The sequence below is a fragment of the Cytobacillus sp. MT66 genome (genome assembly GCF_058792595.1).
Genome location: NZ_JBXAFB010000012.1, coordinates 57,672 through 144,143, shown reverse-complemented (window position 1 = coordinate 144,143; position 86,472 = coordinate 57,672). Strand labels below are relative to the sequence as shown.

89 protein-coding genes, 1 pseudogene and 1 riboswitch (1 of these 91 cut by a window edge) are annotated in these 86,472 nt (G+C 39.7%); of the genes and pseudogenes, 52 read left to right on the top strand and 38 right to left on the bottom strand.

What is annotated here, in order from left to right; all coding sequences use genetic code 11:
- The 3 genes and pseudogenes from AC1Q59_RS19460 to AC1Q59_RS19450 all read left to right on the top strand — a co-directional run.
- Positions 1–266: pseudogene (locus AC1Q59_RS19460) on the top strand (hypothetical protein); the annotation flags it as partial.
- 182 nt (positions 267–448) lie between these two features.
- Positions 449–619 carry a hypothetical protein gene (locus tag AC1Q59_RS19455; RefSeq protein WP_492367528.1) on the top strand — a complete coding sequence of 57 codons (171 nt, stop codon included), beginning with the start codon at positions 449–451 and terminating at the stop codon, positions 617–619.
- 99 nt (positions 620–718) lie between these two features.
- Complete coding sequence (locus tag AC1Q59_RS19450; RefSeq protein WP_492367527.1) at positions 719–1,261, top strand: hypothetical protein; 543 nt, start codon at positions 719–721, stop codon at positions 1,259–1,261.
- A gap of 73 nt (positions 1,262–1,334) precedes the next feature.
- Here AC1Q59_RS19450 and AC1Q59_RS19445 read toward each other — a convergent pair whose 3' ends face one another.
- Positions 1,335–2,231 carry a YitT family protein gene (locus AC1Q59_RS19445; RefSeq protein ID WP_492367526.1) on the bottom strand — a complete coding sequence of 299 codons (897 nt, stop codon included), beginning with the start codon at positions 2,229–2,231 and terminating at the stop codon, positions 1,335–1,337.
- A 221-nt stretch (positions 2,232–2,452) separates the two neighbouring features.
- A riboswitch (purine riboswitch) is annotated at positions 2,453–2,554 on the top strand.
- Positions 2,555–2,638: 84 nt separating this feature from the next.
- Between AC1Q59_RS19445 and AC1Q59_RS19440 the strand changes: the two genes are divergently transcribed.
- Complete coding sequence (locus AC1Q59_RS19440) at positions 2,639–3,934, top strand: NCS2 family permease (RefSeq protein WP_492367525.1); 1,296 nt, start codon at positions 2,639–2,641, stop codon at positions 3,932–3,934.
- A 34-nt stretch (positions 3,935–3,968) separates the two neighbouring features.
- On the opposite strand, the gene AC1Q59_RS19435 is transcribed toward AC1Q59_RS19440, so the two are convergent.
- Positions 3,969–4,604, bottom strand: a complete 636-nt coding sequence (locus AC1Q59_RS19435; protein ID WP_492367524.1) for a hypothetical protein — start codon at positions 4,602–4,604, stop codon at positions 3,969–3,971.
- A 158-nt stretch (positions 4,605–4,762) separates the two neighbouring features.
- Here AC1Q59_RS19435 and AC1Q59_RS19430 point away from each other — a divergent pair, with 158 nt between their 5' ends.
- On the top strand, positions 4,763–5,464 hold the full coding sequence (locus AC1Q59_RS19430) for a winged helix-turn-helix domain-containing protein (RefSeq protein ID WP_492367523.1): 702 nt from the start codon (positions 4,763–4,765) through the stop codon (positions 5,462–5,464).
- On the top strand, positions 5,454–6,866 hold the full coding sequence (locus AC1Q59_RS19425; RefSeq protein ID WP_492367522.1) for an ATP-binding protein: 1,413 nt from the start codon (positions 5,454–5,456) through the stop codon (positions 6,864–6,866). The genes AC1Q59_RS19430 and AC1Q59_RS19425 overlap by 11 nt, the downstream gene beginning before the upstream one ends.
- A gap of 51 nt (positions 6,867–6,917) precedes the next feature.
- Here AC1Q59_RS19425 and AC1Q59_RS19420 read toward each other — a convergent pair whose 3' ends face one another.
- The 4 genes from AC1Q59_RS19420 to AC1Q59_RS19405 all read right to left on the bottom strand — a co-directional run bounded on the left by AC1Q59_RS19420 (position 6,918) and on the right by AC1Q59_RS19405 (position 11,750).
- A complete protein-coding gene (locus tag AC1Q59_RS19420) occupies positions 6,918–8,285 on the bottom strand; it encodes a hemolysin family protein (RefSeq protein ID WP_492367521.1) in 1,368 nt (455 codons plus the stop codon).
- 390 nt (positions 8,286–8,675) lie between these two features.
- Positions 8,676–9,998: a hemolysin family protein gene (locus AC1Q59_RS19415; protein WP_492367520.1), complete on the bottom strand. Its 1,323-nt coding sequence runs from the start codon at positions 9,996–9,998 to the stop codon at positions 8,676–8,678.
- Between the two features lie 69 nt (positions 9,999–10,067).
- Complete coding sequence (locus AC1Q59_RS19410) at positions 10,068–10,610, bottom strand: GNAT family N-acetyltransferase (protein ID WP_492367519.1); 543 nt, start codon at positions 10,608–10,610, stop codon at positions 10,068–10,070.
- Positions 10,611–10,625: 15 nt separating this feature from the next.
- Positions 10,626–11,750 carry a histidine kinase N-terminal domain-containing protein gene (locus AC1Q59_RS19405; protein WP_492367518.1) on the bottom strand — a complete coding sequence of 375 codons (1,125 nt, stop codon included), beginning with the start codon at positions 11,748–11,750 and terminating at the stop codon, positions 10,626–10,628.
- A gap of 301 nt (positions 11,751–12,051) precedes the next feature.
- On the opposite strand from AC1Q59_RS19405, the gene AC1Q59_RS19400 reads away from it, so the two are divergent.
- From AC1Q59_RS19400 to fumC, 4 genes are all read left to right on the top strand, one after another.
- Positions 12,052–12,276: a FeoA family protein gene (locus AC1Q59_RS19400; protein WP_492367517.1), complete on the top strand. Its 225-nt coding sequence runs from the start codon at positions 12,052–12,054 to the stop codon at positions 12,274–12,276.
- Positions 12,276–14,279, top strand: a complete 2,004-nt coding sequence (feoB, locus tag AC1Q59_RS19395; protein WP_492367516.1) for a ferrous iron transport protein B — start codon at positions 12,276–12,278, stop codon at positions 14,277–14,279. The genes AC1Q59_RS19400 and feoB overlap by 1 nt, the downstream gene beginning before the upstream one ends.
- Before the next feature lie 15 nt (positions 14,280–14,294).
- Complete coding sequence (locus AC1Q59_RS19390; RefSeq protein ID WP_492367515.1) at positions 14,295–14,468, top strand: FeoB-associated Cys-rich membrane protein; 174 nt, start codon at positions 14,295–14,297, stop codon at positions 14,466–14,468.
- A 337-nt stretch (positions 14,469–14,805) separates the two neighbouring features.
- On the top strand, positions 14,806–16,188 hold the full coding sequence (fumC, locus tag AC1Q59_RS19385; protein ID WP_492367514.1) for a class II fumarate hydratase: 1,383 nt from the start codon (positions 14,806–14,808) through the stop codon (positions 16,186–16,188).
- A gap of 148 nt (positions 16,189–16,336) precedes the next feature.
- On the opposite strand, the gene AC1Q59_RS19380 is transcribed toward fumC, so the two are convergent.
- Entirely contained in the window at positions 16,337–16,564 is a 228-nt protein-coding gene (locus AC1Q59_RS19380) for an alpha/beta-type small acid-soluble spore protein (RefSeq protein ID WP_492367513.1), read from the bottom strand.
- 285 nt (positions 16,565–16,849) lie between these two features.
- Between AC1Q59_RS19380 and AC1Q59_RS19375 the strand changes: the two genes are divergently transcribed.
- Positions 16,850–17,092: a hypothetical protein gene (locus tag AC1Q59_RS19375; protein ID WP_492367512.1), complete on the top strand. Its 243-nt coding sequence runs from the start codon at positions 16,850–16,852 to the stop codon at positions 17,090–17,092.
- 77 nt (positions 17,093–17,169) lie between these two features.
- On the opposite strand, the gene AC1Q59_RS19370 is transcribed toward AC1Q59_RS19375, so the two are convergent.
- The gene (locus AC1Q59_RS19370) at positions 17,170–17,361 is read right to left on the bottom strand and encodes a hypothetical protein (RefSeq protein WP_492367511.1); all 192 of its coding nucleotides are present in this window, start codon (positions 17,359–17,361) and stop codon (positions 17,170–17,172) included.
- Positions 17,362–17,426: 65 nt separating this feature from the next.
- Complete coding sequence (locus AC1Q59_RS19365) at positions 17,427–17,639, bottom strand: YheE family protein (protein ID WP_492367510.1); 213 nt, start codon at positions 17,637–17,639, stop codon at positions 17,427–17,429.
- 137 nt (positions 17,640–17,776) lie between these two features.
- On the opposite strand from AC1Q59_RS19365, the gene AC1Q59_RS19360 reads away from it, so the two are divergent.
- Positions 17,777–17,905 (top strand): hypothetical protein, encoded by a 129-nt coding sequence (locus AC1Q59_RS19360; RefSeq protein ID WP_492367509.1) that lies wholly within the window; start codon positions 17,777–17,779, stop codon positions 17,903–17,905.
- 36 nt (positions 17,906–17,941) lie between these two features.
- Here the strand turns inward: AC1Q59_RS19360 and AC1Q59_RS19355 are convergent, their stop codons facing one another.
- The 4 genes from AC1Q59_RS19355 to AC1Q59_RS19340 are packed head-to-tail and all read right to left on the bottom strand — an operon-like array spanning position 17,942 to position 22,941.
- On the bottom strand, positions 17,942–19,129 hold the full coding sequence (locus tag AC1Q59_RS19355; protein ID WP_492367508.1) for a YheC/YheD family endospore coat-associated protein: 1,188 nt from the start codon (positions 19,127–19,129) through the stop codon (positions 17,942–17,944).
- On the bottom strand, positions 19,126–20,493 hold the full coding sequence (locus AC1Q59_RS19350; RefSeq protein ID WP_492367507.1) for a YheC/YheD family endospore coat-associated protein: 1,368 nt from the start codon (positions 20,491–20,493) through the stop codon (positions 19,126–19,128). Before AC1Q59_RS19350 ends, AC1Q59_RS19355 begins: the two co-directional genes overlap by 4 nt.
- Positions 20,459–21,562 carry a YheC/YheD family endospore coat-associated protein gene (locus AC1Q59_RS19345; RefSeq protein ID WP_492367506.1) on the bottom strand — a complete coding sequence of 368 codons (1,104 nt, stop codon included), beginning with the start codon at positions 21,560–21,562 and terminating at the stop codon, positions 20,459–20,461. Before AC1Q59_RS19345 ends, AC1Q59_RS19350 begins: the two co-directional genes overlap by 35 nt.
- On the bottom strand, positions 21,562–22,941 hold the full coding sequence (locus AC1Q59_RS19340; protein ID WP_492367505.1) for a YheC/YheD family endospore coat-associated protein: 1,380 nt from the start codon (positions 22,939–22,941) through the stop codon (positions 21,562–21,564). Before AC1Q59_RS19340 ends, AC1Q59_RS19345 begins: the two co-directional genes overlap by 1 nt.
- Positions 22,942–23,063: 122 nt before the next feature.
- Between AC1Q59_RS19340 and AC1Q59_RS19335 the strand changes: the two genes are divergently transcribed.
- From AC1Q59_RS19335 to AC1Q59_RS19310, 6 genes are all read left to right on the top strand, one after another.
- On the top strand, positions 23,064–24,215 hold the full coding sequence (locus tag AC1Q59_RS19335) for a DUF445 domain-containing protein (RefSeq protein ID WP_492367504.1): 1,152 nt from the start codon (positions 23,064–23,066) through the stop codon (positions 24,213–24,215).
- A 98-nt stretch (positions 24,216–24,313) separates the two neighbouring features.
- A complete protein-coding gene (locus AC1Q59_RS19330) occupies positions 24,314–24,664 on the top strand; it encodes a YlbF/YmcA family competence regulator (RefSeq protein WP_492367503.1) in 351 nt (116 codons plus the stop codon).
- A gap of 163 nt (positions 24,665–24,827) precedes the next feature.
- Positions 24,828–25,694, top strand: coding sequence for a Cof-type HAD-IIB family hydrolase (locus AC1Q59_RS19325; RefSeq protein WP_492367502.1), 867 nt, complete (start codon positions 24,828–24,830; stop codon positions 25,692–25,694).
- Between the two features lie 209 nt (positions 25,695–25,903).
- Positions 25,904–27,418 (top strand): coproporphyrinogen III oxidase, encoded by a 1,515-nt coding sequence (locus AC1Q59_RS19320; RefSeq protein WP_492367501.1) that lies wholly within the window; start codon positions 25,904–25,906, stop codon positions 27,416–27,418.
- A gap of 325 nt (positions 27,419–27,743) precedes the next feature.
- A complete protein-coding gene (locus AC1Q59_RS19315; protein WP_492367530.1) occupies positions 27,744–29,354 on the top strand; it encodes a long-chain fatty acid--CoA ligase in 1,611 nt (536 codons plus the stop codon).
- A gap of 110 nt (positions 29,355–29,464) precedes the next feature.
- On the top strand, positions 29,465–30,256 hold the full coding sequence (locus AC1Q59_RS19310; protein ID WP_492367500.1) for an enoyl-CoA hydratase: 792 nt from the start codon (positions 29,465–29,467) through the stop codon (positions 30,254–30,256).
- A 34-nt stretch (positions 30,257–30,290) separates the two neighbouring features.
- Here AC1Q59_RS19310 and AC1Q59_RS19305 read toward each other — a convergent pair whose 3' ends face one another.
- Together AC1Q59_RS19305 and AC1Q59_RS19300 are read right to left on the bottom strand one after the other, a co-directional pair.
- On the bottom strand, positions 30,291–30,470 hold the full coding sequence (locus AC1Q59_RS19305; protein WP_492367499.1) for a YhzD family protein: 180 nt from the start codon (positions 30,468–30,470) through the stop codon (positions 30,291–30,293).
- An 89-nt stretch (positions 30,471–30,559) separates the two neighbouring features.
- Positions 30,560–31,933: an arsenic transporter gene (locus AC1Q59_RS19300; protein ID WP_492367498.1), complete on the bottom strand. Its 1,374-nt coding sequence runs from the start codon at positions 31,931–31,933 to the stop codon at positions 30,560–30,562.
- Between the two features lie 241 nt (positions 31,934–32,174).
- On the opposite strand from AC1Q59_RS19300, the gene AC1Q59_RS19295 reads away from it, so the two are divergent.
- The 4 genes from AC1Q59_RS19295 (at position 32,175) to AC1Q59_RS19280 (ending at position 37,700) form a co-directional block, all read left to right on the top strand.
- On the top strand, positions 32,175–33,398 hold the full coding sequence (locus tag AC1Q59_RS19295) for a metallophosphoesterase family protein (RefSeq protein WP_492367497.1): 1,224 nt from the start codon (positions 32,175–32,177) through the stop codon (positions 33,396–33,398).
- A gap of 15 nt (positions 33,399–33,413) precedes the next feature.
- Positions 33,414–36,413: an ATP-binding protein gene (locus AC1Q59_RS19290; RefSeq protein WP_492367496.1), complete on the top strand. Its 3,000-nt coding sequence runs from the start codon at positions 33,414–33,416 to the stop codon at positions 36,411–36,413.
- Between the two features lie 38 nt (positions 36,414–36,451).
- The gene (yhaM, locus tag AC1Q59_RS19285) at positions 36,452–37,396 is read left to right on the top strand and encodes a 3'-5' exoribonuclease YhaM (RefSeq protein WP_492367495.1); all 945 of its coding nucleotides are present in this window, start codon (positions 36,452–36,454) and stop codon (positions 37,394–37,396) included.
- Positions 37,397–37,511: 115 nt separating this feature from the next.
- Complete coding sequence (locus AC1Q59_RS19280; RefSeq protein ID WP_492367494.1) at positions 37,512–37,700, top strand: sporulation YhaL family protein; 189 nt, start codon at positions 37,512–37,514, stop codon at positions 37,698–37,700.
- 44 nt (positions 37,701–37,744) lie between these two features.
- Here AC1Q59_RS19280 and AC1Q59_RS19275 read toward each other — a convergent pair whose 3' ends face one another.
- The gene (locus AC1Q59_RS19275; RefSeq protein ID WP_492367493.1) at positions 37,745–38,650 is read right to left on the bottom strand and encodes a peptidylprolyl isomerase; all 906 of its coding nucleotides are present in this window, start codon (positions 38,648–38,650) and stop codon (positions 37,745–37,747) included.
- Between the two features lie 223 nt (positions 38,651–38,873).
- On the opposite strand from AC1Q59_RS19275, the gene AC1Q59_RS19270 reads away from it, so the two are divergent.
- A complete protein-coding gene (locus AC1Q59_RS19270) occupies positions 38,874–38,957 on the top strand; it encodes a YjcZ family sporulation protein (RefSeq protein WP_435560403.1) in 84 nt (27 codons plus the stop codon).
- 74 nt (positions 38,958–39,031) lie between these two features.
- On the opposite strand, the gene AC1Q59_RS19265 is transcribed toward AC1Q59_RS19270, so the two are convergent.
- Both AC1Q59_RS19265 and AC1Q59_RS19260 read right to left on the bottom strand, forming a co-directional pair.
- Positions 39,032–39,211, bottom strand: a complete 180-nt coding sequence (locus tag AC1Q59_RS19265) for a hypothetical protein (protein ID WP_492367492.1) — start codon at positions 39,209–39,211, stop codon at positions 39,032–39,034.
- Positions 39,212–39,430: 219 nt separating this feature from the next.
- Positions 39,431–39,976 carry a DUF3267 domain-containing protein gene (locus AC1Q59_RS19260; protein ID WP_492367491.1) on the bottom strand — a complete coding sequence of 182 codons (546 nt, stop codon included), beginning with the start codon at positions 39,974–39,976 and terminating at the stop codon, positions 39,431–39,433.
- Between the two features lie 263 nt (positions 39,977–40,239).
- Between AC1Q59_RS19260 and AC1Q59_RS19255 the strand changes: the two genes are divergently transcribed.
- Positions 40,240–40,578: a DUF1878 family protein gene (locus AC1Q59_RS19255; RefSeq protein ID WP_492367490.1), complete on the top strand. Its 339-nt coding sequence runs from the start codon at positions 40,240–40,242 to the stop codon at positions 40,576–40,578.
- Here AC1Q59_RS19255 and AC1Q59_RS19250 read toward each other — a convergent pair.
- Together AC1Q59_RS19250 and AC1Q59_RS19245 are read right to left on the bottom strand one after the other, a co-directional pair.
- A complete protein-coding gene (locus AC1Q59_RS19250; RefSeq protein WP_492367489.1) occupies positions 40,575–41,150 on the bottom strand; it encodes an HTH-type transcriptional regulator Hpr in 576 nt (191 codons plus the stop codon). The genes AC1Q59_RS19255 and AC1Q59_RS19250 overlap by 4 nt on opposite strands.
- Before the next feature lie 317 nt (positions 41,151–41,467).
- Positions 41,468–41,827 (bottom strand): YtxH domain-containing protein, encoded by a 360-nt coding sequence (locus AC1Q59_RS19245; RefSeq protein WP_492367488.1) that lies wholly within the window; start codon positions 41,825–41,827, stop codon positions 41,468–41,470.
- A gap of 181 nt (positions 41,828–42,008) precedes the next feature.
- On the opposite strand from AC1Q59_RS19245, the gene yhzF reads away from it, so the two are divergent.
- The gene (gene yhzF, locus AC1Q59_RS19240) at positions 42,009–42,200 is read left to right on the top strand and encodes a membrane protein YhzF (protein ID WP_492367487.1); all 192 of its coding nucleotides are present in this window, start codon (positions 42,009–42,011) and stop codon (positions 42,198–42,200) included.
- A gap of 234 nt (positions 42,201–42,434) precedes the next feature.
- Here the strand turns inward: yhzF and AC1Q59_RS19235 are convergent, their stop codons facing one another.
- The 3 genes from AC1Q59_RS19235 to AC1Q59_RS19225 all read right to left on the bottom strand — a co-directional run bounded on the left by AC1Q59_RS19235 (position 42,435) and on the right by AC1Q59_RS19225 (position 44,824).
- The gene (locus AC1Q59_RS19235) at positions 42,435–42,971 is read right to left on the bottom strand and encodes a tryptophan transporter (RefSeq protein WP_492367486.1); all 537 of its coding nucleotides are present in this window, start codon (positions 42,969–42,971) and stop codon (positions 42,435–42,437) included.
- A 120-nt stretch (positions 42,972–43,091) separates the two neighbouring features.
- Positions 43,092–44,174, bottom strand: a complete 1,083-nt coding sequence (gene serC, locus AC1Q59_RS19230) for a 3-phosphoserine/phosphohydroxythreonine transaminase (RefSeq protein ID WP_492367485.1) — start codon at positions 44,172–44,174, stop codon at positions 43,092–43,094.
- A gap of 230 nt (positions 44,175–44,404) precedes the next feature.
- Positions 44,405–44,824 (bottom strand): HIT family protein, encoded by a 420-nt coding sequence (locus tag AC1Q59_RS19225; RefSeq protein WP_492367484.1) that lies wholly within the window; start codon positions 44,822–44,824, stop codon positions 44,405–44,407.
- Between the two features lie 612 nt (positions 44,825–45,436).
- On the opposite strand from AC1Q59_RS19225, the gene AC1Q59_RS19220 reads away from it, so the two are divergent.
- Both AC1Q59_RS19220 and AC1Q59_RS19215 read left to right on the top strand, forming a co-directional pair.
- Positions 45,437–46,177, top strand: coding sequence for an ABC transporter ATP-binding protein (locus AC1Q59_RS19220; protein WP_492367483.1), 741 nt, complete (start codon positions 45,437–45,439; stop codon positions 46,175–46,177).
- A complete protein-coding gene (locus tag AC1Q59_RS19215) occupies positions 46,170–47,378 on the top strand; it encodes an ABC transporter permease (RefSeq protein ID WP_492367482.1) in 1,209 nt (402 codons plus the stop codon). The genes AC1Q59_RS19220 and AC1Q59_RS19215 overlap by 8 nt, the downstream gene beginning before the upstream one ends.
- A gap of 48 nt (positions 47,379–47,426) precedes the next feature.
- On the opposite strand, the gene AC1Q59_RS19210 is transcribed toward AC1Q59_RS19215, so the two are convergent.
- Positions 47,427–48,602: a M20 family metallopeptidase gene (locus tag AC1Q59_RS19210; RefSeq protein WP_492367481.1), complete on the bottom strand. Its 1,176-nt coding sequence runs from the start codon at positions 48,600–48,602 to the stop codon at positions 47,427–47,429.
- Between the two features lie 173 nt (positions 48,603–48,775).
- On the opposite strand from AC1Q59_RS19210, the gene AC1Q59_RS19205 reads away from it, so the two are divergent.
- Positions 48,776–49,426 (top strand): phosphatase PAP2 family protein, encoded by a 651-nt coding sequence (locus AC1Q59_RS19205; protein ID WP_492367480.1) that lies wholly within the window; start codon positions 48,776–48,778, stop codon positions 49,424–49,426.
- 5 nt (positions 49,427–49,431) lie between these two features.
- Here the strand turns inward: AC1Q59_RS19205 and AC1Q59_RS19200 are convergent, their stop codons facing one another.
- Positions 49,432–49,941, bottom strand: a complete 510-nt coding sequence (locus AC1Q59_RS19200; protein WP_492367479.1) for an antibiotic biosynthesis monooxygenase family protein — start codon at positions 49,939–49,941, stop codon at positions 49,432–49,434.
- Between the two features lie 196 nt (positions 49,942–50,137).
- On the opposite strand from AC1Q59_RS19200, the gene hemE reads away from it, so the two are divergent.
- The 4 genes from hemE to AC1Q59_RS19180 all read left to right on the top strand — a co-directional run bounded on the left by hemE (position 50,138) and on the right by AC1Q59_RS19180 (position 55,096).
- Positions 50,138–51,184, top strand: a complete 1,047-nt coding sequence (gene hemE / locus AC1Q59_RS19195; protein ID WP_492367478.1) for a uroporphyrinogen decarboxylase — start codon at positions 50,138–50,140, stop codon at positions 51,182–51,184.
- A 35-nt stretch (positions 51,185–51,219) separates the two neighbouring features.
- A complete protein-coding gene (gene hemH, locus AC1Q59_RS19190; RefSeq protein ID WP_492367477.1) occupies positions 51,220–52,155 on the top strand; it encodes a ferrochelatase in 936 nt (311 codons plus the stop codon).
- 122 nt (positions 52,156–52,277) lie between these two features.
- Positions 52,278–52,850: a TetR/AcrR family transcriptional regulator gene (locus tag AC1Q59_RS19185; protein WP_492367476.1), complete on the top strand. Its 573-nt coding sequence runs from the start codon at positions 52,278–52,280 to the stop codon at positions 52,848–52,850.
- A gap of 74 nt (positions 52,851–52,924) precedes the next feature.
- The gene (locus AC1Q59_RS19180) at positions 52,925–55,096 is read left to right on the top strand and encodes a YhgE/Pip family protein (protein WP_492367475.1); all 2,172 of its coding nucleotides are present in this window, start codon (positions 52,925–52,927) and stop codon (positions 55,094–55,096) included.
- A gap of 51 nt (positions 55,097–55,147) precedes the next feature.
- Here the strand turns inward: AC1Q59_RS19180 and yhfH are convergent, their stop codons facing one another.
- Entirely contained in the window at positions 55,148–55,282 is a 135-nt protein-coding gene (gene yhfH / locus AC1Q59_RS19175; RefSeq protein WP_492367474.1) for a protein YhfH, read from the bottom strand.
- Between the two features lie 170 nt (positions 55,283–55,452).
- On the opposite strand from yhfH, the gene AC1Q59_RS19170 reads away from it, so the two are divergent.
- From AC1Q59_RS19170 to AC1Q59_RS19135, 8 genes are all read left to right on the top strand, one after another.
- Positions 55,453–56,187, top strand: coding sequence for an MBL fold metallo-hydrolase (locus AC1Q59_RS19170; protein ID WP_492367473.1), 735 nt, complete (start codon positions 55,453–55,455; stop codon positions 56,185–56,187).
- 14 nt (positions 56,188–56,201) lie between these two features.
- Positions 56,202–57,191 (top strand): lipoate--protein ligase, encoded by a 990-nt coding sequence (lplA, locus tag AC1Q59_RS19165; protein WP_492367472.1) that lies wholly within the window; start codon positions 56,202–56,204, stop codon positions 57,189–57,191.
- Positions 57,192–57,528: 337 nt separating this feature from the next.
- Entirely contained in the window at positions 57,529–59,085 is a 1,557-nt protein-coding gene (locus tag AC1Q59_RS19160) for a fatty acid--CoA ligase family protein (protein WP_492367471.1), read from the top strand.
- A gap of 210 nt (positions 59,086–59,295) precedes the next feature.
- Positions 59,296–60,294 (top strand): ABC transporter permease, encoded by a 999-nt coding sequence (locus AC1Q59_RS19155; RefSeq protein ID WP_492367470.1) that lies wholly within the window; start codon positions 59,296–59,298, stop codon positions 60,292–60,294.
- Positions 60,269–61,063 (top strand): ABC transporter ATP-binding protein, encoded by a 795-nt coding sequence (locus AC1Q59_RS19150; RefSeq protein WP_492367469.1) that lies wholly within the window; start codon positions 60,269–60,271, stop codon positions 61,061–61,063. Before AC1Q59_RS19155 ends, AC1Q59_RS19150 begins: the two co-directional genes overlap by 26 nt.
- Before the next feature lie 338 nt (positions 61,064–61,401).
- A complete protein-coding gene (locus tag AC1Q59_RS19145) occupies positions 61,402–62,133 on the top strand; it encodes an AzlC family ABC transporter permease (RefSeq protein WP_492367468.1) in 732 nt (243 codons plus the stop codon).
- On the top strand, positions 62,123–62,428 hold the full coding sequence (locus AC1Q59_RS19140) for an AzlD domain-containing protein (RefSeq protein WP_492367467.1): 306 nt from the start codon (positions 62,123–62,125) through the stop codon (positions 62,426–62,428). Before AC1Q59_RS19145 ends, AC1Q59_RS19140 begins: the two co-directional genes overlap by 11 nt.
- Positions 62,429–62,578: 150 nt before the next feature.
- On the top strand, positions 62,579–63,847 hold the full coding sequence (locus AC1Q59_RS19135) for a M48 family metallopeptidase (RefSeq protein WP_492367466.1): 1,269 nt from the start codon (positions 62,579–62,581) through the stop codon (positions 63,845–63,847).
- A gap of 48 nt (positions 63,848–63,895) precedes the next feature.
- On the opposite strand, the gene AC1Q59_RS19130 is transcribed toward AC1Q59_RS19135, so the two are convergent.
- Positions 63,896–64,132: an IDEAL domain-containing protein gene (locus AC1Q59_RS19130; RefSeq protein ID WP_492367465.1), complete on the bottom strand. Its 237-nt coding sequence runs from the start codon at positions 64,130–64,132 to the stop codon at positions 63,896–63,898.
- A gap of 196 nt (positions 64,133–64,328) precedes the next feature.
- Between AC1Q59_RS19130 and AC1Q59_RS19125 the strand changes: the two genes are divergently transcribed.
- On the top strand, positions 64,329–64,913 hold the full coding sequence (locus AC1Q59_RS19125) for a competence protein ComK (RefSeq protein WP_492367464.1): 585 nt from the start codon (positions 64,329–64,331) through the stop codon (positions 64,911–64,913).
- Positions 64,914–64,934: 21 nt separating this feature from the next.
- Here AC1Q59_RS19125 and AC1Q59_RS19120 read toward each other — a convergent pair whose 3' ends face one another.
- The gene (locus AC1Q59_RS19120; RefSeq protein WP_492367463.1) at positions 64,935–65,327 is read right to left on the bottom strand and encodes a YhjD family protein; all 393 of its coding nucleotides are present in this window, start codon (positions 65,325–65,327) and stop codon (positions 64,935–64,937) included.
- Positions 65,328–65,620: 293 nt separating this feature from the next.
- Between AC1Q59_RS19120 and AC1Q59_RS19115 the strand changes: the two genes are divergently transcribed.
- From AC1Q59_RS19115 to addA, 4 genes are all read left to right on the top strand, one after another.
- On the top strand, positions 65,621–66,232 hold the full coding sequence (locus AC1Q59_RS19115; protein ID WP_492367462.1) for a TVP38/TMEM64 family protein: 612 nt from the start codon (positions 65,621–65,623) through the stop codon (positions 66,230–66,232).
- Positions 66,233–66,263: 31 nt separating this feature from the next.
- Entirely contained in the window at positions 66,264–66,818 is a 555-nt protein-coding gene (gene lepB / locus AC1Q59_RS19110; protein ID WP_492367461.1) for a signal peptidase I, read from the top strand.
- Positions 66,819–66,951: 133 nt separating this feature from the next.
- Positions 66,952–70,458, top strand: coding sequence for a helicase-exonuclease AddAB subunit AddB (gene addB / locus AC1Q59_RS19105; RefSeq protein ID WP_492367460.1), 3,507 nt, complete (start codon positions 66,952–66,954; stop codon positions 70,456–70,458).
- Positions 70,436–74,194, top strand: a complete 3,759-nt coding sequence (addA, locus tag AC1Q59_RS19100; protein ID WP_492367459.1) for a helicase-exonuclease AddAB subunit AddA — start codon at positions 70,436–70,438, stop codon at positions 74,192–74,194. Before addB ends, addA begins: the two co-directional genes overlap by 23 nt.
- Before the next feature lie 103 nt (positions 74,195–74,297).
- Here the strand turns inward: addA and AC1Q59_RS19095 are convergent, their stop codons facing one another.
- From AC1Q59_RS19095 to AC1Q59_RS19070, 6 genes are read right to left on the bottom strand one after another with little or no spacing between them, the layout of a single operon-like run.
- The gene (locus tag AC1Q59_RS19095; protein ID WP_492367458.1) at positions 74,298–74,516 is read right to left on the bottom strand and encodes a spore germination protein; all 219 of its coding nucleotides are present in this window, start codon (positions 74,514–74,516) and stop codon (positions 74,298–74,300) included.
- 14 nt (positions 74,517–74,530) lie between these two features.
- Positions 74,531–74,938, bottom strand: coding sequence for a spore germination protein GerPE (locus tag AC1Q59_RS19090; RefSeq protein WP_492367457.1), 408 nt, complete (start codon positions 74,936–74,938; stop codon positions 74,531–74,533).
- Between the two features lie 3 nt (positions 74,939–74,941).
- Positions 74,942–75,118 carry a spore gernimation protein GerPD gene (locus AC1Q59_RS19085; RefSeq protein WP_492367456.1) on the bottom strand — a complete coding sequence of 59 codons (177 nt, stop codon included), beginning with the start codon at positions 75,116–75,118 and terminating at the stop codon, positions 74,942–74,944.
- Positions 75,115–75,729 (bottom strand): spore germination protein GerPC, encoded by a 615-nt coding sequence (gene gerPC, locus AC1Q59_RS19080; RefSeq protein ID WP_492367455.1) that lies wholly within the window; start codon positions 75,727–75,729, stop codon positions 75,115–75,117. Before gerPC ends, AC1Q59_RS19085 begins: the two co-directional genes overlap by 4 nt.
- A 31-nt stretch (positions 75,730–75,760) precedes the next feature.
- A complete protein-coding gene (locus AC1Q59_RS19075) occupies positions 75,761–75,979 on the bottom strand; it encodes a spore germination protein GerPB (protein WP_492367454.1) in 219 nt (72 codons plus the stop codon).
- Between the two features lie 15 nt (positions 75,980–75,994).
- On the bottom strand, positions 75,995–76,216 hold the full coding sequence (locus AC1Q59_RS19070; RefSeq protein ID WP_492367453.1) for a spore germination protein: 222 nt from the start codon (positions 76,214–76,216) through the stop codon (positions 75,995–75,997).
- Between the two features lie 183 nt (positions 76,217–76,399).
- Here AC1Q59_RS19070 and AC1Q59_RS19065 point away from each other — a divergent pair, with 183 nt between their 5' ends.
- The 4 genes from AC1Q59_RS19065 (at position 76,400) to AC1Q59_RS19050 (ending at position 80,705) form a co-directional block, all read left to right on the top strand.
- The gene (locus AC1Q59_RS19065; RefSeq protein ID WP_492367452.1) at positions 76,400–77,602 is read left to right on the top strand and encodes a DUF418 domain-containing protein; all 1,203 of its coding nucleotides are present in this window, start codon (positions 76,400–76,402) and stop codon (positions 77,600–77,602) included.
- A 112-nt stretch (positions 77,603–77,714) separates the two neighbouring features.
- Positions 77,715–78,608: a fumarylacetoacetate hydrolase family protein gene (locus tag AC1Q59_RS19060; RefSeq protein ID WP_492367451.1), complete on the top strand. Its 894-nt coding sequence runs from the start codon at positions 77,715–77,717 to the stop codon at positions 78,606–78,608.
- 180 nt (positions 78,609–78,788) lie between these two features.
- Positions 78,789–79,145 (top strand): YisL family protein, encoded by a 357-nt coding sequence (locus tag AC1Q59_RS19055; protein WP_492367450.1) that lies wholly within the window; start codon positions 78,789–78,791, stop codon positions 79,143–79,145.
- A gap of 135 nt (positions 79,146–79,280) precedes the next feature.
- The gene (locus AC1Q59_RS19050) at positions 79,281–80,705 is read left to right on the top strand and encodes a putative bifunctional diguanylate cyclase/phosphodiesterase (RefSeq protein WP_492367449.1); all 1,425 of its coding nucleotides are present in this window, start codon (positions 79,281–79,283) and stop codon (positions 80,703–80,705) included.
- 62 nt (positions 80,706–80,767) lie between these two features.
- Here the strand turns inward: AC1Q59_RS19050 and AC1Q59_RS19045 are convergent, their stop codons facing one another.
- Positions 80,768–81,331 (bottom strand): DUF2777 domain-containing protein, encoded by a 564-nt coding sequence (locus tag AC1Q59_RS19045; protein WP_492367448.1) that lies wholly within the window; start codon positions 81,329–81,331, stop codon positions 80,768–80,770.
- A gap of 270 nt (positions 81,332–81,601) precedes the next feature.
- Between AC1Q59_RS19045 and AC1Q59_RS19040 the strand changes: the two genes are divergently transcribed.
- Positions 81,602–83,140, top strand: a complete 1,539-nt coding sequence (locus AC1Q59_RS19040; protein ID WP_492367447.1) for an alpha-amylase family glycosyl hydrolase — start codon at positions 81,602–81,604, stop codon at positions 83,138–83,140.
- A gap of 55 nt (positions 83,141–83,195) precedes the next feature.
- Here AC1Q59_RS19040 and AC1Q59_RS19035 read toward each other — a convergent pair whose 3' ends face one another.
- Positions 83,196–83,687 carry a YajQ family cyclic di-GMP-binding protein gene (locus tag AC1Q59_RS19035; protein WP_492367446.1) on the bottom strand — a complete coding sequence of 164 codons (492 nt, stop codon included), beginning with the start codon at positions 83,685–83,687 and terminating at the stop codon, positions 83,196–83,198.
- 127 nt (positions 83,688–83,814) lie between these two features.
- On the opposite strand from AC1Q59_RS19035, the gene AC1Q59_RS19030 reads away from it, so the two are divergent.
- A complete protein-coding gene (locus AC1Q59_RS19030) occupies positions 83,815–84,681 on the top strand; it encodes a CvfB family protein (protein WP_492367445.1) in 867 nt (288 codons plus the stop codon).
- Positions 84,682–84,717: 36 nt separating this feature from the next.
- Here the strand turns inward: AC1Q59_RS19030 and AC1Q59_RS19025 are convergent, their stop codons facing one another.
- Together AC1Q59_RS19025 and AC1Q59_RS19020 are read right to left on the bottom strand one after the other, a co-directional pair.
- A complete protein-coding gene (locus AC1Q59_RS19025) occupies positions 84,718–84,849 on the bottom strand; it encodes a DUF3941 domain-containing protein (RefSeq protein WP_492367444.1) in 132 nt (43 codons plus the stop codon).
- Positions 84,850–85,134: 285 nt separating this feature from the next.
- On the bottom strand, positions 85,135–85,989 hold the full coding sequence (locus AC1Q59_RS19020) for a DegV family protein (protein ID WP_492367443.1): 855 nt from the start codon (positions 85,987–85,989) through the stop codon (positions 85,135–85,137).
- A gap of 158 nt (positions 85,990–86,147) precedes the next feature.
- On the opposite strand from AC1Q59_RS19020, the gene AC1Q59_RS19015 reads away from it, so the two are divergent.
- Positions 86,148–86,472: the 5' portion of a Gmad2 immunoglobulin-like domain-containing protein gene (locus AC1Q59_RS19015; RefSeq protein WP_492367442.1), read on the top strand. The gene runs 80 nt beyond the window's last position; 325 of the gene's 405 nt are visible here — the first part of the coding sequence; the start codon lies at positions 86,148–86,150; its stop codon lies beyond the right edge, outside the window.

Below are 86,472 nucleotides of genomic sequence, written 5' to 3'. Positions count from 1 at the left end.
CTGTTTTAAAGCGCAATGTTGATTTTAACCGCTTAGTTGATTGGAGCGGAAGGCGCGTAGACTCCTGGGGGATCAGCATTGAAGTGAGACCCCGCAGGAGCGCAAGCGACGAGGAGGCTCGCAAAATGCCCCCCGGAAAGCGAAGCGCCTGGAGAGGAAATCAACGGCCAAATTTCAAAGAGCCAGAAATAAAAAAAGGGGGATCCAGAAAGTTAATCGAAACTTACTTTCTGGACAGCCCCTTATTGTTTGGCGGGCAGTTATAGTTTACATAAATGATGTAATAATGTTATTTTATTAACAGGATTTTCATACTTATCAAGAGAGAGGAAGGCAATCGATGATTATTACAGACGAAGCCCGTGATCTGTTAAAGCAGATCCTTGTGGATAAGAATTCAAGCGGCATCCGCGTTTATTTCGCCGGCTTTGGCTGAGGAGGGCCACAATTGGGGATGGCTCTGGATGAGCCAAACGAAAATGATAAAGTCCTTACTATTAACGAAATTCAGGTGGCGATTGATCCCCAAATTATCGCTGAAGCTGATGATCTAGTCGTTGAGTACGATGCAGGCAGAAATGCAATTGTACTAAGCGGAAATGAAAGTGAATGTCATTAAAAGGCTTGTTCCCAGCGGGGATTTTTAAACCGCTTGGGACAAGCTTTTTTTCATGAATAAATATCATGGGTTTTGGAAAAATACAGGCGAGGTGATCCAATGAAGAAAATAACACTTTTATTTGCGATATGCTTTTTGCTTGTTCATTCCATTCTGCCAGTGACTGCGTTGGCGGTAAATAATGAGAAAAAACAGGAAGTGGATTGTGCAAAGAAGCAGGATATAAGAAATAAGGAATATAACGAAGCAGTTATGGAAGATATTTTTTCAAGCTTTGGACATAAATATGATGAAATTATTGATCAAAGCATGTACGTGAATTTTATTGACCTTATGAAATATACTGTCCTTTCGGGCGAAAAAACTAACATGCTGGAAAGCTTGAAGGAGCTTATGGAAGGAAAATCTGTTGGTGAAAAAAGAATTTATTTTTTCCATGGCGACCCTAATACTGCTTATATTTTCTATAAGGACCTCGAAAACCAGAATATAGCTGTTCATATCGAGCGCAGCCAGGAGACCTGGGCAGTAAAAGATACACAGATAAAAAAGGGAAAGAAGATTCCGTTCATTCGGGAAAAATGTGAAGATGATTATTTTATGAAACGAATGTTTAATAATCTATATCAAAAACAAGAATAGTTAGTTCAATCACTTTATGCCTATACTAGAATTTTCCAGACCCATACGCCGCTAAACGGGCGCCTTCCGCTTTTTAGTGGATGGCGCTTTTTTTGAAGCGGCCGCCTCTGACCTCTGAAATATTCGCTACGGCTAGAAAAGCATTTGGGTCGAGCTCCTCGACTATAGACTTAAGTTTAGCTTCTTCTAAGCGTGTAATCACGCAGAAAATGACTTTTTTATCGTCCCCTGTAAAAGCACCTTCACCATTTAAATAGGTGACACCTCGTCCAAGTCTTGCCAACAGGGCTTCCCCAATATCTTGGTGACGTTCGCTGATAATCCAGACTGATTTGGATTCATCAAGTCCCTGAATAACGATATCTATCGTTTTATAGGCTATGAAGTATGCTAATACCGAATACATGGCTCTGTTCCATCCGAATACAAAACCAGCTGAGGTGAAAATAAAGACATTGAAGAACATGACGATTTCGCCAACTGAAAAAGGAAGTTTTTTATTTGCAATGATGGCCAGAATTTCTGTTCCATCCAAAGAACCGCCATATCGAATGACAATACCAACACCTGCTCCCAGAATCATCCCGCCGAAAACTGTAGCAAGGAGCGGATCAGATGTAAAGACAGGCACATCATGAAGAAGAGCTGTGGAAACAGAAAGAACAGTAATTCCCAGCAATGTGGAAAGAGCGAATGTTTTACCAATCAGTTTATATCCTATATAAAAAAAGGGGATATTTAATGTGAAGATAAAGGCACCAAGCTTAATTCCAGTCAGGTGCGACAAAATGATGGAAATTCCCGTAATTCCGCCGTCTAAAATTTTGTTTGGAACTAGAAACTCCTCAATTCCTACACCCATTAAGGTTGATCCGAAGGTTATAAAAAAAATAACCTTTATTATTTTTATTTTACTTAAACCCTTATGTACGGTCTGAATAGCTACTTGTTCTGTTGGTGTTTCGATCATATACTTCCCCCTCATAATTTAATTTATTAACTATTCTATTATATCACTTTTTTCTGTATTTTTTACAATACCTTAACAATCATACAAATTTTAGTAACATTGCTCAGTTAAATGCCATTGAATTAGATTTAACACAGCCAATTACATGAAAAATGATCTGAAAGTCTGAATAAATGATTAAATTGACTGCCTTTTTTCCCTTTGTTAGAATTATTAACATTATATAAGAATTATATTTTTCCTGTATATATCCAATAATATGGATTGGATGTCTCTACCAAGCTGCCGGAAATAGCTTGACTACAGGAGTGAGAATTTTGCCATATGGCAAATCCTTCTCCTGTGGAAAATATGGCAGCTTCGCATGATGCGGAGCTTTTTTTATTTTTACAAAAGGGGAAAATTCTATGGATAAATATTTTCAGTTCCAAGAAAGAGGAACGAATTTTAAACAAGAGACGATTGCTGGCTTAACCACTTTTCTGTCAATGGCATATATTTTAGTTGTTAATCCTATTATATTAAGCCAGGCAGGTATGGATAAAGGAGCAGTTTTTACTGCTACAGCATTTTCAGCTATTATAGGTTCATTGCTCATCGGAATCTTAGCCAACTATCCAATCGGGATTGCTCCAAGTATGGGGCTTAATTCATTTTTTACCTTTTCAGTTTGTATTGGAATGGGAATTCCCTGGGAAACGGCCTTAACAGGTGTATTTGTTTCTGGAATACTGTTTGTTATTTTAAGTTTATTAAAAATCCGTGAAAAAATAATCAATGTCATTCCAAAAGATTTAAAGCATGCCATTGGCGCCGGAATTGGCTTTTTCATTGCTTTTGTCGGGCTTAAAAATGCAGGCCTGATTGTTGCTAGTGAAGGGACGTATGTTGCCATCGGAAATCTTAAGTCTGCCGGAACAGGATTAGCTATTTTCGGGTTTATTATTACGATTATCATGCTTGTCAGGGGTGTGAAGGGGGCTATTTTCTACGGTATGGCCATATCCTCTGTAGCTGGGATGATCTTAGGTGTGATAGAACGCCCAGATAAAATTATCGGGGCCATTCCGAGTCTTAAGCCTACATTTGGTGAAGTATTTTTGCATCTTGATACCATTTTTACCCCGGAAATGATTGCTGTAATTTTTACCTTTTTATTCGTTGCCTTCTTTGATACAGCTGGTGCATTAATTGCCATCGCCAGCCAGGCAGGGATTATGAAAAATAATGAAATTCCAAACGCAGGCAGAGCACTTCTTGCTGATTCAGGAACGACCGTCATTGGATCTATTCTTGGAACGTCTACAACGGCATCAATGATTGAATCAACCGCAGGTATTGCAGCAGGGGGAAGAACGGGTTTTACATCCATTATCATTTCGGCCCTGTTTGCGATTGCTTTATTTTTCTCTCCGTTATTAAGTGTGATTACGGCTGAGGTGACCTCTCCCGCTTTGATTATTGTCGGAGCGTTAATGGCAATGGAGGTAAAGAACATTGATTGGGGAAAAATTGAAATTGCCATTCCAGCGTTCATTACGATTCTTATGATGCCGCTGACATACAGCATAGCAACAGGAATTGCTTTAGGGTTTATTTTATATCCGATTACGATGCTTGCTTTAGGCAAGACAAAGGAAATTCATCCAATCATGTACGGATTATGTATTGCATTTATTGCTTATTTTGCTTATCTTTCATAAACACAAAAGGCTGCCAATTGGGCAGCCTTTATCATTAATCTTTAATGTCTTCTTTGATCTTCTTCATTAATGTCTTCATTTCCTGATGCATTTTTTCTTTATTAACTCCAAGACCTTCCATTATTTCTTTAAAGCTTTTCCCATCCTGTTTCATCTGTACAATCTCACTAAGATCTTTACCACTTGCCTTTGCCATCGCAGCACCTGCTACAATAAATCTTAATGGAACCCCATTATTGACCCATCCGTTAATTTCTTCCTCTGTTTTACCAGTATATTCGGCTACTTCATCAATAACATCATCTTTGTGTTCCTGAAGGAATTTTTCCTTTTTCTCATGGCAGTCTTTTTTCATCTTTTCAAGATCAAGACCATAGTGCTGAGCTGTTTCTTCCCAAGAGCCTTTTTCTTTATAGGTTTTAAGAACTTCATCAATGTTTTTATCAGCATATTTGGCAATATGCGCAGCTTTTAGTATATCCTTTTTGGAATGGCCTTCCTTTAAGAGGCGGTCCATTTCATCCTGTTTAATAAAATCATGCTGGTACTCCTGGTCACCTTTTTGCTCTGTTCCTGTCTGATTTTGTGCGGCAGCATTAGGTGTATGAACTAGGGCGGTGCCAAGAAGCAGAAAACCTAATGCAAAAGTAATGAACCATTGCTTTCTCATTTCTTTTTAACTCTCCTTTTTTAGTTTAGAATAGGATTATAGGTTTAGCATGTCCAGAAACGATAAACAAATGTGGAAAAAATAGGTTTCTAATAAATCTTTTTATAAACATAAAAATAATTTGGATATCAGCCGATAAATGGGGAAGGTGTTTTTTTATGAGGATTCTAGTTGTAGAAGATAATGAAAGTGTTTGTTCAATGCTTGAAATGTTTTTTATGAAGGAAGGATATGAAGGAGTCTTTGTCCATAATGGCCAGGATGGCTTTGAACATTTTAATAAAGGGCACTGGGATTTAATTATTCTAGATTGGATGCTTCCGATCATGGATGGTGTGACACTTTGCCGAAAAATCAGGGAGCTTAGCCAAGTTCCGATTATTATGCTGACTGCCAAAGATAGTGACTCTGATCAGGTGCTTGGGCTCGAAATGGGAGCAGATGATTATGTGACAAAGCCTTTTAGCCCACTGGCATTAATGGCGCGGATTAAGGCAGTGACACGGCGTTTCCATTCAGATGCACCTGGAAAAGCAGAGGAAAATGTCATCACCAGCCAATATTTTAAAATTAATAAGGACTCCCGTGAGGTTTTCTTTAACGGAAAGCAGCTGACAAGTCTTACTCCAAAGGAATTTGATTTACTTTATTATTTTATTAAAAATCCAAAGCAGGTATTTACGCGCGAGCAGCTATTGGACAGGGTGTGGGGATACCAGTTTTATGGGGATGAACGGACAGTAGATGTCCATATTAAGCGGCTAAGAAAAAAGATAGGCACAGCTCAGCAGCCGTTCATTCAAACTGTTTGGGGCATTGGCTATAAGTTTGATGAAACGGTGACAGAGGATGAGAATTAAATTCTTTTATCAGCTGCTGATCAGCCAGATCAGCATTCTTATTCTAGCTTTTATGATTTTGAGTTTGTCCTTTAGTCAATTTGTTGAAAACTATATTTTTCAAAATAAGGTGGAGGAGCTTGAGGATTACGGGGAGCAGATACTGACAGATTTAACCGTCCGTTTCGAAGGAACAGAAGAGTTCTTGAGTGAATACAGCCAAATTCTTGATACTAGGCATATTCAGTATCTGCTCTTTAATTACGAGGGGAAGATTGTCTATCCAAAATTAAAAAGTGCGCCGCTGATTCAATTAACAGAAAAAGAATGGACAGCTATTTCCGCTGGGAAAAAAGTTTCTGTTAAGCATGATATTAAACGATTCGGCCAGGAGGTCTCACTTGTAGCGCTTCCGCTGATGCAAGGGGACAAGCTTGCCGGGGGAATCCTGCTTCTTGCTCCTATAACAGGCACCATGCAGATGATTAGCCAATTAAATCGGTTTTTGTTCTATACGATTGCTATCTCATTGACAGCTGCGCTATTTATCAGCTTTATATTTTCTAAAAGCATTGTAAAGCGAATTAAAGATATCCGGAATGCGACTTCGATGATCAGTGCGGGGAATTACGATGTTCATGTTCCAGACATCAATCAGGATGAAATTGGCCAGCTGGCAACAGATTTTAATAATATGGCGGCAAAATTAAAAAGATCCAGCGAAGAAATAGAGAGACTCGAAAATAGACGAAGGAAGTTTATTGCCGATGTTTCCCATGAAATGAGAACGCCATTAACCACCATCAGCGGAATGGCTGAAGGGATTAAGAATCAATTGATTCCAGAAGAAGGCATTGATAAAGCCATGGGCTTAATTGACCGGGAGGCAAAAAGACTGATCAGGCTTGTCAATGAAAATCTTGATTATGAGAAAATAAGATCTAATCAATTGAAGCTTAATAAAGAAGAGGTAAACTTGCATGAAGCGTTTGAGGTTGTAAAAGAGCAATTAATGCTGCAGGCAAAGCAAAAGAATAATGAAATCACCATCAGCTGTGATGAGGGACTGAAGGTTTTTGCTGACTATGACAGGCTGACCCAAATCTTGATTAATATCGTGAAAAACAGTAACCAATTCACAGAAAATGGGCATATTGCCTTAACAGGCCGAAAAGAAGATCATGAAATTGTTATTGATATCGAAGATACAGGGATAGGAATTGACCCTGAGGAAATTGAATCCATTTGGGATCGGTTTTACAAGGCTGATCTTTCAAGAACAGGGACAGCCTTCGGAGAATTCGGCATCGGTCTTTCTATTGTCAAACAGCTTGTTCAGCTGCATAAGGGAAAGATTGAGGTCAGCAGTCAAAAAGGAGAGGGGACGGAGTTTACCATTCGATTCCCGGAAAAGGAAGAATAAAAAAAATCGGCGAGAACTTCATTTCGCCGATTTTTTTTATTTTAGCCCCAATTAAACGACTTGAGTTTCTGTCAAGGGTATTGATTTTGAGGGCGTGTTGTCATTTTCATTCTCGGTTTGATTTTCAGGAACTTTTGTCACTTCCACATACTTGATATGATGTTCCTCCATATCAATAATCTTGAAGGAGTAGGGTCCAAATTGAATGGAATCCCCCTGTTTGGCTTCATAATTTTCTGTTAAGATCCATCCGCCGATCGTATCAACATCTTCATCATTGATATCAGTTCCTAAAAGGTCATTAACCTCACTGACAAGTATCTTTGAATCAAAAATATAATGTTCGTCACCGATTTTCCGTACTTCCGGAATCTCATCCATATCAAATTCATCGCGGATTTCTCCGACAATTTCTTCAATAATATCCTCAACCGTTACAAGACCGGATGTTCCGCCATATTCATCCATTAAGATAGCCATATGAATTCTTTCCTTTTGCATCTTAAGAAGAAGATCATGAATCGGAATCGTATCTATTACCCTAATAATTGGGCGGGTATAGGTTTCCAGCTTATTTGTTGTTAAGTCTCTGTTTTTGATAAGATCTGTCAGGACCTCTTTAATGTTGACTAAGCCAATGATATGATCCTTATCTCCATCAATAATCGGATAACGGGTGAACTTTTCTTCATAAACTGTCTGCAAAAAGCCTTCAACGGTGTCGTCTTTTGAAAATGAAACAATTTCTGTTCTTGGCACCATGATTTCTTTGGCAATTCGGTCATCAAAATCAAAAATTTTATTTACATACTTAAACTCTGATTGGTTGATTTCGCCACTTTCATAGCTTTCAGATAAAATAATTCGAAGTTCTTCTTCAGAATGAGCGAGTTCGTGTTCAGAGACAGGCTTTAGGCCAAAAAGTCTGGAAATTAGTCGAGCAGACCCGTTTAAAGCCCATATAAATGGGTACATTACCTTGTAGAACATAATTAACGGTCGGGCAGTCAACAGGGTTACTTTTTCCGCTTTTTGAATCGCAAGTGTTTTTGGCGCCAATTCTCCTACAACTACGTGCAGGAAGGTTATAAGGGCAAAGGCAATCCCAACAGAAAGTATATGGCCAGCAGACAATGGAATGTTCAATTTGTCAAGGACAGGTTTTAGCATGTGGGCGATAGTCGGTTCCCCGAGCCACCCAATTCCAAGAGCCGTAATTGTAATACCTAACTGACAGGCAGATAAATATTCATCCAGATTACTGATTACTTTCTTTGCTGCAAGTGCACTTTTATTTCCCTCTTCAACCAACTGATCAATTCTTGAACCTCTTATCTTCACAATGGCAAATTCTGAAGTCACAAAAAATGCCGTCAAAGCAATTAAAATGGCTATAATAACCAAGTTAAATATGTCCAAATAAGTTTCCTTAGCCTGCGCTTTGCAGGAAAGGAGTCACCTCCTGATAAAGTGAAAAATTGTACTAAACTATAATTCTAGCGTACTCTTAATCTTTTCTTTTGAATAGCATTCCTATATTTCGAACAGTAATCAATGGTTCGTTTTGATACATATGCAATAGATGCTATCACATTAATTTGACAAACTGCCCCATCTGATCACCCCAATTTTCTTTTGATAAAAATTTGTTTTATTATAATTATATGTTAGATAAAACCGTTCAGTCAAACGTAATACTTTACAATAAATAGGTTACTTTAATTTATTAGGAAAAAAGGGGAAATATGAGTTTGAATTTTCAGATAAAGTAATAAAAGCTGAGCCAATTGGATCAGATGCTTTTGTAAGCTATTGATCCAAATTTGCATCAGCTTCTTTTTTTGTTTTTTTTACCTCGATGTATTGAATATGGTGGCCGTCAATTTCTTTAATAATGAACTGATAGCCATCAAAGGTGACGAAATCGCCCTTTTCCAGATCGAACTTCTGCGTAAGGACCCAGCCTCCGATTGTATCTACTTCATCCTCATCAATTTCGGTTCCAAGTAAATCATTTGTATCTTCAATAAGGAGTTTGGCATCCAAAATATAATGGTCAGGTTCGATTTTTTGTACGAATGGGAGCTCATCGGCATCGAATTCGTCACGAATTTCACCGACGATTTCCTCGAGTATATCTTCAGCAGTTACTAATCCTGCCGTTCCGCCATATTCATCAAACAATATGGCCATATGTGATCGTTCCTTCTGCATTTTTACGAGAAGATCATGAATTGGCACGGTTTCAATCACACGAATAACTGGTTTTATATACTGGGTGACCGGATTTTTCTCTTCACATTGTTTTCGTATGCAATCAGTGAGAATTTCCTTAACATTGATAATTCCAAGGACATTGTCCTTGTCACCATCCATGATAACAGGATATCTCGTGTATCTTTCATTTAAAACGATTTCCAGCACCTCAGAGAGCGTTGCCCCCTCATCAAGGCAGACGATCTCTGTTCGGGGAACCATAATTTCTTTGGCAATTCGGTTATCGAATTCAAAAATATTATTGACGTATTTGTATTCGGATTGATTTATTTCGCCGCTTTTTAAGCTTTCCGAAAGAATGATGCGCAATTCTTCCTCTGAATGGGCTATTTCAAGCTCAGACACTGGTTTTAATCCAAACAGACTCGTAACAAATCTTGCCGAATGATTTAGGATCCAGATAAAAGGAAACATGACCTTGTAAAACCAAGTTAGCGGCTGGGCAAAGGCAAGCGTGATGTCCTCTGCCTTATGAATGGCAAATGTTTTGGGTGAAAGCTCACCAATAACCACATGTAAAAAGGTAATTACGGAAAAGGCTATGATAAAGGAAAGAATACTGGATACAGACGCCTGTAAAGCGAACTTTTCGAATATAGGCTTAAGCAGCCTTTCCACCGTTGGTTCTCCTAGCCAGCCTATACCTAAAGCTGTAATCGTGATGCCCAGCTGGCATGCTGATAAGGACTCATCAAGATTGGAAATTACTTTTTTAGCGGCGATTGCCTTGTTATTGCCTTCAGCTATCAGCTGATCTATGCGAGAAGAACGGACCTTGACAATCGCAAATTCCGATGCAACAAAAAACGCAGTTAAGGCAATTAGAAGGACTAGAAGAAAAATATTAAGAACCATACATATCCTCACAAAAAAATGTAAGGAGTTTCACCTCCTTACATTTTATTGTACCCGCATCAAATATTTTTACGCTTTCCACTCATGCTTTAGCATGCCATACACTGCTAAATCATGATGATGATCGTAAAGAAACTCACCATCGCGGATAATTCCCTCCTGGACAAATCCAAGACGTTCTGGGATATTTCTGCTCTTTTTGTTTCCGACTCCGCAGCGGATTTCAACGCGGTTTAAGCCAAGCTCAAAAAAAGCGTAATTGGTTAAAGCGCGAACGGTTTTGGACATAATCCCTTTTCCTTCAAATCCCTTCGCTAAATAGTAGCCAAGGCTTGTCTTTCCATTTGACCAATCAAACTCGTGAAAACCAACGCAGCCGCAGAGCTCACCTTTATAGCGGATCCCGGCATTAAACCCATTATCTTCAGCAAATTGCTTTAGCCAAATCGAAATAACAGAGTAATATTGCTCATAACTTACCATACTGTCTACCCATGGAAGCCATTCTCTTAGGTGGCTTCGGTTGCTATCCACTAAATAAAAAAGTTCTTTGGCGTGGCGCTTCTGGAATAGCTGCAGTTCGATATCTTGGTCAACTTTTAAAACAAACATAAAAAATACGCCCCTTTATTCTGAAATTGGCAGGGTAATGCTAAATACGGTCAAGTCTGTACGAGATTCACAGGATAGACTTCCTTTATGCTTTTCAATAATTTCTTTACAAACAAATAATCCAAGACCTGTCCCGAGTGATTTTGTTGTCACAAAAGGCTCAAAAATTGATTTAACTAGATGCTCTGGTATCTTTGGACCGTTATTGGAAATTTCCAGCGTAACGTGTGATTGGTTATGATGGTGACTGGTTATTTTGATTTGTGGCTCTTTAGAGGTGCGGGCCTGTAAAACATCTATCGCATTAAAGATGATATTGATAAGAACTTGCCTTATTTCATCAGCATAGCCATATAGCTGAACTTCTTCCTTTAGTGATTTAATAATTTTTACGTTGCTGTCTAATATACTCGGATAGAGGAAAGCCAGCACTTCATCAAGTATATCATTTAGTGAAAAATGAATTTTTTCTTTACCGATTAGCTCCTTTTTGGATAGTAAAAGGAACTGCGAAATACGAAAATTCAGCTGTTCAAGCTCAATAGAAATGATATCCAGATATTTCATTGCGGGATGTTCAGATTTTAGTAATTGGATAAAACCCTGTATAGATGTCAGCGGATTTCGAAACTCATGGATAAAACTTGAGGTCATTTGCCCAAGCAGTGTTAGACGATCCTTATGGCTTGTGTCGATGAACTTTGTTTTTTCTTCGATAATTTGGTTTTTAGCATCACTGTAGTAGGAAACTGAGTAATAAAGAAATTGGTCAAAGCAATGCTGAATTTGATCATTATATTTATATCGTTCGGCTTCATCCAAGTCCATTTGCATCAGGCATTTTTGAAAAAGCGAGCGTATGAGATTGACGTTATAGACAAATTGGCCAATGTTAATTCCTGCCTTAACCCTTTGATCGGCGATTGAGATAGAGAAATTGCGGATAATGCCTTCCAATTCTTCGCGGCTTTTTTGCAGGCTTTGAATAAGCAGGAAAAACATGACCTCTCCATTTTCTTTCATTCTATCTTTGTATGGATCATCTAAAGAGACTACAATATGCTTTTGCCACTCATTCAATATATGGTCCTTTTCATCCTGAAAAAAATCAACAACACCCTTAAAAGTCTTTGTTACCATTTTTCTCTCCAATCCTTAATAACTAATATTAGTTAGCAAATTCTTTTCACAGTTATATAAAGTTCTACTTCTTTTGCAAATTTCCTTTGTCGAAAAAAGCGAATTTTGTAACAAGAGGATAGTTTTTTGTAATATTAGGTTTTGCAGTGATAAAAGAACTATAAATTTGATGCTCCACCAAAATCCCAGCCAAAGAAAATCTTGGATGTGATAAATTTCACTGTTAATTAAAAAATAACGGGTTTATAATAAAGATAATCATTCTCAATTATAAACAAAAAGAGGAATTTGGTGATAAACCATGCTTGGCAATCTAAAAAAAGGTGAAAAAGGTAAGATCCTTAATATTTCTGGGATCGATCAATTGGTCCGCAGAAGGCTGCTTGATATGGGAATAACTGAAGGTACAGAGGTTTGTATGAAATGCCTTATGCCCTTTGGCGGTCCTGTAATGATCGAAACTTGCGGCCAATGTGTGGCAATACGAAGAAAAGAAGCAGTCCAAATAGAAGTGGAGAGATTGTAATGGATATTGCTCTTATTGGAAACCCCAATACAGGGAAAACTTCACTTTTTAATAATTTAACAGGTTCATATGAATATGTTGGCAACTGGAGCGGGGTAACCGTTGAAAAGAAAATAGGCAAGTTCAAGAATAATCGGGCCATTTTAATTGACTTGCCTGGAATATACTCATTAAACCCCTTATCAAAAGATGAAGGGGTAGTTACGCAATTTTTGCTGACTGAACCAGTAGATAAGATGTTAAATATTTTAGATGCATCTCAATTAGAGAGAAATCTTCATCTAACTATCCAGCTTCTAGAATATGGAAAACCAGCTATTATCGGTTTGAATATGATGGATGTTGCTTTAAAAAGAGGGATTAAAGTAGATCCCGAAAAACTTGCCAAGATACTAGGTATACCAGTAGCACCGGTAGTTGCACGGACAGGCAAGGGCTGTAAAAATTTAGAGGAAGTTGTCACAAATGGAGCGGCCCCTTTGCCAAATGATAAGCTTGTGGATTATGGACAGGAAATTAATGAGGCTGTTAAAGAGCTTTCTGACCTTCTTGGGGAAAAAGCAAAACATTCTGTTCGCTGGCTTGCTTTGCAGTTGTTTGAAGGGAACCAGTACGTCAAAAGGTATCTTGCGGGTTTACTAGGGGCGGATGCGCTGGATTCTTTTATCCACTCCGTTAAAAGTATCATTTTAAACAAATACAATCTGCCGCTGGATCAATATATTTTTCGACAGCGGAAAGAAATGATTGAAAAAATTGTTTTAGATGCAGCGCAAAGAAGTGGCCAGGCGAAAGTTCCATTAACTGAAAAAGTTGATGCTATAGTAACAAACAAATTTTTAGGTCTTCCTATTTTCTTTTTACTTATGTATCTGATGTTTATGCTCACATTTGACTGGCTCGGTTTTCCATTATCAGATTTGCTTGATGGGTTCATCACCGGGACATTGGCCAATGGTGTTGACAGCTTATTGACGGCTGCTGGGGCTTCAGCGTTTATCCATTCCCTTATTCTTGACGGAATTATTGGAGGCGTCGGGGGAGTTCTTGTTTTTGTACCGCAAATATTTATTCTGTTCTTTTTCATTTCTCTTTTAGAGGACTCTGGTTATATGGCACGTGTAGCCCTTGTAATGGATCGATTAATGGAATCCGTTGGACTGAACGGTAAGGCATTTATCCCAATGATTATCGGGTTTGGATGCAATGTTCCCGGGATTATGGCTGCCAGAACAATAGAAACACCGAAAGAGAGATTGTTAACAATATTGCTGACACCATTAATGTCATGTTCTGCACGTTTGCCTGTATACGCCTTATTTGTCGGGGCTTTTTTTGCAGGTTCTAAGGCATTTGTTGTTCTTTCTATCTATATATTAGGCATTGCAGTTGCCCTTATTTTGGCGAAGGTATTTTCTTCTACGGTTTTAAAAGGAGAAACATCGTTATTTGTCATTGAACTGCCTCCATACCGCTTGCCGCAATTTCGCGCATTATCAAGAAGTACATGGGATAAAGGCAAGGGCTTTATTAAAAAGGCAGGCACATTTATTTTTGCAGGTTCAGTCTTTATTTGGCTGCTGTCCTATACAGGACCTGATGGAGTAAATGTCAATATGGATAATAGCTTTTTGGCTTACATCGGCGGGTTTCTAGCTCCGCTATTTAAACCGCTTGGTTTTGATACGTGGCAGGCAGGGGCTTCATTAATTACCGGATTTTTAGCAAAAGAGGCTATTATTTCAACCATGAACATCATTTATTTTGTACCGGATGAAGCGAACCTTCAGGGGCTTTTGGCAAATTACTATACACCTTTATCCGCCTATAGCTTTATGGTTTTTATTCTTTTGTATATACCTTGTCTGGCCACAACAGCAACGATTTATAAAGAAACACGTTCAAAAAAATGGACAGTTTTTTCTATTGGTTATGCATTAGCGATTGCATATGTGCTGGCGTTGGTTATTTATCAAGGGGGAAGGCTCATTGGATTCCATTAAAGGAAGTGAATGAACATGGCAGTCAATATAATAGTTGGTGTTCTTATTTTCGGCTATGCCAGCTGGGCATTGTTCAAGTTTATTAATAAGTCAAAACAAGGGAAATGTGCAAGCTGTGCAATTAAGGATTCATGTACGACTTCTTGCAGTCCGCTTGCAGCTAAACATCCTGATACAAAAGAACGATAATGTTCACGAAAATTTCATTTTCTTGTCACGAAATATTGACGGATATCACATCAAACATATAGGGTCCCATGATATTTTAGAAATGTCTTAAATAAAAATGGGGAGGGGCCCAGATGGAGCAATTTTCAATCACATTAACAATTGCAAGTATTATGGTACTTGGGTATTTTATAAGCTATCCAATCATTAAACGTTAAGCTGTCTTCTTTAGAAGGCAGTTTTTTTTGTTTCAGTTAAGTGTAAGGGATTAATTGAACTTACAATTTTATACAAATAAAAAAGAAAAATTAGGGAATAGAATATTAATGTAGTACTGCATACTAGGAGGGTATAAAAAATGACTGAATATCGGACAGAAAGAGATACGCTTGGAGAGGTTCAGGTTCCTGTGGATAAATATTGGGGGGCCCAGACACAGCGGAGCAAAAATAATTTTAAAATCGGATCGGAAAAAATACCGATGGAGTTAATTTATGCTTTTGCCAAATTGAAGCGCGCTGCGGCGATCGCTAATCAAAAGCTTGGAAAGTTACCTGAAATGAAAATGGCTGCGATCGTTCAGGCCAGTTCTGAGATTCTCGAAGGCAAGTTTGACGAGCATTTTCCATTGGTGGTCTGGCAGACAGGAAGCGGTACGCAGACCAATATGAATCTTAATGAAGTAATCTCGCGCAGGGCAAATGAAATCCTGCAGGGCAATGGGGATTCGGCATTAAAGGTTCATCCGAATGATGATGTGAACATGTCGCAGAGTTCCAACGATACTTTTCCTACAGCTATGCATGTTGCCGCTTTCAATGGGGTAACTGAAAAACTTCTTCCCTCACTTAGAAAGTTAAAAGAAGTAATTAAGGAAAAAGAAGAGAAGTTCAAGCATATTGTGAAAATTGGCAGAACCCATTTACAGGATGCAACACCATTAACGCTTGGACAGGAAATTAGCGGCTGGCGGGCTATGCTCGATAAGGATGAGCGCATGATTACTGAGGCCTCTAGCTATCTGCTTGATCTTGCCATTGGGGGAACAGCGGTTGGAACAGGGATTAATGCACATCCATCATTTGGAAGCGAAGTGGCTAAGGAGATTTCAAATCATACTGGACACTCCTTCCGCTCATCCGAAAATAAGTTTCAGGGGCTTACAAGCCATGATGAAATCGTCCATGCTCACGGAGCGATGAAAGCATTGGCCGCAGATTTAATGAAAATAGCCAATGATGTTAGATGGCTGGCAAGCGGGCCTAGAAGCGGAATCGGCGAGCTTTCAATTCCGGCAAATGAACCGGGAAGCTCCATAATGCCAGGGAAAGTGAACCCAACGCAAAGCGAAGCCCTTACAATGATTGCGTGTCAGGTATTCGGAAATGACGCTGCCATTGGATTTGCCGCAAGTCAGGGAAACTTCGAATTAAATGTGTTTAAGCCAGTCATCATCTATAACTTTATTCAAAGTGTTAACCTGCTAGCCGATGGGATGAACTCCTTTAATGAGAAATGTATGGCTGGTTTGGAGGCAAATGAAGAAGTGATTAACGAACACGTTAACAGGTCATTAATGCTTGTAACAGCGTTAAACCCGCATATAGGCTATGAAAAAGCAGCAGAAATTGCCAAGCTGGCGTTTAAAGAAGGTAGTACATTAAAAGAAGCAGCCCTCAAAACCGGCTACATCACCAGCGACCAATACGACCAATGGGTAGATCCAAACAAAATGATTTAGCACGTTAAAGTACTGGGGGCCTGACCCCCGCTGCGTTAACGCTTTAAACTGTTGGGGGTCAGGCCCCCGTTGCGTTAATGAATGAAAGGGGGACCCCCGTGCAGGGGCCCCCGAGCCATTTAGTATTTAATTGTTTTTAAAGTAAATCTTATTGGTTTTGGAATCCGCCAGCAAGCTGTTGTTGTGCTGTGCGTACTAAACGCTTTGTGATTTCTCCGCCAACAGATCCGTTAGCACGAGAGGTAGTGTCTGCACCTAGGTTTACACCGAATTCACCGGCAATTTCCATTTTCATTGCATCAATTGCTTGCTGTGCTCCACCTACTAATAACTGGTTTGAGGAATTGCTTCTGTTTGAACTGTTCTGGTTGTTCATAAATTTTCATCTCCTCATAAATTTTTTTTTGGTTGGGTTAGCCGGAATTGCACCGGTACAAGAGTTATCTTGTTACCACTAATGGTATAACCCATCGGTTGTTTGAAGTGGAATGTTTGTTGTTGCTGTATTTAAATTCTATTATGTTGATTTTTTGATAAAGTATTCAAGTGTAGTGGCTGGGAATTGTTTCCTTATTATCGAACTTACATAACAAAAGATAGTTAACCAAACGATATAACTAGATAAAGGGAATATCATTTTCGTCTGAATGGAGATGTAACGATGAATATTTGTCCAGTTTGCAATGGGTTTAGCGACATACAGTCTGATTGTTCTAAATGCGGACAGCCCTTGCACGATGAAGGCCGGGTGATGGACTTTTACGATGACTATAGTGCATATATGCCGATTGATATGATGAAAATGGAGGATGGCTTTCCTTCAGACTTCAAAAACAAGGAATGCCCCCATCTCCTTAAGTGCTCCATTTGCGGCCATGATGAAATCATCTTTATCAAAGAATGAAAAAAAGACACTTATCCTGTGCAAGCAGGCTTAAGTGTCTTTTTTTATGGTGACAGCTATTCATAGTGATCTATTGATTATTCCATTCCTTTTGGGGGACTTTCTTCAACAAGATCTCTAGCTTCTTCAATATTGGTTGTATCCTCGCGCATATGAACGGAACCGCCGGACATTCCCTCATTAATCATTCGGTCAACGTCTAAATATACCTGATCTTTTCCCTCATACAGCAGATCTTCCTTAAAATTAGCCTTTTTGTTTTCAGACATGCATACCCCTCCTTTTTCTCTTATGTTTCCAAAGAGAGGGATAAATCATTCCCATGCAAATGGGATTAGTGGTCATAGACATGGAAGAGCATCAATTCATGAATTTGCTCAATCAGCTTAATCTCATCATCCCCATTTGGCACAGCAGACAGCCACTCAATATTACCGTTTGAATGATAAATTCCTTTATATTGCTGATTTTTAAAATAAAATGAAAACTTCCAGCCTGGCAATTGTTTGTTTTCATACAATGGTTTGTATTGGAAATGTGTTAGCATATCTATGCCTCCTTTTTTCTATTCTACCTTGTCATGTGCTGAAATTCGATGATATTTTTATCAAATTTTAACTCGTGTATGAAAACGTGTTCCAGGGAAAAAGAAGAAGGTACCACGTTAAAGGAGGAAGGATAAACATGAGAAGAGGTTTGGCATTAACAACCTTGGCATTAGGTGCTGCCTATATGCTTAGAAATGACAAGTCACGTCAAAAGCTGAAAGATCAGTTTCTTGCCTTAGGAGAGTCGTCAAGGAGGCGCCGCTAATCGCCCGCGACAATAAAAGGCGTCAATAAAAGGCTGTCATTGGGACAGCCTTTTAAATCCTGTCATATCGAAAAAGAGTGAGGTTAAATTTTGGAGGCGCTTCTTTTCAATCTCTTCTTCATCAAAGCGCATGGGCTTCGAATTAATTTCATAAATAACATACTCACCAGACGAGGAAAGACCTGCATCAATGGAGAATTCTCCAAAGAAACCTTTTTCCTTTAATAAGATTTGGCCGATGCGCTCGGCAATCATCTTGAAAAATTGATCATGTGCATCTGTTTGCAGAAGTTCATAGGGCAGAAGTGTTCCGCCATTGGGGAGATGCGTGGTAATTTCCTGTTTTTTCGCTTGTCTAATACCTGCACCCGTTACCAGGTATCCGTTCTTTGAATAGTGGACAAGTATGCGGAAATCAAAGCGGTTTCCTTTATAAAGAGCGGGGGCAATGGATTTTTGTACAATATATTCTTTTTCCGTGAAAATATTTTCCCATTCCTGCCAAAAAGAGTGGAAACCTGTGAAGGTAAAATTCTCATCGATTCCATCTAGCCTGATCGTTCCCGGTTCTTCAAGGATCAGCTTATAAATTCCTTTTCCTTTTGCCCCGTGAACGGGTTTTAAATAAGTTTGGCTATGTTTTTGAAGAAACTCATACAGTATATTCTGCTCCACAACTGGTATGGTTTCTGGGATAAAAGGCTGTAACAATGGATCAGCAGCCAAGAGCTGATAGATATCGAATTTATCTAAAAACCCTTCATTAAAAAAAGGAACTTTTTTGTCTTGAAAGTAATGAAATGCCTCAAAAAAAGCTTGAGTTTTTTCTAATTTCCGAAAAGGTATCCGATTAAAGACTAAATGTGGGAGGGGACAAAGTGCAGAAAACCATCGATTGTCCTTTGGAGAAAAAATATAGCCCTCGATAGCATTTTTTTTTAAATCCTGTGGAGTAAAAACGACGGATAACCCGCCGTTTTTAACTATCTCCTTTTGCAGCTCCTTAAATAACAGTCCATTGCCAATGACTGCACCGTCTTCACGTCTGCCAGCCAGAATTCCAATAAGCGGACCTGCTCCTGTTTTATTCTGCTGCACATGAAAACAGAGTAATTTATTTTTGTTTGCTGAAGCTTTTTTAAGCAATGCCTCACTGCTGCCGAAGAATACACCGCGATCATCGGCTAACCATTGTTTACAACTTGAGTCATAATAAATATTCATAGGAAGAGTTCCTCAGGTTTTGTTATTACTCTCTCTGTCAAGAAAACCGAAAAGGCGAGCGAAAATTTCCTTGTAAGAAGGTCAAATTCCTTCATCTTTGGATGTTTAAAAATAGACCGGCCAGGCTTTGAATTCGCTTCAAACAGCCAGACCTTGCCTCTGCGGTCAAGTCCAAGGTCAAACCCAATTTCTCCAATAATGCCCTCCATGTTTTGATCCAAAGCCTCGCTAAGTTCTAATGCCGCTGAGGTGAGAGCGTGAACTGCCTGTGTTTGATCATCAGCAACAGGGAAAATTTCTTCGATTGTTTTTATTGCGCCGCCATTATTAATGTGAGTGGTCACACTCCCAGGACCTGCAACCTTTGCAGCCATTGCTGTAACGACCCACTTACCTGCATCATTTTTATTCGTATGAACGCGAAAATCAACTGTACGCTGATCGTACCGGTGCAGATGTATCCCCTGCTGAACGATCATTCTTGAAAGATTTCTTCCATTGAAAACATGCTTCATCAAGGCTTCAAGGCTTTTATATCTCGTCAGTTTGTTATGCCCAGCGGTACTGCGGTAGCGGCAATAATAGTATTCATCTGTCTTGTCATAAATAATTTGGTGAATGCCTAAGCCGAGACTTCCATGGATCGGCTTTATAAAAACGTGGCCGTAATCAGAAAGCATTCTCTCGATTTCGGAAAAGGAAACAAATGAATGCGTTTCAGGAAGATATTTTTCAGCTTCATCGTTCTGGAGCAATCTTTCATACACATCTAATTTATTGAAAAATCCTGGATTATACCAAGGAATTAAATAATCTGCCTGAAGGCGCTCCTTTGCTGTTTTAAGGACGGATTGTCTCTCGCTCTTCCTGTTTGGCAGCCTGTCATAGATCACGTTTGGAAAAGGAATCTCGACACTTTTCCATCCATTATCCTGATAAAAAAGGCCATTAATGGTCCCTTTCTCCCAGTTAATATGCTGTTGGCCAAACACAAATGAAAGGGTGCCGACAGATTTGCTAACAGAAAGAAGTTTGCCAAAAAACAAGCTTCTTTCGCCAATGGGTCTAATATGAAAGGGGGTAAAGCCCGACGTGAATATACCAACCAGTGGTCCGAGATACAAGGTATCATGATCAGAAAAAAGGTGCAGAGGACCTTTTATATCAGGGAATTTTAGCGTCTGAGCGAGATCACTGCTCAAGCTGATAATGTTTTTTCCAGAAGGCTGCAAATGAATGTCGGCTTCAGAAGAATGATTTCCGAATGCAATCTTTTTCAGGCTAGCTTTTTCCTGAAGTTCTTCAGGAATAAAAACGAGATTGCTTTTGTCATGAAGAATTTCTACTGGATAATGCCTTCTCATTTAAAAAGCCCCTTTCCTTGGCTAAAGTTTTTCCGTATAGCAGCGGAGCACTGTATAGTTTTTCGCTGAGTTCCGGATTGATGGAAAGCGCCACTTTTCTTCCGGGTTTTGAATTGATATCAAGGATCCATATTGCCTGGTCTTTGCAGATCCCTATATCTACACCTATTTCAAAGAGTGGAGGGAATTCTTTTTCTAAAATAACAGGCAAGCTTGTTAATATATCTTGCAGTTCACTTTCAATATACTCTTTTTCAGATGCAGGAAGACCTTTCATCCCTTCCTCAAAACTTGTAATAGTGCCGCCTGCATTTACATTAGATATAATGCCATTCTTTTTTCCAACCCGGATTCCCTTGGCGATTTCCTCCCAGCAGCCATTTTCGTTTTTTTGCAATAGGACTCGGATATCAAACGGTTTCTTCTTTTTATTTTTGAGGTTTTTATATGGCTGAACAAGATAGTTTTTATCTTTAATCAGCTGATTCACCCATGTGATGGCTTTATCATAATGGGGGAAAGTTTTCTCTATAAGATGTCCTTGCTTTTGGGTGCTGACAAAAACTTCCTTGCCTGTTTTCTCTAAGTAGTAGATTCCCCGTCCTTGTGAACCGTTTAATGGTTTGATGACAGCCGGGGAGTCTTCATTGAGGTGCTGGATTAGGCCTTTTCCTGAAGTAATGGGCTTTGATGGAAGCAGGTATGGTGACAATCTGGAGCTTTTGAGCGCGTCGTATAAGTCTAATTTGTTCGGCAGACCATATCCAAGGAATAGAAGGTCTTCTCGTGTTCTAAGCCATTTAACAATGGCTTTGCACTGACTTGAATGTGTATCCTCACCATAAAAACATCGATCATATAGAATGGCGGGCAAAAGAAATTCAGCAGACTCCCATTTATCGGTTTGAGAATTGAAGCGCTCACCCTGGACCTTTTGGCTAACAGGATTAAACTGTGATGGAATAAATTTAAAGCATTCCATGCCAAAATGTTTGGCTCGTTTGGCGATTTCGTAAAAATAAGTTTTTTCCCCTTGCATGCGCATGGTCATGATTCCAAAAGACAGCATTATTGATTCCCCCCGCTAAAAGTTAAAAAGATAACGTATTCAAGCAATGCCTTTGCCGAAGGGCGGATTTTACTGGTTTCTTCTTCAAAATTTTTTGACGGCTTTGAATTTACTTCAATGATCCATGGCTTTCCATTTTCATCTAAACCAATGTCAATGCCCAATTCTCCGACCAGACCATCAGATTTTTGGCTAATAATAGAGGCGATTTCAATGGCCAGCTCCTTCATAAGGGAAAGCTGCTGCATGGCGTTTTCCCGGTTTGACAAAGAGGTGAGCACCCTTAACGGCTTGATCATTTGACCGCCTCTTGCAATATTTGCTACAAACTGATCATTGGCAGATACCCGTGCGACCCCTGAGGTGGCTTTCCAGGAATTATGTGAATTGCGCTGGCATAGAATGCGAAAATCGAGCTGATTGTTTTTGTATTTTATAAGAGGAATGCCCTGCTGAACTAAGTAAGTCCGTTTTTTTAAGAAAGGCTGAAGCCATTGGAAAAAGGGCTGAAACCCAGAAAATTCAATTCCTCTTTCCTTTATGCTCCCAGTTGATAATTCGGCCAGCAGCCCATTATTTTGTGAAGAGAGTTTAATAATATTTCTGCCTTGGCTGCCGTGAATCGGTTTGAGAAAAAGAACAGGGTGCCTATTGATCATCTCTCTTAAGGTGTTTTCTGTAAGACTTGCTGTTTCAGGCAAATAAGGCCGTAAATAATCTTCTTCCTTCAGCAGATTAGCGACTTTTTCTTTAGATAGAAATTGATCATTGAAGAGATGAATATTCTTGGCCAGCAGTTTCGTTTTTAAGACTTGAAAGTGCTTGCTTGAGTCCAGCTTCCGTGAATGTATCCGGTTATAAATAACATCTGGGAAGGGGACCTGTGTTTTAATCCATCCTCCATCTTGAAAGTAATATCCGTAAATCCCATCATCTGAAAAGTCCTGCAGTCTAAACACATAGAAAAATCCGCCGATATCAGAGGTAAGCTGGTCAAGCTCTTCACAAAATTTATGAATCGAACGAAAATGGGGTGTATCCGCAGTTTCGTTATTTTCATTAATCTCAGTCAATAAGCCAAAAATGGGCCCTAAGGTAAGGGTGTTGCTGTGCCTGTCAAAGTGGGCAAGAAAATTTCTTTCTTCAACAGGGAGCAATAAATCCTGAAGCAGGCCCTCACAGATAAAAATTTCATCTTTTGTAATAAAGCCCTCCTCAATAATCGTTTCAAAAATATGAGCTCCTGCTTTTATATAAAGCGGTTTGTTTATATCTGCATTCCAATAATGGATAAGCGAATGGCTGATTTTGATCCGATTTTTATTATTTTGAAACGTTTTAATCGGAACAATCGTAATAGGTAATAATGATAAAGTCATGATCATTCCTCATTTACTTGTACTTAATTGGGCATTTATAATGAAAAATTAGGCAAAAGCTGATAAAGTATCGTATGTAACAAATCGAAAAATGGTGCGCAAGTCGTCCAGATGGAAGGCAGTTGTTCTTTAATATGCAAATTGTGATTACAATTACCATGATGGTTGTGATTGGGGCAATTATTGGCGGGGTCACAAACGCCTTAGCGATAAGAATGCTCTTTCGGCCATATAACACACTTTATATTGGAAAATGGAAGGTCCCGTTTACACCTGGTCTAATACCAAAGCGGAGAGATGAGCTTGCCGAACAAATGGGGAAAATAGTGGTTAATCATCTTTTGACCCCAGAAAGCATTCAAAGAAAATTTTTAAATGATGACTTTCAAAAGGAAATGACGGCCGTTGTCCAAAAAGAAATAGATCATTTTCTCCATTCGGAAGCAACGGTTGAAGAGCTTTTAGAAAAGATCGGGATTAAAGATGTGCGGGATAGATCAGAAGCCCGCTTAAACGAACTCGTTGAAGAAAAATACGAAAATATTATGGAGACTTATCGAAATAAACCATTAAAAGCAGTGATTCCAGAACAATTGGTTGAGAAAGTTAATGGGAAAATCCCTGAAATTAGTTCATTTATTTTACAGAAGGGAATTAACTATTTTGCCAGTATTGAAGGGAAAATGAGAATCCAGCGGATGGCAGATGATTTTTTAAAGGAACGAAGCGGCGTGCTTGGCGGTATGCTGCAAATGTTTATGGGTAATATTGATATTTCTGATAAGATTCAGCCTGAAATTATTAAGTTTTTAAAAAATGAGGGCACAGCTGAAATTATAACTACACTTCTAAAAACAGAATGGGATAAAGTTCTCGAATGGAAAACGGTGAGAATTGAAGAACAAATGAAAAAAGAAGAAATCGTCTCCTTCCTTAAAGGAAGCGTGCAAAAGATTGTAAAGCTTGAGAAGATTTTCAGCACGCCAATATCTGAGCTTTCTGCTCCATATCAAAGTGAAATTGCTGAAGCTTTTGTACCTAATGGAATACAAGTTTTTGGAAACTGGCTATCAGCCCGAATTGATCAATTACTGGAAAGACTTCGTCTTCAAGAGGTTGTTCGCGATCAGGTAGCATCCTTTTCTCTAGAGCGATTGGAAGAAATGGTGTTATCCATTAGCAAAAGGGAATTAAAGATGATTACTTTTTTAGGGGCACTCCTTGGCGGAATCATTGGGCTATTTCAGGGGTTTTTAGCCCTTCTTATGAACTAAATAGAGTCGCTTGGGCTTGATTCCTCCTCACTTCTCGCATTATTAGGCATAATTTGGTATAGTGGAGTAACCGCCTAAAAAGAAAAGGAGTGAGTACCTTGGCAGTTAACCTTTATGATTCAGCTTATGAGTTAGAAAAGGCCGTCAGACAAAGCAATGAATACGCTCAGTTAAAGCAGGCTTATGAAGAAGTGAACCGAGATCCGGCAACAAAAGAAATGTTTGACCGTTTTCGTCAAATACAAATGCAGCTCCAGCAAAAGCAAATGATGGGTGAAAATATATCTGAGCAAGAAGTACAACAGGCTCAAAGCACAGTAGCACAGGTGCAGCAAAACCCAAAAATCTCAAGACTTATGGATGCTGAACAGCGAATGAGCATGATGATAGCTGAAATGAATAAAATTATCATGAAACCACTCGAGGAGCTTTACGGCCCTCTAGGATAAATACTTTAACAAATTAACGCATCGGGGGTCAGTCCCCCATCGCTTTACAGCGATGGGGGACTGACCTTTTTTATGGCGGCTGCGATGGTGTTATGTTCTAATCCTTACTGCTTATTCATAAAAGTGTAATAGGGACTATCCATGATGAACAGGGGGCAAAAACATGATATATAAGCTGCTGGCTTTAAATATTGATGGTACACTTTTGCAATCCAATGGAAGGCTGCACCGAACAACTAAGGAAGCTATTGACTATGTGCAGCAAAAAGGCATCTATGTTACTTTGGTGACGGGAAGGAGCTTTCCGTCTGCAAAAAAAGTAGCTAAAGCTTTAAGATTGAATTCCCTGCTTGTTTCACATAGAGGAGGCTATATCGCAAGCTCCCAAGACAGACCGATTTTTGTCAAACGAATTCCAGAGGAAGTCACTTATGATATTGTCCGTTTGCTCGAAGGATTTCCTTGTCAGATAAGACTTGTCCATGAAAAATACTCACTGGCAAATAAAACGAGACTAAATCATAATATGCTGGCAAGAACAGTATTTAATTCTGGTGACCCCATCTTTTACTCTCAGCAATTTGTCGACACCATTAGTGAGGCTATTATTGATGAGCCGGTAACACCAACAAAAATTGAGGTTTATTTTGAGGATCATGAAGACCAAAACGATTCAATTGCCGCTATTAAAGGAATGTTTCATGAAATTGATATCATTCCATTAAACGACCTGCGCATGGATATCATGCCTCAGGGAGTTTCCAAGCGCAACGGCCTGCTATATCTTGGTGAGCACTTGGGAATTTCCCGAAATGAAATGGTCGCAATTGGCGATGAATTAGATGATTTAGATATGATTGAAGCAGCAGGCCTAGGCGTTGCCATGGGAAATGCTCCAGCAAGTGTGAAGCAGCGCGCGGATTGGGTTACAAGACCAAATAACCAGCACGGTGTTGCCTACATGGTTAAAGAGCATTTCCGCAAACAGCAGCCCATCGAATTCTTAAAGAAAATGAATTTGTTTAAATAATGAATGTTGTTTGAAATGCCCTAAAATGTGCGAAGCGCTTGGAGCGGAACTAAAGCCAAAGAGGTTAATCCCTAGGAGATTAACCTCTTTTTTCCGTTATTGACCTCTGTCAGCCGTTTCTGTACACTATGAAGGACATATACCACTGCAAAAGGGCAAGGAAATTCATACTATAAAGCCAGAACTAGTGATACTTGAGGTGAATCATTTTGCAAAAAATTTCTATACATGGCATACACGATGAAAGATTTCATCGCCCGCTTCAATTAATTGCCAATCTATTTTTTGAGGAATGTGAGATTTCCTATACGGAAGAAAAACAGTCTGATGCAGCCATTTCCTTTCATATAGAAGCGGGGGAAAAGATAACCGTTCACGCAAAACTAATTGGTCAGCACGGTGAAAAAAAGTCTGCTTCCTTTGAAAAAGCGGTATCTGAATCTCTATCAGAAAAGGATTATTTTAAGCAGGTAAAAAACGCCGTTTCTAATGTCTATTTAACTGTTCTCCAGGATTGGACCGGCATGATCCAGAAGTGGGGCGTCCTTACTGGGGTTAGACCAACAAAGCTGATGCACCGCCATATGCAAAAGAAAACTCCGATTGAAGATGCGCGTAAGCAGTTAAAGGATGATTATCTAATAACAGATGAAAAAATCCGCCTGATGGAGCAGATTGTCAACCGTCAGCTATCTGTGGTTCCAGACCTGTATGAACTCCAAAAAGAGGTCAGCATTTATATCGGAATCCCTTTCTGTCCAACTAAATGTGCCTATTGCACGTTTCCAGCATATGCAATTAATGGAAGACAGGGGTCAGTGGACTCCTTCCTTGGCGGGCTTCATCATGAAATGCGGAAAATTGGCCAGTGGTTAAAGGAGAACAATGTAAAGATTACAACGGTTTATTATGGCGGAGGTACTCCGACAAGCATCACTGCTGAAGAGATGGATATGCTTTATGAGGAAATGTACGCTTCCTTTCCAGATGTTGATAAAATCCGTGAGATTACCGTAGAGGCAGGAAGACCCGACACAATTACGCCTGAAAAGCTTGATGTCTTGAAAAAGTGGAAGATTGACCGGATCAGCATCAATCCGCAATCCTATACACAGCAAACCCTGAAGGCTATTGGCAGACATCATACGGTTGAAGATACGATTGAAAAATATCATCTGGCAAAAAAAATGGGCATGAACAATATTAATATGGATCTTATAATAGGACTTCCAGGTGAGGGTGTGGAGGAATTTGCCCATTCCCTTGAGGAAACCGAAAAGCTGATGCCTGAGTCATTGACGGTTCATACATTATCCTTTAAACGTGCATCCGAGATGACAAAGAATAAAGATAAATATAAGGTCGCTGATCGGAATGAAGTAGAAAAAATGGCAGAAATGTCGCAAGCCTGGACGGAGGAACATCAATACGCTCCCTATTATTTATATCGCCAGAAAAACATTCTTGGCAATTTAGAAAACGTCGGCTATGCACTTCCTGACAAGGAAAGCATCTATAATATTATGATCATGGAAGAACAGCAGACAATTATCGGTCTAGGATGCGGCGCATCAAGCAAGTTTGTTCATCCAGTTACCGGAAAGATAACCCATTTTGCTAATCCAAAGGATCCAAAATCTTATAATGACAGCTTTGAAAAATATACCGATGAAAAAATCAGTATACTAAACGAGCTGTTTGATAAACAGCAAACCCTTGTCTAATGCAAGGGTTTTTTTTAAAAGAAAGGCTATGTTAAAGCTTAATGTTGATTTTAATCGCTTAGTTGATTGGATCGGAAGGCGCGTAGACTCCTGGGGGATCAGCGTTGAAGCGAGACCCCGCAGGAACGATAGTTCCGAGGAGGCTCGCAAAACGCCCCCCGGAAAGCGAAGCGCCTGGAGAGGAAATCAACGGCCAATTTTAGCAGAGCCTAAAGAAAAAAATAAAGGGATTTTGAAATCTAGGAAGAATGATTTATGTATAAACAATCATAGACTTCTATGAGATGTAATGAAAGCGCTTACCAAAAAGGGGGAATAGGTTATGATGATGCAGACACCTTTGACAATGACCCAAATGATTAAAAGAGCGGAAATGTTTTTTCCTAAGAAGCAGGTTATTTCAAGGACCGCAGGCGGAATCCGGCGTTTTACTTACAAAGAGACAGCTGAGCGTACCAGAAGACTGGCTGAAGCCCTGCAAAAGTTAGGTGTTGAGCGCGGTGATAAGGTGGGAACCCTTGCCTGGAATCATCATCGCCACTTAGAGGCGTACTTTGCCATTCCCTGCAGCGGAGCCGTTCTTCATACCATTAATATTCGTCTGTCACCGCAGCATATCATCTACATTATTAACAATGCCGAGGACAAGGTGCTGCTCATTGATCAGGATATCCTTCCATTAATCGAAAAATGCCAAGAACATCTATCAACGGTAAAAGCCTATGTCATAATGACAGATGAATCTGAGCTTCCCGAAACGACTCTGTCACCTGTCTATCATTATGAAAAACTCCTTAACGAAACAAAGGGAGACTTTGAGTATCCCGATGATATTGATGAAAATGCTCCTGCAGGGATGTGCTATACTTCTGCTACTACGGGAAATCCGAAGGGTGTCATTTATTCACATCGGGGAATTGTCCTTCACAGCATGGCCTTGGGACTGGCCGATGGCGGGGCAGTCAGTGAAAAAGACATTGCCATGCCTGTGGTTCCAATGTTTCATGTGAATGCCTGGGGACTGCCATTTGCCGCTGTCTGGTTTGGAACCAATCTAGTACTCCCAGGACCATATTTCACCCCAAAGCTGTTAGCTGAACTGATTCAAGAAGAACGCGTAACCGTCACTGCCGGAGTTCCGACTATTTGGCTAGGTTTGTTAAAAGAATTAGAAGAAAACAGCTATGATATGAGTTCACTTAGAGCGGTGCTGTGCGGCGGATCTGCTGCACCAAAGGGAATGATTAAAGTATTTGAACAGAAATACAATATTCCTTTCATGCATGCCTATGGCATGACAGAAACCAGCCCGCTGGTTGTTATTTCAACACTAAAAAGCTATCAGGAAGAGCTTTCAGATGAAGAAAAGCTTGATATAAAAGCTAAGCAGGGATTGCTTGTTCCAGGAGTGGAAATGAAGGTTGTCGGCAAAGATGGGGAGGTTGCCTGGGATGGCAAAGAAATGGGTGAGCTGGTCCTCCGCGGCCCTTGGATTGCCTCAGAATATTATAAAGATGACCGAACCAATGAGGCCTTCCGTGACGGCTGGCTGTACACAGGCGATGTTGTTACTGTTGATGAAGAAGGTTTTATGAAAATCGTAGATCGGACAAAGGATCTCATTAAGAGTGGAGGGGAGTGGATCTCCTCGGTTGATCTAGAAAATGCCCTGATGGCACATGAGGCTGTTTTTGAGGCTGCGGTTGTCGCTTTCCCTCACGAACAATGGCAGGAACGCCCTGTCGCGTGTGTTGTACTAAAGGATGCCTATAAAGGAAAGGACCTGAAAGAGGAACTCTATGATTTCCTAAAACCGCAATTTGCCAAATGGTGGCTTCCTGATGAAATACTCTTCCTTGAGGAAATACCAAAGACATCTGTTGGGAAATTTCTGAAAAGGGCTTTAAGGGATCAAGTGGCAGAGAAGATAAAGTAGGCATTTAGGGAGGGGCTGTCTTTAATGTAGGGCAGACCCCAGATTTTTAAGTTGTACAAAACGAAATTTTTTGAATATAATAAAAATATTGTATAAAGGAGGGATTATATATGACCATTGAGTCCGGAATAGATACGGTTCTTTTACAGGTGGATGGCCGTGTGGCAGCAATTGAATTGAACAGGCCAGATTCGCTAAATGCTCTGAATGTTGAGATGCTTAAGCGCCTTGCCGATGTTTTAAAAGAGATAAGCTCCCATGAAGAGGTGGACGTTGTTATCCTGAGAGGGAAAGGGCGGGCTTTTTCGGCAGGCGGCGATATTAAAATGATGCTTGGTTCTGCAGAGGAAGCTGATTTTGAAGTGTTAATGGGCTATATTAGCGAGATTGCTGTTACCTTATACAATATGCCAAAAATTACGGTCTGCGCGATATCTGGTGCGGCTGCGGGCCTTGGCCTCAGCCTGGCATTAGCCTCTGATTACATAATTGCCGATAAGGCCAGTAAAATAGCGATGAATTTTATTGGAATAGGATTAATCCCTGATGGAGGCGGACATTTCTTTTTAGAAAAACGCCTTGGTGAAGTCAATGCCAAGCAATTAATCTGGGAAGGAAAACCATTAAATGCAGAAGAAGCTGCAAAAAGGGGTCTAATAAATAAGACAGTCGATGGAAATGCAGATGAGGAAACTGAAAAAATGGTTCAGTATTTACTCAGCACTCCGATTAAGGCCATGATTGAGACAAAGAGAATTTTCACACAAAAAAATACGCCCGATTTGCTAAAGACCCTTGAGCTTGAAAAAGAAGGCCAGCTCAAAATGAGAAAAACAAAGGACCATTTAGAAGGAATACTGGCCTTCACTGAAAAAAGAAAACCAAATTTTACAGGAAAATAAAAAAGGATCTGACCGCTTCGGTCAGATCCTCTATTTATCTATGAAACAAGAGTAATTTTCCGCTTGGTGACACACAGCGGTGCGTCTTTTCATCCAATCCTTTATCTTTTAGCATCTGTTCCCCGATTTTTTTTGCTTCTTCGTCGCTTCCTGCTTCAAATCCCTCGTCTAATAGTTTTTCGCCATTTGCTTCAAATGCAGTTAACTTGTACATTGGGCATCCTCCTTGTTTTAATATTCCGACTGTTACTATTATTCTTGCATAATACAATCGAAAATGCCAAGCATTATTTTGCGAGATGATTAAGCAAAGACCCATTGAACCCAATAATACAGGAAAAATAAGGTGACAATTGTTGTTAGCGGAATTACTAGAATGCTTACGGTTAAATAATCCTTCCATTTTACCTTTATTTTATGTGTCCTTAAAATATGCATCCATATAAGTGAAGCAAGTGTTCCTATTGGCAATAGCAGCGATCCCATGTCACTTCCAATAATATTTGCCAGGTAGATTGTTTTTAGTGTAATTGGATCCAGCCCCATTTCCGACAGCGTAATCGTGCCTATCATTAGGGCGGGATGATTATTAAAGATATTTGAAAGGATAGAAACTAGTCCGCCCATGATAAAGCTTGCCTGCAGCAGTCCCTGATTGACAATTGGCTCACACAGACTTACAAGAAGTTGGGTAAGGCCTGCATTATGGAGCCCATAGATGATGACATACATGGAGAAGGCAAAGACCAGAATATGCCAAGGCGTTTTCTTTAAGATATCAGCAGGGCTTGTACCCAAATGATGCCATCTCCAGATAAGCAAGGCGACTGATCCAGCCACTGCTACAGCCTCAATTGGAATAGCGAAGTAGGAGGCAACAAATAGCAGGCATCTCATGATAAACACAAAAAGCAATACTTTGAGCATGAGCTTTGTCCGTTTCTTTTTTGTTTCTACGGAAAGTGTCTTTTTTAACGGGTGGAACTTTGTCGTAAAGAATACTTCATCTATCTCATTTTTTGCTGCCGGAAGTTTTTCTGGAAGCTTCTTTTTCACGACGACAAACATGAGCCAGGACATAAACAATAATCCTAAAGTTGCCGGAACAAACATCATGGCTGTATGCATGTAGAGGGTCATATCAACAATTTTTAGTGCAATTAAGTTAACGATATTACTTACACCAATTGGGGCACTGGACGCGGTAGCAATTAATGCACCAGTTAAAAGGTAGGGGATCATTTGGTGCGGCTTTAACCGAAGGTTTCTTAAAAGGATAATTAGCAGCGGTGTCGTTATTAATATGCTTCCATCGTTGTTAAAAAGAAGGGTCATCAAAAAGCACAGCAATTGTATATTCCAATATAAGCGATAGCCTGAGCCTTTAGAAAGACTAGTTAACCTGGCAGCTGCCCAATGAAAAAACCCAAAGCTTTCAAGAATGACTGCCATGACAATTGTAGCGATAATGGTAATGGATGCTCCGCCAATTTTATCAATGATATCTAATAGGTCATTGCGGGAAACGGATCCTATGAGGATGCAAATAATAGCGCCTGTTGCAGCCGGCCATGCCTCATTAAGTCCACGGGGTCTCCAAAAAATGACTAGCATTGCAGCGACAAATACAAATACTGTCATTCCTATTTCCAGATTCACATTTTTTTCTCCTCTCATTTTGTTAAGACATTTGCCCCTGCATGTCCTATTCCCTATATATATATTCATCCTTAAAAGCGAGGACTAGATGTATATCCATTTTTTTAAAAAAGTATGTTTGTCCATATAAGAAAATGGCCTAATTGTACAACCGTCCACTAGCAGTAAAACTGGTTATTAGCATAGAAAAAGAATTGTTTAAGAACGTGCATTCGCATTTGGGATAAGGTAAAATAAAGAAAAAGAGGACGAGAGGGTTATGATGAAAAGAGTGACATTTATTCACGCAGCGGATCTGCACTTGGACAGCCCAATGCTAGGACTGGCTGATTTACCCAAGCCAATTTTTAAAAGACTTCAGGAGAGCTCCTTTGAGGCTTTAAGGAAAATAACTGATGCTGCCATTTTGCATCATGTCGATTTTGTGATTATTGCTGGTGATTTATTTGATGCTGAGGACCGGAGCATAAAGGCGCAAACAAAATTCCGCAAAGAAATGGAAAGGCTCGATGAGAAAGGAATTCCTGTGTTTATCATCCATGGAAACCATGATTTTGCGGATGGAAATTGGGTACAAGTCGATATGCCTGATAATGTTTATGTATTCCCGACATATGTGGAGACAGTTCCTTTTACCTCGAAAGACGGGATAAAGGTTCATCTATACGGATTCAGCTATCCCAAAAGACATGTCTATGAGGAAATGATCTCGCATTATAAAAAAATTTCTGGGGCTGATTTTCATATTGGCATTCTTCATGGAAATGCAGATGGCGGCAGTGAGCATGAAAAATATGCTCCATTTTCAGTTAAGGACCTTCTTGAGAAGGACTTCGATTATTGGGCACTCGGCCATATCCATAAACGGGGTATGCTGCACGATGCTCCACCTGTCATTTATCCTGGGAATATTCAAGGGCGCCACCGCAAAGAAACCGGACAAAAAGGCTGTTATCTAGTCGAACTCACACATCAAGGTGCAAACCTGCAGTTTATAGAAACATCCACTGTAATGTGGGAGCAAACAATAGAAGATGCCGCACAAGCAGATACCTTTCAAGATATTTATGCCATGTGCAAGGAAATCATTGAACAGTACCGGCTAGATCAAAAAGGGATCATTCTCTCTCTAGTACTTGAAAATATAAATCTCCCTGCACAGGATCTGAAACCGATTTGGAATGGGGAGCTCTTAGAAATCCTTCAGGAGGAGGAAAAAGACGAAGAAAACTTTGTCTGGGTGACGGAAATCTCCCTTGTGGAAAAAGTAAACTGGACTCATGAGCAGCTGGCGAATGAATCAGAATTTTTTTTCGAGCTTTTTGCAATATCCCGGAATGCCGAAGAATTAAATGAAAGCATTGAAGCCCTGTATCATCATCCTTCAGCCAGAAGGTATTTGGGAGAACTTAAGCCGGATGAAATAGACATTCTGGCCAATGAGGCGGAAAGCCTTTTGGTAAAGCTTTTATACAGCAAATAGGAGGTGGCAGTGCGTTTGAAAATTACGGATTTACATATATACGGATACGGGAAGCTTTCAGACTTTAAAATTTCCGCGCTATCAGACCTCCATGTGATTTATGGTGAGAATGAAGCTGGAAAGTCAACGATCATGTCTTTTATTCACAGTATTCTCTTTGGCTTTCCTACAAAACAGCAGTCAGAGCTAAGGTATGAACCGAAGGCAGGGGCCAAATATGGCGGACAGCTGACCGTGACTTTTCCAGAAGCAGGCAAAGTAATGATCGAAAGAGTAAAGGGAAAGGCTTCAGGAGATGTAAGTGTTTTATTTGAGGATGGAACAAGCGGGGATGAAGAGGACTTAAAGAAACTTTTATCTCATGTTGATAAGTCGCTTTTTCAATCGATTTTTTCCTTTAATCTGCATGGATTGCAAAATATTCATCAAATGAAAAATGAGGATTTAGGCCGGTTCCTATTTTCAGCGGGGGCATTAGGGACAGATAAATTGATGTTTGCTGAAAATACCCTGCAAAAGGAAATTGACGCTCGTTTCAAGCCAAATGGCAAAAAGCCCAGCTTAAATATAAAGCTGAAGGAAGTAAAAGAACTTCACAGGGAATTAAGGAAGGCTGAGCAGCAAAATGAAAAGTATCGGTCGCTTCTTCAGGAAAAAGAGAACGCGGAAAAGGAAATAGCTAAAGCTCAAAGTGAAGAATCAGATGCCCGGAAGAAGGTAAAAGTGCTCCATACATGGAAACAGCTATTGCCGTTAATGACTGAGGAAAGGGCATTAAAGGAGGAAATAAGCGAGCTTGTATATCTCGAGTTCCCAATTGATGGGGTTGAAAGACTCAACCGATTAGAGGATCTCATTAAGCCACTTGAAGGGCAAATACTTAATCTGAAAAATAAAATCAAGGATTTGGAAATTGAACTATACAAGGGCAAGCCAGATGATCTGCTTTTGTCAAAGGAGCAGGAGATTGATTCTGCCATTGAGGGCCTCTCTGTCTATGAGAAGCTAATGGAAGAGGAACGGGAGCTTCAAAACAGGCTAGCCCAATTGAAGCAGGAGGAAGATGCTATAGCGGGCCAGCTCCATATAACCCTTCCTGAAGAAGAGCTGTTTTCTATTAATACAAGTATTTTCAAGAAGGAGAAAATTGCCGCTACCCAGGAAAAGTACCGAAGACTAAAAGTTAGAAGACTGGAGCTTGATGAAAGATTCAATGAAGAAAAGAACATGCTCGAGAAAATTGAAGATAAAATAAATGAACTCAAGAGCCAGGTCCTGCCTGAAACAAAAAGAAAGAGCCTTGAAGACCAGCTGCAGCTGAAAAGAAACAAACAAGCCTTGGATGAAGAGCTGAAGCAAATGGAAGAACGGATTCTAGCTTGCAGAAAAGCAAAGAAAAAAAGGGAAGACAAAGTAAAAAAGAAGATAAAACAGGATATGTACCAGCGTGTATTTTTCCTGCTAATTTTTATAGGACTGCTCTCTGCTGGCTTTATGCTAAGGGAAATGCTAATTGTAGTAATCGGGCTCATCGGGCTGCTCTTTTCTGCTTATTTGTTTTTTGGGAAAACCCGCGAGTATCAGGATGATTTTATTAATGAAGAGCTTTCTTCTTTAATTGGGCGAAAAGCCGAAATTGAACGGAAAATCAATGAATCCTCTGCTCAGGATTTTACAAGTACAGAGCATTTATTGAAGCTTGATCAAGAGGCATCTGATAAACTGAGACATTATCAAATTCAGCTCGAGCATAGGAATGAGCAGTTTGAGCATGCTGTCAAATCTTTTGAAACATGGGAAAAGGATAAAGATGAGCTGGAAGAAGAAATGATGTATTTAGGAAAAGATTTATGTCTTTCAAGGGATATTTCCATCTCATTTTTATCAGAGGCATTCGGTCTGATCGAAAAACTAAAAGAGCTGGCCAAAGAGAAGAAAGGAATTATTCAAAAGCTCGTGGCGATATCAGCGAGAATCAAGGAATTTTCTTCGGCGGTTAAAGATCTGCGGGAGACCTTTATCAAGCAGGAGACAAAGAATGTTCAGGAAGCCTGTTATCTGCTTAGAAAATGCTTGAAAGAAGAATTGGAAAAACAAATTAAATATACGGAAAAGCAAAATAAGCTGACTGAGCTTAAGAAGGAGCTTTCACACTTCATGAAGGAAGCGGAACATTACAATGAGGAGCGGAAGAATCTTTTTGTACTTGCCGATGCGGAAAATGAAGAAGAATTCAGAGAAAAGGGATTACTGGCTTCAAAAAAAATAGTGATAAATGAGCGGATTTTAGAGCTGCAGCGGCAAATCAAACTCTTTCCATTGAACGAAAAGGATCGAAAAGAATATGGGGAAATAAAAGATGCCGAGCCATTAATCCAGTTTTATGAGGGCAAACTTGCAGAAGTTAAAGATGCATTGCCTATTTGGCAAAGCAAGCTGGCACAATTGAAATATGAAATTCAGCAATTAGAAGAAGGCGGGACGTATACGGAACTGCTGCATGAGTTTAAATTGAAGAAATCTGAGCTTGAACTGGAAGCAAAGCAATGGGCGAAATATGCAATGGCAAAGAATATACTGGACCGGACAATCGAAAGCTTTAAGAATGAACGACTTCCGCGGATGTTAGAGAAGGCTGAAGAATTTCTGAGCACCTTAACTGGAGAAAATTATGTCCGTATATACCCGAAACAGGAAGGAAGCGGCTTTTTCATTGAAAATAAGGAACAAATTCGATTTGAAGCAAATGAATTAAGCCAAGCTACGGCAGAACAAGTTTATGCTTCCTTAAGATTAGCCCTTGCTTTAACAATATACGAGAAATATCCGTTTCCGATTATTATTGATGACAGCTTTGTCAATTTTGATCATAAGAGGACAAAAAGAATGATCGAATTGTTAAAAACCATTTCGCAGCGGCAAATATTATTTTTTACATGCCATAAGCATCTGCTGTCTTACTTTTCAGAGGAACAAATTGTCTTATTAGACAAAAAGACAAGCTTAAGCCATTAATGATATACTATTTTCATAGAAGGGAGTGTCGGGGAAAGATGTCTAAAGGTATTGTTTATTATGAGGTTGGCGAACAGATTGAGCTGTTTCTGCTGATTAAAAATGCTGTTAAAGGAATAGCTAGTAATGGAAAGCCTTTCTTAACATTAATTTTTCAAGACCAAAGCGGGGAGATTGAAGCAAAGCTTTGGGATGTATCCGATCAGGATGAAAAGTCCTATAGTCCAGAAACCATTGTAAAGGTAGCTGGGGATATATTAAACTATCGCGGCCGCAATCAGCTTAGAATTCGGCAAATCAGACCGGCATCTCCTGCAGATCATGTAAAACTTTCTGATTTTCTCGAAACCGCGCCATTAAGTACCGATGAAATGATGAGCAAGGTTACACAATATATTTTCGAAATGAAAAATCCTAATATCCAAAGAATTACACGCCATTTGCTTAAGAAACATCAAAAGGCGTTTTTGGAATACCCGGCGGCAACGAAAAATCATCATGAATTCGTTTCAGGCCTTGCCTATCATGTCGTTTCCATGCTTGATTTGGCCAAGTCCATTGCAAATCTTTATCCAAGCCTTGATAAGGATCTTCTCTATGCGGGGATTATCCTGCATGATTTGGGGAAGGTGACTGAATTATCAGGTCCAATTTCAACGGTATATACAGTTGAGGGGAATCTTCTGGGTCACATTTCCATTATGGTTAATGAAATTGGAAAGGCGGCAGACGAGCTTTCTATAACGGGAGAGGAAGTACTCATTCTCCAGCACCTGGTACTTACCCATCACGGAAAAGCAGAATGGGGCAGCCCGAAGCCTCCATTGGTGAAAGAAGCTGAAATTCTTCACTACATCGATAATATTGATGCTAAGATGAATATGCTTAATCGTGCGTTGGACCGTGTCAAGCCAGGCGAATTTACAGAAAGAGTCTTCGCTCTGGACAATCGTTCCTTCTACAAGCCGATTTTTCATAAATAATCCAAAAGGAGTCTGACTTGGTCAGGCTCCTTTTGGATTTTAATCATATTTTCTTCTTTTTGCGCATAAAAATAAAATAAAAAAAGAGGACAACCTTTAAGAGGGGGGACAAGGGATGCTAATGATCCCAATCTGGGTCTATTTTGTGTTAATCGGCATTTGTCTGAGCGCCTATATGGCTATTCGGACAGGCCGTGAGGAACGAAAAGCAGAGAACGAAAACATTGAGCTAGAAGGCAGAATATATATGGAAAGAATTGAGAAGGAACGAGAAGATAGAAGAAACAATCAGCAATTGCAGTAGCATTAGAAAAAATGGGACAAGGGTGAACCCTTGTCCCTGCTTTTTTATTTTTTGCTGTCGTTACTTTCCTTGCTTTCTTCTGTACCTTCAGCACTTTCTGTAATACCCTTTAGGTCTTTGTCTTTAATCTTTACGCTAGCATCTTTAAGCTCACGGTCCATTGCTTTTTGAATCGTTTCGCCGTCAAGCTTTGACACTTTTAGGTCATATTCCATTTTTTCCTTCATTTCCTCAAATGGCTTTTTCTCTTTTTTCTCAGTTACTTGAATGATATGGAAGCCATGCTGTGATTGAACAGGCGCACTGATTTCATTTACATCTAGAGCGTATGCTGCATTCTCAAATTCAGGAACCATTTTTCCAGGACCAAACCAGCCAAGGTCGCCGCCATTTGCTGCTGAACCTGGGTCTTTTGAATATTCTTTTGCTAGATCCTCAAATTTTGCGCCTTCATCTAATTTTTTCTTAACTTCATTAGCTGTTTTTTCGTCTTCAACTAAGATATGGCGTGCTTTGATTTCAGGCTTGTAATTATCGTAATATTCTTTCACTTCATCTTCTGTTACTTTGATATCCTTGATAGCGGCTTTCTCTTGCATAAGACCTGTTCTGAATGTTTCTTTTAGATCGTTCTCATCTTTGTAGCCATATTGCATTAGTGCAAGCTGGAAGTTGTCTCCTAGCTGCTCCTTCAGCTCATTGACTTTTTCATCCACTTCTTTGTCGGAAACCTTGTATTTATCAGCAAGAACCTTTTCATAAATGAGTTCCCGAAGCTCAGTTTCACCATATTTTGCTTTCATTGCATCATACAGCTCGTCCTTTGTGATGTCACCAGCTTTTGATTCCACAATAACTTCTGAGTCGCTTGCATTATTTCCGCCGCTGCTGCATGCGCTAAGGGCTAGAATCCCGGCAGTTACGGAAAGGGATATCATCAATTTCTTCATGTTGCACACTCCTAAATCGTTTCTTATTTAATATCATATTTTTTTTTTACAAAACCTACTATACCACAAAAGGCAGGCAGAATAAAAATAATAACCTGTGTGAAGGGGAAAATGCTGACCAGGCAGAGATCGAAGAATTTTCCTCTTTTTGTGATAAGGGCCTAAACGAATCCAGCACCTCTTGAATAGTATATTTTAGGCATAATGAAAGGAGGTATTCTTCATGGGTGCAGGATATGGTGGAGGATTTGCGTTAATCGTTGTACTGTTTATTTTATTGATTATCGTAGGAGCTGCATGGTTCTAAAATATTCCTAAAGTTTGATATGGAGAATGAAAAAGCGGCGGTTCAGATCGAACCGCCGCTTTCGTACTATGTCATTAAGTATAAAGAATTTCAACAAATGACGAAATCAAAAGGATTGTAACCAAGATATTAATAGTCCTAAATACCTTGGGCTGTCGTTCCTCAGGGATTTCCTTTTGCAGACAAAGTGAATTTGTCATCTTATTAATGTTAAATAAAATAAAAACGGCAAAAATAATAAAAACGGAGATCACCTCAGATTCCCTCCTTTTGAAAGTCAGCTATTTTTAGACTTCGAGAATTGGCTAGCTTTAGGCGCCTTGCGCATTTTAATAAATTGTCTATTATTTACATTATCAAATATAAGGGAAAAAAGATAGTGTTTGAGAATGTGTTTAAGGTAAGGCTCATAGTACTTATTTTATTCAATTGAAGTAAAAGGTATCCATAATGGATACCTTTTGCAAAAGAATTTATGAATGAGTATGGAGCAGAATTTCAATACCGTCTTCGCTCTCCTCAATATAAGATTGATTTGGTGCAGAAACAACATTCTTTGCACAAATTAAATCATGAAGACATAACCCCATATGAAAAGCTAGCAAAATGGTAAAATAATGTACATATTGGCCAAAAGAATAGCAGGCTAAAAGAATGGCACAATTTATAACCACGAATGGAGCAAGAAGCGCTGTAAGGAATAGCCGCTTCGGCATAGGTTCATTAACTTTTACGTAAAAAACTGGGATAATGGAATACTTAAATAAAAGTTCTTTTTTTATTTTTTTTCTCTGATGGATCATTGGCAAGAAATGCAAGAGCTTATGCAATGGATAAATGGCCAACAGCGCTGCCAGAAACAATAAAAAATGTTTATCACTTAGTGATGCTGCTGCAAATAAATATTGAGCAGGTACATATATAAAAATAAACGTAAGCAGCATAGTTAAGGATGATAATATAAAAAGTCTTTGTGGTCCATAATCACGAGAGAAATTCACTGTTTTCCAGCAGTTCATTGTTTAGCCCTCCAATGCGGAGAAATTTTTATCTTGTTGTCTTCAAACTTACTAAGATACTTTACGATGAAAACTATAAAAAATCAATAGGAAAAAAACTCGTTTTTTGTAGAAAAATTATATAGTTATACTGACAAGGGTAAAAAGCATATCAAAAACAAATAATAAGTAATTTAAGATGGAACAAGCCTAGTGAAAATGGTTATAATTAACATAATCAAAAGGCACAAGGATATTAAAATAAAAGGAGCAAAAGGACTGCAGTGGATATTAATTCAATGTTTGAAAAAATCGAAAAACTTGAATATCATCAAAAGCTTCTGTTAAAGGTCATTGAAAATCCAAAAAATGAATTTTATAAATTAGCTGTTGAATATTCATTGGGGGAACGGGAAGTAAGGGGATTTTACAAACTTTGTGAAGGATTGAGCATGAAATACCAAGAACAGAAAGCGGAAGGGTTTGTATATTATCATCCGCTTTTTAAAGAGTTTGCTGATCAAGTTAGCCCTAAATTCACTCCAAGATTAGTTATTTCTGCTTGCATAAAACAAGGCATATTTATTGAACTAATGGAGGAATTCAGAAAATACTTGGATTAGACTGATTCCTGAAGCGAGGTTTCTTTCTTGTTAAGCTTTCCATTTTCTTCTGTGAACTCATCTTCAATATTTTTAAATGACTTTTCGAAGATATCCATAAAGTCATCCCCATATATATTTCTGACAATTGTCATCATCTCAATAATATCTGGGAATTTTCCGTATATATCACGAAGGGGTCTTGCACCTGAAAAAGCTGAATATTTTTCAGGATTAAAGTCTTCATTGATCTTTAATAAAATATTTTCGCCCTCTTCTGTTAACTGAATATACGTGTTTCTTTTGTCACTTTCCTTTTTTGAGAATTTCAGTAATCCTCTTTCTTCAAGCTTCTTTGAAAAGTTGAAGGCAGTGGAGACGTGCATTACGCCGAATTTTGCAACATCAGATATGGAGGCCCCTTTTAAATGGTAGGCGATCCATAGTATATGATGCTCATTGATGTTTAAATCATAAGGTTTAATCCACTGTTGCCAATCCTTTTCAATAGATTTCCAGAGAGCTTTGCTTAACTGTGCTATCCTCTGGCTAAAGAGAAGAGCCTCTTTCATTGTGTATGGTTTCTCATTCATCCTATTTTTCACCTACTTTTATTTAATCTGTTTGGGTCCTAACTTAGAGAAGTACCATCGCTTATTTTTATTCTATATTAACATTATGCCAATAAAACAAAAATTAATAAAGATGTAAATTTGCTAAATTTTTAGAAATAATGTTTTATAATAAGCTGTTAAGCTATTTAAATACGGAAAAGTGAGTATTTATCAGCTTTTTAAAAAACAAAAAATTTTTTATTAATATATTTGTTTTCTGCTAAAAATAAAAAAATCCTTCTTTTTTTTACAAATTTTGAAGGATTTTTTAGACAGAACATATAAATTTTTTCCTTTTACTTTGCTGTGCGTAATTCTGTTTCAAGATCATGAAGAGCCTCTTCGATCTCTGAAAGCTGTCTTTGCAATGTTTCTTGGTGTGGCTGAATACCTATCACCCAATCTTTCATAGAAGCTTGCAGGCCTTTTGAAAAGGCGGGAATTTGTCTTTTGCCCTCTGTGGCCGCTGCTGCTGTGGCATTCTTAATATCAATTAATCCATTTTTTAGCGTCCCTAATTGACTTTTAACATTCACCATATTTTCTTTTACATATTTTCTTGACTCTCTCCCAGAAACGGGAGATGTCAATAAAGTGCTGATACCAGCGGCAGCTCCGCCGATAAAAAAACCGTAAAGCAAAGATTTCGCCTTCATTTCCTTCACCTCAATTGATTTGCCATTTATATTTACATTTTACAATATAACTCCAATTTATCCGCATTTTTAAGCTGAAATCAACATAAGAATTATAAATCATATACCGATAAAAACATCATATTTATTAATTATAGGCATGTTTGATAATCCAGTATGAAAGGAAGGAGAGAGGACCCATATGTCAGGTGTTACAGCAGGAGTTTTCACAATTGGGGCCTTATTATTTGCAGGCGGTGCTCATTTTATGCTTGCCCTTAAGAGACCTGGAGTATACCCTCCCAAATATATATTGAAAAAAAGGGCTGCTGCACTGGCAGCGGGAGGAACTGGCTTTCTTTTAATTGGAGTTATTTTGCACAGTATCCAATAAGAGGATAAAAATAAGCTATGTATAAATTGGCCGTTGATTTCCTCTCCAGGCGCTTCGCGCACCTAAGGGCGTTTTGCGAGCCTCCTCGTCGCTCGCGCTCCTGCGCACGTCTCACTTCAACGCTGATCCCCCAGGAGTCTACGCGCCTGCAGCGAAGATCAACTAAGCGGTTAAAATCAATATTAAGCTTTAACACAGCCTAAAAATAAAAAAACCCGTAAAACACGGGTTTTTTTATTGCCCAATCTTGATGGCCTGGTCTGCTGCAGGATTTGTTCTTTTAACAATAGATGTAGCAATTGGGTAGAGAACAATCATGACAATGGTGTTAACAGCTGCAGCTGGGACGACAACTGCTGCGAACAGTGCAGCAAATGGCCCAGGAAGACCAACAATCAGATAGGCGGATGTTAAGAATGCTGTACCTGAGATAAATGTACCTACGACCGTAAGAATGGCAACAGTGACAATGGATTTTTTCAACTTGCTTAAAGCAAGGAAAAGTCCAAAAAATGCAAATGCAGTAATAGGTTTGTCAATAATATTAGGGATAAGCCCTCCAGGAAAGGTAGTGGTTAATCCGGAGATTACACCGCTAGCTAACGCAAGAAGCAATACACTTTTCTTTTCCGGAAAAAGAATAATCCCCAAAAACATCATTATTAACAGCATATCAGGCTTCATTCCTAGGAAGAATCCAGGTACAACTGCATGCAGTACTGCCCCCATACCCACTAATAGGGCTAAGGCCACAAGGTTTTTCGTATTCATTTCTCATCTCTCCTCTGCTATTCTAACCTCTCGTTTCTCCTGCAGTGCGCTCTTTGCCTGCAGCGAAAAACTTTAAATCATTATATCATATACTATGCAAAAGTGCTGAGGAATTTTCAGTTAATTTCCTTTTCTAAAGGACTTCATAAACTCAGCAAGCTGGTATACGTGCTCCATTGGCACTGCATTATAGATAGATGCACGGCAGCCGCCAATAGATCTATGGCCGTTCAGACCTATAAATCCAGCTTCTTTAGCCTTTTGAAGAAACTTTTTGGAGGTTTCCTCATCCTTTAGGTTAAAGGTCACATTCATTTTTGAACGGCTAGTATTCTCAGCATGGCCAATATAGAAGCCTTCGCTTTCGTCGATTGCCTGATATAAAACATCAGATTTCTCATTATTTATCTTTTCAATGACTTCTACACCACCTTGCTGTTCTGCCCACTCAAGGACAAGGCTAAGGAGGTAAATCGCAAGGGTAGGCGGTGTGTTATAAAGAGAATTATTCTTCGCGTATGTGTTGTAGTTAAGCATTGTCGGCAGGCTATCATTTGATCTTTCTAAAAGATCCTTTTTCATAATAACGACAGTTACTCCTGAAGGACCAAGGTTTTTTTGAGCTCCTGCATAAATCAGATCAAAGTTTTCCACGTTAATTGGCCTGCTTAGAATATCACTGGACATATCAGCAATTAGTGGTACATTTTCAAGAACAGGGAATTTTTGCCATTGGGTTCCATATATAGTATTGTTGCTTGTAATATGAAGATAAGAGGCATCTTCCGTCACTGCACTTGCATCAAATTGCGGAATGAATTTAAAATTTTCTCCCTTGCTGGAAGAAATAGCCGCGGCCTTGCCAACTTTTACAGCTTCTTTTAGCGCCTTTTCAGACCAAGAACCGGTTGAAATATAATTTGCTGTGCTTCCTTCTAATAGAAGGTTCATTGGAACCATGGAAAATTGCAGACTTGCTCCACCTTGAATGAATAAAACTTCATAGTTTTCCGGGATGGATAAAAGTTTGCGCAGCAAAGCAATTGCTTTGTTATGAATGGCGTCATACTCCTTGCTTCTATGGCTAAGCTCCATGATAGCCATATTGCTTCCGTTGATATTCAGCCAATTTTTTTCAGCTTCCTTAAGGACCGCTTCAGGCAACGCAGCGGGTCCCGCATTAAAGTTAAGCGCGCGATTCATTTTTAAATTCCCTCCATAAATGTAAGATGGCGAATACTGGCTTTTTTGTTTGCAGCCAATATAACGATTAAAAAAAATAAAGATATCATTATCGTAACAAAAAATATCGTTTTGTACAGACAAATCGGAACATTCAAGAAGGAAATTTTAAAATCTTTCGGTTTTAATTTTTGCAACCCCGAGAATTGTCAAGCTTCAGGCTTCTTATGCTTTTAAATAAAAAAGACACATTAAATGTGTCTTTTAATTGATTGGGCAATCTCCTGTAAGTCAGATGGCGTATATTCTGAATTATGGGTTTTCCAAACAGCGCCAAAGCCATCACCGCTTCCATATCTAGGCAGTAAATGTAAATGCAGATGAAAAACTTCTTGGCCAGCTTGCTTGCCGGAGTTTTGTAAAATATTCATTCCAAGCGGATTAAATTCATCCTTAATTGCATTCGCGATTTTTGGAACTGCTTCAAATAGGTTCCTGGCTGACTCAGGCTCTAAATCAAAAATATTTTCGTTATGTAATTTTGGTATCACCAATGTATGGCCTTTGGTTACCTGGCTAATATCTAGGAATGCTAATACATGTTCATTTTCAAAAACCTTTGCAGAGGGAATTTCTCCGTTGATGATTTTACAAAAAATACAGTCGCTCACAAAAATACACTCCTTTTTCCGAATACCATGTAATATTTTCTAATATATCATAAAAAAAGGAAAAATAAAAAGGCAGGATCCGCATGGGATCCCGCCTCTCGAAGGGGAAGACTCTTCAAAGACGTTTCTATTACAGGTTATTCCCTTTGATAAACACCTCATTTTTCATGTTGTGTTTACTTATAGAGACTTTCGATCATTGTTCAAGCTAACCATCCCCTAATCTTTATATGTTTTACAACGTATAAAGCAGGATATTGTCTTTGACAGACACCTCATTTCAAAGTGTGAGCTTTGAATTTTTCGGGTTAGGAAACAAACGTCGATTACAGGTCACTTTGCATCGCAACCATCCCCTTGTATTTAGAACGTTTGAAGCTTTTTGAGAAATGTTAAATGTCTGCGACAGACACCTCATTTCGAAAATTTGATAATGCTTTAATTATCAAATGGCTTCTCCCCTTCAATAATTAGAATGCCCGCTTCGCCATTTCATATACATTCCATTTGAAAAAAATGAACTTCTTTTTTGTCAGACTTCCTCGCGAGTGGACAAGGGGCTTCTTCATTTTTTACAATGGAAGAAGAAGCATAATGAGAGGACGTTGAATAATGGCTCTTTTGCAGATTGAACATTTAATCGGCGGATACACAAAAAATCCGGTTTTAAAAGATGTCTCCTTTGAAGTAAATGAGAAAGAAATAGTTGGGCTGATCGGCCTGAATGGGGCAGGAAAGAGTACGACCATTAAACATATTATTGGCCTTATGGAGCCGCACAGCGGAAAGATTACCATTAATGGACAAACAGTCCAAAATGATAAAGAGGGCTACAGAAGACAATTCACTTTTGTTCCTGAAACACCTATTTTGTATGATGAATTAACATTAGAGGAGCACTTAAAATTAACAGGCATGGCCTATGGACTAAGTGAGGAAGTCTTTCATGAAAGGATTGGGCCCCTTTTAAAAGAATTCCGGATGGAAAAAAGGCTAAAATGGTTCCCTGCCCATTTCTCAAAAGGCATGAAGCAGAAGGTCATGATCATGTGTGCCTTTTTGGTTCAGCCGCATCTGTATATTGTTGATGAGCCATTTGTCGGTCTTGATCCGTTGGGAATCCAATCCCTTTTGGATCTGATGAAGCAAATGAAAGAAAGCGGTGCTGGAATCCTCATGTCCACACATATACTTGCCACAGCAGAAAGGTACTGTGACCGTTTTGTTATTTTGCATGAAGGAACCATACGCGCCAAAGGGACTTTGCAGGATTTGCAGAAACAATTTAATATGCCAAATGCATCGCTTGATGATATATATATCCAGCTGACAAAGGAAGAAAAATATGTTTGATGAAACAGTGTTATGGAAAGAACGTTCTGGCCGGACGCTAAAGGAGCTTTCCCGTTATCTGCGCTATATTTTTAACGGGCATATCGTCCTTGTATTAGTCTTTTTGCTTGGGGCAGCAGCTTATTATTATCAGGAGTGGCTTAAATCTGTATCTGATCAATTTCCGGCTGCTATTATCATGGCCCTGGTTTTGGGGGTTCTTTTAACTTATAGTCCAATCTATACATTTCTTACTGAAGCAGATAAAATCTTTCTTCTTCCACTTGAAACAAGACTTAAGGGTTATTTTAAGCGCTGTGCTGTCATAAGCTTTGCAGTCAATGGCTATCTGCTTCTTTTTGTGCTTGCCTTGCTTATGCCTATGTATGCGAGGGTGAATGAGGGCGATTTTAAAGTTTTCTTCCCTTTTTTGCTTGTTCTTTTTGTCATAAAAGTAATCAATTTAATGATCAGGTGGAGTATTCAATATTTCGCTGAAACAAAGGCTCATTATATAGACTCCTTGATTAGATATGCTGTTAATGCGGTATTTCTCTATTTTCTTTTTTCGGGTGCGGATCTTGTCTTTCTGATTCCCGAAGCAGCCTTACTGCTGATTCTTTTGTTTTTTTATAAAAAGAATTCAAAGGAAAAAGGCCTAAAATGGGAGTTTTTAATTGAACAGGAAGAAAGAAGAATGGCCTCGTTTTACAGACTGGCGAATATGTTTACGGACGTGCCTAAATTAAAGGATAAGGTAAAGAGAAGAAAATGGCTCGACTGGCTGTTCAAAGGGCTTGCTTTTGATCACAAAGAAACCTTTAATCATCTGTATATCAGAACTTTTCTTCGGGCCGGCGATTATTTTGGATTATTTGTCCGCCTTACATTGATTGGAGCGGGAGTTATTTATTTTCTTTCCTTTGGCTGGGGACAGCTGCTGATCTGTCTTCTCTTTTTATATTTGACAGGGTTTCAGCTGCTGCCGCTTTGGAGGCACCATCAAAACAAACTATGGGTCTTTTTGTATCCAACAGCAGAAGGAATTAAAGAAAAATCCTTTAAGCGTATTTTATCGCGGGTTTTATATATTCAAGCATTATTTTTTGCTTTAGCTATTATGATCAAAGGAGAATGGGTTCAAGGGATCATCTGCCTTGCGGCGGGAATCATCTTCTCTTACCTGTTTACGAATAGCTATATCCAAAAAAGACTTCAATAAAGATAGGAAGGACAAGGATGCAAATCAAGATCCTTGTCCTTTGTATTTCTATTTATGGTTCCAGTTGAGTGCTGCTGAACCAAGTGTTTTTGCTGCAATTAGCATCGCTTTTTCATCAATATCAAATCTTGGGTGGTGGTGAGGGTAGTTCTCTTCTATAAATTCAGGTCTTGCTCCGGTAAAGAAAAAGGTTCCTTTTACATGCTGCAGATAGTAGGCAAAATCCTCGCCGCCCATTTCAGGTTCGGTTTCCTCAATGTGTAAGACATTTTCAATCTCTTGCGCACATTTAACCAGGTACTCCGTCTCCTCTTTATGATTCACAACTGCTGGATAACCTCTTATATATTTGTAATCAAATGAACTGTCAGAGGTCAGGCATGTTCCCTTGACAATCCGCTCGATTTCCTTTTCAATAAATGCTCTTGTCTCATCATTAAAGGTACGGACTGTTCCGCCGATGACTGCTTTATCAGCGATGACGTTAAAAGCATTATCAGCAATAAATGATCCGACAGAAACAACAGCCGAATCAACCGGGCTCACCCTTCTTGAGACAATTTGCTGCAAATTAACAACCAGATGTGAAGCAGTCAAGATGGCATCTTTTGTTTTGTGCGGCTGAGCCCCGTGGCCGCCTTTGCCTTGAATGGTTATTTCAAAACGATCAGCAGCAGCCATAAATGGTCCTACGCGATACTGAACCGTCCCTGTTGGTACGCCTGCCCATAAATGGGTGCCAAAGATTACGTCCACACCATCGAGGCAGCCATCCTTAATCATTGAGATGGCCCCGCCTGGTGCATATTCTTCTGCATGCTGATGGATCATGACAAATGTACCCTCAAGTTCATCGCGCATTTCATGAAGGGCTTTTGCCAAGACCAGTAATGTGGCGGTATGGCCATCATGGCCGCATGCATGCATGACTCCAGGGACAAGTGACTTATATGGAACATCCTTCTCATCCTGTATGGGGAGGGCATCAAAATCAGCCCGTAAAGCAACCGTCTTGCCTGGCTTTGCACCATAGACTTTGGCAACAACTCCATTTCCCCCAACATTTCCTTTAACTTCAATTCCTAAATTCTCATAATAGGATATAATATATTTGGCTGTTTTTTCCTCTTTAAAGGATAGCTCCGGATGCTGGTGCAAATACCGTCTAATGGAAACCATTTCTTCGTAGCTATCTTCTAATTTCGAATATAAGCTTTTTAGCATACGCATCACCCGTTATCTTTATTTTGTGATTATTATAACATTTATTAAATTGGCTGTGTTATAGCCTATGCTGATTTTAACCGCTTAGCTGATTGGAACCGAAGGCACGTAGACTCCTGGGGGATCAGCGGCCAAATTTTACAGAGACATCAAATTAAGAGAGGTTATTCAATTTGGAAATTAGAAAATCAAAAACTGTTTACTTTTTCGTTTTTTTAGCCGCGATTATTTTTGTTTGGCTGCTTGCTGCTGTTTTAGTAGGTGGACCTTTAGGTTTTGATACCGCAATCAGTTCTTTTATAACTAATATTTTTCACGAAGGCTCATATCCTTTTTTTAAAAGTTTAAATATACTGGGGTCTGCGAAAGGAATTGGCTTCATTTCATTGATAGTGGTTGTTCTTCTTTGGCTTTTAAAGAGGGATTATATAGGAATGGCTGTTTATGTGTTTGCTGTTGCCTTTGGCTATTTATTAAATAAGCTGCTTAAAGATTGGATAGGACGACCGCGCCCAGATATAGAACATTTAGTTTCTGTGAAAAGCTTAAGCTTTCCCAGCGGACATGCGATGATGGGCATGATTGTATATACCATGATTGCCTTTGTGATTATCGTCTATCTTAACTCTAAGGGATTAAAATGGACTGTTGCCTTCTTTGCTTTCTTAATTATTTTGACTATGGGAATCAGCCGCATCGTGCTGCAGGTGCATTATCCATCAGATATTGCTTCTGGCTTTGCTGCAGGCTGGATCTGGTGTGTGATCTGGATGGCAGTATATGAACTGATGAGGGAAAAGCTCAATCAAAAGGAAAAAGGATGAGGAGCTTACTCATCCTTTTCTTCACTGGGAAGATAATACGATGATACATAGGATTTGCCCATAAACATTTGCGCCTGTAATGATTCTGAGGAGAGATTATTAAATAGGTTCTCATGCGCCTTTGAGTCTTCCCACTCTTTATATGACTTTTCACTGTTCCAAAGGGTGAAAATAATATACGTATTAGACTTTACGGGACGAAGAACCCTAAGAGCTATAAAACCGCTTAACGCTTGAAATATGCTTTCCTTGTTTTTAAAGCGGTGCTCAAAAACTGGACGTTCTTCATCTGTTACCGGAATATGTCTCATTGAAGCAAATCCTGCTTGTACTAAGTTTCCCAGGGATTCAAGAACCTGATAGGAACGCGGTGCGCCAAAGACTGTCTTTTTCGGTGTTTCATGCAAAAGGACAGATGTTTCATTATTTTGCATGAGGACCATTGTCTCACTTGGATGTTTTTCTTTTATTTTTTGCAAAAAGTCAAACGTGCCGCTTGTCAAATAGATGTTCATTTACATCACCTCTTTTTAAAATTCTAACCTTGATTCTCAGATAAATTCGTCAAATTTTCGACATTTCTTATCTCAAGCTATACAACATGCTGGCAAAAAGATAAAGTTAATGAGGATGTGAAGATGGAAAATTTTAATTTCTATTATATATATATTACAATGTTAAGCAGACAGTCTTTTGAAAGGTGGATATTAAATGGAACGAATGATTAATGATACATTGCTTAAGGCAGCAAGAGGGGAGAAGACGGACTATGTACCTGTTTGGTATATGCGCCAGGCAGGCAGGTCACAGCCAGAGTACCGTGCAATCAAAGAAAAATACTCATTATTTGAAATCACCCATCAGCCAGAGCTTTGTGCCTATGTCACTAAATTGCCGGTTGATCAGTATAATAATGACGCCGCTATTTTATATAAAGATATTATGTCACCGCTTCCATCATTGGGGGTAGAAGTAGAGATAAAGTCAGGAGTGGGCCCCGTTATTTCTAACCCAATCCGCTCAAAAGCGGATGTTGATAGACTGGGAGAAATTCATCCTGAAGAAGATGTTCCCTACGTATTAGAAACAATTAAAATTCTAACACAGCAGCAATTAGATGTTCCGCTTATCGGTTTTGCTGGCGCTCCATTTACGCTTGCAAGCTATATGATTGAAGGCGGGCCATCAAAAAATTATAATAAAACGAAGTCCTTCATGCACGCCGACCCTGAAAGCTGGCATGCCTTGATGGACAAGCTTGCTGAAATGACCATCACCTATGTAAAAGCACAAATTAAGGCTGGTGCAAAAGCCATTCAAATATTTGACTCATGGGTAGGAGCTTTAAATGTGGAGGATTACCGCACGTTTATTAAGCCTGTTATGACCAAAATCTTTACAAGCTTAAAAGAGGAAAATGTTCCGCTTATTATGTTTGGCGTCGGAGCAAGCCACCTTGCTCTAGAATGGAATGACCTCCCATTAGAAGTAGTTGGCTTAGACTGGAGGCTCCCAATCAGTGAGGCAAGGGAAAAGGGCATAACAAAGGCTATTCAAGGGAATCTGGATCCAGCTATTTTATTAGCACCTTGGAATGTGATTGAAGAAAAAACAAGGGCGATCCTTGATCAAGGCATGCAAAAGCCAGGATACATATTTAATTTAGGACATGGTGTATTTCCAGAGGTAAATCCTGATACATTAAAAAGATTAACAGCATTTGTCCATGACTATTCTTCCTCTGTTTTAGGGAAGTAAGAGCAGTAAAAGGACAATAGATTGAGGTGGATATTTTGGAAAAAAAGAAGATGGGCTTGCTCGTGATGGCTTACGGGACGCCTTACAAAGAAGAAGATGTGGAAAGGTATTATACACATATTCGTCACGGAAGAAAGCCTTCTCCAGAAATGCTCGAAGACTTGCAGAGAAGATATGAAGCAATTGGCGGGATTTCTCCGTTAGCGAAAATTACCGAAGATCAGGCAAAAGGGCTTGAAGACCATTTAAATAGCATTCAGGATGAATACGAATTTAAGATGTATATTGGGTTAAAGCATATCGAGCCATTTATTGAAGATGCTGTTAAACAAATGCATGAGGATGGAATTAAGGAAGCTGTCAGCCTCGTTTTGGCCCCGCATTTTTCAACATTCAGCGTCAAATCCTATAATGGCCGGGCAAAGGAAGAGGCAGAAAAATTAGGCGGACCAGTTATTCATTCAGTTGAAAGCTGGTATAAAGAGCCGAAATTTATTACCTATTGGGCAGACCGTGTCAAGGCCGTTTTTGAAGCCATGCCAGCAGAAGAGAAAGAAAAGTCAGTGTTAATTGTCTCTGCTCACAGCTTGCCGGAAAAAATCCTGCAATTGGGTGATCCTTATCCAGAGCAGCTAAAGGAAACGGCTGAACTAATTGCCAGTCAGGCAGATGTTAAAGACTACGCAGTGGGCTGGCAAAGTGCAGGAAATACGCCTGAGCCGTGGCTTGGACCGGATGTGCAAGACTTAACGAGGGAACTGTTTGAAAAAGAAGGGTATAAGGCATTTGTCTTTACACCTGTAGGATTCGTTTCTGATCATTTGGAAGTATTATATGATAATGACTATGAATGTAAGGTTGTTACCGAAGAGATTGGAGCAAGCTATTACCGGCCGCCAATGCCGAACGACCAGCCAGAATTCATCGATGCATTGGCAACTGTTGTTCTGAAAAGACTAGAAAACAAATAATAAATGAAAAACTGTCATTGTGACAGTTTTTTTCTTGCGCTCATTCAGCAATTGTGATAAATTATCTATTGTACAAAGTGACTGAAATGTTCATTTGGTCAATTATTTAAGGGGCGAGAGAATTGGCAATCGATCGGAAGCAGCAAATTATTGATGCAGCAACAAAATCTTTCACATTATTTGGGTATAAAGCAACGACTATGGATCAGGTAGCGAAAATAGCCAATGTTGGAAAAGGGACAATTTATAACTTTTTCAAAAATAAGGAAGAGCTGTTCGATGAAATTATTACAACTTTAATAAATGAAATGAAACAGGCTGCGGATGAAGCGATTGATCCATCTTTATCCTTTCGGGAAAAGGTCCATCAAGGATTATATCGGATGCTGGAGTTCCGCATTCGTCATCAGCTGACCATTAAGCTTTTCCAAGAGGAAAAGGAAATGGGGACACCAGCAGTCATGGACGTCATGCAAAAACTAGAGAGGGAGATTATTCACTTCTTAAAAAGGAAAATCTCAAATGCGATTGATAAAGGGGAAATCAAGCCTTGTGATCCCGAGCTGACGGCATTTGTGATGCTAAAGCTGTATATCGCGCTGATTTTTGACTGGGAAAAGGGGCATGAGCCGCTGGATAAAGAAGAAATCGCCAATCTAATCGAACAATATATCTTTACAGGATTATCAAAATAATCGATAATCCTTATTTTTCCCCATTTAATGACTAAATGAACAAAACAGTCAGTTGTTTAGGAGGCGTTTGTAATTTGAAAAATAACCTTTTAAAAAATGAATTAATGGCGATCTTTAAAAATAAAAAGCTTCTTATCCCAATTATCGCCATTCTCTTCATTCCAGTTCTTTATAGCGGCATGTTTCTTTGGGCGTTCTGGGATCCATATGCACACATGGATGATCTGCCCGTTGCTGTTGTCAATGAAGATCATGGTGCAAGCTTCGAAGGAAAGGAACTTAAGCTTGGGGATGAACTGATTGACAAACTGAAGGAAAGCAGTGACTTTAATTTTAAATTTGTCGACAAAAACAATGCTTATGAGGGGCTAAATAATCAAAAGTATTATATGCTGATCGAAATTCCAGAGAACTTTTCCAATAATGCAACAACCTTATTGGATGAAAATCCCGAAAAGCTAAAATTGGTCTATGTGCCAAACGAGAGTGCTAATTTCCTATCAGCTCAAATTGGCGAAACAGCTATGGAAAAAATAAAAGCCTCACTCTCAGAGAAAGTGACTGAAACCTATGCAGAAACCATGTTTGATAAAATCACTGATGTGGCAGATGGAATTGGGCAAGCGACCGATGGGGCTTCGAAAATAAATGATGGGGCAAAGCAGCTGAAAGACGGTTCTTCAGCCTTGCACGAAAAACTAGCTCTATTAGCACAAAAGTCTATTGAATTTAATGAGGGTGTAGGGAAGGTAAGTAACGGATCTAAGGAATTAAACACAGGTGCAGCGAACCTAGCTGCAGGACTTGGCCAGCTTCAAGATGGACATCAACAGCTTGAGGATGCATCCACACGATTAAAATCCGGCCATGATCAGCTGGCTGCCGGAGTTTCTAAGGCCAATGCGGGAATTCAAACAATGAATGAAAAAGTTCCGGCAATTGTTGCAGGAACTGAGCAAATTGAGGCAGGAGCGAATAACCTCACTGCATCACTGCAAGCATGGCAGACTGAGGCTCAGAAGGTTAGCGGAGGAATGGCACAGCTGCAGGAGCAGCTTAAAGGTGTTATCAGCCAAATGCCTGCAGATTCTGCGCAAAGGGCAGAACTTGAGGCAGTATTAAACCAGTTGAAGAACGGCACGGATCAGCTTGCGGGCTCAGCGGGACAGCTGGCTTCCGGAAGCTCAGAATTAGCTGGCAAGATCGGCGAGCTTAATACTGGCCAGCTCCAGCTTCAGCAGGGGGTAAAAGAGCTTGCTCAAGGCGGCATTCAGCTTCAAGATGGGGTGAATGAAATATCAAAAGGAGAGGCTGACTTTGTTGCTGGCATGCAAACTTTTGGACAAAAGTTTGCTGAAGCAAAAGCAGGTGCAGACAAGCTGGCTAATGGTACTGTTGAGCTTGAAAAAGGCCTAGGCCAGCTAGGGGACGGTTCTAGTGCAATGACAGACGGGACTGCTCAGCTTAAAGACGGCGCCAAAAAAATAGCTGATGGAAACTCTGCATTAGAAGAGGGTTCCAAGGAATTAGCTGATAAATTATCTGAAGGAGCGGATAAGGCTTCTGCAGTACATGCGGACGATAAAACTTATAGTATGATGGCAGGTCCAGTTAAAGTTGATAATGAGAAGATACATGAAGTGCCAAATTATGGTACAGGATTTGCTCCTTACTTCTTATCATTAGGTCTTTTTGTAGGTGCATTGCTTATTTCTATTGTGTTTCCTTTACGAGAGCCAGCGGCGGTGCCGAAGAGCGGCTTTAGCTGGTTTGCAAGCAAGTTTTTAATTATACTAGGTATTGGTGTCATTCAGGCCTTGCTTGCTGTGTTTATTTTGCTTGAAGGATTGAAGATCGAGGTTCAAAGTGTGCCGCTGTTTATCGTGTTTGCCATTATAACAAGCTTGACTTTTATCACATTAATTCAGTTCCTTGTTACGACAATGGCAGATCCTGGACGTTTTGTTGCTATTATCATTTTGATATTGCAATTAACTACAAGCGCAGGCACTTTCCCGCTTGAACTCATTCCGGAGCCTTTACAGCCGATAAATGCATTTCTGCCAATGACATATACCGTTTCAGGCTTTAAGGCTGCTATATCAAGCGGGGATTTCAGCTTTATGTGGCATAATGCAGGAATATTGGGGATCTTTACTATTATCTTTATTGCAGGTACGATCGCTTATCTTACAATCAAGCATAAGAAACAATATAGCAGTATGACTGTAACAGCTGCAGAATAAAAATAAGACCAGCCGGGTTATTTCCTGGCTGGTCTTTTACGTTAGAAATAATTAGATATCTTTGACTCCAAGGCAATGATCACATTTATTGCCGTAGCATTCGTGCTGCTCCTCAATTGATTTTCCGCATTCTGTACACTGTTTTGCCGGTAAATTTCTAAAGAAGTCTAGAATGTTCTGAATCATTTTGCCTTCCCCCTAGCAAATTGTTTGATTAATTTAATTATTTATTGTTTTTATTGTATTATAACAGAATCACTGTGTCAATAACTGTTTCAATACAAAATGAAAAAAATGAAAAAATAGGCTGTTTTGGGTATATTAGAAATAGGTGTAATAGGACAAGGGGGATGGATATGAAATTCACAGTAATAGGTTATTGGGGAGGATATCCTAAAGCAGATGAGGCAAGCACAGGATATTTGCTTGAACATAATGGATTCAAGTTAGCTATAGACTATGGCAGCGGTGTACTTTCAAAAATGCAAAAGGTACTGAAGCCGGAGGAATTGGATGCAGTTATTCTTTCTCACTATCATCCTGACCATACCGCAGATATCGGTGTGCTGCAGCATGCAAGACTTATTCAGGGCTTTTTAGGGAGTAAATCAGAATGTCTTCCTATATACGGACATCTTGAAGATGAATATGAGTTTTCTAAACTTACCTATAAACATATTACAAAAGGCATAGGTTATCAGCCTCTTCAAACTTTAACAATCGGTCCTTTTGATGTACAATTTTTACAGACGGACCACCCGGTACCATGCTATGCTATGAGAATTGAAGCTGATGGGAAGTCTCTTGTTTATACCGGTGACACTTCCTATAAAGAGCAGCTAGTTTCATTCAGCAAGGATGCTGATTTATTAGTTTGTGAATGTAATTTTTACGGCAGCCAGGACGGTAAAAATGCAGGGCACATGACAAGTTTTGACGCAGGAACCTTGGCAAATAATGCAAATGTGAAAAAGCTGCTTCTTACGCACTTGCCGCACTACGGAGAATTAGAACAGCTAAAGAAAGAAGCTTCGGAATTTTACAGCGGGCCTATTGAACTAGCGTCCTATTTGTGGTCTAAAGACTTTTAAAGGAGCGAATCCAAATGTTATTTATTGATAACAAAGGGATCAATGATCCAAGAATTAACCTTGCTATTGAAGAATATGCCTTAAAGAACCTTGATATAAACGAAACGTATTTACTTTTTTACATAAATGAGCCTTCGATTATAATCGGAAAAAATCAGAATACCATTGAAGAAATTAATACGGAATATGTGGAGAAAAATGGCATTCATGTGGTGCGGCGCTTATCCGGTGGCGGTGCAGTTTACCATGATCTAGGGAATTTAAACTTCAGCTTCATTACAAAGGATGACGGGGAAAGCTTTCATAATTTCCGCAAATTTACGGAGCCGGTTGTCGAGGCATTAAAAAAACTTGGAGTCAATGCTGAGCTCAGCGGCCGGAATGATTTAACTGTCGAAGGAAGAAAGATTTCCGGGAATGCCCAATTCTCAACAAAAGGAAGAATGTTCAGCCATGGAACCTTAATGCTGGATTCCGAAATTGAAAATGTTGTATCTGCTTTAAGAGTTAAAAAGGACAAAATTGAATCGAAGGGGATTAAATCAATTCGCAGCCGTGTTGCCAATATTTCTGAGTTTCTTGAAGAAAGCATTTCAATGGAACAATTCCGTTCCCTCCTGCTAGAATATATTTTCGGCGGTGCTGATCAAATAATAGAGTACAAGCTGACAGATGAAGATTGGGAGAAAATTAATCAATTATCGCAGGAAAGATATCAGAACTGGGATTGGAATTACGGTAAATCACCGAAATTTAATCTTCAGCATTCTCACCGATTTCCTGTTGGGTCGATTGATGTTCGCCTTGAGGTGGAAAAGGGACAAATTGAAAACTGCAAAATCTATGGTGACTTCTTTGGCGTTGGTGATGTAAGCGAAATAGAAAATAAATTGACTGGCATCCGCTATGAAAAAGCAGAAATGGAAAAAGCGCTGGAGGATGTAGATATTAAGCATTACTTTGGCAATATTACAAAGGACGAATTTTTAAATTTAATATATTAATTCAAAAAAGGGCGTTTCTCGAGAGGGAAGTCCTTTTTCTATATGGAGTGTCAAAGTTTATTTAGATTGATTTAGTAACTAGTTGATTGGAGCGGAAGGCGCGAAGACTCCTGCGGGAGTGCGGGACAGGGGAGACCCCGCAGGAGCGCTAGCGACGAGGAGGCTTCCCGAACCGCCCGCGGAAAGCGTAGCGCCTGGAGTGGAAATCAACGGCTGAATTTTACACAGTCTTTCTATTTTAATCAACTTTCCTCTTGTATCCTTAACTTTCTTTCAATATAATATATTTAGAAAATTCTAATGAATGACCACTCATTCATGAGGAGGGGGAAGAGAAATGAATTTAACTCAACAACTCCATGAAACCGCAGCAAAGATGGCAGACAAAACGGCTTATTATTTTATGGACCAGCCTAGTTCATATGCTGAACTTGATGGTGCTGTAACAAAGTTTGCATCCGGGCTTGAAAAGCTCGGAGTGAAAAAAGGAGATCATATTGCCTTATTGCTGGGGAATTCGCCGCACTTTGCCATAAGCTTCTACGGCGCTTTAAGGCTTGGCGCAACAGTAATACCTATTAACCCAATCTATGCCCCTGATGAAATTGGCTATATTGTTAAAAACGGTGATGTGAAAGCTGTTGTCATGCTTGATCTGCTTCTCCCGCTGGCTGAAAAAATGCATCCAGTGCTAGCGTCGGCTGAGCATTATATCATTTGTGAGACTCCTCAAGGGAAAAGTGCTGGCAGTGATCTGTCGCAATTAACTATTTACCCAAAAATGAAATCGTTTTCAGAAATAATTGCTTTGGGGAGTTTAGACTTTGAGGCTCCTGAATTAGATGATGAAGATGTTGCCGTCATTCTTTATACCTCCGGGACAACTGGCAGGCCAAAAGGCGCTATGCTGACGCATAAAAACCTCTATTCGAATGCAAAAGATGTTGGAGAATACTTGCAGATGAATGGAAATGACCGCGTCATCACTACACTTCCAATGTTTCATGTATTCTGTTTAACAGTTGCATTAAATGCACCGCTCCTCAGCGGCGCAACCATTATTATTGATCCCAAATTCAGCCCGAAGGAAGTCTTCAGAATCGTTGATAAATATGAGGCTACCGTATTTGCCGGAGTCCCTACCATGTATAATTTTCTGCTCCAATATGCACAAGCACATGGAGGAAATTTAGATTCCCTTCGTTTATGCATATCTGGTGGAGCTTCAATGCCTGTTGCTTTATTAAATGGCTTTGAAAAGAAATTTAATGTAATGATTTCTGAAGGCTATGGGTTATCTGAAGCATCGCCTGTTACCTGTTTTAATCCGCTTGACCGCCCTAGAAAACCTGGATCCATTGGCACTAATATTGTCAATGTGGAGAATAAGGTTGTTGATGAGCTCGGCGAGGAAGTACCTGTTGGACAGGTTGGGGAATTAATTATCAGAGGCCCAAATGTGATGAAGGGATACTATAAAATGCCGGAAGAAACAGCTGCGAGCATAAGAGACGGCTGGCTATACACCGGTGACATGGCCCGCATGGATGAAGATGGCTATTTTTATATCGTCGACCGCAAAAAGGAATTAATTATTGTCGGCGGATTTAATGTCTATCCAAGGGAAGTTGAAGAAGTGCTTTATAATCATCCCGATGTGGTGGAAGCAGCCGTTATTGGTGTTCCTGACCCTAACCAGGGTGAGTCAGTAAAAGGATATGTTGTAAAGAAAAATCCTTCTTTAACAGAAGAGGAGCTTCTTGCTTATTGCAAGGATTGCTTAGCAAAGTATAAAGTTCCAACATCCATTGAATTTATTGATGAACTTCCCAAAAATACGACAGGAAAAATCCTGCGGAGGGCCTTGAAAACTGAAATGGTGCAAAATAGCTAAAAAGGCGGACAGATTGTCCGCTTTTTTTTAGTATTTTAATATAAGTATTTTTTTGAAAATGACAGAAAATACTTGAAATTAAGCGTGTTCGGCTTTATAATTTAATGAATAAAAGCATTGAAGCGCAAAAGCGGACTTGGTATAAAATAGGAAAAAAGGCGTGCAACATGGTACGGCTTTAATGATTAATGAGAAGAAAGGGAGATTCATATGCCTACAGCCTTATTTGGTTCTATTGAGGCAGGTTTTATCTATGCTTTAATGGCCTTGGGAGTTTACTTGTCATTTAGAATACTTGATTTTCCAGACCTGACAGTTGACGGAAGCTTCGTAACCGGCGGTGCAGTTGCAGCAGTTCTGATCGTTGGCGGAACAGATCCATTCCTCGCTACAATTGCAGCCCTATTCAGCGGGTTTGCCGCAGGCTGTGTAACTGGTCTTCTTCATACAAAAGGAAAAATTAATCCTCTTTTATCAGGGATATTAATGATGATTGCCTTATATTCTATAAATCTAAGAATAATGGGCAAGGCTAATGTTCCGCTGTTAGCTGAGGAGACAATTATTACAAAGCTTACAGCTTTCTGGAAGAGCTTGGGATTAGATGAGATGCTGTCATTTCTTGGTTTTGTTCCAAAGACATGGGGAATTCTTATATTTATGCTAATTCTCTCCTTTGCTGTAAAGCTGATTATTGACAGATTCTTAAAAACAGAAATTGGCTTGGCCATAAGAGCCACTGGGAACAATGAAACAATGATTCGCAGCTTTTCGGCTGATACAGATATTTTAAAGATCATCGGATTAGGGATCTCAAATGGGCTTGTGGCTTTATCAGGGGCCCTTGTCGCTCAATACAACGGATTTAGCGATGTTGGAATGGGAATTGGCATGATTGTCATCGGGCTTGCATCTGTTATTATCGGGGAGGCTATCTTCGGTGCCAAAACAATTGTCCGTGCAACCTTCGCTGTAATTGGCGGGGCCGTTCTCTACAGGATTATTGTCACACTCGCTCTTCGTGTAGAATTTCTTGAAACAGGTGACATGAAGCTTATTACAGCATTTATTGTTGTCTGTGCGCTTATAGTGCCAAAGATCATTGAAAAACAGAGGGAAAAACAGCGTAAGAAACGACGATTGGCCAATTTTTCTCAAAAAGCTTACGAGAGTGGTGAACAACTTGCTGCAGTTAAAACAGATTCATAAAGTATTTAATGAAGGTACACCAGATGAAAAGATTGCACTTAAGGAAATGACTCTCCATCTAAAGCCAGGCGATTTTATGACTGTTATAGGCAGTAATGGAGCAGGAAAGTCTACACTGATGAACTTAATTTCAGGGAAGATGACTCCAGATCTCGGTCATGTGATTATTGACGGGAATGATGTAACTGCTGTTAAAGAACATAAGAGATCTAAACTGATCGGCCGCGTTTTCCAGGATCCCATGGCAGGTACTGCACCTGCGATGACGATTGAAGAGAACCTTGCTATTGCCTACGCAAGACCAGCTTCCCGCGGACTAAAAAAAGGTGTGACGAAATCACGCAGGGATTTCTTTAAAGAAAAATTAGAAACCCTTCACCTTGGCTTAGAGAACCGTCTGCAGGCAAAGGTTGGTTTACTGTCAGGAGGAGAAAGGCAGGCGTTGTCGCTGCTAATGGCTACATTTACGGAGCCAAAGATTTTACTTCTTGATGAACATACAGCTGCACTTGATCCATCTCGTGCAGAGCTGATTACAAAGCTGACAAAAGAAATTGTTGAATCCTATAAGCTTACTACTCTAATGGTCACGCATAATATGCAGCAGGCCTTAGATCTTGGAAATCGACTGATTATGATGGATAAGGGACAATTAATTTTTGAAGCGAATGAGGAACAGAAACAGCACTTAACGGTTGAAAAACTGTTAGCCGAATTCCAGCGCATCCGCGGTGAAAAAATGATCAGCGACAAAGCTGTTCTAATATAATCATAATGCCAAAGGCATATCACTTTTGTGGTATGCCTTTGATTGTGGAAATGCTGTTATCAAACTATTACTTATTTTTGGTATAATAACTCCATATACAATAGGCAGTTCTAATACTTAGCTATGTTAAAGGTTAATGTTGATTTTAACCACTTAGTTGATTGGAATGGAAGGCGCGTTGACTCCTGCGGGAGAAGCGTGTTCAGGGGAGACCCCGCAGGAGCGAAGCGACGAGGAGGCTCCCGAACCGCCCTAAGGTGCGCGAAGCGCCTGGAATGGAAATCAACGGCTAAGTTTAACATAGCTATATTTAAATAATATTAAAGGCGGTGATTTCATTGGCTGAACTTGCAATGAACAAAACGCACCCAGAGTTTAAGAGAGGGTTCCAGTCTGGAGTCAGCATTGCCATTGGATACGCACCGATTGCCATTACATTTGGACTTCTCGCAAAAACTACTGGATTGACATTTGGAGAAACCATATTAATGAGCCTCATTGTTTTTGCCGGTGCATCCCAATATATTTCTTTAAGTTTAATCTCGTTAGGGACAGGTGTATTTGAAATTATTTTGACTACGTTTATCGTGAACATTCGGCATTTTTTAATGTCTGCAGCTCTAAATGAGAAAAGCGAAAAAGGTCAAACGATCAATAAAGCGGTTTATTCCTTTGGCATCACTGATGAAACATTTTCAGTTGCAGCCATGCGGGACGATACGGTCACCTCTGGCTATATGTTTGGCCTTAATTTGATTTCCTATTGCAGCTGGGTGTTGTGCTCCGGGGTTGGGTTTTATCTTGGAGCAAACCTTCCGCAAACCTTGCAGGAGAGCATGTCTATTGCCCTTTATGCGATGTTTATCGGGCTTTTAACCCCTTCCATGAAAAAGAGCATGAAAGTGGTGTTTTTGGCAGCTTTAGCAGCCTGTTTAAATACAGTTTTTACGATGACTACTGAACTTTCAACTGGGTGGGCAATTGTAATTTCTACTCTAATATCTGCCGTTCTTGTTGAACTGATTGAAGGCATGAAGGCTAAGACAGGGGAGGAAGAGGATGAGAAGTGAAATTGTCTGGATGATTGTCGGAATGGGGCTTGTCACTTACATACCAAGAATGCTTCCCTTTGTCTTATTTAAAGGAAAGGAGTTGCCTCCGTTTTTGCAGGGGGTTTTAAAAAACGTCCCTTCTGCCACTTTAGGAGCGCTTATCTTTCCAGGGGTGTTTTTTATAAATGAAGATATTTGGTTTGGGATTTTCGGAGCAGCAGTTGCTTTTATTGCCGCTTATTTAGGGGCGAATGTTATTGTCGTTGTTCTGGGCTCGATTGCTGCACTATCATTGTACTCATTTATTATTTGAAACAAATACCGGTTCCGGCTAAGGACCGGTTTTTAATCTGGGAAAAATGTACAACCTAATGAAGTAAGCAGTCTTTTCGTCTGAAAAAGTTCTAAATAATAAATCTTTATACTAAATATTATTAGGGGTTGTACAAAAGGGGGGAGTGAATTGGCGAGAAAGATAGGATTATACGGTGTCATCGCCTATTGTCTGTACGGACTGTTTTTTTACTGGTACTTATTTTATTTTGCTGATACTAGGCTGCCTTTTGAATATGAGGGAACAAGGGCCGATCCCGCCATGTTCTTAGATGCACGGGAACTAATGCTTAGTGAGGACTATTCAAAGATAAGAAATTTATTATTTTTCTTATCAACCCCGTTTGAATGGCTTTTTTATCTTTTTATTTTGCTGCTTGGTTTATCGGGCGCTTTTAAAAGATGGGCTGACCAATCGTCAAAAATTAAATATGCTCGTGTGGCTATTTACTTGATTTGGCTTCATGTTTTTGCCTTTGCTGTCACATGGCCGCTAAACTATATTAGCTACTCCCTGTCAAAAAGCTATCATATTTCGACGCAGAGCTTTACGGGGTGGATGAAGGATGAGCTTATTGACTTTTGGGTGAATTATGGAACGATGCTGATCCTTGTCTCGGTTCTGTACTGGCTAATGAACAAAAGCAGCAAAAGATGGTGGCTTTATGCCTGGATGCTCTCGGTTCCGTTTACGCTGTTTATGATGTTTATCCAGCCGGTGGTTATTGATCCGCTGTATAACGACTTTTACCCATTGAAAAATAAGGTACTGGAAGCTCAAATTTTGGAAATGGCTGATAAAGCAAATATCCCTGCAGAGCATGTTTTTGAAGTGAATATGTCTGAAAAAACGAATGCACTGAATGCGTACGTGAACGGGATCGGTTCTAATTCAAGAATTGTTCTGTGGGACACAACGCTGAATCGGCTGACAGACAAGCAAATTTTATTTATCATGGCCCATGAGATGGGGCATTACGTTGAAAAGCATATTTATTTCGGGATAGCCGGATATCTATTGCTATCCTTAATTGGTCTTTATTTAACGGCAAAGATCATGGAGTATGCGGTTTTACGCTGGGGCGCAGCATTAAAAATTCCTCATGTTGCCGATATACGTTCACTTCCGCTTTTTCTAATGATTATTTCTATGCTGTTATTTATCTCAAGTCCTTTATCCAATTTTGTTTCCCGTTATCAAGAGGCAAGAGCGGACACATATGCCATTGAGATGACAAAGGATGCTGATTCTGGGGTTGAAACCTTTCAGGAGCTGACAAGAGCTGGCTTGAGTCAAGTTAATCCGCCGCTGCTCGTCAAAATTTTTCGCTATGGCCATCCGACTATGCTTGAACGTATTACCAGAATCGAGGAATTTGAAATGGAACATCGCAAATAATTAGAAAATCCCCTGTCTATTACGAAGTGACGGGGGATTTCTATATATCTAATTCCCAAACTTTTTGACAAGTTCTATATACTTTTGAGATAAACGTTTAAATGATGATTGATCACCTTTGTCAATAGCAGCATCGATTTGATTCATGAGCCTTTCTTTTTCTCTGTTCAGAAGCACTTCCGTAAGCAGGGAGTCAATATAAAGATCCAGGACAAATGATTCTCTTAATCTCTTTTTCTTCATTGCTTCTTTTTTCATCAGCTCGGTGTATGATTTTTCATTCAAGAAAATCACCTCAATGCTTTTTATTATTATATGGAGTTTTTGGTATTTATTCAACCAAATTTTTATAATTTTTAGAAAATAGCCCATCCAGAGTGAATTAGTGTGATAAATGTCACCTTTTAGAAAAGTTTGACAATTTTTGTCGAAATGGTATAATTGTACCAGTTGCTCTTAACAATTTAGAGGAGATGAAAGAATGAAGCATTCAGAAAAAATACAATTAGTAGAGGAGTACATAATTAATCCAAACACCATGGCTGTTTTACCTATACAATATGGAAATAAATTGTACTCACAAATTGTTGAGCTTGAAGATAAATTTGTGTCCCCATTCAAACCTCTTTACATCGTGCGAAAGAGCTGCAGATTCTTCGGAGTTAATTTCGAGGCGAGAAAAGATGGTACCCGCCAATTGACTGGAGTGAACCGAAAAGCGCCTATCACGATTGACCCCTCAAACCTTATTTACCTTTTCCCAACTACCTCGCCCCATAGGCCGGAATGCATATGGATTTCTGAAGAGCATATCATTGACAGCCATGCAGGAGATGCCGGCGATACAATTGTCGTATTCGCTAATAAACAAAGTCTTAGAATTCCTATCTCTTATCATTCATTCAATAATCAAATGCTGAAAACAGCTTTGCTGAAATCTAAATTGTCGAGCAGGATTAAAGAATCTGGGAGGAAAGCAATTTATTACATCGATGGAAGAAAATTTATGAAGGCTTCTGAAAGGACAGATACTTATTTTATTAAGGGAAAAGAATTATATGATTAAGCTGCCAGAAGCATGAAGATTTCATGCTTCATTTTTTTTTTGTATGTTTTGGCTGACATAATGGCGCTTAAATAAATAGAATTCCAAAAGCTCCTGTACCTTGTTGCGGATGCGGGGATTAAAGTAGTTGTGATGTTCTTCATACCCTTTATAAAGAAACATAAACATAGTAAAAGCTTCATCGCTTTGCAGCTGCTGAACCTTTAGTTTATTTTTTTGCATGTATTTTTTTACTTCAGCAAGCTCTTTTTGAATTACCTTCATTGTTTCTTCCACTAAATTTAAATAAGGCTGTTTGAGCTTGAAAGGGCTCTTGCCAATAACACTCAAATCGCGATTTAAAACGGTTAGAACCATAGGCAAATAAATGGCCTGCTCAAGGATGTCGCGATCCTTTTCAGGAATTCTCGTCATAAGTCATCATCCTTTTTTATTAAAAATTTCATTATTTCATCTCTATATATTATAGTAAGGGAACGTTTGTTCTATTCATCTATTTTATATGGAAACAGCTTTCTTGGCAAGTGGGGAATAAAAGGTTAGTTTAACAGAGATTTTTTTAAAAGAGATGATGGTAAATAGTATCTCTTTTTGCCAAATTGGGTGTACAATTTAAGAAATGAAGGCAACAATATAGGAACAGACAGGTTTTTTGATAGGTACAAGCCGTTTGTAATTTTCTTAAGTATCAGAAATAGGGAGATAGTATGGATCTTGAGTCACTGAAGGCTTTTTTTACACTGGAAAATATTATGGAATTAATAGACAAATACCGGTCATTTGGCCCGCTGCCAGGGCTTTTTCTACCGATGCTTGAGGCTTTTTTGCCCTTTCTGCCGCTCTTTGTTTTTGTTATGGCCAACGCCAATGCCTTTGGATTATGGTTTGGATTTTTAATCTCTTGGGCAGGTGCAACAGCGGGGGCGTTAATAGTCTTTTCCATTGTCAGGAAATATGGGCAAAAGAAAATTTTAAGATTTCTTAAAAAAAATTCACAGGTTAAAAGGCTCATGGCTTGGGTGGAAAGGCATGGTTTTGGACCTCTGTTCATTCTTTTATGCTTTCCGTTTACTCCGTCAGCCGTTGTCAATATTGTTGCCGGCTTATCAAAAATAAGTGTAGCGCAATATATGCTTGCTGTAATGGCAGGAAAAATGGTGATGATTTTTACAATCAGCTTTGTCGGCTATGATTTGAAATCAATTATTACGCAGCCTGTCCGAACCGCCATTGTCGGAATTATTATTTTTATCCTTTGGTATGTCGGGAAAAGAATTGAAATAAAGATAAATAAGAGAATGGAAAAGGAGAGAGAATGAAACCTTAGGGAGCACGAAAGGGGAGGGACATGTGAAGGAGGCAATAAAAAAAGAAGGAATGGAATGGCTAAAAGCTTTCGCCATTGGTATTATTATCTTTATTTTTATTCGTGCTTTTTTCTTTTCAAACTATGTCGTTGAAGGCGAATCGATGATGCCGACGCTTGAAGATGGAAACAAGCTGATCGTTAATAAAATTGGATACCAGGTGGGAGACTTAAACCGCTTTGATGTCATCGTTTTTCATCACAACGAAGAAGAAGATTTTGTAAAAAGAATTATCGGATTGCCTGGGGATAAGATTGAATATCGCGATGATTACTTATATATTAATGGCGAAAAAGTGGCCGAACCATATTTGGATAAATATCGCAAACAAATTGCAGCAGGCAAGCTGACTGGTGATTTTACCTTAAAGGAAATAACCGGTGAAGAAATAGTGCCTGAAGGAAAACTATTTGTCCTCGGCGATAACCGCAAAAAGAGCTGGGACGGCCGACAATTTGGATTTATCAATGCTGAGCAGGTAGTCGGAAAAGTAAACCTCAGATATTGGCCATTAGAGGAAATGGATATTTCATTTTAAAAGATCTCTACGCAGGGGTCTCTTTTTTTGCCCTAAATTTTTACAGATTAGAGAAACAAAAACTCTTCTGCTTCTATGATAAAATACTTACATAGGATTGAACTGTATTTATTAGGAAAGGGGAGGGTTATCCGTGTCTGTACGATTATTAATAGGCCGGTCCGGAAGCGGAAAAACAGAGCTCTGTTTAAATGAAATTCGTAATGAGCTAAGGTCTAATCCCTATGATGGCCCGCCGATTATTTATTTAGTGCCGGAACAAATGACATTCCTATCAGAATATAAATTAATTACTACACCAGGTCTAGGCGGAATGATCCGGACCCAGGTTTTTTCATTTACTCGTCTTGCCTGGCGTATTCTTCAGGAAACAGGCGGCTTAAGCAGAAAGCATTTGAACAGCGTGGGAATCAGCATGCTGATTCGAAAAATTATCGATGAGAAAAAAGATGATCTAAAGCTTTTCCAGCGGGCTGCTAACAAAACTGGCTTTATCCAGCAAGTTGAAAAAATGATGACAGAGTTCAAAAGATATTGTGTTAAGCCGGAGGAATTGTCCTACAAGCAAAACCAATTCGAAAAAGGACAAGGAAATAAGGCGCTTCAGGATAAGCTTCACGATCTTGAATTAATCTACCAAAGTTTTGAAGAATCTCTGCACGAGAAATATATCGATTCGGAGGATTATTTTACCCTGCTTGCCAATCAGGCTGCCAAATCCGAATACTTGAAGTCTGCCCATATCTATATTGATGGATTCTATAGCTTTACACCTCATGAATATTTGGTCGTCGAGCAATTGATGAAGCATTGCCAAAAAGTAACGATTGCCTTAACGCTTGATAAGCCGTTTGATCAGGTGCCGCCAGATGAGCTGCATTTATTCAGAATGTCTGGAGAAAGCTGCCAGACATTAGTTGAAATAGCGAAGACCAATAATGTGCCAATTGAAGAGCTGCTTCTGACAGAGCAAAAAAGATGGAAGCACCCATCCTTAAAGCATCTCGAGAAAAACTTTGACTTCAGGCCTGCTGTAAGCTTTCTGGAGGAAACAAGCGTCCATATTGCACATGCGGTCAATCGCAGAGCGGAAATCGAAGGCATAGCCAGGAAGATTATTCAACTAGTCCAGAAGGAAGGCTACCGGTATCGGGATATCGCCATTCTTACAAGAAATGGCGCGGACTATTTCGGGATTATTGAAACGGTGTTCCAAGATTATCATATTCCTCATTTTATTGACCAGAAACGGACAATGCTTAATCATCCATTAGTGGAATGCATACGTTCTGTCCTGGAGGTCATAATCGGGAAGTGGCGCTATGAACCAATTTTCAGGGCTGTAAAGACAGAGCTGTTATTGCCAGTAAAACTCGATGCCGATGTCCTGCGCGAACAAATGGACAGGCTGGAAAATTATGTCCTTGCCAATGGGATACAAGGTGAAAAATGGACAAATAAAAAACGTTGGGTGTACAGGAGAATCCGTGGGCTTGAATTTGGGTCATTTGCCCAAACAGATGCAGAAAAAGAAACAGAAGAAGAATTAAATAGGCTTAGAACTATGATTGCTGAACCGATTGCAAGATTGTCAAGACGCTTGGATAATGCGAGCATCGGGCGGCAATATTGTGAGGCAGTTTATTTATTCCTGGAGGAATTGGATGTCCCTGCTAAACTGGAACAGTGGAAGCTTGCCGAAGAGGAAAAGGGAAATTTAGTTAAAGCAAGAGAGCATGGACAAGCATGGAAGGCCATTATGGAACTGCTTGATCAGTATGTAGAAATGCTAGGCGAAGAAGAGGTATCTTTAAAGGAATTTTCCTCTATCCTTGATGCAGGCATGGAGACGCTGAACTTTTCACTTGTCCCTCCAGGACTTGATCAGGTTACTACAGCAGACTTAGAGGTATCAAGGCTTTCAGACGTTAAAGCGGCTTTTGTCATTGGGTTGAATGAGGGCGTCCTTCCTGCGAAGTTTTCTGAGGATGGGGTATTGGCCGATGATGAAAGGGAGCTATTGCTCACAAAAGGCCTTAAAATAGCACCAACAGGTAAAACGAGGCTTCTTGATGAGGAATTTATCGCTTATAAATCTTTTGTAACCCCAACAGATCAGCTGTTTATCAGCTATCCGCTTGCCAACGAAGAAGGCAAAGCATTAATGCCGTCATCCTATATTAAAAGAATTCAAGATATATTGCCGCAATGCAAGCAAGATGATTATTTGGCAGATCCGGCAGAGCTGCCTGAAGAAAAGCAGCTGGAGTATGTATCTAATTTAGAGACTGCTATGGCTTTTCTTGCATCGCAGTTACAGCTGAAAAAGAGAAATTATCCAATCTATGATTTTTGGTGGGACGTATATAATTTTTATCTTAAGAATGATACTTGGAAACAAGCAGCCCTCAAGGTGCTTTCAAGTTTAAATTATGAAAACCGGACAGAAAAGCTGGATGGCCAGTTAAGCAAAGAGCTGTATGGGGACACCATTCAGGCAAGCGTATCAAGAATGGAACTATTTCATGGCTGTCCGTTTTCCCATTTTGCCCAACATGGATTAAAGCTTAGAGAACGGCAAATTTACCGCCTTGAAGCTCCAGATATCGGCGAGCTATTTCACGCAGCATTGAAATATATTGCAGAAACGGTAATGAATAGAAAGCTTTCCTGGAGTCATCTGACTAGAGAACAATGTGAAATTCTTGCCCAGGAAGCAGTGGAAAGCTTAGCGCCAAAATTGCAGAATGAGATTCTATTAAGCTCAAATAGGCATTTTTATATAAAAAGAAAGCTGGAGCAAATCATTAGCCGTGCATCCTATATTTTAAGCGAACACTCTAAGGCGAGCGGTTTTTCCCCAGTAGGCCTTGAGCTAAGCTTTGGCCCAAAAGGTGAACTGCCTCCGCTGACTTTTCCATTGAAAAATGGCATGAAGATGGAACTTATCGGCAGAATTGACCGGGTGGATAAGGCCCAGGATGACAAGGGAGTCTTTCTGCGTGTCATGGATTATAAGTCCAGCTCAAGAGATTTAAATATTAACGAGGTCTACTACGGACTTGCTCTGCAAATGCTGACATATTTGGATATCGTCATCACCCACTCAAAGATTTTAGTTGGGGCCGATGCAGATCCTGCAGGTGTATTATATTTTCATGTTCATAACCCCATCATCAGCACATCAAAAATGCTGACAATGGATGAAATAGAAGAGGAAATCTTTAAAAAGTTTAAAATGGATGGCCTCCTTCTTGGTGATGAAAATGTCATTAGGCTTATGGATCAGACACTGGATTCAGGAGATTCCACGATTATTTCAGCCGGCTTTAAAAAGGACGGCGATTTAACTAAACGCTCAAAAGTGGCAAGCCGCCAGGAATTTCAGGATTTGCGCAAATTTGTTAAGAACATTTATACAAAAACCGGCACGCAGATTGTTGAAGGGAATGTGGAAATATCGCCTTACAAAATGAAGGAGAGAACGCCTTGTACGTTTTGTTCTTTTAAGCCAGTCTGTCAATTTGACGAATCCCTTGAAGCCAATAATTATCGCGCACTGCCACAGCAGCCAAAGGAAAAAGTGCTTGAATTAATAAGAAAGGAGGCCGGCGGCCATGAAATCACAAATACCCGCTAAACCAAAAGAGGCAACGTGGACAGATAGCCAGTGGGAGGCCATCATGGCCAAAGGGCAGGACATCCTGGTAGCGGCTGCTGCAGGATCGGGTAAAACAGCCGTCCTTGTTGAAAGGATCATCAATAAAATTATTTCAGAGGAAGATCCAATTAATGTTGATGAGCTGCTTGTCGTTACTTTTACGAATGCTTCCGCAGCGGAAATGAGGCATCGAATTGGCGAGGCGATTGAGAAGGCCATCAATGCAAATCCAAAGTCTATTCACTTGCGCAAGCAGCTGGCACTATTAAACAAAGCCTCTATTTCTACACTGCACTCCTTCTGCCTGGAAATGATAAGAAAATATTATTATATGATTGATATCGACCCTGGATTTCGGATTGCAGATGAAACAGAAGCTCAGCTTTTACGGGACGAGGTGCTCAGTGAGCTTTTTGAAGAGGAGTATGGCAAAGAGGGAAATGAAGCTTTTTTTGCGCTTGTTGATACGTTTTCAAATGACCGAAGTGATGAAGCGCTTCAGGATATTGTTCTGGATCTATATGATTTTGCCCGCGCCAATCCTAACCCGGACCAATATCTTGATTCAATGGCTAAGATGTATGATGTTCAAAATGAAGCGAAAATTGAGGACCTTCCATTTACCCATGTTCTGCTGCAGGACGCCCAACGGCAATTAAATGGAGCAAAACAGCTGCTCGAATACGCCTTAGAACTGACGAAGGTACCTGGGGGACCAGCACCAAGAGCAGAAAATTTTATTGCGGATTTGCAGGTTGTACAAGGACTGTTAATGGCAAAAGGAGAATCCTGGGAAACACTTTACGAAGCGATGCAGTCATGGTCCTTTGGCAGATTGAAGACTTGCAAAGGTGATGAATATGACAGTCATTTAGCGGATAAGGCGAAACAGCTGCGTGATAAGGCGAAAAAAATCATTCAAGATCTGCAATCTGAACTTTTTTCTCGAAAACCGCAAAGCTACATTCGTGACATGAGTGAGATGAAGCCTCACATCGAAACGCTTGTCTCTGTTGTAAAATCATTCTCAAGCAAATTTGATCAAGTAAAAACCGAAAGAGGCATTGTCGATTTTGCCGACCTGGAGCATTATTGTCTTGATATTCTTGCTGAAAAACACGATGATGGCACTGTCATTCCATCAGCCGCAGCCTTAAGCTGCAAGAAGAAATTCAAAGAAGTGCTTGTTGATGAGTATCAGGATGTGAACATGGTCCAGGAGGCGATATTAAGACTGGCAGCTATTGATTCACGAGAAGAGGGCAATATGTTTATGGTCGGTGATGTAAAGCAAAGCATTTACCGCTTTAGGCTTGCTGAACCAAATTTATTTTTAGGAAAATATAATCGTTTTTCAGTGAATGGCGAAACAGCGGGATTGCGGATTGATCTTGCGAAAAATTTCCGGAGCCGCAAAGAGGTTCTCTATGGCACGAATTATATTTTTAAACAGCTTATGGATGTATCAGTGGGTGAAATTGAATATGATGAGGCCGCAGAGTTAATTCCTGGGGCACCATATCCTGAAGTGAATTCGTATCCTATAGAGCTTGCCATGATTGATATGCAGAGCCTAGATATAGAGGAGCCCGAAGAAAACAGCGGGGAAGGCTTTGATGCAGCTGACCTTGCTCAATCACAGCTTGAGGCAAGATATATGGCTGGAAAAATTAAAGAAATCATTGCTGGCAGAAAGGAAGTCTATAATCCTAAAACAAAATCAAGCCGTCCCGCTATGTATCGGGATATAGTCATTCTTCTTCGCTCGATGACTTGGGCGCCGCAAATTATGGAGGAATTTAAACAGCAGGGAATTCCAGTCTATGCAAATCTATCAACAGGCTACTTTCAAGCGACTGAGATTTCGATTATGATGTCGCTGCTGAAAATCGTTGATAATCCCTATCAGGATATCCCGCTTGCCTCTGTCCTTAGGTCACCGATTGTTGGTTTGTCAGAAAAAGAACTTGCACAAATTAGACTTCAAGATAAAAAATCTTCCTTCTATGATGCATTAGCTGCCTTATGCGCAAGTAAGCCTGATGCTCTTTTGGAAGAGCTGTATGATAAAGTCCGGCCATTTTACGATGGTCTGAAAGAATGGCGTTCAATGGCAAGAAAGGGTGCGCTGTCTGAACTTATTTGGCATTTATTAAGAGAAACCAGATTTTACGACTTCGTCGGCGGGCTGCCTGGCGGGAAGCAGCGGCAGGCAAACTTAAGAGCATTATATGACCGTGCACGCCAGTATGAATCAACCTCATTCAGAGGTTTATTCCGCTTCTTAAGATTTATTGAGAGGATGCAGGATCTTGGTGAAGATCTCGGTGCCGCCCGGGCCTTAGGGGAACAGGAGGACGTTGTTCGCCTGATGACGATTCACAGCAGCAAGGGATTGGAGTTCCCTGTTGTCTTTATAGCAGGTCTGGGCAGAGAATTTAACACAATGGATTTAAGAAAAGCATATATGCTTGATAAGGAATTCGGGTTTGCAGCAAAATATGTTAATGCCAAAAAGAGAATTTCCTACCCGACCATTGCACAGATGGCTTTTAAAAAGAAAAAGAAAATGGAAATGCTTGCTGAAGAGATGCGCGTACTGTATGTTGCTTTAACAAGAGCTAAGGAAAAATTGTATTTAGTTTCTTCGGTAAAAGATGCTGAAAAAAAACTTAGTAAGTGGGTTCAAAGTGCTGACAATACTCAATGGACATTAAACGAGTTTGACCGGGTATCAGCCAATTGCTTCCTGGATTGGATCGGTCCTTCTTTAGTCAGACATAAAGATTGTGAGATTCTTAGAGGAGAGGGAACAAGTATCAGCCCCCTTGCTGCTGAAGAAATTACTGCGCATCCTTCAAGCTGGACAATTCGGCTGCTTACGAGCGAGGATGCGGCCGGAATCACGGAGGAAACTGATAGCATTGATGAATCATTGCTGCAAAAGGTGTATGCAGGCGAGCCTGTTCCAGTCCAATCTCATTTAAAGGAAAGGGTAGCTGCACAGCTGTCATGGGCCTATCCTTATAAATATGCCTCTCGTCACCGCTCTAAGCAGTCGGTTTCAGAAGTAAAGAGACAAAGAGAGGTCTTTTCACAGGAGGACAGCGGAACAGAATTTGTCAAAAAACTAAATGGGCCGTTATTTGACAGGCCGCAATTTATGCAGGAGAAATCCTTATCACCGGCTGAACGCGGAACGGCTATGCATTTAGTCATGCAGCATGTTGATCTTAAAAAAGAGATCACAGTGAGCTCTATTGATGAAAAAATGGAGGAAATGGTCCAAAAAGAATTACTCACTCCTGAACAATATGAGGTCCTTGATCCAAGTGATGTCTATCGCTTTTTCGAAACAGACCTCGGCCAGCGGATGATCCTCGCAAAGGAACTTAGAAGAGAGGTGCCGTTTAGTTTTGCTTTTCCAGCCAGCGACATATACAGTGATTGGCAGGGGGAAGATGAAACGGTTCTCATTCAGGGAATCATTGACTGTATTTTCTGGGATGAAAAGGGCCTTGTCCTGCTCGACTATAAAACCGATCGGATTACCGGCCGGTTTAAAGGCGGAATTGCCGAGGCAAAGCCAATCCTAGAAGACCGCTACAAAGTGCAAATTCAAATGTACGCCAAAGCACTCGAGCAAATCCTCAAAAAACAAATCAGTGAACGCTACCTATTCTTCTTTGACGGCGGCCACATTTTATCACTTTAAAGCAATGGGGGTCAGTCCCCCGGCGGATTAACGCATTAACGCGATGGGGGTCAGGCCCCCGGTGGTTTAATGCGTCACAGTGCCGGGGGACTGACCCCTTTTTTTAGTTGTTTCCGACTGTAGGCTGGTCAATCAGATTGGTGTCTAGGACGTTATTGGCATTTAAGCCGTTATTAGCAAAAATAATACCGCCCGTATTCAGTGCACCTTGACCAGTAGTTGATTTAGCATTGCTTTTCGGAGAAATATAAACGGAATCACCAAATTGAACAATGCCGCCACTGACATTTATGATTTGCACGGGACCAATAATTGCTGGCATAGCATACATCCTTTTTATAAAAACATTTGTGTTCCATCTGACCCCAATATTATATCCGGCTTTAATTGGCGGATATGTTTGACTCTTGCTTCCATTGCGATATGTTTGCTGCTTCCTATATGAATGACTGAGGCAGCAGATGCACCGAGGATATCTATATTATTAACTTTGATGATCGGTTTAAGATTCGTTGTCTGCATAGTCATCCTTTCCACAATAGGCTCCATGGGAATCGGCATGGAGAAGACATCGTATTTTCTAAAGCTTCCTTCATTGGTGAAAAATAGCTCTTCTTCCCGCTTGACGGCCAGTGCCCTAGATAGGCAGTGGATAAAAGCGGAATCGCCAATCTCAGCAACAGAAGAGTGTGACAGCGCATCTACCTTTAAATGATCAACAACAGATGTTCGAACAAACATCATGAACTACTCCGTTTCCAGCGGAACAAATGGTCCAATAATTAATGATTCTGCTGGTGTATCAAAGATTGAACTTTGCTGAATCGTTTCTGCATCGCCAACGATTAATACGGAGGAGCTGGATACCCCAATCACCCTGATGCTTCCGACACAAAGCTCCCGATTATAGACTTGAAAATTCATTCATTCTTCAACCCTTTCATGTTTTCAGGCAGATTTTGCATAAAAGTGTGGACCCCATTTTGAATTTCTTGCTTTAATTGATTGATAATGTTTTCAATTAAAGCATCCTGTTCCTGATCATTTCGGGAAGTATGCGGGATTTGCTTGAGATGGTGGCTGATTCTGTTTGGCAGCTGTCTGAGAATGTCATCCCTGATAAAGTCAACGCAGGATGGATCGGCTGTAATATCTAACTTTTGCTCTGCCTCTGCAACAATTTTAGGCAGATTGCTTTCTAAAAATTCCCGGATCGCATCTTCAATTTTGATTGTTCTTTGCATAAGATTTTCAGGTGAAAAAGGCGGGGTATGAATCTGATTATTGCCCACCGCAAAATCCTCGATGTTTTCCAAATCAGAAGGATTTAATCCAATATTCAAGGTACCTTCAAGTGTTTCAACCTTAAGCTGATCAAACTTATATTCAATTGTATCGATATTAATCGCAGGCCGGGTTTTTAAGTTTTCTGTTTCCGTTTCAAGCAGCTGTATTTTTTTCTCAAGTGCCTGAATCCTCTGTTCCTGATAGGAGATAAAATGATGCAGCTGCTGAAGATAAGAATAAATATCCATTTTACAAACACCGCCCTTTTTTTGACTTTCGTTAAGATGTAGACGTTAAAGGAACCTGAGGTGACTGAAGCAAATCGGTTGTAATAATATCCGAAGCTACAGGAGCCGGCTTGGTAAATCCCCCAGTGTTATATAAGTGTGAGCTTGGTTTAATGATTCCTGCACTGCCAATCTGCAGAACGGATGAATTGGTAACACCGCCAATTTTAATATAATGAATATGAATGGATTGCTGTATATAAAAATTCATAAATAATCACCTTTATTATGCATTTAATAAATTCCCTTGATCAAAGGTATCCACATCAAAGGTATTGGTTGAGCTTTGATGGTTATTTACCTGAAGGCCATCTCCGGTATTAAATGAACCGGCACCGGCAAAAGTTTTTGCACTTGAAATGGGCATTATTTTATATACATCCCCAATATTAAAAACCCCGCCATTCCCTATAGATAATACTTGAGCGACTCCGACTATGGCTGGCATAAATAAAAACACCCTTTTTTAGAAATTCCTAGTTACATCGTATGTCTCAAAAGAAGGATTGTGATTAGAATGCCTAAATTGACTTTACAGCTTTATTTAATTAAGTTATTCTGATTTGAGATGTGAAAAATTGAAATTTTTGGAAACGGGAGAACCGTCCCCATGTTTCTATGAGGAGGATTTATGAACCAAATAAGACCTGTTCAAGAGAAGGAAAGGATTATTTCTTTAGATATGATGAGGGGATTTGCTATTCTTGGCATTTTCCTTGTAAATATGCTGTCTTTCCACTCGCCATACCCGTATTTGAATCCTGAAAAGTGGTGGGGGGGACCCGCAGATCAGGCTGTCTATTCACTGATTGATATTTTTGTGCAGGCAAGTTTTTATACTCTTTTTTCTTTATTATTTGGCTATAGTCTGGTCATTTTTCGGGAGAGAGCTATTTCAAAAGGTTTGCCATTTCGGACAATGGCTGTCAGAAGGCTGTTAATGCTCTTGATTATTGGGATGATCCATGCATTTTTCATTTGGCATGGCGATATTCTTATAACCTATGCATTGATGGGTTTTTTATTTCTGCTATTTATAAAATTAAAAGGAAAGAGCTTACTAATAATAGGAGCTTGTATTTATATCATTCCAAATGTGCTCCTTGTTATGCTGCTTGCGGTTGCGGTCCTCTTTGATCCCACTGCATCATCAGAGCCTTTATATGATCCGCAGTTGGCCAGTGAAGCTCTTGCAAACTATCAAAATGGCACTGTTTCAGCGATTTTCAGGCAGAGATTTAACGATTGGTATATGGCGAATAATCTTGCTTCCTTGCCTCTTATGATAATCTCTATCCTCCCATTATTTTTAATAGGAGGAGGGGCAGCAAAGCTGCAATGGCTAGAGGCGCCAAAAAAGCACTGGAGATGGCTGCGATTCCTTATGATATCTGGGCTTGCAGGAGGAATGGCTTTCAAGTTAGTGCCTTATATTTTTGGACAAAACTTAGCAACCGACTATATGCAGGATATTTTTGGCGGGCCCCTGCTTGCTATTGGATATGGGTTGGGTATTGCTCTTCTTGCCGAAAAGATAAAAATGAAAAAGATACTTTCTCCTTTCTCCTATATTGGCAAGCTATCAATGAGCAATTATCTTTTTCAGTCGATTATCGCAACCTTCATTTTCTATCATTATGGTTTAGGATTTTACGGAAAAGTTTCCGTATTAACAGGAACGATCCTAGTAATCCTTATTTATCTTTTGCAAATAGTGCTGAGCAGACTATGGATCAGCCGCTTCTATTACGGGCCGGTTGAGTGGGTTTGGAGAAGCTTTACTTATTTCAATCTGCCAAAATTAAAGCGGGATACAAAATCACTGGGGCAATAATTAAGGATCCTGAGGCCCTATCCGTATATTTTTTTCTATCAATATAGACCAAAAAACTGTATAATTTAGAATATTACTAAAACATATTTTAGCAAAAGGATGGGATGTTCATATGAAATTCGTAACTGCTGAATGGAATGGAGAAGCCTTTGTCGGAGTAATGGACAAGGATGATAGAAGAGTTCTGCCAATTGGACAAGCCAGTGAAAAGCATTTCGGAAATAATACTTTTCCTGCAACACTGGCAGAGTGTATTGCATTGGGAGAAAGTTTTACAGAAAAAGTACATAGTTTGCTTGAAGCTGACAATGAGGAGCTATATGTACCGGTTGATTCAGTAAAATTGCTGGCTCCAATTCCGCGTCCATCCAAAAATATTTTCTGTGTTGGAAAGAATTATGCCGATCATGCCATTGAGATGGGAAGCAAGGATGATATTCCAGAGCATGTCATGGTATTTACTAAGTCACCGACAACAGTCATTGCTCACCAGGATAAGGTGATGCACCATGCAGATGTAACGAATGAGCTTGATTATGAAGGGGAGCTTGCGGTTATTATTGGTAAAAAGGGAAGAGGCATTAAAAAGGAAGATGCACTTAACTATGTCTTTGGCTACACCATTATTAATGATGTGACAGGCAGAGATCTGCAAAAGCGCCATAAGCAGTTCTTTATTGGAAAAAGCCTTGACACAACCTGCCCGATGGGTCCATGGGTCGTTCATTCCTCAGCTGTTGGAAATCCAAATAATCTAGACATTCAGACAAAAGTAAATGGGGAAGTAAGACAGCATTCTAATACAAAACACTTTATTTTCCCAGTTGACGAAGTAATCTCTGTTTTATCTAAAGGCATGACACTTGAACCGGGAGACATTATTGCAACAGGCACACCTGCGGGAGTTGGAAAAGGCATGAAGCCGCCGCGTTTCCTTCAGCCAGGAGATGTTGTAGAAATCACTGTCGAAAAAGTGGGAACACTTTCAAATCAAATAGAGGGTTAATTTAAAAAGAGTCTGGTCCTTTTTGCGAGAGAAGATGCTTGAATCCGCTGAAAAGGACAGGCTTTTTAATTTGTCACAATATTGTCATACACGAATTCTGCCAGACCCTTTCCTTTAGTATTTTTATTTTGGATATGGTATGATGTATTCGATTTGAAGTTAAGTTAAGGAGGATATTTAATGATTCACGCTCACATAACGACATGGCTTTTAGCAATTATTCTTTTCTTTGTAGCTCTTGGCTTACATAAAGGCGGAAAATCAAAAGGTTTAAAAGTCGTCCATATGACTTTAAGGCTGTTCTATATTTTAACTATAGGCACAGGCATATGGATTTTAAGCAGCCTGCACAGTATTGATTCCTTATATATGTTAAAAACGATTGTTGGTATTTTGGTGATTGGCATGATGGAAATGATTCTGGTGCGTGCGGTAAAAGGGAAGAATACAGGAATGTTCTGGCTGCTATTTATTGTATTCCTGATAGCTGTTCTTTACTTAGGATTTCATGTTCTTCCGCTGACTTTCCTTACTTAATTCGTCAAAATTCGTCATTTTTCCAGAAAAAGCTGCATTAATGGGCAGCTTTTTCTTTTTTTTATGTTAAGTTGGCAAAATTTATGTTATTTTTATCTTAATATCTTAATGAAAAATAAATGGTGGGTTCATCGGATGACACAAGATAATGAGAAAAGCTTGCAGGATCAGTTCCTTGAGCTTAAAGAGCGCCTTATGGTATCTGAACAATACTATCAATCTCTTTTTAGTTATATAAATGATTTTGTATATAGTATAGAAGATAAACTTGCCGAACTGGCTAATTTTGACCATGATACAGGGCTGCCTAATCGTATGCGTTTAACTAGACAGCTGGAAAACATGCTTAAAGTGGCCAAGGCCAAAGATAGGCAGCTTGCTGTTCTTTCTATTGATATGGATCGCTTCAAAATGATTAATGATAGCCTTGGCCATTTTGCTGGGGATATTATCTTGAAAGAATTGGCCTACAGAATTGAAAAAGTGCTCCCAGGCGGGGCATACATAGGCAGGTTTGGCGGGGACAAATTCACTGTCATATTATCAAAAGAAGTAAAAATAGAAGAGGTTATGAAAACCTGCAAGCCTATCTTAGAGGAAATTGCTAAATCCATCATTTTTGATGATCATGAGTATTTTATAACAGCTAGCATAGGTGTCAGCTTTTATCCTAATGATGGAAGAGATGTCCATGTACTCCTAAAAAACGCTGATGTCGCGGGTAATCGCTCGAAAGCGCAGGGAGGAAACAGAATTACGTTTTTCTCCACTGAAATGAATGAGCAGGTTTCATCAAGGCTTGAGATGGAAAGTTATTTAAGAAGAGCGATTCAAAAGGGCGAATTTTATTTAATGTTCCAGCCCTTAATTGATCTGCATACAGGAAGGGTATTTGGAAGTGAGGCATTAATCCGCTGGAACCATCCATCACTTGGCACTATACCGCCGGCTGACTTCATTCCGCTCGCAGAAGAAACAGGGTTGATTAAAGAAATTGGAAGCTGGGTTCTAAAACAGGCGTGCAGGCAGAATAAGGAATGGCATCTTCTTGGCCATGAGGATTTGTCAGTAGCTGTGAATGTATCGGCCTATCAATTTCAGCAGCCCGGTTTTTTAGATGATGTGAAAAATGCATTGGCAGAAGCTGATCTAGAACCGAAATATTTAACGCTGGAATTAACGGAGAGCACGATGCTCCATAATGTCGAATACAGCATTTCAGTTATGAAGGCACTGCAGGATTTTGGCGTAAAAGTCTCCATAGATGATTTTGGTACAGGCTACTCATCGCTTAGCTATTTAAAGAATTTGCCGATTAATACATTGAAGATTGATCGGTCATTTATTAATAATCTTCGAATTGATACGTTCGATGTTGCCATTGTCAAAGCGATTATTACAATGGGGCAGGGCTTGGAAGTGAAAGTTTTGGCAGAAGGGGTAGAAACAAAGGAACAGATGGATCTTTTGAAGGAACTGAATTGTCATTATGCACAAGGTTTTTATATCCATAAACCATTGACCTCAGCTGATTTTGAAGAAGGACTTCATACTAAATAAAAATCGGCCATAATCATCTGCACGAAAGGTTTGCTGCAGAAGATTATGGCCATTTTTTCTGTTTAGGAGGAAATCTTTTCAATTACCATCCTTTTTCCGCTATTTAATGTGAATTCAAAACGATCATTCGTCTTCTCATAGTAATTAAAATGATGCTGTACATTGCAGATATGTTCCTGATTATCAAAAACGATGAAATTTACTCCGCTCTTTCTTTTGCTGCCTCCAAGGAACGCAAGCTGATTGTAGCAATAAATACAATCATAAACGGAAAAATCCATGGAATTTAAGGTGGTTACAAATTGAAAAAATGCATCGTCCGACATGTCATTTAATAATTTTTCCAATGATAAAACAAGAAGCTTGCGGATGCGGATGGTATCCTGATCTTTCAGAAGAATAATTTCATCATTTGCGGTAAGTTTTCCTTCCTCAAATAATGTTCCTTTTCTCCATCGTTTAAATCGAAATATCTCAATTTCCTGGTGGAGGAATTCATCTAATAATGAAGCTTCTTCAGTTTCTTTATCAAAAAATACCCATTGATCATTTATATATTCAATGGTCCCTTCATTAAATGCACGGGATTGGTAATCTATAAGTTTCGTTCGCTGCTGCCTATTCATACAATACCTCCAATTGCTGCACTCAATATCTTTCTAGACATTTTTCATAGTATTTAAACCAAACAGGTGGCTTAATTACTTAAAGAAAATTTAGTGAAAATCTCCCTATTAAAGGATATTCTGTGAAAGGGTTTTCTGATACAGAATCGTATTCCCAAAATGGTATTTGTGATAATAGCACAGAGATTTCACATATTATTGTTTGACGGAAAATGAATTAAAGGCTAATCTAAAAGAGTTGTAAAAAGGACGTTTGCAGGAGGTGCTCTTATGAAAAAAGGGCTGCTGTCTATCATATTAATCCCTTTTTTGTTTATATACGCTCTGCCGGCAGGGGCAGCCGATCCTAATGATCGGAAATGGCAGGATGAATCGGTTTATTTTTTAATGGTGGATCGCTACAGCAATGGGAATACGGATAATGATTATCATGTGGATTCGTTAGATCCAGACGCTTTTCATGGCGGGGACTTTGAAGGGGTCATCGGAAAATTGGACTACATAAAAGATATGGGCTTTACGGCCATCTGGCTTTCGCCTATTTTTGATAATGCTGATAAAGGATATCATGGGTATTGGGTCAATGACTTCCGCAGCACAGAAGAGCATTTTGGCACACTGGACGAGTTCAAGACCCTAGTGGATCAAGCCCATAATAAAGGGATAAAGATTATCCTGGATTTCCCTGTTACACATATTTCTGACACACATCCTTGGGTGACGGATGAATCAAAGAAGGACTGGATCCTTTCAGAAAAGGAAACAGAAGCGGACGGTCCCGAACCGTTTGACTCAAGCTGGCTGAACGGGCTGCCTAAAGTGAATCTAGATCATAAAGAGGCAGGGGACTATTTAATTGAAACTGCCAAATGGTGGGTGACTGAGACAGATATCGACGGTTTAGTCATTGATGAGGTAAATAAAACTCCAAATAGTTTTTCTTCCGAATTATCCAAAGAAGTAAAAGGATTAAAGGATAGCTTTTATCTGTTAGGAGAAATACAGACAACCGATGCAGAAACAATTGCCCAGTCTCAAGGTAATGGAATGGATGGGTTTATTGACTATCCGCTTGCAAAGGTGTTAAGACCTTCGTTTTCGGAGGTTGACCAGCCTTTAACTCAATTGATAGATGCAAAGGAAAAAAATATGAAGCTCTATTCTGACCCTTATTTAATGGGGACCTTAATGGATGATCATAAAACTTTCCGCTATACGAGAGATTCAATTACGAAAAACCAGCATCCGGGACCAAGATGGAAACTTGCTTTGACCTATCTTTACACAACTCCAGGCATTCCGATTGTTTATTATGGCAGTGAAATTGCTTTAGATGGGGGCTTTGGAACAGATAATCACAGGCAAATGGATTTTCGGACAGATAAGGAGCTTGTTGATTACATTACAAGTCTTGGCGAGTTAAGAAATAACTTCCCTAGCCTAACCAGAGGTCAAATGGAGATTCTTGGTGAAAAGGAAAATTTAATTGTTTATAAACGAACATATGAAAATCAAACTGCTGTTATTGCGATAAATAATAGCTCAGAATCCCAAAATATTGCTATTGATGCGGATAAGCTGGCAAAAGATAAGGAGATTAGAGGACTTTTATCTGATGATCTTGTAAAAGAAGAAAACGGCCAATACCAGCTATTCCTTGACAGAGAAGAGGCGGAAATTTATCTGCTTGCTGAAAAATCAGGGTTAAATATCCCGTATGTCATCGTTTCAATTCTTATTTATGGAGCATTTATTGGCTTTATCTTTTACCTTTGGAAAAGATCAAAAAAACAGCGTGCGAACGAATAGAAAAAAGGGGCTGCTTATCTTGCAGCCCCTTTTTGATTACCAGCATATACGCTTTTTATCTATAATTCACAAACTGAACATCCACAGTCAGGTCAGCTTCCTTGACGGCAGCAATGACCGTTTGCAAATCATCTCGGTTTTTGCCTGTTACGCGAATTTGATCATCTTGAATTTGGCTTTTCACCTTTAATCCGCTGTTTTTGATAAGGGTATTAATTTTCTTCGCATCTTCTTTATCGATGCCTTGAGCGATTTTCGCCCGCTGTCTCACTGTACCTCCAGATGCACCCTCGATCTTTCCGTAATCAAGATTTTTAATAGGCACACCTCTTTTAATCAGCTTGCCAAGCAGGACATCCTTAAGCTGGCCGAGCTTGTACTCATCATCTGAAACAAGAACAAGCTCTTCCTTATCAAGGGATATCTGGCTTTTACTGCCCTTGAAATCATAGCGGGTCTGGATCTCCTTCATGGCAATATTTATTGCATTTGTTACCTCAGAAAAATCAACTTTGGACACAATATCAAATGAGCTCTCTTTTGACATAAACCTGCCTCCTCCTTCACACCTAATAGCAGAGTTTCACTTATGCTTTAAATTATAGTAAAATATAGCAGTCCAGACAACTAAAGGGAAATATATGGATTTGAAAAATAAAGGAGATTTGTTAACGATGGCATTACATGATTTGATTGGACGAGTAGCCAATCTAAAAGTTGAAAGAATAGCCGAATTCGGCTGCTTTCTAACTGACGGTACAAACGATGTATTATTACATAATAACGATACAGACATGAAACTGGAAGTAGGGCAGGAGGTAGACGTTTTCCTTTACACAGACTCGCAGGGGAGAATTGCTGCCACAACTACTATTCCTGACATTACGGCAGATACCTATGGATGGGCTGAAGTCAGCGACATAAAGCAAGGTATCGGCATCTTTATCAATATTGGCATAAACAAGGACATGCTTCTAGGCATAGATGACCTGCCTGTTCACCGCGAAGTTTGGCCTGAAAAAGGGGATATGCTTTACATTACCCTAAAGGTGAATAAAAATAACCGAATCTATGTCAAGCTTGCCACAGATCCAGTTATTGATGAAATATCTGTAAAGGCTCAAAGAGAAGATTTTAACAAAAATATTCATGGATTTATATATAGAACAGCAAAAGTCGGTAGCTGGATTCTTACAGCTGAAGGCTTTAAAGGGTTTATTCATAAATCCCAGAGGAAAACTGAGCCTAGGCTTGGTGAGAAGGTAGAGGGAAGAATCGTTGATGTCAAACAAGACGGAACTATCAATGTCTCTTTGGCACCGCGAACGCATGAGGCCCTTGACGAGGATGCTGAGGCTATCCTTACTTATTTGAATTCCCGCAATGGAGCAATGCCTTACAGTGATAAAAGCCAGCCTGAAGACATAATGGATCGTTTTCATCTAAGCAAGGCTTCATTTAAGAGGGCACTTGGCAGACTTATGAAGGATGGGAAGGTCTATCAGGAGGACGGCTGGACCTATATCAAAAAGGACCAATAAAAGGGCAAGCATGGCGCTTGCCCTTTTTTAAGTCATTTATAGGTGATCTGTCTTTTTAGAATATTGATTTTTCCCGGCTTTGCGGTTTTTTTCGCGCATCATGTTTTTTTCATGGCGCAATGCATTATTGTCCTTTGCTTTCTTGTCATTATCAGAAGTATGTGACATAGTTAAAAGCTCCTTTCTCCTTTTTACATTGCACCATGTATTGTTTGTAATAAAGGAAAAAGTATACCCGTGAACAAAGGGGCAAAATCAGCGCAGTTTTATTAAAAACCCCTGTAAAATTTCGCCGTTGGTTTCCACTCCAGGCGCTACGCGCACCTTAGGGCGGTTCGGGAGCCTCCTCGTCGCTAACGCTCCTGCGGGGTCTCCCCTGAACACGCTTCTCCCGCAGGAGTCTTCGCGCCTTCCGTTCCAACCAACTAAGTTATTAATCAACATTTCCCATTATCACAGTTTATTTAAAAAGAAAATCGCAATGGTGCCAGATCCTGTGTGTGCACCGATGGCAGAGCCGATCGAGGAAATATAAAACTCCTTCACACCTAGCTTTTCAGCGATCAGTTCTTTCATTTCGTTTGCCATATTTTCATCATCAGCATGGCTGATGCCAACTATTTGGCTTTCGAGTGAATCTCCTCTTTCTTTCATAACTTCAATAATACGGTTGAAAAGCTTCTTTTTCCCCCGATGTTTTTCAAGAGGGACAAGCTTTCCATCTTCTACATTTAATAGTGGCTTAATATTCAGCAAGCCGCCTAAGAATGCTGATGCCTTTGATACGCGGCCGCCTTTTGCAAGATAATCAAGATCTTCAACAGTAAATAAATGCTCCATATGCTTGCAGCGAAATTCAATATCCTGCAGTATCTCTTCTTTTGAAGCCCCTGCATTGGCCAGTTTTGCAGCTTCCAACACAATAAGGCCATAACCAAGGGAAGCACATTTAGAGTCAATAATTATCAGATTAAAATCTGGGTACTTTTCTTTGACCTGATTACTGATCATAACGGCGGTCTGATAGGTACCGGATAGTTCTGAAGAAAAAGCTATGTATATGCCATCCTCATTCTTTTCGGCCAGCTCTGTAAATGCTTCCTCAAAAAGATGCGGGGAAACCTGTGAGGTCTTCGGGACCTTGCCCTCTCTTATGGCTTGATATACTTGTTTTGAATCTATTGTTTTCACATCTTCATATTCGTTTCCGTCTATTTCAACCTTTAAGGGAAGAAGGGTCACATGATTCTCTTCATAAAAGCTTAAAGGCAAGTCACATGCGCTGTCAGTTAATATTTTTACTGACATATCAACACCTGCTTTCACAATTTCTTCCTTTAAGTTTATAGAATTTATGGTAATAAGACAATAAAAAACGCTATGAAGAGCACAGATGCTATGTATAAGAAAAGGACTGCAGTCACATGCTTTTATTGAGGAAATTTGCTAACATCCGGAGGGATTGCATGCTTCACAGCTTTTTAACCCTGTTACTAATAGCGGCATTTTGGCCTTTTCAAACAAATGAATCGCATAAACCTTTTGAAAATAAAGGGATGTACAGCCAAGCAGAAGCGGGAAATCCAATCTTTCAGAATATAAAAGTAAGTGGGGGAAAAGGGGAATACCATATATCTGGAGAGGCACGTCCGATAAATGGTGAATTCTTTTATATGATTGAAGATGGCCATAATGAGTTAGTGACAATAAAAAGAGTTAAGACTGACTTCTTGTATCCGGCATGGTCTAATTTTCAACTGAGTGTCAAAGTTAAGGCCCCATTGAAGGGAA

Bases quoted from the DNA above. Each gene is read 5' to 3' on its own strand.
- AC1Q59_RS19450 (WP_492367527.1), top strand. From the start codon at position 719: ATGAAGAAAATAACACTTTTATTTGCGATATGCTTTTTGCTTGTTCAT.
- AC1Q59_RS19445 (WP_492367526.1), bottom strand. From the start codon at position 2,231: ATGATCGAAACACCAACAGAACAAGTAGCTATTCAGACCGTACATAAG.
- AC1Q59_RS19440 (WP_492367525.1), top strand. From the start codon at position 2,639: ATGGATAAATATTTTCAGTTCCAAGAAAGAGGAACGAATTTTAAACAA.
- AC1Q59_RS19435 (WP_492367524.1), bottom strand. From the start codon at position 4,604: ATGAGAAAGCAATGGTTCATTACTTTTGCATTAGGTTTTCTGCTTCTT.
- AC1Q59_RS19430 (WP_492367523.1), top strand. From the start codon at position 4,763: ATGAGGATTCTAGTTGTAGAAGATAATGAAAGTGTTTGTTCAATGCTT.
- AC1Q59_RS19425 (WP_492367522.1), top strand. From the start codon at position 5,454: ATGAGAATTAAATTCTTTTATCAGCTGCTGATCAGCCAGATCAGCATT.
- AC1Q59_RS19415 (WP_492367520.1), bottom strand. From the start codon at position 9,998: ATGGTTCTTAATATTTTTCTTCTAGTCCTTCTAATTGCCTTAACTGCG.
- AC1Q59_RS19410 (WP_492367519.1), bottom strand. From the start codon at position 10,610: ATGTTTGTTTTAAAAGTTGACCAAGATATCGAACTGCAGCTATTCCAG.
- AC1Q59_RS19405 (WP_492367518.1), bottom strand. From the start codon at position 11,750: ATGGTAACAAAGACTTTTAAGGGTGTTGTTGATTTTTTTCAGGATGAA.
- AC1Q59_RS19400 (WP_492367517.1), top strand. From the start codon at position 12,052: ATGCTTGGCAATCTAAAAAAAGGTGAAAAAGGTAAGATCCTTAATATT.
- feoB (WP_492367516.1), top strand. From the start codon at position 12,276: ATGGATATTGCTCTTATTGGAAACCCCAATACAGGGAAAACTTCACTT.
- AC1Q59_RS19390 (WP_492367515.1), top strand. From the start codon at position 14,295: ATGGCAGTCAATATAATAGTTGGTGTTCTTATTTTCGGCTATGCCAGC.
- fumC (WP_492367514.1), top strand. From the start codon at position 14,806: ATGACTGAATATCGGACAGAAAGAGATACGCTTGGAGAGGTTCAGGTT.
- AC1Q59_RS19380 (WP_492367513.1), bottom strand. From the start codon at position 16,564: ATGAACAACCAGAACAGTTCAAACAGAAGCAATTCCTCAAACCAGTTA.
- AC1Q59_RS19375 (WP_492367512.1), top strand. From the start codon at position 16,850: ATGAATATTTGTCCAGTTTGCAATGGGTTTAGCGACATACAGTCTGAT.
- AC1Q59_RS19370 (WP_492367511.1), bottom strand. From the start codon at position 17,361: ATGTCTGAAAACAAAAAGGCTAATTTTAAGGAAGATCTGCTGTATGAG.
- AC1Q59_RS19365 (WP_492367510.1), bottom strand. From the start codon at position 17,639: ATGCTAACACATTTCCAATACAAACCATTGTATGAAAACAAACAATTG.
- AC1Q59_RS19360 (WP_492367509.1), top strand. From the start codon at position 17,777: ATGAGAAGAGGTTTGGCATTAACAACCTTGGCATTAGGTGCTGCCTAT.
- AC1Q59_RS19355 (WP_492367508.1), bottom strand. From the start codon at position 19,129: ATGAATATTTATTATGACTCAAGTTGTAAACAATGGTTAGCCGATGAT.
- AC1Q59_RS19350 (WP_492367507.1), bottom strand. From the start codon at position 20,493: ATGAGAAGGCATTATCCAGTAGAAATTCTTCATGACAAAAGCAATCTC.
- AC1Q59_RS19345 (WP_492367506.1), bottom strand. From the start codon at position 21,562: ATGCTGTCTTTTGGAATCATGACCATGCGCATGCAAGGGGAAAAAACT.
- AC1Q59_RS19340 (WP_492367505.1), bottom strand. From the start codon at position 22,941: ATGACTTTATCATTATTACCTATTACGATTGTTCCGATTAAAACGTTT.
- AC1Q59_RS19325 (WP_492367502.1), top strand. From the start codon at position 24,828: ATGATATATAAGCTGCTGGCTTTAAATATTGATGGTACACTTTTGCAA.
- AC1Q59_RS19315 (WP_492367530.1), top strand. From the start codon at position 27,744: ATGATGCAGACACCTTTGACAATGACCCAAATGATTAAAAGAGCGGAA.
- AC1Q59_RS19310 (WP_492367500.1), top strand. From the start codon at position 29,465: ATGACCATTGAGTCCGGAATAGATACGGTTCTTTTACAGGTGGATGGC.
- AC1Q59_RS19305 (WP_492367499.1), bottom strand. From the start codon at position 30,470: ATGTACAAGTTAACTGCATTTGAAGCAAATGGCGAAAAACTATTAGAC.
- AC1Q59_RS19300 (WP_492367498.1), bottom strand. From the start codon at position 31,933: ATGAGAGGAGAAAAAAATGTGAATCTGGAAATAGGAATGACAGTATTT.
- AC1Q59_RS19295 (WP_492367497.1), top strand. From the start codon at position 32,175: ATGATGAAAAGAGTGACATTTATTCACGCAGCGGATCTGCACTTGGAC.
- yhaM (WP_492367495.1), top strand. From the start codon at position 36,452: ATGTCTAAAGGTATTGTTTATTATGAGGTTGGCGAACAGATTGAGCTG.
- AC1Q59_RS19280 (WP_492367494.1), top strand. From the start codon at position 37,512: ATGCTAATGATCCCAATCTGGGTCTATTTTGTGTTAATCGGCATTTGT.
- AC1Q59_RS19275 (WP_492367493.1), bottom strand. From the start codon at position 38,650: ATGAAGAAATTGATGATATCCCTTTCCGTAACTGCCGGGATTCTAGCC.
- AC1Q59_RS19270 (WP_435560403.1), top strand. From the start codon at position 38,874: ATGGGTGCAGGATATGGTGGAGGATTTGCGTTAATCGTTGTACTGTTT.
- AC1Q59_RS19260 (WP_492367491.1), bottom strand. From the start codon at position 39,976: ATGAACTGCTGGAAAACAGTGAATTTCTCTCGTGATTATGGACCACAA.
- AC1Q59_RS19250 (WP_492367489.1), bottom strand. From the start codon at position 41,150: ATGAATGAGAAACCATACACAATGAAAGAGGCTCTTCTCTTTAGCCAG.
- AC1Q59_RS19245 (WP_492367488.1), bottom strand. From the start codon at position 41,827: ATGAAGGCGAAATCTTTGCTTTACGGTTTTTTTATCGGCGGAGCTGCC.
- yhzF (WP_492367487.1), top strand. From the start codon at position 42,009: ATGTCAGGTGTTACAGCAGGAGTTTTCACAATTGGGGCCTTATTATTT.
- AC1Q59_RS19235 (WP_492367486.1), bottom strand. From the start codon at position 42,971: ATGAATACGAAAAACCTTGTGGCCTTAGCCCTATTAGTGGGTATGGGG.
- serC (WP_492367485.1), bottom strand. From the start codon at position 44,174: ATGAATCGCGCGCTTAACTTTAATGCGGGACCCGCTGCGTTGCCTGAA.
- AC1Q59_RS19220 (WP_492367483.1), top strand. From the start codon at position 45,437: ATGGCTCTTTTGCAGATTGAACATTTAATCGGCGGATACACAAAAAAT.
- AC1Q59_RS19215 (WP_492367482.1), top strand. From the start codon at position 46,170: ATGTTTGATGAAACAGTGTTATGGAAAGAACGTTCTGGCCGGACGCTA.
- AC1Q59_RS19210 (WP_492367481.1), bottom strand. From the start codon at position 48,602: ATGCTAAAAAGCTTATATTCGAAATTAGAAGATAGCTACGAAGAAATG.
- AC1Q59_RS19200 (WP_492367479.1), bottom strand. From the start codon at position 49,941: ATGAACATCTATTTGACAAGCGGCACGTTTGACTTTTTGCAAAAAATA.
- hemE (WP_492367478.1), top strand. From the start codon at position 50,138: ATGGAACGAATGATTAATGATACATTGCTTAAGGCAGCAAGAGGGGAG.
- yhfH (WP_492367474.1), bottom strand. From the start codon at position 55,282: ATGATTCAGAACATTCTAGACTTCTTTAGAAATTTACCGGCAAAACAG.
- AC1Q59_RS19170 (WP_492367473.1), top strand. From the start codon at position 55,453: ATGAAATTCACAGTAATAGGTTATTGGGGAGGATATCCTAAAGCAGAT.
- lplA (WP_492367472.1), top strand. From the start codon at position 56,202: ATGTTATTTATTGATAACAAAGGGATCAATGATCCAAGAATTAACCTT.
- AC1Q59_RS19160 (WP_492367471.1), top strand. From the start codon at position 57,529: ATGAATTTAACTCAACAACTCCATGAAACCGCAGCAAAGATGGCAGAC.
- AC1Q59_RS19155 (WP_492367470.1), top strand. From the start codon at position 59,296: ATGCCTACAGCCTTATTTGGTTCTATTGAGGCAGGTTTTATCTATGCT.
- AC1Q59_RS19140 (WP_492367467.1), top strand. From the start codon at position 62,123: ATGAGAAGTGAAATTGTCTGGATGATTGTCGGAATGGGGCTTGTCACT.
- AC1Q59_RS19125 (WP_492367464.1), top strand. From the start codon at position 64,329: ATGAAGCATTCAGAAAAAATACAATTAGTAGAGGAGTACATAATTAAT.
- AC1Q59_RS19120 (WP_492367463.1), bottom strand. From the start codon at position 65,327: ATGACGAGAATTCCTGAAAAGGATCGCGACATCCTTGAGCAGGCCATT.
- AC1Q59_RS19115 (WP_492367462.1), top strand. From the start codon at position 65,621: ATGGATCTTGAGTCACTGAAGGCTTTTTTTACACTGGAAAATATTATG.
- addA (WP_492367459.1), top strand. From the start codon at position 70,436: ATGAAATCACAAATACCCGCTAAACCAAAAGAGGCAACGTGGACAGAT.
- AC1Q59_RS19095 (WP_492367458.1), bottom strand. From the start codon at position 74,516: ATGCCAGCAATTATTGGTCCCGTGCAAATCATAAATGTCAGTGGCGGC.
- AC1Q59_RS19090 (WP_492367457.1), bottom strand. From the start codon at position 74,938: ATGATGTTTGTTCGAACATCTGTTGTTGATCATTTAAAGGTAGATGCG.
- AC1Q59_RS19085 (WP_492367456.1), bottom strand. From the start codon at position 75,118: ATGAATTTTCAAGTCTATAATCGGGAGCTTTGTGTCGGAAGCATCAGG.
- gerPC (WP_492367455.1), bottom strand. From the start codon at position 75,729: ATGGATATTTATTCTTATCTTCAGCAGCTGCATCATTTTATCTCCTAT.
- AC1Q59_RS19075 (WP_492367454.1), bottom strand. From the start codon at position 75,979: ATGAATTTTTATATACAGCAATCCATTCATATTCATTATATTAAAATT.
- AC1Q59_RS19070 (WP_492367453.1), bottom strand. From the start codon at position 76,216: ATGCCAGCCATAGTCGGAGTCGCTCAAGTATTATCTATAGGGAATGGC.
- AC1Q59_RS19065 (WP_492367452.1), top strand. From the start codon at position 76,400: ATGAACCAAATAAGACCTGTTCAAGAGAAGGAAAGGATTATTTCTTTA.
- AC1Q59_RS19060 (WP_492367451.1), top strand. From the start codon at position 77,715: ATGAAATTCGTAACTGCTGAATGGAATGGAGAAGCCTTTGTCGGAGTA.
- AC1Q59_RS19055 (WP_492367450.1), top strand. From the start codon at position 78,789: ATGATTCACGCTCACATAACGACATGGCTTTTAGCAATTATTCTTTTC.
- AC1Q59_RS19050 (WP_492367449.1), top strand. From the start codon at position 79,281: ATGACACAAGATAATGAGAAAAGCTTGCAGGATCAGTTCCTTGAGCTT.
- AC1Q59_RS19045 (WP_492367448.1), bottom strand. From the start codon at position 81,331: ATGAATAGGCAGCAGCGAACGAAACTTATAGATTACCAATCCCGTGCA.
- AC1Q59_RS19040 (WP_492367447.1), top strand. From the start codon at position 81,602: ATGAAAAAAGGGCTGCTGTCTATCATATTAATCCCTTTTTTGTTTATA.
- AC1Q59_RS19035 (WP_492367446.1), bottom strand. From the start codon at position 83,687: ATGTCAAAAGAGAGCTCATTTGATATTGTGTCCAAAGTTGATTTTTCT.
- AC1Q59_RS19030 (WP_492367445.1), top strand. From the start codon at position 83,815: ATGGCATTACATGATTTGATTGGACGAGTAGCCAATCTAAAAGTTGAA.
- AC1Q59_RS19025 (WP_492367444.1), bottom strand. From the start codon at position 84,849: ATGTCACATACTTCTGATAATGACAAGAAAGCAAAGGACAATAATGCA.
- AC1Q59_RS19020 (WP_492367443.1), bottom strand. From the start codon at position 85,989: ATGTCAGTAAAAATATTAACTGACAGCGCATGTGACTTGCCTTTAAGC.